Origin of the sequence: Spirosoma sp. KUDC1026 (assembly GCF_013375035.1) — a bacterium.
GTDB lineage: Bacteria > Bacteroidota > Bacteroidia > Cytophagales > Spirosomataceae > Spirosoma.
The window spans coordinates 3003014-3118356 of record NZ_CP056032.1 but is presented as its reverse complement, the minus strand read 5'-3'; the positions used below and the strand labels follow the sequence as shown (position 1 = coordinate 3118356).

91 protein-coding genes and 1 tRNA gene (2 of these 92 running past the window's edge) are annotated in these 115343 nt (G+C 52.2%); 46 read left to right on the top strand and 46 right to left on the bottom strand.

Going from position 1 to position 115343, the window contains the following annotated elements; translation table 11 throughout:
* From HU175_RS13035 to HU175_RS12960, 16 genes are all read left to right on the top strand, one after another.
* Positions 1-352, top strand: the 3' end of a protein-coding gene (locus HU175_RS13035) for a glycoside hydrolase family 88 protein (RefSeq protein WP_176567015.1). It extends 791 nt beyond the left edge of the window; the window shows 352 of its 1143 coding nt (coding positions 792-1143); its start codon lies off the left edge, out of view; it ends in the stop codon at positions 350-352.
* 180 nt (positions 353-532) lie between these two features.
* Positions 533-1792: a DUF2264 domain-containing protein gene (locus HU175_RS13030; protein WP_176567014.1), complete on the top strand. Its 1260-nt coding sequence runs from the start codon at positions 533-535 to the stop codon at positions 1790-1792.
* 15 nt (positions 1793-1807) lie between these two features.
* Complete coding sequence (locus HU175_RS13025) at positions 1808-4072, top strand: alpha-L-rhamnosidase C-terminal domain-containing protein (RefSeq protein WP_176567013.1); 2265 nt, start codon at positions 1808-1810, stop codon at positions 4070-4072.
* A gap of 51 nt (positions 4073-4123) precedes the next feature.
* On the top strand, positions 4124-4963 hold the full coding sequence (gene kduI / locus HU175_RS13020) for a 5-dehydro-4-deoxy-D-glucuronate isomerase (RefSeq protein WP_176567012.1): 840 nt from the start codon (positions 4124-4126) through the stop codon (positions 4961-4963).
* A 2-nt stretch (positions 4964-4965) separates the two neighbouring features.
* On the top strand, positions 4966-6105 hold the full coding sequence (locus tag HU175_RS13015; RefSeq protein WP_176567011.1) for a DUF4861 family protein: 1140 nt from the start codon (positions 4966-4968) through the stop codon (positions 6103-6105).
* Between the two features lie 15 nt (positions 6106-6120).
* Positions 6121-6885 (top strand): SDR family NAD(P)-dependent oxidoreductase, encoded by a 765-nt coding sequence (locus tag HU175_RS13010; RefSeq protein ID WP_176569210.1) that lies wholly within the window; start codon positions 6121-6123, stop codon positions 6883-6885.
* Positions 6886-7182: 297 nt separating this feature from the next.
* Positions 7183-8334 carry a glycoside hydrolase family 105 protein gene (locus tag HU175_RS13005; RefSeq protein ID WP_176567010.1) on the top strand — a complete coding sequence of 384 codons (1152 nt, stop codon included), beginning with the start codon at positions 7183-7185 and terminating at the stop codon, positions 8332-8334.
* Positions 8335-8469: 135 nt separating this feature from the next.
* Positions 8470-12630 carry a hybrid sensor histidine kinase/response regulator transcription factor gene (locus tag HU175_RS13000; RefSeq protein WP_176567009.1) on the top strand — a complete coding sequence of 1387 codons (4161 nt, stop codon included), beginning with the start codon at positions 8470-8472 and terminating at the stop codon, positions 12628-12630.
* A gap of 334 nt (positions 12631-12964) precedes the next feature.
* Entirely contained in the window at positions 12965-13399 is a 435-nt protein-coding gene (locus tag HU175_RS12995) for a hypothetical protein (RefSeq protein WP_176567008.1), read from the top strand.
* 62 nt (positions 13400-13461) lie between these two features.
* Entirely contained in the window at positions 13462-14586 is a 1125-nt protein-coding gene (locus HU175_RS12990; protein WP_176567007.1) for a DUF3471 domain-containing protein, read from the top strand.
* A 25-nt stretch (positions 14587-14611) separates the two neighbouring features.
* Positions 14612-16036 carry a DUF418 domain-containing protein gene (locus tag HU175_RS12985; RefSeq protein ID WP_176567006.1) on the top strand — a complete coding sequence of 475 codons (1425 nt, stop codon included), beginning with the start codon at positions 14612-14614 and terminating at the stop codon, positions 16034-16036.
* Positions 16037-16053: 17 nt separating this feature from the next.
* Positions 16054-17502 (top strand): amidohydrolase, encoded by a 1449-nt coding sequence (locus tag HU175_RS12980; protein WP_176567005.1) that lies wholly within the window; start codon positions 16054-16056, stop codon positions 17500-17502.
* Between the two features lie 31 nt (positions 17503-17533).
* Complete coding sequence (locus HU175_RS12975; RefSeq protein WP_176567004.1) at positions 17534-18499, top strand: alpha/beta fold hydrolase; 966 nt, start codon at positions 17534-17536, stop codon at positions 18497-18499.
* Between the two features lie 334 nt (positions 18500-18833).
* Positions 18834-20897: a M13 family metallopeptidase gene (locus HU175_RS12970; RefSeq protein ID WP_176567003.1), complete on the top strand. Its 2064-nt coding sequence runs from the start codon at positions 18834-18836 to the stop codon at positions 20895-20897.
* Positions 20898-20941: 44 nt separating this feature from the next.
* Positions 20942-22597, top strand: coding sequence for a serine hydrolase (locus tag HU175_RS12965; RefSeq protein WP_176567002.1), 1656 nt, complete (start codon positions 20942-20944; stop codon positions 22595-22597).
* A gap of 8 nt (positions 22598-22605) precedes the next feature.
* Complete coding sequence (locus tag HU175_RS12960) at positions 22606-23778, top strand: P1 family peptidase (RefSeq protein WP_176567001.1); 1173 nt, start codon at positions 22606-22608, stop codon at positions 23776-23778.
* Positions 23779-23864: 86 nt separating this feature from the next.
* Here the strand turns inward: HU175_RS12960 and HU175_RS12955 are convergent, their stop codons facing one another.
* The 3 genes from HU175_RS12955 to HU175_RS12945 all read right to left on the bottom strand — a co-directional run bounded on the left by HU175_RS12955 (position 23865) and on the right by HU175_RS12945 (position 26916).
* Positions 23865-24113: a BPTI/Kunitz domain-containing protein gene (locus HU175_RS12955; protein WP_176567000.1), complete on the bottom strand. Its 249-nt coding sequence runs from the start codon at positions 24111-24113 to the stop codon at positions 23865-23867.
* Between the two features lie 125 nt (positions 24114-24238).
* Complete coding sequence (locus tag HU175_RS12950) at positions 24239-25984, bottom strand: hypothetical protein (RefSeq protein WP_176566999.1); 1746 nt, start codon at positions 25982-25984, stop codon at positions 24239-24241.
* A gap of 158 nt (positions 25985-26142) precedes the next feature.
* The gene (locus HU175_RS12945) at positions 26143-26916 is read right to left on the bottom strand and encodes a DeoR/GlpR family DNA-binding transcription regulator (RefSeq protein WP_176566998.1); all 774 of its coding nucleotides are present in this window, start codon (positions 26914-26916) and stop codon (positions 26143-26145) included.
* A 461-nt stretch (positions 26917-27377) separates the two neighbouring features.
* Between HU175_RS12945 and HU175_RS12940 the strand changes: the two genes are divergently transcribed.
* The 7 genes from HU175_RS12940 (at position 27378) to HU175_RS12910 (ending at position 36006) form a co-directional block, all read left to right on the top strand.
* On the top strand, positions 27378-29630 hold the full coding sequence (locus HU175_RS12940) for a family 20 glycosylhydrolase (RefSeq protein WP_218036992.1): 2253 nt from the start codon (positions 27378-27380) through the stop codon (positions 29628-29630).
* A gap of 44 nt (positions 29631-29674) precedes the next feature.
* Positions 29675-31321 (top strand): alpha-L-fucosidase, encoded by a 1647-nt coding sequence (locus HU175_RS12935; protein ID WP_176566996.1) that lies wholly within the window; start codon positions 29675-29677, stop codon positions 31319-31321.
* A 62-nt stretch (positions 31322-31383) separates the two neighbouring features.
* A complete protein-coding gene (locus tag HU175_RS12930) occupies positions 31384-32697 on the top strand; it encodes a gluconate:H+ symporter (RefSeq protein WP_176566995.1) in 1314 nt (437 codons plus the stop codon).
* Positions 32698-32711: 14 nt separating this feature from the next.
* Entirely contained in the window at positions 32712-33185 is a 474-nt protein-coding gene (locus HU175_RS12925) for a RidA family protein (protein ID WP_176566994.1), read from the top strand.
* Positions 33186-33301: 116 nt separating this feature from the next.
* Positions 33302-34432, top strand: a complete 1131-nt coding sequence (locus HU175_RS12920) for a D-TA family PLP-dependent enzyme (RefSeq protein WP_176566993.1) — start codon at positions 33302-33304, stop codon at positions 34430-34432.
* Between the two features lie 54 nt (positions 34433-34486).
* Positions 34487-35557, top strand: coding sequence for a dipeptidase (locus HU175_RS12915; RefSeq protein ID WP_176566992.1), 1071 nt, complete (start codon positions 34487-34489; stop codon positions 35555-35557).
* A gap of 128 nt (positions 35558-35685) precedes the next feature.
* Positions 35686-36006 carry a hypothetical protein gene (locus HU175_RS12910; RefSeq protein WP_176566991.1) on the top strand — a complete coding sequence of 107 codons (321 nt, stop codon included), beginning with the start codon at positions 35686-35688 and terminating at the stop codon, positions 36004-36006.
* Between the two features lie 5 nt (positions 36007-36011).
* Here HU175_RS12910 and HU175_RS12905 read toward each other — a convergent pair whose 3' ends face one another.
* The gene (locus HU175_RS12905) at positions 36012-37190 is read right to left on the bottom strand and encodes a hypothetical protein (RefSeq protein WP_228724147.1); all 1179 of its coding nucleotides are present in this window, start codon (positions 37188-37190) and stop codon (positions 36012-36014) included.
* A 345-nt stretch (positions 37191-37535) separates the two neighbouring features.
* Positions 37536-38051 carry a cupin domain-containing protein gene (locus HU175_RS12900; RefSeq protein ID WP_228724146.1) on the bottom strand — a complete coding sequence of 172 codons (516 nt, stop codon included), beginning with the start codon at positions 38049-38051 and terminating at the stop codon, positions 37536-37538.
* Positions 38052-38288: 237 nt separating this feature from the next.
* Here HU175_RS12900 and HU175_RS12895 point away from each other — a divergent pair, with 237 nt between their 5' ends.
* Both HU175_RS12895 and HU175_RS12890 read left to right on the top strand, forming a co-directional pair.
* A complete protein-coding gene (locus HU175_RS12895) occupies positions 38289-39197 on the top strand; it encodes a cation diffusion facilitator family transporter (RefSeq protein ID WP_176566988.1) in 909 nt (302 codons plus the stop codon).
* 8 nt (positions 39198-39205) lie between these two features.
* A complete protein-coding gene (locus tag HU175_RS12890) occupies positions 39206-40054 on the top strand; it encodes a ThuA domain-containing protein (RefSeq protein ID WP_176566987.1) in 849 nt (282 codons plus the stop codon).
* A 36-nt stretch (positions 40055-40090) separates the two neighbouring features.
* Here HU175_RS12890 and HU175_RS12885 read toward each other — a convergent pair whose 3' ends face one another.
* Positions 40091-41368, bottom strand: a complete 1278-nt coding sequence (locus HU175_RS12885; RefSeq protein WP_176566986.1) for a sensor histidine kinase — start codon at positions 41366-41368, stop codon at positions 40091-40093.
* 196 nt (positions 41369-41564) lie between these two features.
* Between HU175_RS12885 and HU175_RS12880 the strand changes: the two genes are divergently transcribed.
* On the top strand, positions 41565-41816 hold the full coding sequence (locus HU175_RS12880; protein ID WP_176566985.1) for a hypothetical protein: 252 nt from the start codon (positions 41565-41567) through the stop codon (positions 41814-41816).
* A 256-nt stretch (positions 41817-42072) separates the two neighbouring features.
* Here the strand turns inward: HU175_RS12880 and HU175_RS12875 are convergent, their stop codons facing one another.
* The 11 genes from HU175_RS12875 to HU175_RS12825 all read right to left on the bottom strand — a co-directional run bounded on the left by HU175_RS12875 (position 42073) and on the right by HU175_RS12825 (position 58240).
* Entirely contained in the window at positions 42073-43485 is a 1413-nt protein-coding gene (locus HU175_RS12875) for a glycoside hydrolase family 125 protein (RefSeq protein WP_176569209.1), read from the bottom strand.
* 180 nt (positions 43486-43665) lie between these two features.
* Positions 43666-45102 (bottom strand): NADP-dependent phosphogluconate dehydrogenase, encoded by a 1437-nt coding sequence (gndA, locus tag HU175_RS12870; RefSeq protein WP_176566984.1) that lies wholly within the window; start codon positions 45100-45102, stop codon positions 43666-43668.
* Positions 45103-45212: 110 nt separating this feature from the next.
* Complete coding sequence (gene tal / locus HU175_RS12865) at positions 45213-46322, bottom strand: transaldolase (RefSeq protein WP_176566983.1); 1110 nt, start codon at positions 46320-46322, stop codon at positions 45213-45215.
* Positions 46323-46375: 53 nt separating this feature from the next.
* The gene (gene tkt, locus HU175_RS12860) at positions 46376-48427 is read right to left on the bottom strand and encodes a transketolase (protein ID WP_176566982.1); all 2052 of its coding nucleotides are present in this window, start codon (positions 48425-48427) and stop codon (positions 46376-46378) included.
* A 185-nt stretch (positions 48428-48612) separates the two neighbouring features.
* On the bottom strand, positions 48613-49926 hold the full coding sequence (locus tag HU175_RS12855) for a hemolysin family protein (protein WP_176566981.1): 1314 nt from the start codon (positions 49924-49926) through the stop codon (positions 48613-48615).
* 149 nt (positions 49927-50075) lie between these two features.
* Positions 50076-51263: an efflux RND transporter periplasmic adaptor subunit gene (locus HU175_RS12850; RefSeq protein WP_176566980.1), complete on the bottom strand. Its 1188-nt coding sequence runs from the start codon at positions 51261-51263 to the stop codon at positions 50076-50078.
* Between the two features lie 6 nt (positions 51264-51269).
* Positions 51270-52451, bottom strand: a complete 1182-nt coding sequence (locus HU175_RS12845) for a TolC family protein (protein ID WP_176566979.1) — start codon at positions 52449-52451, stop codon at positions 51270-51272.
* Positions 52452-52486: 35 nt separating this feature from the next.
* Positions 52487-55681 carry an efflux RND transporter permease subunit gene (locus tag HU175_RS12840; protein WP_176566978.1) on the bottom strand — a complete coding sequence of 1065 codons (3195 nt, stop codon included), beginning with the start codon at positions 55679-55681 and terminating at the stop codon, positions 52487-52489.
* Positions 55682-55815: 134 nt separating this feature from the next.
* Entirely contained in the window at positions 55816-56166 is a 351-nt protein-coding gene (locus tag HU175_RS12835) for a hypothetical protein (protein WP_176566977.1), read from the bottom strand.
* Positions 56167-56394: 228 nt separating this feature from the next.
* On the bottom strand, positions 56395-57618 hold the full coding sequence (locus HU175_RS12830) for a PQQ-dependent sugar dehydrogenase (protein ID WP_176566976.1): 1224 nt from the start codon (positions 57616-57618) through the stop codon (positions 56395-56397).
* A gap of 166 nt (positions 57619-57784) precedes the next feature.
* Positions 57785-58240, bottom strand: a complete 456-nt coding sequence (locus HU175_RS12825; RefSeq protein ID WP_176566975.1) for a DUF2147 domain-containing protein — start codon at positions 58238-58240, stop codon at positions 57785-57787.
* 167 nt (positions 58241-58407) lie between these two features.
* Between HU175_RS12825 and HU175_RS12820 the strand changes: the two genes are divergently transcribed.
* Both HU175_RS12820 and HU175_RS12815 read left to right on the top strand, forming a co-directional pair.
* A complete protein-coding gene (locus HU175_RS12820) occupies positions 58408-59595 on the top strand; it encodes a THUMP-like domain-containing protein (protein WP_317167736.1) in 1188 nt (395 codons plus the stop codon).
* A gap of 50 nt (positions 59596-59645) precedes the next feature.
* Positions 59646-61265 carry a Na+/H+ antiporter gene (locus tag HU175_RS12815; protein ID WP_176566974.1) on the top strand — a complete coding sequence of 540 codons (1620 nt, stop codon included), beginning with the start codon at positions 59646-59648 and terminating at the stop codon, positions 61263-61265.
* A gap of 22 nt (positions 61266-61287) precedes the next feature.
* Here the strand turns inward: HU175_RS12815 and HU175_RS12810 are convergent, their stop codons facing one another.
* Positions 61288-61551, bottom strand: coding sequence for a hypothetical protein (locus tag HU175_RS12810; protein ID WP_176566973.1), 264 nt, complete (start codon positions 61549-61551; stop codon positions 61288-61290).
* Between the two features lie 360 nt (positions 61552-61911).
* Between HU175_RS12810 and HU175_RS12805 the strand changes: the two genes are divergently transcribed.
* The gene (locus tag HU175_RS12805) at positions 61912-62325 is read left to right on the top strand and encodes a response regulator (RefSeq protein WP_176566972.1); all 414 of its coding nucleotides are present in this window, start codon (positions 61912-61914) and stop codon (positions 62323-62325) included.
* A 185-nt stretch (positions 62326-62510) separates the two neighbouring features.
* On the opposite strand, the gene HU175_RS12800 is transcribed toward HU175_RS12805, so the two are convergent.
* A complete protein-coding gene (locus HU175_RS12800; protein WP_176566971.1) occupies positions 62511-62768 on the bottom strand; it encodes a hypothetical protein in 258 nt (85 codons plus the stop codon).
* A gap of 372 nt (positions 62769-63140) precedes the next feature.
* On the opposite strand from HU175_RS12800, the gene HU175_RS12795 reads away from it, so the two are divergent.
* On the top strand, positions 63141-65123 hold the full coding sequence (locus tag HU175_RS12795) for a glycoside hydrolase family 88 protein (RefSeq protein ID WP_176566970.1): 1983 nt from the start codon (positions 63141-63143) through the stop codon (positions 65121-65123).
* 1 nt (position 65124) lies between these two features.
* Here the strand turns inward: HU175_RS12795 and HU175_RS12790 are convergent, their stop codons facing one another.
* Together HU175_RS12790 and corA are read right to left on the bottom strand one after the other, a co-directional pair.
* Positions 65125-67584 carry a bifunctional UDP-N-acetylmuramoyl-tripeptide:D-alanyl-D-alanine ligase/alanine racemase gene (locus HU175_RS12790; RefSeq protein WP_176566969.1) on the bottom strand — a complete coding sequence of 820 codons (2460 nt, stop codon included), beginning with the start codon at positions 67582-67584 and terminating at the stop codon, positions 65125-65127.
* Between the two features lie 61 nt (positions 67585-67645).
* On the bottom strand, positions 67646-68761 hold the full coding sequence (gene corA, locus HU175_RS12785) for a magnesium/cobalt transporter CorA (protein WP_176566968.1): 1116 nt from the start codon (positions 68759-68761) through the stop codon (positions 67646-67648).
* 148 nt (positions 68762-68909) lie between these two features.
* On the opposite strand from corA, the gene HU175_RS12780 reads away from it, so the two are divergent.
* A complete protein-coding gene (locus tag HU175_RS12780) occupies positions 68910-69557 on the top strand; it encodes a DNA-3-methyladenine glycosylase family protein (RefSeq protein WP_176569207.1) in 648 nt (215 codons plus the stop codon).
* Here HU175_RS12780 and HU175_RS12775 read toward each other — a convergent pair.
* From HU175_RS12775 to HU175_RS12755, 5 genes are all read right to left on the bottom strand, one after another.
* Entirely contained in the window at positions 69544-70929 is a 1386-nt protein-coding gene (locus tag HU175_RS12775; protein ID WP_176566967.1) for a DUF4403 family protein, read from the bottom strand. The genes HU175_RS12780 and HU175_RS12775 overlap by 14 nt on opposite strands.
* 44 nt (positions 70930-70973) lie before the next feature.
* Complete coding sequence (locus HU175_RS12770) at positions 70974-71138, bottom strand: FeoB-associated Cys-rich membrane protein (protein WP_176566966.1); 165 nt, start codon at positions 71136-71138, stop codon at positions 70974-70976.
* Between the two features lie 61 nt (positions 71139-71199).
* A complete protein-coding gene (locus tag HU175_RS12765) occupies positions 71200-71736 on the bottom strand; it encodes a YfiT family bacillithiol transferase (protein ID WP_176566965.1) in 537 nt (178 codons plus the stop codon).
* A gap of 118 nt (positions 71737-71854) precedes the next feature.
* Positions 71855-72652 (bottom strand): inositol monophosphatase family protein, encoded by a 798-nt coding sequence (locus HU175_RS12760; RefSeq protein WP_176566964.1) that lies wholly within the window; start codon positions 72650-72652, stop codon positions 71855-71857.
* Between the two features lie 74 nt (positions 72653-72726).
* The gene (locus HU175_RS12755; protein WP_176566963.1) at positions 72727-74826 is read right to left on the bottom strand and encodes an AIR synthase-related protein; all 2100 of its coding nucleotides are present in this window, start codon (positions 74824-74826) and stop codon (positions 72727-72729) included.
* 222 nt (positions 74827-75048) lie between these two features.
* Here HU175_RS12755 and HU175_RS12750 point away from each other — a divergent pair.
* The 4 genes from HU175_RS12750 to HU175_RS24825 all read left to right on the top strand — a co-directional run bounded on the left by HU175_RS12750 (position 75049) and on the right by HU175_RS24825 (position 78422).
* Positions 75049-75133, top strand: a tRNA-Ser gene (locus tag HU175_RS12750).
* Between the two features lie 295 nt (positions 75134-75428).
* Positions 75429-76625, top strand: coding sequence for a phage integrase SAM-like domain-containing protein (locus tag HU175_RS12745; protein ID WP_176566962.1), 1197 nt, complete (start codon positions 75429-75431; stop codon positions 76623-76625).
* A 279-nt stretch (positions 76626-76904) separates the two neighbouring features.
* A protein-coding gene (locus tag HU175_RS12740) for an IS3 family transposase (RefSeq protein WP_410528554.1) occupies positions 76905-78025 on the top strand; the annotation gives its coding sequence in 2 pieces (ribosomal slippage) (positions 76905-77151 and positions 77151-78025; 1122 coding nt in all).
* Positions 78026-78173: 148 nt separating this feature from the next.
* Positions 78174-78422 carry a hypothetical protein gene (locus HU175_RS24825; protein ID WP_228724145.1) on the top strand — a complete coding sequence of 83 codons (249 nt, stop codon included), beginning with the start codon at positions 78174-78176 and terminating at the stop codon, positions 78420-78422.
* An 83-nt stretch (positions 78423-78505) separates the two neighbouring features.
* Here HU175_RS24825 and HU175_RS12730 read toward each other — a convergent pair whose 3' ends face one another.
* Together HU175_RS12730 and HU175_RS12725 are read right to left on the bottom strand one after the other, a co-directional pair.
* Positions 78506-79267: an IS5 family transposase gene (locus tag HU175_RS12730; RefSeq protein ID WP_176566959.1), complete on the bottom strand. Its 762-nt coding sequence runs from the start codon at positions 79265-79267 to the stop codon at positions 78506-78508.
* A 4-nt stretch (positions 79268-79271) separates the two neighbouring features.
* On the bottom strand, positions 79272-79946 hold the full coding sequence (locus HU175_RS12725; RefSeq protein WP_176566958.1) for a hypothetical protein: 675 nt from the start codon (positions 79944-79946) through the stop codon (positions 79272-79274).
* 152 nt (positions 79947-80098) lie between these two features.
* On the opposite strand from HU175_RS12725, the gene istA reads away from it, so the two are divergent.
* Together istA and istB are read left to right on the top strand one after the other, a co-directional pair.
* Positions 80099-81625: an IS21 family transposase gene (istA, locus tag HU175_RS12720; RefSeq protein ID WP_228724144.1), complete on the top strand. Its 1527-nt coding sequence runs from the start codon at positions 80099-80101 to the stop codon at positions 81623-81625.
* Between the two features lie 48 nt (positions 81626-81673).
* Complete coding sequence (gene istB, locus HU175_RS12715) at positions 81674-82426, top strand: IS21-like element helper ATPase IstB (protein ID WP_176566175.1); 753 nt, start codon at positions 81674-81676, stop codon at positions 82424-82426.
* A 194-nt stretch (positions 82427-82620) separates the two neighbouring features.
* Here istB and HU175_RS12710 read toward each other — a convergent pair whose 3' ends face one another.
* Positions 82621-83778 carry a hypothetical protein gene (locus HU175_RS12710; protein WP_176566957.1) on the bottom strand — a complete coding sequence of 386 codons (1158 nt, stop codon included), beginning with the start codon at positions 83776-83778 and terminating at the stop codon, positions 82621-82623.
* A 177-nt stretch (positions 83779-83955) separates the two neighbouring features.
* Here HU175_RS12710 and HU175_RS12705 point away from each other — a divergent pair, with 177 nt between their 5' ends.
* Together HU175_RS12705 and HU175_RS12700 are read left to right on the top strand one after the other, a co-directional pair.
* Positions 83956-84267, top strand: a complete 312-nt coding sequence (locus HU175_RS12705) for a transposase (RefSeq protein ID WP_176566244.1) — start codon at positions 83956-83958, stop codon at positions 84265-84267.
* A 5-nt stretch (positions 84268-84272) separates the two neighbouring features.
* Positions 84273-85160 carry an IS3 family transposase gene (locus tag HU175_RS12700; protein ID WP_176566243.1) on the top strand — a complete coding sequence of 296 codons (888 nt, stop codon included), beginning with the start codon at positions 84273-84275 and terminating at the stop codon, positions 85158-85160.
* A gap of 48 nt (positions 85161-85208) precedes the next feature.
* On the opposite strand, the gene HU175_RS12695 is transcribed toward HU175_RS12700, so the two are convergent.
* The 5 genes from HU175_RS12695 to HU175_RS25110 form a co-directional block, all read right to left on the bottom strand.
* Positions 85209-85742, bottom strand: a complete 534-nt coding sequence (locus HU175_RS12695) for a hypothetical protein (RefSeq protein ID WP_176566956.1) — start codon at positions 85740-85742, stop codon at positions 85209-85211.
* A gap of 123 nt (positions 85743-85865) precedes the next feature.
* The gene (locus tag HU175_RS12690; protein WP_228724143.1) at positions 85866-87206 is read right to left on the bottom strand and encodes a transposase; all 1341 of its coding nucleotides are present in this window, start codon (positions 87204-87206) and stop codon (positions 85866-85868) included.
* Between the two features lie 56 nt (positions 87207-87262).
* On the bottom strand, positions 87263-88186 hold the full coding sequence (locus tag HU175_RS12685; protein ID WP_176566955.1) for a DGQHR domain-containing protein: 924 nt from the start codon (positions 88184-88186) through the stop codon (positions 87263-87265).
* 19 nt (positions 88187-88205) lie between these two features.
* Positions 88206-88793: a recombinase family protein gene (locus HU175_RS12680; protein ID WP_176566954.1), complete on the bottom strand. Its 588-nt coding sequence runs from the start codon at positions 88791-88793 to the stop codon at positions 88206-88208.
* 591 nt (positions 88794-89384) lie between these two features.
* On the bottom strand, positions 89385-89687 hold the full coding sequence (locus tag HU175_RS25110; RefSeq protein WP_176566953.1) for an energy transducer TonB: 303 nt from the start codon (positions 89685-89687) through the stop codon (positions 89385-89387).
* A gap of 494 nt (positions 89688-90181) precedes the next feature.
* On the opposite strand from HU175_RS25110, the gene HU175_RS12670 reads away from it, so the two are divergent.
* The 3 genes from HU175_RS12670 to HU175_RS12660 all read left to right on the top strand — a co-directional run bounded on the left by HU175_RS12670 (position 90182) and on the right by HU175_RS12660 (position 94102).
* Positions 90182-92746 carry a TonB-dependent receptor domain-containing protein gene (locus HU175_RS12670; protein WP_176566952.1) on the top strand — a complete coding sequence of 855 codons (2565 nt, stop codon included), beginning with the start codon at positions 90182-90184 and terminating at the stop codon, positions 92744-92746.
* A 167-nt stretch (positions 92747-92913) separates the two neighbouring features.
* On the top strand, positions 92914-93627 hold the full coding sequence (locus tag HU175_RS12665; RefSeq protein WP_176566951.1) for a LolA family protein: 714 nt from the start codon (positions 92914-92916) through the stop codon (positions 93625-93627).
* A gap of 307 nt (positions 93628-93934) precedes the next feature.
* Positions 93935-94102, top strand: a complete 168-nt coding sequence (locus HU175_RS12660) for a hypothetical protein (RefSeq protein ID WP_176566950.1) — start codon at positions 93935-93937, stop codon at positions 94100-94102.
* Between the two features lie 36 nt (positions 94103-94138).
* On the opposite strand, the gene HU175_RS12655 is transcribed toward HU175_RS12660, so the two are convergent.
* Both HU175_RS12655 and HU175_RS12650 read right to left on the bottom strand, forming a co-directional pair.
* Positions 94139-94891 (bottom strand): hypothetical protein, encoded by a 753-nt coding sequence (locus tag HU175_RS12655; RefSeq protein ID WP_176566949.1) that lies wholly within the window; start codon positions 94889-94891, stop codon positions 94139-94141.
* Between the two features lie 88 nt (positions 94892-94979).
* Positions 94980-95426 (bottom strand): response regulator, encoded by a 447-nt coding sequence (locus tag HU175_RS12650; RefSeq protein WP_176566948.1) that lies wholly within the window; start codon positions 95424-95426, stop codon positions 94980-94982.
* Positions 95427-95977: 551 nt separating this feature from the next.
* On the opposite strand from HU175_RS12650, the gene HU175_RS12645 reads away from it, so the two are divergent.
* Together HU175_RS12645 and HU175_RS12640 are read left to right on the top strand one after the other, a co-directional pair.
* Positions 95978-99040, top strand: a complete 3063-nt coding sequence (locus HU175_RS12645) for a SusC/RagA family TonB-linked outer membrane protein (RefSeq protein WP_176566947.1) — start codon at positions 95978-95980, stop codon at positions 99038-99040.
* A gap of 72 nt (positions 99041-99112) precedes the next feature.
* On the top strand, positions 99113-100786 hold the full coding sequence (locus HU175_RS12640) for a RagB/SusD family nutrient uptake outer membrane protein (RefSeq protein ID WP_176566946.1): 1674 nt from the start codon (positions 99113-99115) through the stop codon (positions 100784-100786).
* A 207-nt stretch (positions 100787-100993) separates the two neighbouring features.
* Here HU175_RS12640 and HU175_RS12635 read toward each other — a convergent pair whose 3' ends face one another.
* The 5 genes from HU175_RS12635 to kdpB form a co-directional block, all read right to left on the bottom strand.
* Complete coding sequence (locus tag HU175_RS12635) at positions 100994-102766, bottom strand: ATP-binding protein (RefSeq protein WP_176566945.1); 1773 nt, start codon at positions 102764-102766, stop codon at positions 100994-100996.
* Positions 102767-102873: 107 nt separating this feature from the next.
* Positions 102874-104004 (bottom strand): sensor protein KdpD, encoded by a 1131-nt coding sequence (locus tag HU175_RS12630; protein ID WP_176566944.1) that lies wholly within the window; start codon positions 104002-104004, stop codon positions 102874-102876.
* A gap of 107 nt (positions 104005-104111) precedes the next feature.
* The gene (locus HU175_RS12625) at positions 104112-105248 is read right to left on the bottom strand and encodes a porin (protein WP_176566943.1); all 1137 of its coding nucleotides are present in this window, start codon (positions 105246-105248) and stop codon (positions 104112-104114) included.
* Between the two features lie 155 nt (positions 105249-105403).
* Positions 105404-105967 (bottom strand): K(+)-transporting ATPase subunit C, encoded by a 564-nt coding sequence (locus tag HU175_RS12620; protein WP_176566942.1) that lies wholly within the window; start codon positions 105965-105967, stop codon positions 105404-105406.
* A 108-nt stretch (positions 105968-106075) separates the two neighbouring features.
* Complete coding sequence (gene kdpB, locus HU175_RS12615) at positions 106076-108160, bottom strand: potassium-transporting ATPase subunit KdpB (protein ID WP_176566941.1); 2085 nt, start codon at positions 108158-108160, stop codon at positions 106076-106078.
* Positions 108161-108171: 11 nt separating this feature from the next.
* On the opposite strand from kdpB, the gene HU175_RS12610 reads away from it, so the two are divergent.
* Both HU175_RS12610 and HU175_RS12605 read left to right on the top strand, forming a co-directional pair.
* Entirely contained in the window at positions 108172-108489 is a 318-nt protein-coding gene (locus HU175_RS12610) for a hypothetical protein (RefSeq protein WP_176566940.1), read from the top strand.
* Positions 108486-108836 (top strand): DUF6516 family protein, encoded by a 351-nt coding sequence (locus HU175_RS12605; protein ID WP_176566939.1) that lies wholly within the window; start codon positions 108486-108488, stop codon positions 108834-108836. The genes HU175_RS12610 and HU175_RS12605 overlap by 4 nt, the downstream gene beginning before the upstream one ends.
* Here the strand turns inward: HU175_RS12605 and kdpA are convergent.
* From kdpA to HU175_RS12580, 5 genes are all read right to left on the bottom strand, one after another.
* Positions 108823-110568, bottom strand: a complete 1746-nt coding sequence (gene kdpA / locus HU175_RS12600) for a potassium-transporting ATPase subunit KdpA (protein WP_176566938.1) — start codon at positions 110566-110568, stop codon at positions 108823-108825. The two genes, HU175_RS12605 and kdpA, sit on opposite strands and share 14 nt — an antisense overlap.
* A gap of 61 nt (positions 110569-110629) precedes the next feature.
* The gene (locus tag HU175_RS12595) at positions 110630-110752 is read right to left on the bottom strand and encodes a potassium-transporting ATPase subunit F (RefSeq protein WP_228724142.1); all 123 of its coding nucleotides are present in this window, start codon (positions 110750-110752) and stop codon (positions 110630-110632) included.
* 269 nt (positions 110753-111021) lie between these two features.
* The gene (locus tag HU175_RS12590) at positions 111022-112992 is read right to left on the bottom strand and encodes a KUP/HAK/KT family potassium transporter (protein ID WP_176566937.1); all 1971 of its coding nucleotides are present in this window, start codon (positions 112990-112992) and stop codon (positions 111022-111024) included.
* A 76-nt stretch (positions 112993-113068) separates the two neighbouring features.
* Positions 113069-114433 (bottom strand): sigma-54-dependent transcriptional regulator, encoded by a 1365-nt coding sequence (locus HU175_RS12585; RefSeq protein ID WP_176566936.1) that lies wholly within the window; start codon positions 114431-114433, stop codon positions 113069-113071.
* Positions 114434-114500: 67 nt separating this feature from the next.
* Positions 114501-115343: the end of a VCBS repeat-containing protein gene (locus HU175_RS12580; protein WP_176566935.1), read on the bottom strand. Its footprint extends 2520 nt past the window's final position; only the last 843 of its 3363 coding nucleotides appear in the window; the start codon falls outside the window, past its right edge; its stop codon occupies positions 114501-114503.

The window sequence follows — 115343 nt, the reverse complement described above, 5'->3', positions numbered from 1 at the left end:
GCAGGCTGACGGCTACTGGACTCGGAGCATGCTCGATCCGGCCCACGCCCCCGGCCCGGAAACCAGCGGTACGGCCTTCTTTACCTATGGCCTGCTGTGGGGCATCAACAACGGCTACCTCGACAAGAAAACGTACCTGCCTGCTGCTCAGAAAGGCTGGACCTACCTGTCGACCGTAGCGTTGCAATCCGACGGAGCGGTGGGCTACGTACAGCCCATCGGCGAAAAGGCCATTCCGGGGCAGGTCGTCAACGCCAAATCAACGACTAATTTTGGCGTCGGCGCCTTTTTGCTCGCTGGCTGCGAGATGTACCGTTTTTTGGAGAAAAAGGGCGTGAGCAAGCGGAAATAATCGCTTATTTCTTGATCATTCTGTTGTTTTTCTCTCATACCGAGGCTACCCCCCGCCCCCTAAAGGGGGAGAAGTTTATTTACAATTTTCTCCCCCTTTAGGGGGCGGGGGGGTGATGTAGCTAGAGCTAGCACATCTCTCAGGCGGGTAGAAAGTACAATAGTCAACTCTAATTCCTCAATGAAACGAATCAGTTTACGCCTGCTGGGCATCGGCCTTCTCCTCGGTCTATCGACCGGGACTGGCTTTGCTCAGAAGAAAAAAACGTCCCAAAAGCCCCCCGCTTCTGCTGTTTCCGACCGGCAGTTCTGGCTGGCCGAGATGGACAAGATGGTCAGACCAGTGATGTCAAGTCTTGCCCACGACAGCCTGCGTATTGTGATGCCGACAGTGGTCTCCAAGCGAGTTGACAACAAAGAGCACCGGATACAGGTCCAGTACGTCGAGGTACTGGGGCGGGTACTGAGTGGTATTGCCCCCTGGCTGCAGGGCGAAGGCGGCAGCGCAGAGGAAGTAGCCCTGCGAAATCAGTATCGGCAGTGGGCAATTCAAGGGGTACACCACGCGCTGGACTCAACGGCGAAGGATTATATGCGCTTTGATCTGGGAGGTCAACAGCTCGTCGATGCGTCGTTCATTGCGCTCGCATTTACCCGCGCCCCCTGGCTGTGGGAACACCTGAGCAAACCAGATCGGGCGCTGCTGATCAGGGCAGTCAAAAGTACTCGCCAGTTCAAGCCTGGTTTTTCGAACTGGCTGTTGTTCTCAGCCATGAACGAAGCGTTTTTTGCCAGATACGGCTACGAGTGGGACCCCATGCGGGTGGACTATGCGCTCCAGCAACTGGAACAGTGGTATGTAGGCGATGGTATGTATTCGGATGGGCCGTCGTACGCCTTCGATTATTATAACAGCTACGTCATCCACCCCTTCCTGACCGCCATTACGGAGATTATTGGCAAGAAGACGAATGCCTACACCAGCATGATCGACAAGATCAACAAGCGAAACGACCGCTACGCCGTCATTCAGGAGCGGCTTATCAATACCGATGGTACGTATCCTGCCACAGGCCGTTCCATCGTCTACCGGGGCGCTGTTTTTCAGCACCTGGCCGATATGGCCTGGCGGAAAACGCTGCCCGAGCAACTAACTCCCGCGCAGGTGCGCTGCGCCCTGACGGCGGTGATAAAAAAGACGCTGGAAAGCCCGTCTACGTACCAGAACGGCTGGCTCACCATTGGGCTGCACGGGTCGCAGCCCGATCTGGCCGATGTGTATAACAACCAGGGTAGTTTGTATATTGCCACGAACATCTTTCTGCCGCTCGGCCTCCCGGCCTCCGATCCGTTCTGGGCCGATGCGCCAGCGAAGTGGAGTGCACAGAAAATTTGGGGCGGAGACGATTTTCCGCACGACCACAGCGTGAATTTGCGCTAATCGACCGACGGGTTCATGCGGGATCTTTTTTTTATTTTGTCTTTCCTGATTGTACAGACGGCCGCGGCTCAGACAGCGCCGACGGCCCTGCGTACGGATTTGTTGCTCCATACCGACCGGGTGTGGAGCAATGGTTTTTTAACGAACTGGTCGCTCGACGGGGCTGATTCGGCGAAGTTCGCGGGTCAGTTGGCCCTGATTCGCAGTGCTCGCCCATCGTTTAGCTGGGTACTGCCCGACAGTCGCCAGACGGCCTATCAAATCATCCTCAGTTCCTCCCGCAAAAATAGTCAGGCTAATGTGGGGGATATTTGGGATTCGGGAAAGGTATTGAGTACCCAGAGTGTGGGAGTGCAGTTACCGGCTACGCTGCGGCTGACTGCGGACCGGATCTACTTCTGGCGGGTCAAAACCTGGAATGACCAGCAGACAGCGGGCGACTTCTCCGTGATAAAAGCATTTCGTACGGCACCCAAAATCACTGATTACGAAACGCCCTTTTATCCGCTGGTCAAAACCGAAGAGCGAACTAAAGAGCAACGCTCGTTACCCGGCAGACGGATGTTATACGACTTCGGGAACGATGCTTTCGGGCAGATTTTCGTTACGGCATCGGCTCAGTCTGACCGCGATACGTTGGTGCTGCACATCGGCGAAGCGCTGACCCCTGAGGGATACGTTGACGCCAAACCCGCTGGTACACTGCGGTACCGCCGGATTATCCTGCCACTCCAGCAGAGCAAACACCGATACGCAGTTCAGTTCAAATCCGATCCGCGCAACACCGGTCCCAAAGCTATTTTGATGCCCGATTACATCGGTGAGGTACTGCCGTTTCGCTACGTAGACGTGGACCAATCGAAGATAAGTGGACGCGTCGAGCAGGTGGTGCGTGAGGTGGTCAACTACCCATTCGACGAGGATGCCACGACCTTTGTGAGTTCCGATTCGGTGCTGAATCAGGTCTGGGACATCTGCAAACACACCATCAAAGCCACTACGTTTTCGGGCTATTACGTCGACGGTGACCGCGAGCGGATTCCGTACGAGGCCGACGCCCTAATCAATCAGCTCTCTCACTACGCCACCGACGCCGAGTACACCATCGCCAAACGATCGCTGAATTACCTGGTTTTTCATGCGACCTGGCCAACCGAGTGGTCGTTGCAGAACGTCCTGATTGCCTGGTGCGACTACCTCTACTCCGGCGATTCGCGCACCGTTGCAGCCCTTTATCCCGATTTGAAAGCCAAGCTCCTGCTACCGCTGGCCCGGCCGGACGGGCTGATCAGCACGCGCACCGGTTTGCAGACGCCCGAATTCAAAGAGTCCATTCATTATACTACGTTCGACGGACGCCCGACCATCCAGGACATTGTCGACTGGCCACAACAGGGCGTTCTGGGACTGGGCAAAAAAGAGGCAGGCGAAACGGACGGCTTTGTTTTTCGGGATTATAACGCCGTGGTCAACGCCTTTCATTACGAGGGGTTGGTGTTCATGGCGCAATTGGCGAAGCAACTGGGCAAAACCGCCGACGCTACGTTTTTTACCAATCGGGCGGCTCAGGTAAAGAAAGCGTTTGAATTGACTTTTCTCGACCCCAAAACCGGCCTGGTCCGCGACGGGGACGGCACCGACCACGCGTCATTGCACGCCAACATGATGGCACTGGCGTTTGGGCTGATTCCCCCGAAACACCAGTCGAACGTACTGGCGCACATTCGGTCGCGGGGTATGGCGTGTAGTGTGTATGGTTCTCAATTTCTGCTCGACGCGCTGTATAACGCCCACGAATCGGCCTATGGGCTGGCACTGATGAATTCGACGGCCGAGCGAAGTTGGTATAACATGATTCGTACCGGATCGACCATGACCACCGAAGCCTGGGACACCCGTTACAAACCGAATCAGGACTGGAACCACGCCTGGGGAGCAGCCCCGGCCAATATCATCGTTCGGAAGCTGATGGGTGTCGAACCGCTGACACCCGCGTTTGAAACGGTTCAGATCAAACCCCAACCCGATACGTTGCGGCAGGCATCTTTGCGGGTAGCGACCCTGCGTGGTCCCATCGCGGTCTCGTTCGATAACCAGCCCAAACGCTTCCGGCTACGGGTCACCCTACCGGGCAACACGAACGGCGTGGTCTATTTACCCAGAAAAACGGCTAAAAGTCGGGTGCGACAGGATGGTAAAGCCATTAAAGCCACGGCCGAGGGCAATTTCTGGAGACTTGACGCTGTAAGTACTGGCACCCACGAATTTGAGGTATTTTAATACAGGATCGTTACGTAGACAATCATGACAAAGACACAAAACCTAATTACCATGACGACTTTTGACAGCCGCTATGCATCGTCCCCAACCGAAGTAAAAGGCATGGATACCGACCAGCTTCGGCAGAATTTCCTGATCGATAATCTCTTTACGGCCGATCAGTTTAGCTGGACGCTGTCGTTCTTCGACCGCTACCTGACCGGGGGCGTTATGCCCGTGGCCGGTCCTGTTACGCTCGAAGCCCCCGACCAGTTGAAAGCCGCTTATTTTCTCGAACGCCGGGAGTTGGGTATGATCAACGTCGGTGGTGCGGGGCAGGTGGTGGCCGATGGTGTTACGTATGAGCTGGATTACAAAGAAGCCTTATACATTGGTCAGGGTACGCAGAGCGTGCAGTTTTCGTCCGTGGATGCCAATGCCCCCGCGAAGTTTTATCTCAACTCCACCCCTGCTCACACGAGCTACCCAAGCCGGAAAGTTTCCCGCGCCGATGCTAACAAGCTCGAACTGGGCACGCTGGAAACGGCTAATCATCGCACTATCAACCAGATGCTTATCAACAAAGTCCTGCCGACCTGCCAGCTCCAGATGGGCATGACCGAACTGAAACCGGGCAGCGTATGGAACACCATGCCCGCTCACACCCACGACCGGCGCATGGAGGTTTATTTTTATTTCGAAGTACCCGAGGGGCAGGCCGTCTGTCATTTTATGGGCCAGCCGCAGGAAACCCGCCACATCTGGATACAGAACGAGCAGGCCGTTATTTCGCCAAACTGGTCGATTCATTCGGGAGCCGGTACGTCGAACTACACCTTTATCTGGGGGATGGCTGGCGAAAACCTCGACTACGGCGACATGGATTTCTGTCCCATCACCGATCTGCGCTAATCATGAAGTTCGTTCTTTTCGCGTGGATGCTGGGGCTGAGCGGCTCTCTGCTGGCGCAGTCGTCGGCCCCGATTCAGGTAACTAATCCGAGTAACACGTCCCTGACGCAAACCGTCGTCGAGATTCCGTGGGCGACCATCCTGAAGGCCTATCCACAAGTAGACACCAGCCAGTTGATCGTGCAGACCAGCGATGGCCAGGAGGTACCGTATCAGTTGGAACACCGGGGAAAGAAACCTGTACAGAACCTGCTCGTGCAGCTCAGCCTGGCTCCGAAGCAATCGGTTCAGCTTATGTTGCGCAAAGGCACACCAACTCCCGTAAAAGCAAAAACGTACTGCCGCTACGTGCCCGAGCGTTACGACGATTTCGCCTGGGAGAACGACAACGTAGCCTTCCGTATCTACGGGGCCGCCCTGAATGGCCGTTCTGATAACGCCTACGGCACCGACATCTGGGCCAAACGCACCAACGAACTGGTGCTGGACAAGTGGTACAAGCAGGACGACTACCACAAAGACCACGGCGAAGGGCTAGACTATTACCACGTCGGGCTCACTCTCGGCGCGGGCAACATCGGCGTTTTCCTGAACGATTCCATTCAGTTCGTGCACAACTACCGTTCCTGGGAAATCCTGGATAACGGTCCACTCCGGTCTACGTTTCGCGTTACATTCGATCCGTACACATTCAAGGGCATTACGGTAAAGGAGGTTCGGACGGTCTCGTTGGATGTCGGGGCGCAGCTTAGCAAAGTACAGGTCCACATCGAACACACGTCCCCGAAGCCGTTACCAATGGTTGTCGGCATTTCTCTCCGGTCGGAACCAAGTCCGTTATTGCAGGACGAGAAAAACGGAATCATGGGCTACTGGGAACCGAAGCACGGTAACGATGGCACCATTGGCGTTGGCTGCGTTTTCCCAAAAGCCCCTGTATCGATGCTGCGTAAATATGACCACGCCCTGGCCCGGCTAACTGCTAAACCCAGCGATGATCTGATTTATTACACCGGTGGGGCCTGGGACAAAGCGGGACGCATTACGTCCAGCGCCGACTGGTTCGCCTATCTCCGGCAGATTGCGGCCCAGCAGAAACAGCCGCTACGTATCACCGTCCTGCCCAAAAAAGCAGGTAACTAATCAATCATGGATTCGATTTTATCAACCTTTTCGTTGGCCGGTAAAACGGCATTGGTAACGGGCTGCAAACGCGGCATCGGCAAAGCGATGGCCGAGGGATTAGCCGAAGCAGGGGCCAATATCATTGGCGTTTCGGCCAGTCTGGAACTGACCGGCAGCGCCGTAGCTCAGTCCATTGAAGCGCGGGGCCAGAAGTTTTTCGCCTATCAGGCCAATTTTGGAAAGCGAGATTCACTCAACGCCTTTATTCAGCAGGTAAAGCAGGATCACCCCGTTATCGATATTCTGGTTAACAACGCCGGTACCATCCTGCGCCAGCCAGCCGCCGAACACCCGGACGAGTACTGGGACGAAGTGATTGCTATCAACCAGACCGCGCCGTTTATACTCACCCGCGAGATTGGTCGGGATATGGTAGCGCGGGGCAGCGGCAAGGTTATTTTCACGGCGTCGCTGCTCACGTTTCAGGGGGGCATTAACGTACCAGGTTATGCCGCCAGCAAAGGAGCCATCGGCAGCCTGACCAAAGCGTTCGCGAATGAATGGGCGAGCCAGGGTATTAACGTCAACGCCATTGCGCCCGGCTACATTTCGACGGACAATACGGAAGCACTACGGGCGGACAAAGCACGAAGTCAGGCCATTCTGGGACGAATCCCGGCGGGGCGCTGGGGTGAACCCGACGACTTCAAAGGGCCAATCGTATTTCTGGCTTCGGATGCGTCCCGTTACGTTCACGGTACAATCCTGACCGTCGATGGTGGCTGGATGGGACGATAATAACTTCAAAAAGTGAAAGTGTGAATGAGCGAAAGAGCGACTGCTGTTGGAGAGGAAGTTGGCACTGACCGCCGGCACGGGCCGCCCCGCCTAGCCCCTCCCAAAACAGCCCCCCCAGAGATACTCGTTTAGCCCCCCTCCTGTTTTAGGAGGGGGCAGGGGGGTGGTCGCGGCCCCTAAACTGAGGTGGAATACAAGTAGGTACCCCAGTCAGCCTATACACCCAGTCAGTAAAATGCGGACGTTAATCGCCTTTAGTTGCCTAGACTATTCCTGCTGAAAACGAACCCCTACACGATGACGACAAAACAACAACGTCACAGCTCCCACCTGGCTCTCTTGGGCGTGCTAGCCTGTACCCTCTTCGGTTTTACTCGCCCCTATCCCAGCAACCGTGTTCATGGCGATAAAGTCCCCGATGACAAGGTTTATTTCAAGCCTGCTTATATCAAAGAAACACTGATCAAAGCCGCCACCTGGCAGTTGAACCATCCCAAACACGCCACAACCGACTGGACAAACGGAGCGTTTTATTCGGGGGTCTTTGCGGCTTACCAGACAACCAAATCGCCCCTGCTGATGGATTCACTGATGGCGATGGGCGAACGCACCAACTGGCAGCCCGGTCGCCGGTACGACCACGCCGATGACATTGCCATTTGCCAGACCTACCTTAATCTGTATCGGCTCAAAAAAGACCGGCGGATGATCCAGCCAACGATTGATACGGTGCAGAAACTCCGCACCACACCGGGTCAGGAAGTGCAGAAAAACGGCATTACGTGGTGGTGGTGCGATGCGTTGTTCATGGCCCCGCCAGTACTGACTGGTCTGGGACGTACTCTGAACGAGTCCTGGTACTACAAACTGAACGACAGCCTGTTCCGGCAGACATACGATCGGCTGTACAACACGCAGGAACACCTGTTTGCGCGGGATGGGTCGTACCTGATCAGTGCCGACGGCAGCGGTAAGAAAGAAAGTAACGGCCAGAAAATTTTCTGGTCGCGGGGGAACGGCTGGGTTATGGGTGGCCTGGTTCAACTGCTCAACGAGCTACCAGCCAACTACCCCCAGCGCGATTTCTACGTTACCCTCTACAAGCAAATGAGCGAACGACTGCTGGGTCTGCAACAAGCCGACGGTCTATGGCGGGCCAGCCTACTCGACCCCGATGCGTATCCAGGTGGTGAAGCGAGCGGCTCAGGCTTCGATTGCTACGCAATGGCCTGGGGCATCAATAACGGCATTCTACCGAAAGACAAATATCTACCCGCCGTTCGGAAGGCCTGGGTCGCTCTGAATAAGCTGGTTTCGGACGAGGGCCGCGTTGGCTGGGTGCAGCCCATCGGCGCCGATCCCCGCCGGAATTTCAACGCCGATAGCTGGGAAGTCTACGGCACCGGCGCATTTCTGCTGGCCGGGTCGGAAGTGATTAAACTTAAATAGGGGGAGGAAAGGAATTGCTGATCAGGCAACTTCTCCTTTCCTCCTTCTCCTCCTTCCTCCCACCGTATTATATATTTATTACGTCTTGTTTCGCTTCGTTTATAGATTGCCTATGCTACTACACACCTACTCGTTATGGACCTCTCTGGATTTGGTCGTCCACGATTCTGGCATGCCCAGCATCCGGTTTACCACCTGAAATGGGTATCCGGATTACGGAAGCGTTTCATCAAGCAGTATAGTCATCTTCCGGTTTGTCGTAGCATTATTTTTCTCTTATTTCTGAGCATTTCAGCAGCCGTAGCTCAGCTTTCACCCAAACGTTCCCCCCAGCTAACAACGGCCAATGGACTACCAAGTAATGAGATCGCTGGGGTAGTGCAGGATCGGGCTGGTTTTCTCTGGATCGCTACATCCGACGGGCTGGCGCGTTATGATGGACGGGCTACGAAGGTATTCCGGAATCGGCCGGGCGATACGCTCTCCCTGGCCGACAATAAAATCAGGGATTTAGTAGTAGCGCCCGATGGCTCTTTCGTTATCAATACCGAATCAGGAACGATTCAGCGTTTCGATCCGGCCAGCGAGCGGTTTACGACCCTGATTCACCGGCAAGTTCTGGATCGCAACAAGGCCCTCGTCAACCAGATTCAACTCAGCGCAGACGGAAAGCATCTGTGGGGCCTGTTGTCAGGCGTCCGACTCGTTGACTACGACCTGCACCGAAAAACCCTGCGAATCTATGATTTGCCTACGTTGGTAGGCAGCGTCAACGAGGTGCATGATTTTATCCTTGCCCCGACGGGCCACATTTATGGTGAGACAATGGCCGGATTGCTTCAGTTCGACACCCGGACGGGCCGCAAGCGTATCATTCCATTTCCATTCCCGACGATCGATCGTGTACGCGGCATGAATTTCCATTCCGCCGACCGCCACCAGGTTACGCTGGGGCCCGCCGGGCAGATTGCCGTATTTGGGTATGATGTCGTTGCCTTCTACGATCCGGTACATGATCGGTTTCGGACCATCCCGATTCCCAATGTTGTGAAGGTCAGTTCCAGTGGTGTCCGGAAGTTGGCCACACCCATACCGTATGGCTTAAAGACGCTGTCCGCCGATCGGCTATATCTGGGATACCTGAACCGGTTGTACCAACTGGATAAAACAGGGCAGTTTTCGTTACTGCGTCAGGCAGAAACCGCTACCGATCGACTGGCGCCCTGGCTCATTGATCGGTCGGGCGTTCTGTGGATCACGGACGGTTCAACAGGTTTAACCCAACTCGATTTACGGGCATTGCCCCTTGATTACGTTTCCAGAAAAAAATCATTCTGTGATGATTTGCTCGAAGAGGACCTGGGTATCACCCTACCCGACAGCTTCGAAGTGTGGGCCACCGAAAACTGGCCCCGCTACACCAGAGATTCCCGCGGAAATTATTATCTATGTGATCCCTCCCGCGTGTATCGTCACGTAGTCAATAACCAAACAATCAACGAATTGCCCACGTTTGGCGAACTAAATGGGCATGTATGCTGCAACCTGTGCCTGAAAACAAGCCGACGGGGAGAAATATGGGTTTATAACAACCGACTGGGGCTACTTGCTGTCAGTCCTGATGGGACAAAAGGGCATTCGTATCCCAATAGTCAGTTACCCCTGACACACCTATACCCTAACTACGACGCAGGAGATATTCAGCCCCTGGGCCAGTCTATCTGGGTAGGCTCGCAGTTCGGACTTGGCTTATATCGATACGACATCCGCCGACAGCGTTACGACGCCCCCCTGCGGAACAAACCCCAGTCAACAAATTCGCTGCCGGTCAACAGCATTAACTGTCTGAGTGCCGATCCTAATGACAGCACAGTCCTGTGGATCGGTACGTTAGGGGGTGGATTATGCCGTCTGAATACCCGAACGATGCGCTTCCAACGCCTGGGCGAAGCTGAAGGGTTTCCCAATGGCGCTATCCAAAGTATAGAAACCGACGACCAGGGTATGCTCTGGTGTGCCACTAAACAGGGACTGGTGCGGGTGAATCCCAAGACGCTAAAATGGCGACACTTTACCAGTGATGATGGTCTGACCGAAACCGCTTTTATGCGAACGTCTTCGGCTCATCTGCCCGATGGGCGGCTGGTATTCGGCACACCGAATGGCCGGATCATCTTCAACCCTGGAGCGATTCAGGACGATACCTATGAGCCGCCTATCGTGCTGACGGCCCTGCTGATCAACAATAAGCCAACGGATGCAAACCTGACAGCCGAGACCAACCTACTGCCAGCCCCGATCAACACACTGTCGGAACTGGTGCTCGACCATACCCAGAACTTCCTGACGATTGGCTTTGCCGGGCTTCATTACGGGAAAACCGAAAAACTACAGTATCGATACCGGCTCACCGGTGTTGATAATGACTGGGTGGAAGTGGGCACTCAGAACACGGCGAATTATACTCAGCTTGCACCGGGGCGTTATATATTCAGCGTCAACAGCACCCGGTCTGACGGGCAGTGGAGCCGCCAAGCCAGGCGGTTATTGATTCGTATTAAGCCCCCATTCTGGGCTACCTGGTGGGCTTATCTGCTGTATGGGCTGGCCTTTGGCGGTCTGGTGCTGGGGTTCATTCGTTTTCGGATCCAGCAGGGTCAGCAACACCAGGAAATTACGCTCAAACGCCGGGAGGCTGACCAGCTCCGGGCCGTCGATGAAGTCAAATCCCGTTTTTTCGCCAATATTACTCACGAGTTTCGCACCCCGCTGACGCTGATTCTATCCCCTGCGGAAAAGCTGCTTAAAACCCCCGATCAGGATACCTATACCCGCCACTTGATGGCTTCGATTCACCGCAACGCGGTACACCTGCTGCGGCTCGTTAATCAGCTTCTCGACCTCGCCAAGCTGGAAGATAACAGTATGCGGGTGACCTTCGTGCGGGGGGATGGTGTCGAGTTTATCCAGCGTCTGGTTGATTCCTTCTACCCGATGGCGGCTACGCAGCAGATTAGCCTTACGGTAGATATTATTAATTCGGGTCAAGAACATCCGCATGGCCCGTGGTTGTTTGACGCCGATAAATGGGAGACGATTATCACAAATCTACTGAGCAATGCCCTGAAATTTACACCAGCAGGTGGTCAGATTTTGCTAACGATTGACCCCTCGTCCGTCGAACAACTTGTGCTACACTTGGCAGATACGGGCATCGGCATTCCTCCTGATAAACTCCCCCATATTTTCGACCGGTTCTACCAGGTTGATACGTCCCAGACCCGTGCTTACGAAGGAACTGGTATTGGCCTGGCTCTGGTGAGAGAATTGATCGAGTTACTCCATGGAACGATTGCGGTCGAGAGCCGGACAGAATCGCCTTCCGGTACTACGTTTATCCTGACGTTACCCCTATTACCCGCAACCGCTCAGCCCGACGCGCCAGCCGTTACATTCCCCGGTACGTCGTTACTGGTTGCCGACTCCGATCCAGCACCGTCCACTACATCAGTGAGGCAGCCATCCGCCGTTATTGCTGATGATGCTCCGCTGGTACTGGTCGTGGAAGATAATGATGAACTCCGGGCATTCATGGCCGGTGAGCTGGCTGACCATTACCGGGTTCTGACCGCTGCCGATGGAGAAGAAGGCTGGCTACTTTGCCAGCGCGACCTGCCTGATGTCGTGTTGACCGATGTGATGATGCCCCGACTGGACGGTTTCCAGCTGACCCATTGCATTAAATCCACGCTGGCTACCAATCACATAGCAGTTGTATTGCTTACGGCCCGGGCCGCCCATACCAGCCGTCTGGCAGGACTAGAACAGGGCGCCGACGACTACCTGAGCAAGCCCTTTCACGTTGACGAACTGTTCCTGCGGCTAAATAATATGCTGACCCGGCAGGCCAACCTGAGGGCTTTCCTGTATCGGCAACTGTCAAGCCCGGCTGGGCAGACCAATGAGCCAATTCCTGATCCTTTTATCGGTCAGTTGCACCAAGCCATTGAAACACGGCTGGACGACACGACTTTTGGCGTTGATGATCTGGCGCTGGCGGTGGGTATGAGCCGCCGGACGCTCTACCGCAAGATGACGGCCGTCAGCAATATGTCGGCAAATGATTTCATCCGGCACTACCGGCTCCAACGCGCTACTCAACTGCTGCGGGCCGGACGATCCATAGCAGACATAGCCTATACCGTCGGTTTCGAGAGCCCTGCCTACTTCGCTACCGTCTTCAAACACACGTATCAACAAACGCCCTCCGAGTTTCTGAACCGGCAGTTGGATTAAGCCTCCCATTCTTTTACCGCATCTGCAATCAACGCGTTGGCTGACCGCATCATGAGTAACCAGCAGGAAAGTACCCCCTAAAAGCTGGTTTTTGCCCAAATGGCCCAAAATTGAAAGAAGATGACACAGAATTGAAGGTTGACGAAAGGCCTTCGTCATAGATTTGACCGTTGCCTCAATTGATGAATAACCCGCCAGTGCAATGAGAAGACATGAGACTATACCCGATTTGTTGATCTACACAAAAACTTAACAGATAGGCGTTTGTACCTACATAAATTTGATTTAACGAAGGGTCTTGCCTCTAATTTTTGCCACCTTTTCCTCCACACCCATGAATGTTCGTTTCTTTTTTCTCCTGCTGCTGTTTACTGGTAGTTGTTCGCGGACTATTGGGCAGGTTAATCCGTCGATTGGTACTACGCCATCGATCCTCCGGCACGCCAACCCCGATTATGTAACGCCCAGCCCTGTCCAACCAGGTCGAGTGGATCGACAAAATGAGACCAGTAATCAGGAAGTCCAGTCGTTACTGGCAGCTCAGGATAATGTCCGGCGGATGAGGTGGAGACGGGACAAGAACGGCAACGTATACATTAAACCGTTCACACAACATTTACCTGAAGACCCGACTCCTCCACACTTCGATCGGGTGCAGGTTCTTTCCGATGGGCGATGGGTAATCTTTCAGTCAGAAGCTTTCCAGACAGGTACTAAAGGATCATCACCGGCACCTAAGTATGAGCCATTTCTGATCATTCGCCCCTAACGTGATTTGATCAATTCAGGATAATATTTTCTTTCTCACCCTCTAATCCATTCCTTATAAGTATGAAAATTAATGCAATACTCCGTCTCCTCTATGTCTGTGTGCTAACCTTATTTGTTCTCACGGCCGGTTTGGCACAAGCTCCCAAAAAAGTATTTTCGGTAGCCTATTTTCACAAGCTAAAACCCGGTCACACGCTGGTCGAGGCCCGGGTCATTGAAAATGAGTGGAAGAAAATACACCAGGCCCAGGCCAACGATGGGTTCATTCGTGGCTGGTACCTGCTGGGCCTCGACATGAGCACTAACCCCAATAAGGAATACAGTTACATCACGATCAGTAATTTTACCGACCCTGGTTACATGGACAATTCTACCCCCGAGAAGCATCTGATCGAGGTGATGGGGAGCGACTACCGGCCGAAATTAACTGACCTTTTAAAACGTACGAACGAAGTAAAGGAAGTAGCCAAAGTTGAAATCTGGGAGCACATTGATGGGACTCTGGCCGACCCCAAGTCGTCTCCCGCTAAAGCTCCGGTCTGGCTAGTATCGAACATCAAGGTTAAAAATGGGCAGTATCTGGAATACATGGACCGCGTCAAAATAGCATCGCCGTTTAACCGGGAGCGCGTCGTTTCGGGTGGCGCTGCTGGTTGGAGTTTTGTGGGTCTGTTGTTACCCTGGGGTACCGAGAAAGCTTACGATTTTACCTCGGTGTACCAGTTTCCCAGCATGAAAGCCTTACTGGAATCCGACGAGACTAAACAAGAAGCGGCTTTCAAGAAAACGATGCCTGGCGTGGACTCGAAACAGTTCTTCAAGGAAATGAACGTACTCCGTGAAACAGCGAGACAGGAGATCTATTACCTGGTCGATTACGCAGAGAAAGCCCAGGCTCCATCGGTGCGGCTAGACACAAATGTGCTGGACAGATATGTCGGCATCTATGAGGGACCATTTGGAGGAGATGCAAAATCTACCTTCACGGTCACCCGCGAAGGAAATCAGCTCTTCGAGGAACTGACCGGCGGCAGGAAGCTGGAGATAATCCCCCAATCCGAAACCAGGTTCGCGTTCAAAGATATGAATGCCCAGCTTGAGTTCATGCGGGATGCTTCGGGAAAGGTCACCAAGCGAACGATGACGTATAATGGTCAGACCTCCGAAGCGAAAAAGATCAAATAATGGCCACTTTTTACCCGCACAATCCATGACGACCAACCCAACCTCTACTTCTGCCGCGACAGTACTTACCGATACGTCAGAGCACGATGTACCTTCTCCCCCTAAGCCTGTTTCGCAGGCGGAACGTATTCAGACCATCGACATCCTGCGGGGCGTGGCGCTGCTGGGTATTCTGCTGATGAACATTCCATATTTCAGCATGGCCGAACGATTCAGCGATGCATTCAACCATAATCCACGTAACGTCAATTTCTGGCTGGATGCCGTTATCACGGTTCTTTTCGAGGGGAAGATGCGCGCTTTATTTTCTATGATTTTTGGCGTGGGTATCATCCTGTTCATGGCCCGAAAAGAGAAAAGTGGCAATCCATCGACTACGGGACAGTCCGCTACGGGGCCGAGCCGCGTTCGGCTCTTCTTCCAGCGTATGGGCTGGCTGGTGTTGTTTGGCCTCATCGATTCCCATGTCCTGCTCTGGATGGGCGACATCCTGTACTACTACGGCGTGATCGGTATGATTGCCTTCTGGTTTCGGCGAATGAAACCCGTTTATCTGGCCCTCGGTGTACCACTAGTAGCTATTGTGGGTTTTGCATTGAATACAATGTTTTATCAAAGTATTCGTGAGAAACGACTGGCCTTTTTGGCCGCGCAGAAAACGCAGCAACAGGGCCAAACGCTAACCCAGAACCAGCAGCAGGCCATCAAAACCTGGAAAGAAGCCGAGAAAGAATTTTTTCCGAACAAAGCCGAAATTGCTGAGCATACCCGTAAAATGAAATCACCTGACTATTTCACTGTGGCTTCACGATACCAGAAAGAGGTTTGGGATGCGCAAACCAAATACCTGGTCTTTCAACTATGGGATCCACTCGCCCTGATGTTACTGGGCATGGCGCTCTATCAATGGGGCTTCGTTACGGGTCAGTGGCCCCGCCGACGGTACTGGCAAATGATGCTACTGGGGTATGGACTGGGCCTGTCGCTGGTTACGTTCAGCTTTTACTACTACTACCAGAACATTCCAAATTCGTGGGCTTTCATTCCCTTCATGGAACAGCATCCTGTGCAATGGGTCGCCCTGATTTATCCTTTTCAGCGCATTTTGCTGGTGATGGCCCACGCCAGTCTGATTATTCTACTTGTAAAAGGTAGAGTTGTTCAGGGGTTGCTGAACCGACTGGCAGCCGTGGGGCAGATGGCGTTTACGAACTACGTTATGCACACGCTGATCTGCACATCTGTTTTCTACGGCTATGGTCTGAATCAGTACGCTGAATGGGAATTCTATCAGCTTTATTTTCTGGTGGCCGCTATCTGGACTCTTCAGCTGATTGTCAGCCCGATCTGGCTACGGCATTTTCAATTCGGCCCGCTCGAATGGGCCTGGCGCAGTCTGACCTACTGGCAGCGCCAACCCATGCGCCCTTCACCAATCAATGCTGACTAATCCTCACGATAGCGTTCATGCAAACCCAACTCCTTACGCTGGTACTACTACCTGTCCTGGTTCTGGGACAACCGAAGCCAAAGAAATCACCTGCCCTCGATCCTGATAAGCAAACCATCCTGGCTGATTTAGACAGACAATTCTCAAAATATGCAGCTATCTCCAGACAGATATGGGAATTTGCGGAAGCAGGCTTTCATGAAAACAAAAGTTCGGCTTTACTACAGGATGAGCTAACAAAAGCCGGATTCAACGTTAACGCGGGGGTAGCTGGTATGCCTACGGCTTTTGTCGCTACGTTTGGCTCAGGAAAACCGGTGATTGCCCTGCTAGCAGAATTTGATGCATTGCCTGGTTTAGCTACCGAGGCTAAACCCGAGTTTACTCCCATTTCAGGACAAAAGTGTGGACATGGGTGCGGCCATAATCTCTTGGGGACCGCTTCGCTGGCGGCAGCCATCGAACTAAAAGAATGGCTGAAAAAGGAGGGTAGACCGGGCACGATCAGGCTATACGGCTGCCCTGCCGAAGAGAACGGAGAGGGGAAAGTCTACATGGTACGTGAGGGTTTGTTTAACGATGTCGACGTAGTCCTACATTGGCATCCCGACGAGATGAATTATGCTGATGCCGTTTCCACATTAGCTCTCATTGCAGCCCGCGTCCGATTCAGGGGCATTGCCGCCCACGCAGCAGTTGCCCCTGAACGGTGCCGGTCGGCATTGGATGGAGTTGAAGCCATGAATTATATGGTCAATATGATGCGCAAACACATCCCCTCTGATGCCCGTATCCATTACGTCATCACGAAGGGGGGAGAAGCGCCCAATGTAGTTCCTGCTTTCGCCGAAGTCTATTATTATGCTCGTCACAAAGACCGGGAAGTGCTGAAGAGCATCTGGAAACGGGTTGAAAATGCCGCTGATGGAGCGGCAAAAGGGACCGGTACTCAGGTAGATATAGAGATCGAAGGCGGTGTCTTTAACATCTTGCCGAATGTCACGTTAGCCGAAGCTGTTTACAAAAACCTGAAAACTGTAGGTGGTGTCCAGTACACACCCGCAGAAACGACCTTTGCCCAAAAAATAGCGGAAAGTTTGTCGGCAAAAACACCCATCGAGAACGCTGCTCGAATCAGCGTGTTTCAGCCAATTTATGCGGATATGGCTGGAAGTGGTTCTACAGATGTTGGGGATGTAAGCTGGGTAGTGCCAACCGCCGGATTTGGCACGGCAACCTGGGTACCGGGTACTGGCCCTCATAGCTGGCAGGCAGTAGCGGCAAGCGGGATGAGCATTGGTCAGAAAGGAATGCTGGCAGCGGCCAAAACACTGGCGCTAAGCGCGTTGGATCTATATAAAACGCCAGTTCTTATTGAAAAGGCCCGTAAGGAATGGGTAGACCGGCGAGGAGTGTATTTCAACTATGAGTCCTTTATCGGAAACCGCAAACCAGCGGTAGAGTAGACCAATGTTAGCCTATAACTACAAACTTTCCATGAATCCTTTCTGCCTGTTCCTTAGTCTGGTTATCCTCTGCTACGCCTGTTCAAAAACGGATAAACCTAATACCAATGCTACGCCCCAAACTCACTTTATACCTGTAGCCGACAGTGTCAAGCTTGAAGTACTCGACTGGGGGGGATCAGGTCCACCGCTGGTGTTCCTGACAGGATTTGGCAACACGGCTCACGTATTTACCGACTTCGCTCCCGGATTCACCGACCAGTATCGCGTTTATGCCATCACCCGCCGGGGCTTTGGCCAGTCGTCTAAGCCCAAAACTGGTTACGATATGAGTACACTAGCGCATGATATTTTGGTGATTCTGGATTCGCTTCATATCCAGAAAGCCCTGTTGGTGGGCCATTCTATCGCTGGTGACGAGATGAGCAAATTTGCTTCGTCATATCCAGATCGGGTGGCTAAACTGGTTTACCTCGATGCTGCTTATGATCGCACCGACATTATGAAACAATTTGCCAATGCTCCTCAACAACCTATGCCCACCGCTACGGACTCGGCTTCACTAGATAAGCTGAACCAGTACCTTACGGAGGTTTATGCAGTATCCATACCACTGGAAGAAATTCAGCAGTCATTTGTCTTTTCCAGGACGGGCAAAGTGCTTCGGGAAGTAGCGCCCGACTATGTATTTGGGGCGACTATCCCTAAACTGCAGCATCCTGATTACCGGCATATTCAGTGTCCGGCCTTAGCCCTGTATGCAGGGGAAGAGCTTTTCAAAGAGGGGACGCCCCTGTATGCCCGTTTGGATTCAACCAGTAAAACCAAAGTTGCCGCCTTCCGGCTGGTTGATGCCCAGTTCCGGGCACAAGAAATGAACCGCTTTCGGCAGGAAGTAGTCAATGGCACGACAAGCGTCATCGAAGGGGGCAATCACTATGTTTTTCTTTCCCATCCCGCCGAGACGGAGAAATTTATACGGGATTTTCTAAAGTGAACCCTGTGCGTCCATGAGTAGTCTCTTTACAATCCATACCAGGCCGCTAAAAAGATCAACCTCGTTGTGTTCGAGAAACACTACGTATCTCAACTCTTCCTCTACTTCTTACAGTCTGGCAGATCGGAAGCCTTGTCAGCTTCGCCCAACCCGCTGCTTATTCAAAAATCGTACTGGAAAAAAACAGGACGTAAAACGGGCAAAAAACTGAAGCGCAAAAAATCAATTAACCACACCAATAACCAACCCTCTCCATAACATGGAAAAATGGTGAACCACTGGATTGCGCAACAGCCTTGAGCCACTCCACTACCAGCAACTCCTCAAACAAACCATGAAAAACTACCTTCACCCACTGATCGTTGGGCTGACGTTTCTGTCTGCTATAGCCTTGCGGCCAAAAACTTCCGACGACAAGCCAGTACGGACCACTTTCTTCGATAAGTCGGGGATGGACACGAGCGTGCTGCCCGGCAATGATTTTTTCACCTATGCCAATGGAACCTGGCTGAAAAGAACCGAGATTCCGGCTGATCGGGTTAGCTGGGGATCGTTTGCGCAACTGGCCGATGAGAATCAGCGCAAAACAAGGTCGATACTGGAAGAGGCAGTTAAGGCAACGAACAAGACGGGAACTATCGAACAATTAGTGGGTGATTTATACGCCAGCGGCATGGACACGGTAACCATCGAAAAACGCGGTTATGAACCAATTCGGGCAGAGTTAGAAACGATTCGAGGCATCAAAGCCTATGATCAATTAATCCCTTACCTGGTTACCGACGAAAGTGATATGACTGTAACCTGGACCGCTCCGGGGGCTTTTTTAGGCTATTACGTGATTCCGGACGACCGACGAAGTTCGATCAACCGCATCAACTTTCAGCAGGCGGGTTTGTCACTCCCCGAAAAAGGCTACTATACCCGTACCGACGAGGCCACCAAGAAAATCCGGGCCGACTTTTTGACATACGCTGCCAAACTCTTCACGTTGACAGGTGTTGAACCAGCCCTGGCCCGTACCAAAGCCGAAACCATCTTGACGTTTGAAACCCGATTAGCTCAATCCCATAAGGAACAGGCCGGCCTGCTCGACCCCGTAGCTAACTACCACAAATTTGCCGTCGCCGATTTAAGTCGGCAAATGCCCCATCTGCACTGGCGGGATCTGCTCAATAGCATGGGGCTGCAACGGATTGACACGGTACTGGTGGGCCAACCTGGTTATTACCGCGCACTGGACAGCCTGCTGACCGTTACACCCCTTGAGGTACTGAAAGACCGGGTATTGTTTGACCGGCTGGATGTTAATGCCCCCTTATTGACTAGTGCGTTTGAGCAGGCTCATTTTGACTTCAACCAAAAATCGCTGCTCGGTCAAAAACAACTTGCTAACCGCTGGAAACGCCTGGCCACCCGCACGGATGTGGAACTGGGCGACGCCCTGGGGCAACTGTGGGTGAAGCGCTATTTCCCGCCCGAAGCCAAAGTCCGGATGCTTATGCTGGTGAATAACCTACAAATTGTTTACCGGCAGCGGATTGAAAAACTGGACTGGATGAGTCCTAAAACCAAGGCCACTGCTCTGACCAAACTGGACCGAATTATGAAAAAGATTGGCTACCCGGATCGATGGAAGAATTATGCGGGACTACATATCGAACGGGATGATTTCTACGGCAACGTGCAGCGAACCCGCCAGCACCGAACTCAATTAGCAATGGCTAAGGTGAATCAACCCGTTGACCGGACGGAGTGGACCATGACTGCACCCACGGTTAATGCTTACGCGAATCCAGCCTTTAATGAGGTCGTTTTCCCGGCAGGCATCCTCCAGTTTCCTTTCTTTGACAAAGATGCCGACGATGCAATCAATTACGGAGCGATCGGCGTAGGAATCGGTCACGAAATGACCCATTTGTTTGATGACTACAGCCGCCATTACGATGCCGACGGCAATCTGCGCGACTGGTGGACAAAGCAGGACGCCGAACGGTTCAAGGCCAAAGCTCAGGTGATCGTTAATCAATATAATGGCTACAGCGTACTAGACAAACTTGCCTTGAACGGGCGGCTCACACTGAACGAAAACATTGCTGATCTGGGAGGCATAACACTGGCCTATCAGGCCTTCAAACTGACGAAACAAGGCAAAGGCACTGAAAAGATCGATGGGCTTACGCCCGATCAGCGCTTTTTCCTGGGTATGGCTCAGAGCTGGCGCAGTAAGGTTCGGGACGAAACGCAACGAGCCAGGGTGATGACTGATCCACATTCACCGGCCAAATTCCGGGTCAACGGCCCGTTGAGCAATTTCGCCCCTTTCTACCGGGCGTTTAACGTCAAACCCGGCCAGAAACTCTACAAAGCTGAAGTAGACCAGGCAAAGGTCTGGTAGGAATGTACATAGCATCGTGTTCAACTTTCCTCTATAACCAATTTATGAAAAAGTCTCTCACCCCCCTCCTGCTTTGGTTAGTCCTTTCGCTAAGCAGCCATGCCCAGACCGTAAATAACAGTCGACTAACAGTTGCCTTCGACAGTCTACTAACCAAACAATTCAAACCCGATGGGCCCGGTTGTACGGCCCTGGTAGCCCGCAAAGGGCAGATTATTTATCAGAAAGCCTTTGGTATGGCCAATCAGGAACTGGACGTGCCGATGAAGCCGGATAATGTCTTTCGCATTGGTTCGATCACCAAGCAGTTTACGGCAGTCGCCATTCTGCAACTGATGGAACAGGGGAAGCTCTCTCTCCAGGACGAAATCACTCGCTTCATTCCGGACTATCCGACGCAGGGGAAGAAAATTACGGTCGAGCATCTACTCACGCACACATCGGGCATTAAAAGCTACACCGACATGAAAGAGTTTGGATCGATAATGAAGAAGGACATGTCGCCAACGGAGCTGATTGATTTTTTCAAAAACCAGCCGATGGAATTTGAGCCAGGTACAAAATGGGCTTACTGTAACTCTGGTTATTTCCTGCTGGGTTATATTATTGAGAAAGTATCAGGTAAGACCTATCCGCAATACACAGAGGAAGTGTTTTTCAAGCCGCTGGGTATGACCAACTCCTACTACGGTGACAACGCTAAGCTCATCAAAAACCGGGCAGCGGGCTATCAGGAAGGAAAGAATGGTATCAACAACGCAGACTATTTGAGCATGACGCAGCCTTATGCAGCGGGCTCAATTCAGTCAACAGTGGGTGACCTCTGGAAATGGCATCAGGCGGTACACAGCTATAAACTGGTCAAAAAGGAAACGCTCGATAAGGCCTTTACCCGTTACAGACTGAGTGATGGTAAGCTGACAAATTATGGGTATGGATGGACACTGGGCACTATACAGGGTAACCCAACCATTGAGCATGGCGGAGGGATCAACGGCTTTCTAACGGAGGGCATCTATCTGCCGCAGGAAGATGTATTCGTAGCAGTCTTTTCGAACAGCACCAGCAATTCGCCCGACATGGTAGCCAGCAAAATGGCAGCTTTGACCATTGGCAAACCTTATGATTACACCGAAATTGCTATCGAACCCAGCGCACTGCAAAGCTATACCGGCGTTTACGAAAATACTGAGGGGATACAGCGCGCCATTACGATAGCCGACAATCAACTGTATTCGCAACGAACGGATAGCCCTCGTTACAAACTGAAAGCGTACCAACGTGATAAGTTTTTCCTCGAAAACTCGCTAACGAACATTGAGTTTATCCGAAACGGTACCGGTCAGGTTGAACAGATTCGGTTTCAGAGCCGCGAATTATCCGAAACCTGGAAGAAGACAAACAAGCCTCTTCCAGCAACTCGTCCGACTATATCCCTCAGCGAAAAGGTATTGGAGAGCTACACAGGCGATTATCAGATTACACCCAATTTCATTCTGACCATTACCAAAGAGCAAAACCGGCTCATATCGCAGGCGACAGGGCAGAGTAAGTTTCCTCTTTTAGCCGAAACAGAAACAAAGTTTTATCCGGAAGCTTTTGAGGCCCAGCTCGAATTCATAAAGGATAATACGGGGAAGATAACGAAACTTATGTTGCTGCAAGGTGGGCAAACAACTGAAGCGAAGAAGATAAAATGACTCCCATAATGACAAAATTCATTACGTTCTTTCTCATTAGCTGGCTAACAATCTGTTTGGTAGCCTTTTCCCAAACCACGCCCCGTGCCCGCGATTTAGGCATTCCGTTTTCGGGCACGCCCGGAAATTTCAACGCGATCACGGATGTAAAAGGCGTACAAGTTGGCTACAGTACTATCATATCCGGACAGGGAAAAAACGTTCGCGGCAAAGGCCCCGTTCGAACCGGCGTTACGGCCATTCTGCCAAGAGGTAAAGTAAACGATCCCGTGTTCGCGAACTGGTACACGCTTAATGGCAATGGCGAAATGACGGGAACCACCTGGATCACTGAATCTGGTTTTCTGGAAGGCCCCATTATGATTACGAATACCAATAGCGTGGGCGTAGTGCGGGACGCCGTATTGAAATGGTACGTCAAAACAGGCTGGTATAAAGAAGATTTCTGGTATACCTACCCCGTCGTGGCTGAAACCTATGACGGATTTCTAAATGATATCTACGGTTTTCACGTCAAAGAAAGTCATGCCTTTGACGCACTGGACGGCGCAAAGACGGGGCCTATTAGGGAGGGTAACGTAGGGGGCGGGACCGGCATGATGTGTCTGGGTTTCAAGGGAGGTACTGGCACGGCCTCGCGGGTCGTCAGTGTGGGCGATTCGACCTACACGGTTGGGATTTTGGTACAGGCCAATTTTGGCAATAAACGGTTCCTGACCATTGCTGGTGTGCCCGTAGGCATTGACCTAAAAGATACCTTAAATTATGAATTAAAAGCACCACCTTCTTATCAGTCTGGTGATGGATCAATCATTGTCGTCGTAGCGACCGATGCCCCTTTGCTCCCCCATCAGTTAAAACGTATTGCGGCTAGAGTACCCCTGGGGATAGGTATCGTGGGTGGTAGAGGAGAAAATGGCTCTGGCGACATTTTTCTGGCATTTTCGACAGCCAATCCCGGCGCGTTTCAGCGGAATCGTTTTACAAAGCTCACGGAATTGCCTAATGACCGCATCAATCCGTTATTCGGGGCTACTGTTGAAGCGGTTGAAGAAGCAGTTCTTAACGCCATGGTAGCCGCAGAAACAATGGAGGGCATCAATGGGAATAAGGCCTACCGGCTTCCACACGAAAGCGTCCGTAACTTGTTGAAGCAATACAACCGGCTGACGAAAAAATAGTAGGCTGTTACGTCTTTTTTGAAGCAGTAGAGGAGAAAAGGCTTTCCTGTGCACTACTTTCTTACCTTTCTTCTCTACTGTTCCTCTTATTTCTCACACTCCTGACACTGGGCCAGGGTTTCGAAGGGGACGGTGCCGCCACAACCCCCGTAGACGAATTCCTTGCAACGCTTCTCTTTTTTATCGCAATAATAACGGATCGTGTAGGCGTAGCAGGGACCGCTGTCGGGTTCAAGCTGGCAACGCTCAGACGACGCATAGTCCCGCTCGCAACTGATGTTACCAGAAACAACGGTTAATAGAACCAATCCTCTGCTTATTCGTCGGAGCAACATAATCCAAAGATTTGTAGACCGTACACCTATTATGACCCTTATCGGGAGTCGACGGTTGCAACCCCGGCAAAAGAACGCCTGCCGACACAGCGCGGTGACAGACAGAAGGGGACTGCTTACAACGTTTACAGGGTTAATTGGTGGTTCGTTCGATAAAACTGCTTCGAAACAGCATCGGTTGTCATAATAGCCACCCTGTAGCGGCTATGAACCAGATCAAGCGTAAAGTGATCGATACCGTACGAGAAGCCAGATCGATATGACCCGATCAGGTTACGTTCCGAGCGGGCCGGCAGCAAATACCTCCTTTGCTTATCGTAGAAAATAAAGTATGGACCGGCACATAGCCCCGATTTTAGGCAAGACATCAGGAACGGACTCTTTTTGACGTAGAGTTTTGTGTAGCCATAAAGCGAGTCAAGACGAATAGTAAGGGTAGATTTCCTGTCAAAATCAGCTCCCTTTACAGGCATAAGTACTGACAAATCAGGCTGTTCGAGTTCGTAGATTTTTTTGTTGAGAGCGACCTGCATGACGGAATCGATATTGCCATAGTAGGAGCCATAAACCGTCCAGTGGTGATTCGTCTTCATGTTAAACAGCCCACTTAATGCTGTGCGTCGATCAAACTGAATCTGATTAATGTGCTGGTAATAACTGTTTATACCGATCAGGATACTGATCGTAAGCGTCGCTTTGTATACGGGTTGTAACGCAAGGCGTTTTTCCTGACGTAAATTCACCCAGAAAGCGGCATAGCAGAAAATGACCATCAATGGTGAATAGATTTTGTAACGGATGGCAAAAGCCAGCCCCAGGCCAGCGCCAAATCGGCCCAAGGTGACGACGAAAGTTGTGATAAGCAGAAAGAGTAAGGAGGCAACCAGAAACGTACTGGCGGGTTTGTTGATCAAAAAGTACCCAGCAGCCCTGGTTACGACAGGAATGCGGATGCGCTTGGCGTTCTGATCTGGTAACAGCCAGCACAGCACAACTACCAGCATTGACAAAACCAGCAGCAGACCACCTGCGAACGGCAAAAGCAGCCGGGCATAAAAGGCGATCGGCAGGTAGCCAGGTACGATGGACCCAGTGTATTCGCTCATCAGTACGTTTGGGAGGAGATCGAAATAACTCCCGCAGAAAAAAATGGCAAACGCGATCAGTTGAGGAATGTGCTGAATGGCATAACTGGCGCTAAAGATGGAGTTGCCCCAGTAGAAGCCCCGGAAATACCAGGCAATCGCGGCAGTACCAACCACTAGCCAAACTGTTGCGGCCAGCCACCGACGCTGAACCAGGAGAAGAACCGCCCCGATCAGCAGGACGAACATACCACTACCACTTGTATAGACGGCAGCTACGGCCGGTAATAACGCTATCCGCTGCTTCCACCGACGCCCCTCAGCCAATAGCCAGAACGTAAGCAGCGCCCAGAACAGGATGCCTAGATTCTGCACCGCCATCATCGCCGTGAAGGTGTCATGATGGTAATTCATCTGGAACAGAATGAACGGAACCGGCAAAAAGTAAGGAAGCAACTGCCAGCGGTTGAACCAAAGCCCCAGCATGATCAGCACACCAACCAGGCTGAGGTTACCAATGAAGCTGATGTCGATAAAATTGACCGTGCCGGTTAGTTTGTAAACAACCAGAGCAACAAGCCGCACGTAGGCAATCCTATGTTCAACGTATTGAGTCGTTAGCCAATCGAACCAGTTCTGAGCAGTGTCGTAGGTAATGATGGCCCGAATGATACTCTGGAAGTCGTCGAATTGGGGGGCGTTTATGGAAAAGTGGAAGAAATAGGCAAAGTAAGCCAGCACCGGCACAGCTGCCAGCAACCATAGTTTTAAGGACTCTTTGTTCATGGGTAGATTGGACAAATCGGCCCCACAAACATATAGGCATCCCTTTACCGCCTATTTTCAATTCAGGACAAAAACGTTTCTATTTAGGACAAGGGCCCTCTTTTTAGGTAAAATTCTTCGATAAAATGGCCACTCACTTAGGTTGGGCCTTTTCATAGTTACAGAAACGTTACGTTTCCCATTTGATAGGGAGCCATTTGGGGGGCGTCGGCGGGGAGGTCCGTGATGAGGTAGTCGATCTGATCCAGGTCGGTAATTTTCATGCGCATCACCGTATCCATCTTTTCCGAAATCGTCAGGATGGCTACTTTCGACGAGGCCTTGATCATGGCTTTTTTGGTTTGTACCGTTTCCCAGTCGGAGTCGGTAAGCCCTTCACGGGCGTCGATGGCGTTGGTACCGATGATACACAGGTCGGCCCGCAGTTCTGACAGCCGCTGGTAGACTTCCCCCCCTATGCTCATCTGACTATAGCGCGAAATCTGCCCGCCAATCAGAATGATTTCCAGGTTTGGTTTGTCGAGTAGCTCAACGGCCGTCAGCGGATTGACGGTAATGAAAGTGGCTTTTAGCTCCTGCGGAATCAATTTAATCAGCTCGCGGATCGTCGTCCCGCCACCGATCAGAATCAGCATGCCGTCTTTCAGCAGCGACAGCGCTTTCTGCGCGATGACCCGTTTGTTCTGGTGCGCGTACGTCTCCTGCAGAGCCGACGTATGGTGGTACGCCTTCGACATAGCCCCACCCCGGATCTTTATCAGCTTTCCTTCTTCGGCCAATTCATTGATGTCCCGCCGAATCGTATCCTCCGATACGTTCAGCGTGGTAGCCAGATCTGCCAGATAAATCCGGGTGTGCAGGTTTATTTCTTTGATAAGTAAACCCTTGCGCTCTTCTTTTAAAAGGACAACTGACGTATCTGTTTGGGGCATGGCGTATTCCGGCTGAACTATACTAAACTACCTCTTTCGACTGACTATCATGAGTGAAGCCTGCAATATTACACTGATCACAAAATGTTATGCAACTATTCTACCAAAACTACTCATTTAACGAACTGTAATTTGCAGTATTTGCACACATAAGCCCCTATTTTAATTTATTTTAAAAATAAAACTTGCTTCTATTGCCAGAACTTGCCAATTTCGCACATACCTCACCAAAAACAACGCACTATTTGCAAACTGATAGTACGTTCACTCGTCTGACACCATACCCTGAAGTTCATAGTCTTGCGCAGTAGCAATTGTGAATTGACTGGCATCAGCTTACCAGAACTGATGAGGTAACTCTGCCGACAAGCGGATTGCTGGCAGGCTAACTAAACGTGCAGATGTTCCGGCATTTAATACTCATAGGTTTAATAGTAATCGGGATTGGCTGGGCTCCAGTTTTGGCCCAGCCAACTTTTTCCAGGGCGCAACAACCTGCGATTATACCACAGCCCGTTTCCTATCAGCCAGAAACAGGCACGTTTCAGCTTACGTCCAAAACCCGCTTATCGGGCACCGTTTCTCCCGAATTACTCCGGCTGTTCCAGCAAACGATTGCCAGCGTAACGAAATTTACGTTACAAATCGGCACAACCAAAGGCAGCTCCCCTATTCAGTTGCGGCTGGATTCTGCATTGATTCCCAAATCTGAGGGTTATCAGCTCCATATTACTCCCGGCGCTATCACGCTGACAGGACATAACGAAACCGGACTTTTTTACGGCCTGCAAACCCTCGTTCAACTGCTGGATCAATCCCGGTCGTCGTCGTTTCGGATACCCGCGGCCCGGATTGATGATTACCCGCGTTTTTCGTACCGGGGAATGCACCTGGACGTGAGTCGGCATATGTTTCCGCTGGCGTTCCTCAAAAAATACATCGACCAGCTGGCGCTGTACAAATTCAATACGTTCCACTGGCACCTGACCGACGACCAGGGCTGGCGGATTGAAATCAAACGTTACCCGGAATTACAAAAAACGGCCGCGTATCGGAACGAAACGTTGATCGGCCATAAAAAGGAACTCCCCCACCGCTTTGACGGCAAGCGTTACGGCGGTTACTACACGCAGGACGAGGTCCGCGATCTGGTCCGGTACGCAGCTCAGCGCCACATCACAGTTATTCCCGAAATCGAAATGCCCGGCCACGCGCTGGCGGCTCTGAGCGCAAAACCCGAACTGGGTTGTCTGAAGCCCGACGGATCGCCCGGTGGTCCCTACCAGGCGGCTACGTTCTGGGGCATTTTTGACGATGTGTACTGCGCGGGCAACGACAGCACCTTTACGTTCCTGGAAAACGTACTGGATGAAGTCATTCAGCTGTTTCCGTCTACGTACATCCACATCGGGGGCGATGAGTGTCCAAAAAACCGCTGGAAAACCTGCGCCCGCTGCCAGGCCCGCATCAAAGCTGAACACCTCAAAGACGAGCACGAACTACAGAGCTACGTAATCCGTCGGATTGAGCGACATCTGAACAGTAAGGGTCGCCAGATTATCGGCTGGGACGAAATTCTGGAAGGTGGCCTATCGCCCGGCGCTACGGTGATGAGCTGGCAGGGTATCCAGGGCGGTATTGAGGCCATGCGGCAACGGCACGACGCCATCATGACGCCGGAGCCGTACGTCTATTTCGATTATTACCAGTCGCTCTACCCCGCCGAGCCCCTGACGGCGGCAGGCTATACGCCCCTGAGCAAAACGTACAGTTACGAACCTGTTCCGGCGGACCTGAAAGCCGAGGAAGAAAAGTACCTGAAAGGCGTGCAGGGCAATGCCTGGAGCGAGTACATGGATAGCCCCGAGAAGGCAGAATATATGATTTTCCCCCGGGCACTGGCCGTTGCCGAAATGGGCTGGAGTCCGCGGCAGCAGCGCAATTACCCGGATTTCCTGCGTCGACTGCGGATTCACGAACCTCTGCTCACCCAACGTAACGTCCACTACGCTGACCAGTTCGATGAACTGACCGACTCCGTAACCGTCAACGCCAACGGTACGCTTCAACTGACCTTATCTACTACGCTCCCCGGCGCTACGGTTCGTTACACAACCGATGGTCAGTCGCCGACAACTGCCAGTCTATTGTACACAAAGCCGGTTACGATCGCGACAAGCAGCGTTGTTAAAGCCGCCGTTTTTGCGGGAGACCAGCATCAGGGGCGCGTGTTCGAGAAGCAGTTGACCATCAGCAAAGCCACCGGCAAGCCCGTTACGTTCACCAACGCGCCCAAAGGCGGCTACAAACCCGCGAGTCCGCTGGTTGCGGTCAATGGCGTAGTGGGCACCAGCCGTTACAACACCGGTGAGTGGATTGGTTTCCAGGGCGACGACGCCGAAGTCATCATTGATCTACAAAAAACCCAGCCCATTTCTCAGATCGGCACCCACGTTCTGAATTATCACTGGCAGCGGATGTGGGCACCTACCATGCTTCGGCTGGCGGTCTCGGAAGATGGTAAAACGTATCAGAACGTATTCACCCAGACTCAGTTTCCGGTGAACGGGATCAATGCCGTCGATGCCCGGTTCGCGCCCGTCAACGCCCGTTACGTACGGATGCAGGCCACCAATAAGGGCGTTATCCCGGCGGGTGAATACGGGGCGGGTGGCAAAGCCTGGCTCCTGCTCGACGAGTTCCGGGTCGACTAATTTTAGTACCATTCGTTTATTCAGTAGTGTAGTTCATTTTTCCTATGCGATTCTTCTGTTTACTCACCTTCCTATTCCTAAGTTCATTCCTCTCGATCACTCACGCCCAGATTGGCGTAAATCATAACAAACCTGAACGCGAAGAGTGGCTGAAAGATGCTGGTTTTGGCATGTTTATTCACTGGAATGTTGATACCCAGTTGGGCGTCGTGATCAGTCACTCACTCGTAGGCGCATCGCCGGACTACATTGAACGCTACATTAGTGAACTGCCCAAAACCTTCGATCCGAAAGACTGGGACCCCGAGCGGCTTGTTATCCTGGCCAAGAACGCGGGTATGCAGTACATTATGTTCACAACCAAGCACCACGCGGGGTTCTGCATGTGGGATACAAAAACCACCGATTTTGGGGTGATGAATACGCCTTACAAAAAAGACATCGTCCGGCAATACGTCGATGCCTGCCGCAAATGGGGGCTAGCCGTTGGCTTTTACTACTCGCCCGAAGATTTCTCATTTGCGTACCGCAACGGGATGAAAGACCTCACCCGCGACGATCACTGGGAGAAAGCCAAGCCGTTTCAGGCCAAATACAAGCAGTTCGTGGAAGCGCAGTGCAAAGAGTTGATGACCAACTACGGCCCCGTCGATCTGTTCTTCATCGACAGCGACGTCCTGCGCGAAGAGGTCAAAGCGACCGTCTGGAAATACCAGCCCAACTGCCTAGTGACGCGGGGCGTTTTGCAAACGCCCGAACAATACCTGCCCGGCGAAACGCTGAGCTCAGCCTGGGAAAGCTGCATGACGATGGGAACCGCCTGGAATTATAAACCCACCAACGACCACTACAAGTCGGGTACCGAGTTGATCAACATCCTGATTGAATCGCGGGCGAAGGGCGGCTCCTACCTGCTCAACGTGGGACCAACGCAGTGGGGCCAACTGAACGAAGGGCAGCAGGGACGCCTGATGGAAATTGGGGCCTGGCATTTCATCAACCAGGAAGCCGTGCACGACGTGCGGCCCTGGATTGTGCGGAACGAGGGCGACATCTGGCTGACCAAGAGCAAGGATGGCAATACCGTTTACGCCTATATCACGAACATGCCCGAGTGGCCACGGGGCGAGCGCCGAAACTTTTTGCTGCGTTCCATCAAGACGACGGCCAACACGGAAGTGAGCGTGCTGGGGCAAAGCGGCAACGTAGTGGAATACAAACCCGACTTGGACGGTAAAACCCGGTTCAAACAAACACCCGAAGGCATCGAGATTTCGGTGGTACGGGCGCAGCGGATTTATAATAACCACAAATGGCCAAACCCCGTCGTGGTGAAATTCAAGAACGTAGCACCCGCTCTGGAACCCACTCAGTTCCGTACGGTAAAAGCCGAGAAACTGCCCAACGGTAACCTGCGTCTGCTGGCCAACGTACTGAAACTGGGCCACGGTAAAAACTACCGGATCGGCTTTGAGTACCGGCCGGTGCAGTCGTCGCTGAACGAAGAGTTCAACCAGAAATGGACCAGCACGGACATTTACCCTATCTCAAAAACCGGCGAACAGAGCCTGGAAATCGTTGGCAGTAACATTCAGTCGTACGACGAAATTGAGTACCGCGCGGTGCTGATTCAGGATGGTCTGAAGATTGAGGGCGACACCCAGAAGATCAGCAAACTGCGGCTGGAATAGGCCGCTGCTTTGCCTTTCCTGGTGTCTGTTCTATTACTTTGCCGCTTAACCCGCCTTACACTATGTCGATTCTGATTGTTGGTATCTGCCTGCTGCTGCTTATTCTGTTGATTACCTGGGGCAAGGTCAACCCGTTTCTTGCCTTCCTCGTTACGTCGATGCTGGCGGGCTGGCTTCTCGGCGTACCGCTGACGGGTATCGCGCACTCGGTGCAGAAAGGGATTGGCGATACGCTGGGCTCACTGGTAATCGTCATTGCGCTCGGGGCCATGCTGGGCAAGCTGGTCGCCGAAAGCGGAGCCGCCCAGAAAATTGCCGACGTCATGATGAGTCTCTTCGGTACCCGCTATATCCAGTGGGGACTGGTCTGCACGGGGTTCATCATCGGGATTCCACTGTTTTATAGCGTCGGCTTCGTATTGATGGTGCCGCTCATCTTTTCGGTCGTGTATCAGTACCGGCTACCGGCGGTATACATCGGCCTGCCCATGCTCTCGTCCTTATCGGTCGCGCACGGTTTTCTGCCCCCGCATCCCTCCCCGGCCGCGCTGGTCGCCCAGTTTGGGGCCAATATGGGCGTCACGTTGCTGTATGGACTGATTATCGCCGTACCAACCATCATTCTGGCGGGTCCCGTTTATGCCCAGACGCTGAAAAACATCAAATCTGAACCGCTGGACATTTTCGCCACCAAAGCCCGGCCAGCCGATACGTTACCCGGTGCTGCCAACAGCTTTCTGACGGCCTTATTACCAGTCGTGCTGCTGGCCCTGACCACGGTATTTACGTTCGCCTTTCAGGCTGATCCGGCGATAAAAAGCCTGATGACGTTCATCGGCGATCCAGCCACGGTGATGTTGCTTTCGGTAGCCGTCGCTACGTTGACGCTGGGCCTGCAACAGGGAAAATCCATGAAACAGATCATGGGTATCTACGAAGAGGCCGCCAAGGACGTAGCAATGATTCTGCTGATCATTGCCGGGGCGGGGGCGTTCAAGCAAGTCCTGTCCGATAGCGGCATCAGCCAGGAGATTGCGAACCAATTGCAGCGCGTTTCGCTGAATCCGCTGATTCTGGGCTGGCTCATTGCCGCGATCATCCGGGTTTGTCTGGGTTCAGCCACGGTGGCGGGGCTAACTGCCGCGGGTATTATTGCCCCGCTGATGACCCAGCAACAGGTGAATCCAAACCTGATGGTGATCGCGATTGGCGCGGGCAGTCTAATGTTTTCGCACGTCAACGATCCGGGGTTCTGGATGTTCAAAGAGTATTTTAACCTAAGTTTGAAAGACACAATCCGGTCCTGGTCCATGATGGAAACCCTGGTGGCTGTCATTGGTCTGGCGGGTGTCCTGATAATCAACGTCTTTATTTAATTTTCTGCTTTTTTATGCAAACCACCCTTTCTCCCGATTCCGCTTTTGCGCAGACTGGTCTTTCGCTGCCCCCTGCTCCCACTCCGCTGGGCGTTTACAAACCATACCTCATTGACGGCAAATACCTGTACCTATCGGGTCACGGTCCTGTGCAGGACGACAAAAGTCTGATCATTGGCCGGATTGGTGCCGACATGGACATGGAAGCGGGCAAACTGGCCGCTCGTCAGGTCGGTCTGACTATGCTTTCGACCATCAAAGAGAATCTGGGTAGCCTGGACCGGGTAAAACGGGTCATCAAAGTGCTGGGCATGGTGAATTGTACGCCCGATTTCGAGCGGCATCCGTACATCATCAACGGCTGCAGTGAACTGTTCGCGCAGGTATGGGGTGAAGAGAACGGAATCGGTGTACGATCGGCGGTTGGCTTCGGCTCCCTGCCCGACAACATCCCCGTTGAAATCGAAGCTCTGTTTGAACTGGTATAACAGAGAATTTGAGACGGTAGACACAAGAATAAAGACACTAGACAAAATCTTTGCTACCGCCGTGTTTTGTCTAATGTCTTTATTCTTGCGTCTTTCCTCCTTCATCTATCTTCTTTATGAGCGATTCAAACTGGTACGTCATTGATAACGTAGCGCAGCTGGATAGCCCCGCGCTGGTCGTTTATCCGGATCGGGTACGGGAAAACGTTACGTTGCTCACGCAGGCGATCTATGACGTAAATCGGCTCCGCCCCCACGTCAAAACAAATAAGTCACGGGAAGCGACCCGGCTGATGCTGGAAGCAGGGATTCAGAAGTTCAAATGCGCGACCATCGCCGAGGCCGAAATGCTGGCGATGGCGGGGGCTACGGACGTCTTGCTGGCCTACCAGCCAGTGGGTGCCAAACAGCAACGTTTCGTCGAGCTGATTCAGAAATATCCTGATACGTTGTTCTCCTGTCTGGTTGACAACCTGGCCACGGCTCTGCAACTGTCTGATCTGGCGTCAGTAGCAGAGATTTCCATTCCCGTGTATGTCGACCTGAACGTGGGCATGAACCGCACTGGGATCGCGCCTGACGAACACGCCAAGACGCTCTACGCGCAATTGACGCAGTTAAGTGGCATCCGGCCCGTGGGATTACATGCTTATGACGGGCATATCCGTAACCCTGACCTGGCGCAGCGGACGGCGGAGTGTGACGCGGCCTTTGCCCCCGTTCAGCAACTAGCCGAAGCACTCTCTGCGGACGGATTTGCCCCCCCGCTCATCGTTGCTGGTGGCAGCCCGACGTTCCCGATTCACACGAAACGTCATATCGACGGCCTGCCACCGGTGGAGTGCAGCCCCGGTACGTTCATTTACTGGGATAAAGGCTACGGCGCGACTTTAGCAGAGCAGCCATTTTTACCCGCAGCGCTGGTCGTTACGCGGGTTATTTCCCTACCTGACGATACCAAACTGTGCCTCGATCTGGGCCACAAATCCATTGCGGCCGAGTGCGAGCTGGGCCTGCGGGTCTCGTTCCTGAACGCGCCTGAACTAAAAGCCATCGGCCAGAGCGAAGAACATCTGGTTGTTGAAGCCGGTGCGGGTCATACGTATCAGATCGGCGACGTACTGTATGGCATCCCGAATCACATCTGCCCCACCGTCGCGCTCTACGAGCGAGCGTTCACGATCGAAGACGGGCTAGTTACCGGCGAGTGGGCAACGGTAGCCCGCGACCGGATCATTGCTGTGTAGTTTTCGCTAGTAACGCAGTTCGCGAAGCCAATTACTTAAAAATCGTTGACGAGTATGTTCACCATTGATGCTCACCTCGACCTCAGCATGAACGCGCTGGAGTGGAACCGCGATCTGCGGCAGCCCATCGACGCCATCCGGGATCGGGAAATTGGTTTAACCGACAAACCCGACCGGGCGAGAGGCACCGTATCGTTTCCGGAGTTACGTCGGGGAAAAGTCGGCCTGGTCGTGGCCACCCAGATTGGCCGGTACGTAGCACCCGACAATCCACTACCGGGCTGGCACTCACCCGAGCAGGCCTGGGCGCAGACGCAGGGGCAGCGTATCTGGTACGAAACCATGGTCGAAGACGGCGAGATGACGCCCATTCGAAATCTGGACGAACTGGAAAATCATATTGTTCTCTGGAGCGACGATACACCGGTTGACGAGAAACCCATCGGCTATATCCTAAGCCTGGAGGGAGCCGATTCGATTGTCACGCCGGCGTACGTCGAGCGGGCTTATGAATATGGTCTCCGCGCTATTGGTCCGGCTCACTACGGGCCCGGTCGTTACGCGCAGGGTACCGACGCTACAGGATTCATGGGACCAGCCGGGCATGAGTTGTTAAAGGAAATGGAGCGGTTCAATATCATCCTGGACGCTACGCATCTCTGCGATGACAGTTTCTGGGAAGCGCTGGACCATTTTAATGGCTCCGTCTGGGCGAGCCATAATCTCTGCCGGGCGCTGGTCAATCATAACCGGCAGTTCAGCGATGACCAGATCAAAGCACTAATCGAACGGGGAGCCGTCATTGGTGGGGCGCTGGATGCCTGGATGATGGTACCTAACTGGGTCCGGGGTCAGTCGACGCCCGAGGGGATGAACTGCAACCTGGCCGTGATGATTGATCACCTCGACCACATCTGCCAGATTGCCGGGAACGCGGATCACATTGGTATCGGCTCGGATCTGGATGGGGCGTTTGGCAAAGAACAGAGCCCGTATGATCTGGAAACCATCGCCGATCTGCAGAAAATTCCGGATTTGCTGAGTCAGCGCGGCTACTCGGACGAAGATATTCGGAACGTCATGCATGGCAACTGGCTTCGTTTCCTGCGGACGGCCTGGGCCTGATTTACCCGTTAATTACCGGTTAAAAAATAAACAAGCGCCCCGGCCTAGTTGAACAGCTATGCCGGGGCGCTTGTTGTTATAGTATACGTAATGGTCGATTAACCCAAGTATCTTTACTCAACACGCTTATGAAAACGATTTTCGCAACGCTCAGCCTATGCCTACTGGGGTTCACCTACAGCCAAGCCCAATCAACAACCGGTGGCAAGAGCGGTGGCTCAACAGCCTCAACGGGTACCGGTTATCTTACCGAGGGCAAACGACCAACTACCAGTATGGCCCAAAGCATGACCATTGCCGACGAAGGCTCCAGCCGGTCCTATATGTACGTACCGCCTAAAGCAAAGACTAAAAACCGCAGTGCTTCGCCTGATGGTACGGGTAGTCAGCCTACCACGACGAAAAAGACAGCAACAACCAAGAAAACGACGAAAAGCGGTAATCGTTAATCCGGCTACGACGCAGCGACAGCCTTTAGGGGCAGCGCTGCTTTCGGCGCATTTGTCTGGCGCTGCCAGATCTTCCGCAGAGCCTCCTGACCCGTATTCCACCGCCGAACAACGTTCTCTTCCCGAACGAGTTCGGGGGAACGGGGCTGGTCGGCTTCTTCGTAATATTCGGGCATACCCGCCGTCATCCGGCTCACAATTGACTTAATGTCACCCGTCAAGACCAATTCCGGGCTTTCGTGAATAAGCTGAATTAACGAACGGCACATGGACGCGGTGTAGAAGGCGCAGTCAATATCCTGATGCCGAACGGGAACGCCATCATGCAGACGCTGAAGCTTCACACCCCCATCTTCCAGAATGTCCGATACGGGTGCTACGCCTTCCGGCTGGGCAAAGACACTATCGATTTTCGCGCGAAATTTATCCCACCAGGGTGGCTGTCCACCGGGGTTCAGCGTATCGCCGAAAATAATCCGCTGGGGGCGTCCCGGGTGTTGCGGGTCCATCAGCAAGAGGGCCGCCCCCAGGTGCCGATCGTCAGCCGCATGGCGTCGCTGAATGATAAAGCATTGCGGTTGCGTCTCACCAATACTACCCAGCATGGCCGCGTGTTCACGAACCGCCTGCAGCGATTCAGTCATGTATCCTTCTGTAATAATATGAATTGGTAACGCTGAGGGTGCCGAAACAGCTACTTCCCGACGAAGCTGGCCGCCCAGTATTGACAGAGCGGTTTCGTCGCTCCGGCGAGTACCGAAGTACATACCAATATCCTCGCGGATTGGCTCGTCGGACGTAACTGCCGGGATGAGGGTATCTCCATAATCACCCTGGCGACTCGGTGAACTGTACCGGAAAGGCACTTCCAGGTGTTCGCGGTGCATGGCCAGGTTATAGATACGGCGCTCAAAGCGGGCTAACATTGGCTCGTACGCGTCATTCTCGAAGTAAACCTCACTGATTGGCCGGAGCAGATGGCGGGCAATGACCCGATCTGTCATCAACAGTTCGAGAGCATCCTCCACATGCAGGCGAAAAAACGTGCGCAGAGCACCTTCTTCCACAAAGCTATGGGGCGTGGTATCGATGGTAAAGGAATTTGCCAGGCCGCTGATGGTTGCGTGCTCCATCCAGTTCAGTAGGAACTGCTTGACGGCTTCGTCGAATAATTGGTTGGCCAATTCGGCCTGTGATTTTGGAAAAGTTGTCTGGCAAACCCCTCTATGAAGCATTAATAATCCGGCGGTTAAATTTTGATCTAAATATACCGTGTGACGGGCAGTTTTAAAACTGGCTCCTGTCAAATAAACAGGTTTTTCTTCGGAAAAATTCTAAGATTTCCTTCAAATCGACCAATCTTCTTCGCTGCCGCTTCGCTTTTTGTCTGATACGAACGCAAACCAGAATACTATTTTGTTTTGCCTCCTAAAACAGTTCGTTTTTAGCTGTATTTCGCATACACATCAATAAAGATAAATATATAGATATAATCTTCAAGATAGACTTCAAACGTACATTCGTGTGATCTATTTCCAGAAGGCGACTAGTCCGCCTGTTTTGCCAAGCAACGGGTCTGTTTCGGGTAATGGCAGGGCTGCGATACGCTTATCGGCGTCGGGACGTTCGCCGGGTCGACCGCGCAGTACGTCAAAGTTCCGTCCATCGGGGTAGGCTCCTACCACACCAAAGTCAGACGACGATGTCAGATTCTTGTGCCCTACACCAGCCGGAATCACAACAATGTCACCAGCTTTGACGGTAACGGCCTGCCCCTGCTCTCCACCCAGTTGTAACTGTGCCGAGCCGCTATAAATGCCCAGTACTTCATGGGTGGTGCTATGGTAATGATGATACGGGAAAACGCCGTTTCGCCAGGAGTTTGTCCAGTTGTTGGCCGCGAACTGTTCTTCCAGCCACAGTGCCCCCGCCGGCCCCCGGTCCGTGAACGCCTTGCGGTAGAGCAGCAGCGGGTACGTACTGTTCGGAATCAGGCCATCGTCTTTAAATCGATACATCTCGGGGTCTGGGATCGCTGTATACATAGGAAGTCTGAAGGGGAGCAGCCCGAAGCCGCTTAGGGTCAAAAATTCAATTCGATTCATCCATCTGTCTGTTCAAAACCCCGGCATCCCCCCTATCAAAGGAACTGATTAACGATTAGTTTAGGCTTGTAATTACAAACTTGGGCAGCGGGATAGTAGTTCGTTAAAAACCATCTGAATGGATTGGCGTTCTGCTATACGGAAGCTCTCCACTCATTCTTTATCCATAATCTGCCAATGGCTGCCGCCCACAAATCCATTTACAGTGCTCTGATCGCTAACGTCGCCATCGCCATTACCAAGTTCGTTGCGGGCAGCTTCAGCAACAGCGCAGCCATGATCGCCGAAGGATTCCACTCTCTGGTCGATACCACCAACCAGATTCTGCTCCTGTTCGGATTACGACAGAGCAAGAAGCCTGCTGATGCTGCTCACCCGTTTGGCTACGGCAAAGAGCTGTATTTCTATTCGTTTATTGTTTCCATTCTGATTTTTGGACTGGGTGGTGGTCTGTCCATCTACCAGGGTATTCTGCACATCCAGGCGCCCGAACCGCTGGGGGATCCCCTCTGGAGTTACGTAGTGCTGGGACTTTCCGTAGTTTTTGAAGGGACGTCGCTGATTATTGCCATTCGGGAGTTCGATAAAGTGCGGGGCGAGCTGGGCTATTGGGAAGCGATCAGGGTGAGCAAAGACCCATCCAGTTTTCTGGTCCTGTTCGAGGACGGAGCGGCTGTACTAGGGTTGTTGATTGTACTGGTCTGTCTTTTTCTGGAACATCAGCTTAACATGCCCGTGCTGGATGGGATCGCGTCGCTGCTGGTGGGTATTCTGCTGGTGATCGTTTCCATCATCCTGGCCCGCGAGAGCCGTAGTTTGCTGATGGGCGAAGGCTTATCGCCCGAAGTTCGGGCCAAAATCAGTCAATTGGTCGAAAATGACCCTGCCGTTCTTCAGTCGCAGCATATTATATCAACGTATCAGTCGCCGGAAGAAGTAATTTTAATGCTGATTCTGGCTTTTCGCGAGGAACTGACTACCACCGATCTCAACCAGGTTATCGACCGGCTGCAGGCGCGAATCAAACAGGAGTTTCCGTTGATTCGCTTTGTTATCATTCAACCCGAAACCTCTACCCCGACCTGATTCGTTCTATGCTGCCTCGCTTCGTGCACGCCCTTCTTGCTTTGTTTCTGTTTTGTCTGACGCACCAATCCTGGGCGCAGAAAACCCCATCCCGATTCAGGGTGATCGCGTTTTACACGGCCCGAAATGACAGGGCGCATATCAGTTTTGTGCACGAAGCTAACCGCTGGTTCCCGAAAATGGCCGCCAGGTACCAGTTCGCTTACGATTCTACCAGCGACTGGACGAAATTGAATTCCGATTTTCTGCGCAATTACCAGGTCGTCGTTTTTCTGGATACGCGTCCCGAAGCTCCGGCCCAGCGGGCAGCTTTTGAGCAGTACATGAAAAACGGCGGGGGCTGGCTGGGGTTTCATTTTGCCGCCTTCGCGCTCACGCCATCGACCTACCCGCAGAACTGGAACTGGTATCACAATGAGTTCCTGGGCGCCGGTGCTTACAAGAGCAACACCTGGCGGCCTACCTCCGCCAGGCTGCGGGTCGAAGACCGGAAGCACCCGGCCACGAAGCAGTTGCCTGCTACGTTTAAAGCCTCACCCAACGAGTGGTACCGCTGGGAAAAGGATTTACGTCAGAATCCGGATATTGATATTCTAATTTCCATTGACTCCAGCAGCTATCCGCTGGGTACCGGTCCCAAACCGCACGAAATCTGGCATAGCGGATACTATCCAGTCGTGTGGACGAACAAGAACTACCGTATGCTTTACGTGAACATGGGCCACAACGACATTGACTATGACAACGGCACCAACCGGGAATTGTCGTTTACGTTCGGCAACCCCGATCAGGATAAGCTTATTATCGGCGCCCTGCTGTGGCTGGGGAGTCGTAACAAATCAAAAGCCAGCCGGTAAGACCGACTGGCTGGAACTGATCGTTCGACCAGTGGTTTAGCTTTTGTAGTTGATTAAAAATCGAACCCGCACCAGCGTTCCTTTACCGGGTCCGGTCTCGATATCTAGATTCGCATCCAACAGCTCACATAGCCGCTTGACAATGTGCAGACCAATACCCTCGCCCCGCCGGGCAGGGGGCGTTGCCGAGGGCGATTCGGGTGTTGGTAGTTTAGTGTGGTTTAAGCCCGAAGGTACTCCATCCATCGATTTTGTCGAATCCTGAGTTGGTTTCAGAAAGACAGCCACGTTCTGAACGACATCATCGGGTAACCCTGGTCCCGAATCCTGTACGCTCAGTATCCAGCGGTACTTATCTTCGCGTACCCAGGAAACCGACACAATTCCGGATGCAGTATAGGTCAGGGCGTTCAAAAGCAGGTTTTGTACTATCCGCTGAACTTTGACCGCATCGCTCGACACAATTATATCATCGGGCCCATCGGCCAGCAGCGTCAGTCCCCGCTCAGTGGCGAGTGCCTGAGCCCCGTCTACCAGCGCATGCAGTAATTTTGCTACATCAAATTCACTGATTTCGGGTAAATCCTGCCCGGCGTCCAGACGCGCCAGGCTCATCAGGCTCTGCAGCATACTTTGCACATTCGTCAGGTTGCGATTCAGCATTTCCATCAGCATTTCCCGTTCTTCCTGGCTCTGGTTTTCCATATCCAGTTGAAAAGCAGCTCCCTGAATCACGCTGAAGCTGCTCCGAAGATCGTGGCTGGACGTTCTGAGCAGGTTACTCCGTTGGCGAGCCAGTTCATTTACCTGTTCCAGCGCAGCCTGTAACGTATTGGCCCGACTCATAGCCGCTGCCGTAGCCAATTCGTCATACTGCGTCACGCTTCCTTCAACGGTTTCTTTGCTGATCCAGATTACCTCCTGATAAGCCCGCATCAGTTCATTGGGACTGGCATCAGGATAAAGCGCCCGGTACGTTTCCAGTTCTTCGGCCAGCGTCTGACTCAAATGACCAACCTCCTGGGTGAGTTCAAGCAGCATATAGCCTTTATGCCAGCGGTGCAGCCCATGTTCGCGAGCCACCGTGATTGGATCGGCTTCCTCATCTTCACCACGCAGGCGCTGAATCAGGATGTTCAGGAGCAGCGGAACCCGATCATTGAACTCCTCCGTCGACAATGTGGACACCGTATGGATGCCAGCGTCTGTCTCGCAGGCACTTCGCCAGTTGCTTAATATAGCATCCCGACGAGCGAATAGATAAACAGTTAGTTCAGGGGTAGAAGCCGCAGCAGGAATTGTTAGTTCATTCATACGTTCGGTTCAGTGAATAGCGGTTGTGGTATAGCTCTTGTACAACCAATTAAGCGTCGTTTCGTCTTTTTGCGTAGTAATGAGTGATTGCTCTTCGTTTTTGTTGGGCGATCCAGATAAAGAATCCTACTTATTTATTAATCGGTCTATGCCTGTATAATAAGTAGTTGGGCAGTATGAATTCCAACAAATCCGAATGAACGCATCCCAGCGATCGGCCAGTAGCCAAAATTTTCACCAGGCCCAGCTGTTGGTTATCGAAGACGCCGATGATTACGGGCAGTTAATCCGTCTGGAGATACAGCGGGCGCTTCCCGAGGTGACGCCCGTCCGGGTGGCTACTCAGGAGCAGGTCATGACTCATCTGAACGGCTGTCTGGCTAAGGGTAACCTTCTTTCCAAGCTGGTTCTGCTCGATCTTTGCCTGCCCGACCGGCAGACAGGCTGACATCTGCTCCAGCAGATCAAGCACCCACAGTCGGCTTTCTGTCAGTTGCCCGTCGTTGCTTTCACTCACTCTACAGCCGCCGAGGATATCAGGGACTCGTACGGCTACGGCAGTACGTTATTCGTTACCAAGCCGATCGATCCCCGGAACTGAACGACCTGTTTCCAGATGCTGCGCACCCATTGGTGGGAAACCGCTACGCTATCCGGCAACTGAGCCGCAACGTAACGATTTCCCGGTTGCTTGTACGTATCGGCTACGCCAGCAGCGCTTTGCGTTCGTTGAACGTCTTCAGCATAAATTCGCCGAAGAGGGTATTAGCCCAGGCAAACCATTTCCGCGTAAACTTAGTCGCATCGTCTTTGTGGAACGACTCATGCATAAAACCCGTGTTCCCGTGCGACCGCTGCAGTAAAGCCAGACATTCTTTGATTTCGGCATCGCTTGTGCTGGTGAGCCCGCGCATGATGACGCCCAGGTGCCAGATCATATCCAGCCCCGTGTGCGGTCCGCCGATACCTCCTCCTACGCTACCCGAGAAGAAGAACGGGTTTTCCTGGCTCAGGACGTATTTACGGGTGTTCTGGTAAACCGGGTCGCTGGTTTTAACGGCGCCCAGGTACGGCAACGACAGCAGACTCGGTACGTTGGCATCGTCCATCAGGTTATAACTACCGAAGCCATTCACCTCAAAGGCGTAGATTTTCCCGAACTGCGGGTGCGTTACGACCGCGTGTTTCTGCAGAGCCGTTTCCACTTCGGCAGCCAGTTTCAGCGCGTCGTCGGCCACGGCTTTCTGCTGGCCGGTTGCCTTCAGCAATTCGGCCATCTGCCGCAGCGACACCACGGCGAAGAAGTTGGACGGCACCAGGTAGGGGTAGATCGTCGCGTCGTCGCTGGGGCGGAACATGGAGCAGATCAGTCCGTTGGGCTTGGCAGGGTAGCCGTAGCCCCCCAGCGGCACACCATCCGTGGCCCAGGTTGTTTTGCGCTCGAATTTATAGGGGCCTTTACCGTTCTTGCGCTGCTGCTCCCGGAAGGTTTTCACGATCAGGCCCATTGCCTCGGCCCAGTCGGCGGTGAACGGCGTTGTGTCACCGGTCCGTTTCCAGTACCCATAGGCCAGCCGAACGGGATAGCACAGGCTGTCGATTTCCCATTTGCGTTCGTGGAGGCCTGGCTTCATATCGGTTACGTCGTCTTTCCACTCCCCTTCTTTGGTATTGTCCTTATAAAAGGCGTTGGCGTACGGGTCTTTGCGAATGCAGTTTGCCTGCCGGTTGATCACACCCGCAATAAGCTGCTGCAGGGGTTTATCGGATGCCGTCAGGGGCAGGTACGGCCAGACCTGCGCGGTTGAATCGCGCAGCCACATGGCGTCAATATCGCCGGTAATGACGTACGTATCGGGTTTGTTATTGAGCAGCTGGTAATCGACCGTAGTATCCAGCGTATTGGGGAAGCAGTTGCCAAACAACCAGGCCAGTTCTTTATTGCCAACGCTGGATTGTATGGTTTTGATGGTGCTCTCGACGGCCTGGCTTTTAAAATTCCGGTCCTTCTCGGGAATACGGACAACGGGGAAATCGGCCTGCACCTGCAGGGTAGGTCCGGTCATGACAGCCGCCGTAGCAAGGGCAGACTGCTGAATGAATGTTCGACGGGAAATCATGAAAACAACTTCGTTGTGACAACTAATTAGATAACTGCTGGACGAGCCGAGCCTTCAGCTGAATCACGGCATCAGGGCCCAATATACCGCCGGAACAGCCTTTATAAAAAAGAAATCGGTCGACAGTCCGGCATATGACCGGACCGCGACCGATGGTTTTAGGCTAACTCACTGAGTTTATGGCTTGCCTGGCATGGCAGTCCAGTGGGTATGGAAAACGCCTTCCTTGCCGATCAGTTCATAGGTATGCGCGCCAAAGTAATCACGCTGTGCCTGAATCAGGTTCGACGGCATGTTTTCGCTCCGGAACGCGTCGAAATATGACAGGGCGGATGCAAAGGCTGGCATGGCAATACCCGACGTAACGGCGGCACCAACAACCGTACGTACATCGCCGATACCCGCTTTCACGATCTCGCTCACGGCGGGATCCATCAGCAGGTGTTCCAGCTTCGGATTAGTGTCGTAGGCTTTACGAATGTCCTCCAGGAAGGCGGCCCGGATGATACAGCCCCCGCGCCAGATCGTAGCAATGCTGGCCAGATCCAGCTCGTATTCGTACGCAATCGATGCCTGGTAGAGCAGGTGCATGCCCTGCGCGTAGGACATGATCATGCTGAAATACAGTGCTTCTTCCAAACTCTCCAGGAAGGCTTCCTTATCAACGTCCAGCGTTGGGTACTCGTCGCCGTACAGTTCGGCGGCCTTGGTACGTAACGTTTTGTATTTCGACAGGTCCCGCATTGACACGGCCGTATCGATCACTGTGATCGGCGTTTGCAGGTCCATAGCCACCTGCGATGTCCATTTACCCGTTCCTTTGGCCCGCGCCTGGTCTTTAATATCGTCCAGCAGCAGATGATCGCTGCCCGGTTCTTTGTAGGCGAAAATATCCCGTGTTACTTCGATCAGGAACGACTGCAACCGGCCTTCATTCCATTTGGCAAACAGCTGATGGATTTCGTCGCTTTCCAGTTTCAGGCCCTTCCGCAGAATCTCATAGGTTTCGGCAATCAGCTGCATTTGGCCGTATTCGATCCCGTTGTGCACCATCTTTACGAAGTGCCCGGCAGCCCCCGGTCCGATGTACGTTACGCAGGGAGTCCCGTCTACTTTCGCGGCAATGGCCTCAAAGATGGGCTTCATCGACTGATAAGCTTCTTTATCGCCCCCCGGCATCATGCTGGGACCCTTCCGCGCGCCTTCTTCGCCACCGGAAATCCCCATCCCGAAGAAGTGAAATCCTTTCTGATCCAGATTTTTGTCGCGAACGACGGTATCCGTGAAGTGGGAGTTTCCACCGTCAATAATAATGTCGCCTGGTTCGAGCAAGGGCGTGAGCGTATCGATCACGTCATCAACGGGTTTACCCGCGGGAACCAGCATCATGATTGCCCGGGGTGGTTTCAGGGCTTTAACCATATCGGGCAGGCTCGTAAAGCCTTTTACGGGCGTTCCGGCCCCGTCGTTTTCCAGCGTTTCGATCTGTTTGGGGTTGATATCATACCCCACTACGGGAAAGCCATGTTCGGCCATGTTCAGCAATAGGTTGCGCCCCATGGTACCGAGCCCGATCATGCCGAAAACAGCCTGCTGTTCTGCTTGAGAAGTCATTGTGAAAATAGGTAATGCTAAGAGGTGGAAATGAACCAGCCGGTTTGCCCCCAGCCTTACACCCACAACGGAATGTACTGACGGTGGACAGAACCGGCTGATTACTAGAATTAGACCGTCTGAAGGGCCTTTTGTTTCTGCTCGTCGATAGCCGCCAGCAGTTTGTCGTACGGCTTATTGAATTTCTCAATGCCTTCGTCTTCCAGCTGCTGACTAACGCCTTCCAGATCAATACCAGCCGCTTCAGCTTTTTTCAGCACGTCCGTTGCTTCCGGGATGCCGGCCGCCAACCGATCCGCAGGTTGACCGTGATCGCGATAGGCTTCCAGCGTTTCCATCGGTACGGTATTCACCGTCTTCGGACCGATCAGCGCTTCCACGTATTTCACGTCCGAGAACGCGGGGTTCTTACTGCTGGTGCTGGCCCAAAGTACCCGCTGGGGGGTAGCCCCTTTTTCTTCCAGCTTTTTGAAGCGATCGCTGCTGAATACGCGCTGGTAGATTTCGTACGCTTTCCGGGCCAGAGCAATGGCGACTTCGCCTTTCAGCTCGCCCAGTCCTTTTTCGTCCAGCTGGGGATCAACCAGTACGTCGATCCGGCTCAGGAAAAAGCTGGCAACGGAAGCAATTCCATCAACCGACTCGCCCTTGGCGGCCCGATCTTCCAGTCCGGAGATGTAAGCATCGGTTACGGCTTCGTAACGTTCCAGTCCGAACAGCAGGGTTACATTCACGTTGATGCCTTCGCTGATGCAGGTCCGGATAGCCGCCAGTCCTTCAACCGTTCCCGGAATCTTGATCATGACGTTCTCCCGGCCAACGGCTTTCCACAGTTCACGCGCCTGTTTAACGGTGCCTTCGGTATCGCGCGCCAGGTGCGGTGACACCTCCAGGCTGATGTATCCATCGGCCCCGCGTACTTCTTCTTCATACACGGGTTTGAACATGTCGGCAGCCCGCTGAATATCGCTGATGGCCAGTCCGTAAAAAATATCTTCGTTGCTTTTACCCTGCTGCGCCAGTTCCTTGATGTCGGCGTCGTAATCCGAGCTGCTGCTGATTGCTTTCTCGAAAATGGCCGGATTCGAGGTTACACCCCGTACGCCGTCCTCATCGATCAGTTTCTGCAGGTCGCCGGAATCCATGATTTTCCGGTCAATGAAATCCAGCCAGATGCTCTGGTCAAAATCGTGAATCTTCTTTACGTTACTCGTTGCCATGTTTATAACTAGGTTAATGTTAGACTGAGCCCATTACCGGGCATAAATGACTCTTACGAGAGTACTTCTTTCTTTTCAATTCCGGCTGGCTGCTCCTGCAAAATCGTGTGCGCCACCTTCACGACGTTATCCACAGTAAAGCCGAAATAGGCCATAACCTCCTCGCCGGGGGCCGACAAACCAAAGCGGTTCATGCTGATAGTCGTTCCTTCGTCGGTGACGTACTTATGCCAGCCGATCGGTGAACCCGCTTCAACGGCCAGCCGCTTTCTGACCGTTGGGGGTAGTACCTCATGATGATACGCCTGGTCCTGTTTCTCGAACAGTTCCCAGGATGGCATGCTGACCACCCGCGTCGGGATGCCCTGCTTCTGCAGTTCTTCCTGCGCCTTCATCACCAGCGACACCTCCGAACCGGTACCGATCAGAATCAATTCAGGTTTTCCCCCCTCGGCTTCGTTCAGGATATACGCCCCCCGCTCGACACCCTTTCGGGCTGAACCGTATTTTTTCTGATCCAGAATTGGCAATTTCTGCCGACTCAATATCAACAATACGGGGGTTTTCGGTTGGGTCATTGCTACACGCCAGGCTTCAACGGTTTCGTTGGCATCGGCGGGACGAATAACGATAATATTTGGAATAGTTCGTAACGAAACCACCTGCTCGACGGGCTGGTGCGTTGGGCCATCTTCGCCCAGGCCGATGCTGTCGTGGGTAAACACAAACGTAACAGCCGATTCAGCCAGCGCCGTAAGTCGGATAGCGCCCCGCATGTAATCGGAGAAGTTCAGGAACGTACCACCGTACGGATGCACCCCGCCGTGCTGGGCCATGCCGTTCAGGGCAGCGCCCATCGCGTGTTCACGCACGCCGAACCAGATATTCGAGTGGTCGTAATGACCAGGCTGAAAGCTGACATCACCTTTAGTCGGCATGTCATTGGACGAAGCCAGATCGGCAGAGCCGCCGAACAGGAACGGTACTGTTTTTTTAAGCGCTTCGAGTGCTTTGCCCGATGCCTGCCGTGTAGCCAGCGGGTCGCCATTGGCGTCGAAAACGGGCAGGTCGTCATCCCATCCTTCGGGTAGCTTATGCTCGAATGAGGTGGCAAACAGACTTCCTTTATCTGGGAAAGCGGCCTTATATGCTTCAAATCGTTTAGTCCAGTCGGCCTGCAAATCAGCCCCTTTCTGACCGGCCTGCAGCAGATAATCCCTGACTTCGTCCGGAATAACGAACGATTTTTCGGGATCAAACCCAAAAAACTCTTTTACCTTTTTGGTGTCTTCTTCGCCCAGTGGGCTACCATGTACTTTGCTGGTACCTTCTTTCGGGCTACCGTAGCCAATGATAGTACGTACTGCAATGATAGACGGCCGTTCGGTTTCCGATTGGGCGGCTTTGATGGCCGCTTCAATGGCGTCTATATCGTTGCCATCCTCCACCGTTTGGGTGTGCCAGCCGTAGGCATCGAAGCGCTGCATCCGGTCTTCAGTAAAGGCCAGATTCGTCGGGCCGTCGAGCGAGATCAGGTTATCGTCGTATAGGTAGATCAGTTTACCCAGTTTGAGGTGCCCCGCCAGGGAAGCCGCTTCGGAAGCAATCCCTTCCATCAGGTCACCGTCACTGACGATCGAATACGTGTAGTGATCGACCAGTTTGTGGTCGTCCTGGTTATAGGTAGCCGCCAAGAACGCTTCGGTCATAGCCATACCCACCCCGTTGGCAAACCCCTGCCCCAGTGGTCCGGTCGTTACTTCAACACCCGGCGTCAGGTTAGATTCGGGGTGACCCGGCGTTTTGGATTCGAACTGCCGGAAGTTCTTCAGCTCTTCCAGCGGCAGATCGTAGCCGTAGAGATGCAACAGGCTATACAGTAGGGCCGACCCATGACCCGCCGACAGGACAAACCGGTCGCGATCGGGCCAATGTGGATCTTTGGGATTAAAGCGGAGAAAACGGGACCAGAGTACGTAGGCCATGGGCGCAGCACCCAGTGGTAAGCCAGGGTGACCGGAATTAGCTTTCTGAACCTGGTCAACAGATAATAACCGGATGGTATTGATACTTAACTCGTCAAGATTGACAGACTTATCAGCCATAGCACGGGCGATTCTAATGTTAGCAAAAGAAACTAAATCGTACGGGCCATCCAGTGGGATGATCCATATATATAGTAACTCTTTCCAGCCGAATAAGATTAATTTTTTTGACAAAAGTGGCTCAGGATTACGCCTTCTCCCCCTTCGATAAACCGAACGGCCTGCCCCAGATCTGTCTGCTTTTCTTAGTCTTCTTCCGATACGTCCAGTAGTTCGACCCGCTCGATGGAGTTCCCGTTTTTTGCCAGAATCGTCGCTTCGTATTCGTCGATGACGGTTTTTTCGCCGACTTCGGGCAGGCGGCCAAAGCGGTCCAGCAGTAGCCCCGCTAGCGTTTCGTAGTTGCCGCGCTTCTGTACCGGGTGGGGCAGCAACGGGTTCATATCGTCAAGCGACTGCCCGGCTAGTACGGCGTAGGTACGGTCGCTGACCTGCTCCACCATAGGCCGTTCATCATCCGACTCATCCTGAATTTCGCCCACAAGCTCTTCCAGAATATCTTCCATCGTCACCAGTCCTTCGGTGCCGCCGTATTCGTTGACAACGATGGCTACGTGTTTCCGCTGCTGCTGGAAATCGCGCAGCAGCACCCGGATGCGTTTGGTTTCGGGCACGATCAGCGCGGGGCGGATAAGCTGGTGCAGGTCGACCGACGGGTTTTTCCGCAGCCACACCAGCAGTTCGCGCAGGTGAATAATACCCAGAACGTGGTCGAGGTCATCCTCGTAGCATAGAATCCGGGAGTAGTTCTCGGACAGGATCAGTTCCAGCGTGTCTTCGTTGAATTTGCTGGCGTCAACCCCAAAAATATTGGTCCGGGGCGTCATGATCTGCCGGACGGTACGCGACGAAAAATCAAAGGCTTTTTCAACAATGGTCAGATCGTCCGTCTGGGTGTTGTCGTTCGAGGTGTCGGCTTCCTCCTGGCTCTGATGCACCAGAAATTTCAGTTCGTCGGGGCTGTGGACCTCATTGCCGTGGCTGGCTTCGATACCAAAACCTTTCAGGACCAGACCGGCTACGCCGTTAAGCAGCCAGATAAACGGGCGAAATATTACGTAGAAGCCCTGAAGTGGGTAGGCCACCAGCAGGGTTGTGGTTTCAGAACGCTGGATGGCCAGCGATTTGGGGGCCAGCTCGCCAAAGACGATGTGTAATACGGTAATGAGCGCAAAGGCGACGGGCAGAGCAATCTGGTGCGCCAGCTCGGGCCTCAGTGATAAGCCCGCCAGTTCAAAACCAGCAATCAGGATCTGAGAAACAACGGGTTCGCCAATCCAGCCCAGCCCCAGACTGGCCAGCGTAATACCGAACTGCGTAGCCGCCAGATACCCATCCAGATTCGATACCATATTGGTAGCCAGTTTGGCGGATGCATTGCCGGCCTGGGCTTTTAGTTCAAGTTGAGACGAGCGTACTTTAACGATGGCAAATTCTGCCGCTACAAAAAAACCATTCAATCCGACCAGCAACAGGGTCAGCAACAGGTTGAGGAGCATTGAGGTGCAATTAGGTATCCGAATCCAGTGGAAACAACGTTATTGCCCGATTCGTTTGACGAAACTATAGATAAACGCAAAGCGGCACAACGTATCCGGTCATATTTATCCGGAACGCGGTGCCGCCTGCTGCGTGTTTGGTTGCTTTGCTACTCGTTTTTCTTGCGCTCGGCTTCAATGGCCAGCACGTTATTGTTGGCTATTTTCATGGCCGATGTCAGGTTGTCTACGGGCCGTACTTCCACAAATTTCTCGCCCTGACTCAGCAGCTCAACTTTTACCCGGCGGAAGGTCATCGTATCCCCTTTGCCTTCGCTGGTCGCGAAGACGTATTTGTCCGTTCCATCGTCCAGAATGGCCGTACGCGGCAGGGTATTCGTACTCTTTCGCTTGCCAGAACCCACAAGCCGGGCCTGAACCGTCATATCGGCCAGCAGCATTGGACTGTTTTTCGGCCGGTCGAAAACGACGTGCAGGGTAATGGCCCCGTTTTCGTTGTCGATCGAGCGCGAGATGTATTTCACCGTTCCCTTAACGGGGGCCAGTGTGTGGTTTACAAAACTCAGCTCCACGGCCTGCCCTTCGCGAACGTAGTTGGCATCTTTTTCGTACACGAACACATCGGCCTGTACCCGGCTGGCGTCGATCACTTCGGCCAGCAGCGTTTCGGGCTGGATGGTCGCGCCGATATTCTCGTGGAACTTGTACACAAAGCCGTTGATGGGCGCGTGAATGATGACGATGTTGGTCGGGTGCCCTTGCAGGGCCAGCCCGGCTTTCACGCCCAGCAGGTTCAGCTTACTCCTCAGCACTGTCCGGCGGGCGATGGCCGCTTTCAGTTTGGCATCGATCGCCTGATAATCGGCCAGGACGCCGATGTTGCTTTTCCGTAGTTCGTCCTGCCGCTTGAATTCCGCCTGCAGGTATTCGGCATCGCTGGCGGCCGCTGCGTAATCGTTCTGCAGTTCCAGCAGCTGGAAGCTGGACAGTTTCACCAGTGCCTGCCCTTTCCGAACCCCCTGCCCTTCACGCACGTAGATCTGTTCGATCTTGCCGCTGATGTGGCTGCTTACTTCGGCCTTGCTGTCGGGCAGCAACGTAATGACCCCGTTGGCATAGATAATGGGCTCCAGTACCCGCGATTCCAGACTGACCAGATCAACTCCAACAGTATTTAACTGATTTTTGGTCAGCTTCAGGCTATTGATATCCCGTTTGGCCGGGGCCGTCTTAGCCGCTCCTTCCTTTTCTTTATCTTCTGCCGAACCCTGGCACCCGCCCAGGGCAGCCAGCAATGCAATCACTAAAAATGTACCCGCTAGGTTATGTCGACTCATGGTTGCTTATTCTCCTTTCAGATATTGTAGGGTTATGACCGATTGGTTGAAGTTGCGGAGGGCTTCCAGGTAGCCCAGCCGGGTTTTGAAGGCCTGCTGCAGACTCAGCAGTACGTCGTAATAGCCGATACTGCCGAGCCGGTAGCCATCGTTGGCCGCCTTGATAAGTTCATCGGCCTGTAACAGTCCAATGGTCGTGTAATAATCCAGCGCTTCCGAATACTGCAGATAATCGGCATACGCTTTGTCATAATCTCCCTGCAGCTCATAGTTGTTCAGGGTAATCTGACTGTTGGCAATGGCCACATCCGTTTCGGCAGCGGCAATGCGTGACTGAGCCACCCAGCCCCAGACCGGCAGCGACAATCCAAACCGGAACCGGTACAGCAGCGGAGAATCCCGATACCCCTGGTTCAGGTAACCAACGATCAGATTGGGCAGTCGCCGTTTCTTTTCCAGCACCAGAGCCGACTCGTTCAACTTCAGGTTCTGCTGGTAGAAGGCCGTCTGCGGGTTCCGTGTGAACGTCGAATCGGTGGTCAGGAACGAGTAGGTCAATCCCAGCCGATCAAACGGTCCCGTTACCCGCAACGTAGTGTCGTTGGGGACGCCAATCAGCAGCCCCAGCTGAATTCGGGCGCTTCGTACCCTCGCGCGGGTCTGGTCGAGCTGGTAGTTTACTTCGCGCTGCTGCGCCTGCGCGTTCAGCAGGTCAATGCGGGAAATCTGGCCAACGCGCAGACGAACCTGCGTTACCTGCGAAAACACCAGCAGCAGACTGTCCTGCTGACGGTAGTTGTTGATGGTTTCGCGCAGGTAACGCAGGTTATTATAGATCGTCCGAACGTTGTAACGCAGGGTATTCGTTACGGTACTCCGTTCGGTTTCGCTCAGCGCTACCTGCTGTACCTGCACCTTTTTCTGGTTTTTGTAAACGGTAGGCAGCGAAAACGGCAACAGTATTCCCGGCTGAAAGCGGGTCGTGGTGGGCGCTTCGAAAATCAGTTCCGGACCCGACAGGCTCAGGGCGCCCGGTATCAGGGCCCGCTGTTTATCGACCCGCAGCCGGGCCACTTTCACCTGGGGGTTCTCGCGGGTAGCCAGTTCAATGGCTTCGGGTAACGTAACAACCCGGCGCGACTGGGTCTGGGCCTGGCTGTTTGCTGCCAGAAGCAGCAAACAAGCCATGATTACTGGTAAACGACTGTTTATTGATAGATTACTCATGCAATGGTTTCAGTTTCAACGGGTGGGTGGGCAGGTACGTTTTTGGGGGAGAACATGGCGTAAAGCACGGGCAGCACGATCAGTGTCAGGATGGTAGCCGTTAGCAGCCCCCCAATCACAACCGTTGCCAGCGGCTTTTGTACTTCGGCCCCGACGCTGGTTGACAACGCCATCGGAATGAAGCCCAGTGCGGCTACAAATGAGGTCATCAAGACAGGACGCAGTCGTTCCTGCAGGCCACGTAACACCCGTTCGTTCGGATCGGCAACGCCCTCTTCAGCCAGCGCGTTGAAATGACTGACCAGAATAATCCCGTTCAGTACCGAGATACCGAACAGCGCAATAAAGCCTACCCCCGCCGAGATACTGAAGTTCATATCGCGCAGCATCAGTGACAGAATACCGCCCACCGCCGACAGCGGCACAACGGCGTAGATCAGCAGGCTGTCGCGGAAATTACCAAACGTCAGGTATAACAGACCGAAAATGACCAGCAGCGAGATCGGCAGCACGATCGACAATCGGTCTTTGGCCCGGCTGAAGTTCTCGAACTGACCACCGTACGTAATGCTGTAGTCAGCAGGCAGTTTTACCTGACCATCAACGGCTTTGATTACGTCATTCACGACGGACTGCAGATCGCGCTCCCGCACGTTGAATCCAATGTTCACCACCCGTTTCATGTTGACGTGGGTAATCTCTGAAGGACCAATATCTTCGGTGATGTCGGCGAGTTCACGCAGCGGAATCGGGTTGTTGTTCTGGTCGTTAACCAGCAGGTTTTCAATGGCGTCAGGGCGAACGCGATCGTCGCCCGCCAGCCGGAACGTCAGGTCGAACCGACGGTCACCCTCGAAGATCGTACCGGCGGTTGCTCCCCCAAATGCCATCTGAATGGCCCGGTTCACCTGTTCCACTTTGATACCGTGTACGGCCAGCCGCTGCCGGTCGTACTTAATGTTCAACTGAGGCAACCCGAACACTTTACTGGCTTTCACATCGACTGCGCCGGGCACTTCCCGCACAACGCCAATGATTTCCCGCATTTTTACAAGCAGCGTATCCAGGTTATCGCCGTACAGTTGCGCCACTACGTCCGTCCGGGCTCCGTTCATCATGTCGTTAACGCGGCTTTCGATGGGCTGCGTGATCGCGTAGATCGGACCGGGATACTGGGCCATGAAGTCATTGACCTGCACGGCCAGATCTTCCTGCTTCGTCGCCTTCGTCCAGGTTTCTTTAGGACTCAGCGAGATATACAGCTCCTGCGATTCCAGCGGCAGCGGATCGACTTTCACCTCCGACGTACCGATTTTGGACACAATGCCCTTTATCTCGTCCGGAAATTCTTTCATCAGTGACGCCTGGAAAATCTTACTCAGTCGAATTGATTCCGTCAGCGTAGTGCCGGTGGGTAAGTCCATGTCAATCATCATGTCGCCTTCCTGCAACTTGGGAATGAACTCACCCCCGATGCGCGAGAAACCGATAATCCCCAGTACCAGAATACCAACGGCCACACCAACCACAACGAACTTGGCCCGCAGGCCAGCCGCCAGCACCGGCCGTAAACCCTTATAGAAGAACTGAACCAGTTTTTCGGAGAAACCATGATCGTGGGCCGATTTGGGAGGGCGCATGATCAGGGCACTCATCATCGGTACGTAGGTAATAGCCAGGATCAGCGCGCCCAGAATGGCGAAACCAACGGTCTTAGCCATCGGCGAGAACATTTTCCCTTCTACCCCTTCCAGCGTCAGAATCGGGAAATACACGATCAGGATAATCATGCCCCCAAACAGCACCGACCGTTTTACGTCGACAACCGAGTCGATAACGATGTCCTGCCGTTCTTTATACGTGATTTTTCTAGACACCCCTTCTTCGTGCTCGTTGTGCTCGTGCTGGTTCTGTCGTTTGCTCATGGCTATGGCCAGAAACAGGACGACCGATTCCACGACGATAATCGCCGGATCGACCAGCAGCCCAAAGTCGATAGCTCCCAGACTCATGATGTTCCCAACGATGTCCAGTTGACCCATCCAGATAAATGCGAACAGCATGGACAGTGGAATCACCGATGCCGCCAGCAGACTGGCCCGCCAGTTCCCCAGCAGCACCAGAATCACGACTACGACAATAATAGCCCCTTCGATCAGGTTGTGCGCTACGGTGTCGATAGCCGCCGTCACGATACGCGATCGGTCCACGAATGGCTCGATCACCAGGCCGTCGGGCAGGGTTTTCTGGATTTCCTTGAACCGATCTTTCAGCCGGCCGATTACCTCGTTGCCGTTGGCGCCTTTCATCATCAGGATAGATCCGCCTACTACCTCCCCTTTGCCGTTCTGACTCAGCGCCCCGAAGCGCAGGGCATGGCCCATTTCTACATCGGCTACGTCGCGGACCAGAACGGGCGCATTGCCGTTTTTACGAACTACCGTCTGGGCTACCTCATCGATCGTATTAATCAGACCAACGCCCCGAATGGTAAAGGCTTTGTTCTCCTTTTCGATATAGGCACCGCCTGTATTACCATTCCCCTGCGACAGGGCAGCGTACAGGTCATCGACCGTTACGCCCAGCGCCCGCATCCGCTCGGGTTTCAGTTTGGCCTGGTATTCTTTACTGTACCCGCCGTATCCACTCACGTCGGCAATCCCTTCCATACCAAGCAGTTGACGACGAATTGACCAATCCTGCAGGGTACGAATTTCGGTCAGCGTGTAGCGCGGATTTTTGGGGTCAATCGGCCGGATAACGTACTGATAAATCTCGCCAAGCCCCGTCGAGACGGGTCCCAGAATCGGCGTTCCGGCTCCTTCCGGAATATCGTTTTTAACCTGCTCCAATCGCTCAAACACCTGCTGACGCGCCCAGTAGATGTCGGTTTCGTCCGTAAAAATGAGCTTCACCACCGACGAGCCGAACTTCGACACCGACCGGGCTTCGATCAGGCCGGGAATATTGGCCATAGCCAGCTCGATGGGTGTAGAAATAAATTTCTCGATTTCGAGCGATGACAGATTCTGCGAGTTGGTGATGACGTCTACCTGCTGGTTGGTTACGTCCGGTGTTGCATCGATTGGTAAATGTTGGAGTGAATAGCCCCCCCAGGCTATAAGCACGAGCAGCATCAGTCCCACGGTCCACGGACTGCGCACACTCCATGCAATGATTTTATCAATCATAGAATGAGTAAAAAGATGAAAAGAAAATGATTAGGCGTCGCCGGAACGTTATGGTACGCCCGGGACAGGATACAGCCATCCAGCCGACCTCATTGAGGCCAGGGCGGAACAGACATGCGAAATTGGCAGGTAGTTTAAACGGCCTGTGGAGGGGGTGTCAGATAATCCAGAATAAACAGATTCGGGTGAATCAGCGGATCGGGGAAAACCGATTCGGCAATAGGCTTACTGAAGGCGCAAATGGCAAAAACAGGTAGCTTTTCGACCAGAGTATCGACGTTGGGAAGGATAGGGCCACAGAAAGGAGAATCGCCGGCAGGAATACCTTCCCGCTGAGAAAACTCAGGGACGCCCAGCCAGGACTGCATCAATAGTTTTCGGAAACTCTGGGAGGTGCTCGATGGTCTTGCTTCCCGGTACTGCACAGCCTGACCGGTTAGCGGATACGTATCGGGGGCATCGATGCTTATGTTAATGACATGCAATGCCAATAATAAGCAAGCAAAACGTAATATCAGTATGTGTTTATGCTGTCTATTCATACTGTAAGCTACAAAGATAGCCTCCTCAATAAATAATCCTAAAATCCTGTAAAAAGTTTAACTTTTATCAGACTCGGTACAATTTTTAGACAGCAAAACAGCGTCTTGACGAAGGAACCTCTCCGTCAAGACGCTGTCGGCAAAGCAGTTGGTATGAAGCGACGTTGTTTTTTACCGCTGATAACTTACCCGGTAAATAACGCCGTTATTATCATCCGTGAACAGCAGGGAGCCATCGGGATGGGCAATCAGACCCACCGGCCGACCAAACTGCGAGCGGTTGTTATCGATCAGGAATCCCGTTACGAAATCCTCCGTGCGGACTGGTTTCCCATTCTCGAAATGCACCCGGATGACGTTATACCCCGATGGCTCGGTGCGGTTCCAGGACCCCCGCATGGTCACGAACGCATCGTTCTGGTAATCGGTCGGCAGCATGGTACCCGTGTAGAAAATCATGGCCAGTGGAGCCGCGTGCGCTTTATAGGTCAGCACCGGCACCGTCGTCAGCGCCCGGTATTGGGCGTATGTCGTATCGCTTGTTGGCCGTGGGTGGGAGTTATACATTCCATCGCCAAAGATGTACGGCCAGCCATAAAATGCGTTCTGTTTAATCAGATTAAATTCCTCGGGCTGCTGTTCATCGCCCAGCCAGTCGATGCCGTGGTCAAAGCCGTACATTTCTTTTGTCTGCGGGTGCCAGCCGAAGCCGATCGTGTTCCGTAATCCCTTGGCAAAAATAATCCGGCCTGTCCCATCGGGGTTGGCGCGCAGAATGGTCGCGTGTTCCGGATTGGGCTCCGCGCAGGCATTACAGGTGCTGCCTACCGTCAGATACATCAGCCCGTCAGGACCAAAGGCAATTGTACGGTTTGGATGCTGTCCCGCATCGGGTAGATCGCTGATAATCCGTTGGGGCTGTCCCAGCGTCCCATCGGTATTCATGGCAACCGTGTACACGTCGTTGATGGACACCAGATACATCCGGCCCGCGTGAATGGTAATACCGTGTACGTTGGCAATGTTGGCAACGACCTGTTTCGAATCGGCTTTTCCATCGGCGTTAGTATCACGCAGCAGCGTAATGGTACCAGCAGCCCGGTCGGTTACATACACATTTCCGGACGTACTGACGGCCAGCTGCCGGGGCTTCCCTAACTGATCCGCGAATTTGGCAATGGTGAAACCGGCTGGCACTTTAAGCTGTGCAATGCGGGCATCCGTAGCGGGTACCAGCGCGGGCTCGAATACGTTTCCCTGAATCTGGGAGGAGGTTGGTTCGTCAGTCGTTTCCGGCACCTGCGGATCGACAACGCTCTCTTTGTTGCAGGCCAGCAGGCAGCCAGCCAATAGTACGCCCCAAATACCGGGCGCTGAAAAGAAATTGTTTTTCATAGATATAACCTAATAAGTTGAGCTGACGCAACACCTGAGATTAAACTCGGATTAAAACGCGGCTTCGTACTTAACAGGCCATCAACTCCATTGTTTCTATAGAATAGATGATTGCGAGCGAATGGCCCTACACCCATGTATTCATCGGTCAAGTTACCCGTTCAGCTTACTTGACCCGGGTCCAGTCTTTAGTTTGCCCCAGCATACGCATACCCAGCATGTAGCCATGAACGCTTAACGTATTAGGGCCGCGCATAGCCAGATCGCAACCATAGGTGCGGCCGTCTTCGGGGTTATAAATCTGTCCGTCACTCCACAGATTTCCGCCCTTGTAATTCATATTTGTCATGATTACCAGACTGACCAGGGGACGATTGCGTAGTTTCTCGTCGGGATTTTTTTCATCCGTTTTGGGCCTGTTGGTGCCGGGTTCGGTTGCCTCCAGCATCCAGACCACACGGCCCAGGTATGTGTTTCCCTGCTTATAGATCTGAACCTGATTTCGTTTTTTAGAACTGAGCCAAGTCCCAACAATGGCGTCAGGATTATCGGCTTTGGGCGTAAACGACCCAAATGTGAGCAGGCAGGCAAGTAATACGGTAAAGGTGGAAAACACTTTCATAAACGAACTCGAGCAATTACGGATTGACCTGCACTATAAACGAATTTGTGCTCCGATTAATCTATTCATAAAATCATATTCGTTCAAATCAGCCAGGACCAGCCACGGAACCGTCGGGTCCGTTTGTGGCGTTGCCAGTTTATATAGCAACGATTCCCGAATTTCCTTTGTTTATCCCATCCGCTCCCGACCGGCAGTTTATTCAACAACACCTTACCGACGACGTTCGGCATCTTCTGCTGCGGACGCACCCGCCGGAGTTACCGATCCGGGAGCTTACGGCGCAGATTACGGCCCGGCAGAAGGCAAAGGATAAACTACCGACCTGGTACGCCAACGAACATCTGGTTTTTCCTCCGGCTCTGTCGGTCGAGCAGGCATCGTCGGAGGCCGCAGCCCGGTACAAAGCGTCGCTCGTCAGCGGACACCAGCTGCTGGATCTGACGGGCGGCATGGGCGTTGACAGCTGGGCGTTTGCGGAACGGATCGAACGTGTCCGTTACGTCGAACACCGGCCGGAACTGGCCGAGCTGGCGGCTTATAATCTGCCCCGACTCGGTGCAACGAATATAACGGTCCAGACGGGCGACGGCCTAACCACTGCCCAGGCGCTTACCGACCCCGTCGACTGGTTGTATCTGGACCCCCACCGCCGGAACGAGCAGGGCGGCAAGGTTGTGCGGCTGGCCGATTGTGAGCCGGATATTTCCCAGCCCGACATATTGGACAGTTTGCTCGCCAAAGCCAGCCAGGTTCTGCTGAAAGCCTCACCCCTGATCGATATTGACGATACCATTCGCCAGCTGCCGGGTATTAACGCGGTGCACGTCGTGGCGGTGCAGGGTGAGGTGAAAGAGGTTCTGTTTGTTATTTCATCGCAGCTGGCCACGGCCATTGCCGTTGCCGCCGTCAACTTACATCCTGATCGTAATATTGCTTTTACCTACGACAAGGGCGACGAACGAATGGCCCCCGTACAGCTCGGCGATCCGCAAACGTACCTCTACGAGCCCAACGCTGCTGTGTTGAAAGCGGGTGCGTTTCGCCTGGTGGCTACGCGATTCGGCCTCCGAAAGCTAGCACCCAACAGTCATCTTTACACCAGCAGCGAACTTGTCCCGGATTTCCCGGGCCGAGTATTCATGCTGCAGACGATCAGTAAGCCCGACCGAAAATCCCTGCAGCAGGTGTTACCTATGCTGAAGTCCAACCTGACCGTACGCAATTTCCCCCAGTCGGTTGCTGATCTGCGGAAGAAACTCGGCTTGAAGGAAGGGGGCGATACGTATATCTTCGCTACCACTCTGCAGAACGGCGATAAACGGCTGCTGATTACCCATAAATCCCCGAACTAGTTACAAGAACAATCCTACTCACTGCTGGTTACTGATGCCAACGCTACACTATGGAAAACTTTGAAAACGTAATATTTATCATGGCCATTCTGATTGGCCTGTCAGCGGTAGCCGATAAAATTAAACTTCCCTACCCGGTTCTCCTGGTGGCTGTCGGACTGTTCATCGGTTTTGTGCCGGTGCTCCCCGACCTGTCGCTCGACCCGGATGTTGTCTTTCTCATTTTCCTGCCCCCGCTGCTGTACGATTCGGCAACAAAAACCTCCTGGCAGGAATTTACGGCGTCGATCCGGACCATATCTACGCTGGCAGTTACGCTGGTCTTTTTTACTACGTTAGCAGTGGCAACGGCAGCCCATTATTTTATACCGGGTTTTAGCTGGCCGCTGGCTTTTGTGCTGGGCGCTATTGTTTCGCCCCCGGATGCCGTTGCCGCCACCAGCATTACGCAGGGCCTGGGCCTCAACAAACGGGTCATCGCCATTCTGGAGGGCGAAAGCCTGCTCAACGATGCGTCCGCGCTGATTGCCTATCGGTACGCAGTAGCGGCTGCCATGACCGGCTCGTTCGTATTCTGGCAGGCTAGCCTTCAGTTTCTGCTCGTAGCGGGTGGCGGGCTGTTCGTGGGTGTTGTTATCGGTTACGTGTTTACGCTGGTTTTTTCGCGCATCCATAACAATCCCATTGTCGAAACCAGCCTGACGCTCCTGGCTCCTTTTGTGGCGTACCTGGCGGCCGAGCATGTAGAGGTGTCCGGCATTCTGGCGGTTGTCAGTACGGGTCTGCTCATCACCTGGCGCTCGCCCGAGGTCTTTTCCTACAAATCCCGTATGCAGTCGCGGGCAGTCTGGGATACGGTCATTTTTCTGATGAACGGAGTCATTTTTATCCTGATCGGCTTGCAGCTGCCAGCCATTGTCCGGGGCCTGTACGCCTATTCAACCCTTGACCTGATCCGGTACAGTATCCTTATCAGTGTCGTCACGATCATTGTCCGGATCCTGTGGGTGTTCAGCAATACGTACTACCAGCAGTTGATGGCCTATAAACGGAATGCTACCGATCACGAAGAAATTCACTGGAAGAATGTCCTGATCGTGGCCTGGACCGGTACGCGGGGCGTTGTTTCGCTGGCGACGGCACTGGCCCTGCCGCTGACCATGCCCAGTGGTACGCCCTTCCCAAATCGGCCCATTATTCTGTTTCTGGCCTTCGTGGTTATTTTTGCGACACTTGTTTTGCAGGGACTGACCCTTCCACTGCTAATCCGATTGCTGGGCGTAGAACCTCAGCCTGTGGAGCGAGAAGAAGAAAAGGAACTTCAGTTGTATATAGCGCGCAGTGTGCTGGCATTCGTTAAACACGAGTTGCCCGACACGATCGACAAGGAGGTACAGCGCCAGATCAGGATTCGTTATGAACGAATTGTTGAGCGCCTTGCCCGTAATGTATCTACTATCAGCAAAGCCGGTGATAGTCCAACTGATGCTATGGACGCATTCAATGATTTGCTGGCTGCCCAGTTGCTCATTAGTGATTTTCAGCAGGAACTACTGATAAAACTGCACAAAGAAGGAAAATTCAGCGACGCCAGCGTACGGGCAGCCGAACAGGAACTGGATCTAAGCAAAGCACAACTTGATACGCTGTTGTTACGCAGCGGGTCCTGACCATTGTCCCAGCCCACTGCGGCTAGTAAACCATTCGCCGTATCGTTAGTTCGGGGTTACTCCGTTCGTAATCCTGGATGCAGTCAACCCCGGCATCTGTCAGCTTATAGCATAAATCGTTATCCTCCTCATCATAGCTTGCCGCAACCAGGCCGTTACTCAGCAGCACCATGATGTAATATTTCACCATCAACTGATCGAAGCTGGTTTGCGCGGCTAGCTGCTCCCGGGTTACACACCGACGCATAGCGGCAAGCGTACTATATTGACCGAAAGTCAGAACCATGAATTATCGTCATTAAATTGAAGAGACCACACACGCTTGACTACCTTATTTTGACTAATAGATAAACAATTAGTCACCAATAGTTACAAACACACTCGCTCTTTTATTTACTTTTCCTAAATGATAATATGTCAACGTAAGTTGGTTGCAATAATTATACCTTAACGACTTACAGCAGAGAAATACCGTTTACTGACCAGCCTCTTTTTTTAGTACGTTCTCGATTGCTTAGTTGACGGATATGGCATAATTTTTACCGTTATCTAATCCTGACTGATATAAAGCACGTATGTAGGCTGAATTGTCACGAATAGTCTTATTTTTGGTAGTGGATTCGCGACCGTAACTAATCGTAACTTAATGAACGTTTTACCTGTACCCTATGTCTTCATCGCCGATGATGACGACGACGATCGTTTTCTGCTGCAGATCAGCTTCAGTCTGCACTACCCCCACTGCCGTCTTCATTTTGTGAACGATGGGCAGGACCTGCTGGACCAGTTAGCCGAGACTGAGCACACCCCCGCGCTGATTGTGCTGGACCTGAACATGCCCCGATTGAATGGCTTTGAAGTACTTGATTCACTGCGTAAAGACAGTCGCTATGTGAACACCCCCGTAGTCATGCTTACTACCTCAACCAACGTGGATGATCGTGACCTAGCGTTTCAGCTGGGCGCCCGCGATTTCATCACGAAGCCCCTGAACCTTAGTCAATTGGAACAGATCGTCGGCCGCTTCCAGAAATACTGGCTGCAGAACGCCGAGAGTTAATAAAACGCGGCTAACCTGGTAGATTCACGTTAACGCCTGGCCCGAGATTTTAGTTTAGGTAACGAATAAGCCCGACCTCACTGAGTGGTCGGGCTTATTTATTGGTAGCATGTGCGATGGGCCTCTCGGGTGGATAGGCGGAAAACAGAACAAACAGTATATACGTCTCCCCGCCAAATGTCGATTCATCGGGTTGCCTGCTGGGGCTCCTGACTCGATGACAGATCGATCTGCATGTATTTCTGGTAGCAATCCAGGCAACGAAACGATTTGATGGGCAGCATCGGCAGGGCTGCTTTCACCCAGCGGGGCCGGGCAACGCGGTCGGGATGCCGGTTACCGCAAACGGGGCATCGATTTCGAAACGTAACTTTCCGAACCAGAACAATGATCAAAATGGCCAGGACAGCAGCGCTAGTGAGCATGAGCATATAATCGTGCATATCTTCATGGGGTTAGTTGGAGAGCGTAACGAATATAGGCAATACGCTCCTACCGTAAAAACCTATTTATCAATTGGTTGTCATTATATCGTCCCGTTTGAGCGTAAAAAATTAATCCTGTTAACATCTGCGTTAATAGTTACCTATAGCCATATACGCAAGCCTATTATTAGTTCATAAAAGCAATGGATTATATATAAAACAATCGGTTACAGCGGTTAACTTTTACGATTTGGGCCTCTGTTTCTGTATTCATCAGAATGCCTTTGGCAGAGTTTCTGGGCACAGGCACCCACATTTTTCCGAACGAGACAAAGTATATCCGTCTGGGAAAGGCTCTTTTGTAACCACGTTAGGGATTCCTCTGCTTCCATGAAAAAACTGCTCCTTTGTCTGTTGCTTCTCTCCCGCTCCGCACTGGCGCAGCCCGAATCGCCAACCAGAGTTCCCTGGTCGCAGCGCCTGGCCGAAACGATAATGAAGAACAACCCCGATTCGATCTTGTATCCAACGGCCAAAGCAGCCCATTGGGAGTATGAGATGGGCGTTTTCCTGCAGGCCGTCGAACAACTCTGGTACCGGACGGGCGACGCGCGTTACTTCGATTACATCCAGAAAAACGTAGACAATTTTGTTCAGAGTGACGGTACGATCCGGACGTATGCGCTGGATGAGTATAACATTGATCTCGTTACGCCCGGCCGGTCGCTGCTGATGCTGGCGCAGCAGACCCTGCCGGGCCGGGAGAAATATCGAAAAGCCGCCGACGTCCTGCGGGATCAGTTAGCGCAGCAACCCAGAACAAAAGAAGGCGGCTTCTGGCACAAGAAGCGCTATCCGAATCAGATGTGGCTGGATGGTCTTTATATGGCTGAACCTTTCTACGCCGAATACAGCCTTCTTTTTGATCCCAAAGAGAAACAGGCCCAAAGCTTTGACGACATCACGAACCAGTTTGTGTGGATGGAAAAACACGCCCGCGACCCCAAAACGGGGCTTTTGTACCACGGCTGGGACGAGAGCAGGCTCCAGAAATGGGCGAACCCGCAGACGGGTACTTCACCTAACTTCTGGAGCCGGTCGATTGGCTGGTACGCTATGGCACTGGTCGACGTACTGGATTATCTGCCGGCCAGCTACCCGCGCCGGAACGAACTGGTTACCATTCTGCAGCGATTGATGCCCGCCCTGGTCAAGTTTCAGGACCCGGCTTCGGGCTGCTGGTTTCAGGTGACCGACCGGATGGGTGGCAACCGAAACTACCTGGAATCCTCGGGCACAGGCATGTTTGTGTACGCGCTGGCGAAGGGTGTACGGAAGGGCTATCTGCCTACCTCGCTGATGACCAACGCCCGGAAGGGATACGCCGGAATGCTCAAAAACTTTATCTCGACCGACAGCAAAGGACTGATTCACCTGGAAAAAACGGTGCTGGTTGGTGGCCTGGGCGGCAATCCGTACCGCGATGGCAGTTACGAGTACTACCTGAGCGAACCGCTGCGGCAGGATGACCTGAAAGGTGTTGGGCCGTTTATATTCGCTAGCATCGAAATGGAAATTGATCAGGAGCGCGTTGTGCCGCTGGGCAGTCAGAGAACGGTGGGCGTCGATACGTATTTCAACCACGAGTTTCGCAAGGGACCAGACGGCCAGCCTGAACCGTTTCACTACACCTGGGAGGATCGGCAGCACTCCGGTTTCTGGCTATGGGGCGATACGTTCCGGGACCTGGGGGCCAATACGGTTTCGGTCGCGGCACCAACAGCCGGCGCGCTGAAAAACGTGAACGTCTACATCATTGTCGACCCCGATACGAAGAAAGAAACCGCATCGCCCAACTACGTTAGTCCGACCGATATTCAGGCAATCAGTAAATGGGTGAAAGACGGCGGAGTGCTAGTGATGATGGCGAACGATACGTCCAACTGCGAACACCCGCATTTTAACCAGTTGGCTAGTTCCTTCGGAATTCGTTTTCTGCCCAAAAACGTCAATATGGTACAGGGCACGCAGTTTGAACAGGGCACCGTTCAGCTCGCTACAGATCAGCGTACTGCCCTGTCACAGGCTATTTTCCCAACCACGAAACGAGTTTATATCAAGGAGTTGTCGCCCTTAAGCGTCCATTCCCCCGCCCAGGCCGTCGTCAGCCAGAACGGTGATATTATCATGGGCGTTGCCAAATGGGGCAAGGGCACCGTTTTCGCCGTCGGCGACCCCTGGCTTTACAACGAGTACACCGACGGCCGACGCATTCCGGCTCAGTACGAAAACTTCAACGCGGGCAAGGAACTGGCCACCTGGCTGCTGAAGCAGACCAGCATGACCAATACGCCCGTCAGCAGCCGTAAGTGAGCTAGTTTCCTTCCTTGAAAAATACCCGCTTGACCCGCTCGCTGACGCCGGTCAGGATCTCGTAGGGAATGGTCCCGATCAACCGGGCGAGGTCGGAGATTGACAGGTCCGGTCCGAAAACAATAACCTCATCGCCTTCCTCGGCGGGGGCGTTTGTTACGTCGATCATCGTCATGTCCATGCAGACACTCCCCACCGTGGGACACAGCACCCCGTTGACCAGTACGTGCCCAATGCCGTTGCCCAGTCGGCGGTCGTAACCGTCGGCATACCCAATGGCCAGCGTCGCAATCCGGGCAACATGATCGAGTATCCCCCGGCGGCTATACCCAACCGACTCACCAGCGGGGATGGTTTTTATCTGACTGATCACCGTTTTAAGCGTCCCCGCGGGCCGTACCATCGCACTTTCCAGCTGGCTCGACTCCACGCCGTACAGACCAATACCCAGCCGTACCATGTCCAGGCGAAATTCCGGGAAACGTACGATCCCCGCCGAGTTGAGCAGGTGGCGCATGGGCCGGTAGCCCAGTTGAGCCTCCAGTTGGTCGGTGCTGCGCAGGAACGTATCGTACTGCTGGCGGGAGAAATTATTGAACCGGGCTTCGTCGGCACCAACCAGGTGGGTAAATACCGTAGCCACCCGGAGCGCAGGGCGTTCTTTCAGGTAGGCAATCACCCCGCCCATTTCGCTTTCCAGGAAACCCAACCGGTGCATACCGGTGTCGATTTTCAGGTGGAGCGCGGGAATACTGTCAGCGGGTTGACTGGCCGTAAAGTCACCCCACTCCCGTAAAATTCGCTGGCTATAAATCTCCGGTTCCAGCCGATATTCCAGTAATGCAGCAAAACTCTGCGGGGCCGGGTTCATAACCATGATGGGCAGCGTAATGCCGTTCTGTCGCAGCGTTACGCCTTCGTCGGCGTAGGCCACGGCCAGGTAATCGACCCGGTGAAACTGGAGCAGCTGAGCCACTTCGGCGCTGCCGCTGCCGTAGGCAAAGGCTTTCACCATAACCATGAGTTTGGTCTGTGGCCCTACCTTCTCGCGGTAGTAATTCAGGTTGTGGGTCAGCGCGTCGAGGTTGATTTCCAGTACTGTACCGTGTACTTTCCGCTGCAACCGGTTCACAATTCGTTCGAACGAGAATGGCCGGGCACCTTTCACCAGCACCACGCTGTCGCGCAGCTCGCCAAACGGAAACTCCGCCAGAAACTGCTCCGTCGTATCGTAAAACAGGCTATCGTCGGCAAAGCAGCTCCGGTGCTGGCTGACGACCGGACCAATGCCCACAAACCAGCTCACCTGGTTGAGCTTCATCATGACCCCAACCTGCTCGTAGAGGTCTTCTTCCCGCTGGCCCGACTGCAGTACGTCGGATAGGATAACAACCCGTTTATCGCGGCTGCTTTGCTGATTCAGAAAGCTCAGCGCCAGCTGGAGGCCCGCTACGTCGTTGTTGTACGAATCGTCAATCAGCACACAGTTGTTGATGCCCTCTTTCTGCTCCAGCCGCATCGACACCGGCCGCAGGCGGTTCAGCCGCATTTGTAGCTGCGTTTGACCGGTACTCCTTCCCAACGCCAGCATCGTAACCAGACAGTGCAGTAGGTTCTCAACCGATGCCGGATCGGAGAAGGGCAGTTGGAGGGTCAGCGTTTGGGCTGTCGACATGAGCTGGAGCCGATCGCCGGTAACAGTTGCCTGGTACGTGGCGTCCCGTCCGGCCAGCGACCAGCTTATGAGCTGAACGTCGGGATTAACGGCTTTGATTAGCAGACGGATTTCCTCGTCGACTTCCTGATAATCGGCGCAGTAAACCAGCGTATCGACATGACTGAACAACCGTAGCTTTTCGGCAATCTTCTGGCGGTGGGTCCGAAACCCCTCGTCGTGGGCCGTACCAATATTCGTAAAGATCCCAACAGTGGGCTGGATAATCGTTTCGAGCACTTCCATCTCGTGCGGCCGGGAAATACCGGCTTCGAAGATGCCCAGCGTGTGCCGTTTGGCCAGTTGGTGAACGGCCAGCGGTACACCCAGCTGCGAGTTATAGCTCTTGGGGCTTTTGGCTACGACGTAATCGTCACTCAGCAGCTGCGCCAGCCATTCTTTCACAATGGTTTTGCCGTTGCTGCCCGTAATACCAATCACTGGGATCATGAACTGACGCCGGTAGTCGGCCGCCAGCGTTTGCAGTTTCCGAAGGCTGCTGTCGGTTTCGACAAACGTAGCATCAGTATACCGGCTTAGTTCAGCCCGCCGATCAGGCGTTAGCGCGGTCCGCTCGACCACAAACTGCCGAACGCCTTTCTGATACAGTTCGCCAATGAACTGATGACCGTCGTGATGGTCACCCCGAATGGCAAAAAAAACAGCATTGGTGACCTGATCGGGCACCTGCCGGGAGTCGGTTAGCCAGCGCGCGTCGAGCAGCGATGGTTGATACGCAGTCGTCATAATCCAGAGCCGCCGGACCCCAGGTAAGTAAAAGCTTGGTCTTGGCATACTGCCTACTTACCTACATCCAGCCGCGTCGTTTAAAATAAATCACTTCGCCAATGGCGATCACAATCATAGTAATCCACACCCAGAAATAGCCGGTGCGGGTGTGAAGTTCGGGCATATGGTCGAAATTCATGCCGTACACCCCCACAATAAACGTCAGTGGGATGAAGATGGCCGATACAATTGTCAACGTTTTCATGACCGAATTCATCCGGTTGTTCACGATGGAATAATACACGTCCATCAGCCCCGAAATAATATCCCGCTGGGAATCAAGCGTTTCAACAGTCTGGTTCACATGATCGGACAAATCCCGCATAAAGGGCAACGTACCCGGCTTGATCAGAGGTGATTCTTCGCGCAGCAGTACCGACATGATCTCGCGCACCGGCAGGATGGTTCGGCGGATGTAACCCAGTTCACGCTTCAGCCGGTAGAGTCGGTTAAGGATTTCCCGTTCCGTGCATTCCTTCACGATCTCCTCTTCCAGCTCGTCAATCTTATCGCTGATCCGCTCAACAATGACCGAGTAATGGTCGACAATCAGGTCCATCAGCGAATACATCAGGTAGTCGGGTCCATTCCGGCGCGTCTTGCCCGACGAAGCTTTGATTCGCTCGATAACCGGGTCGAAAATATCCTGGGTGCGCTCTTCCTGAAACGACAGCAGGTAGTTCTCACCCAGCACCAGACTGACGTGCTCCGTTTCGATGATTTGCTGCTCCGGGTTGTGATGCAGCATTTTCAGCGTCACAAAAACGACCGGCCCGCTTGATTTTTCACCGTCCTGCGCCGGGGGCGCGTCGTACAGATCGATCTTGGGTTTCTGCTCGACGTTGATTACGTCTTCCAGCAGCAGCGGGTGCAGGTGGTAGCGTTCTCCCAGCGCAGCAATGACCCTGGTTTTATGGATACCATCAACGTCGGTCCAGTTGACAAACGGCGTGCCGGAGTCGGGTAACTGGCAGGCACTTAATCTGCTGTTATCGTCAATATGGTACTCATCGGCGTTGTACTTGATCCGCTTGATTTTAATTACGTGCTCAATGTCCTCACCAATGTAGGTCAGAGTACCCGGCGACGTACCAAAGGTTTTTTCCGCCGAGCGGTAGCGTTTATGTTTCGACATGAAGCGTCGGCAAATGATGTACACGTACTACCCTACCAGCCGTCCGTTTGTTCCGGAAACGCGTCGGTGGAGCCGATTAATCCTACCACAAATTTACCTCCAGGCGCGATGCCAGTCGTTATCTTTACCGGAGATTCCGAACCAGCCGATGCAACCCGCCGATCCCATTCTTTCCCACCTGCGTCAGGACCCCATTCTGGCGCAGATTATTGCCGAGACCCCGACCATTCGTATTCCTGATCTCACCGTGCCGGCACCCCCTAATGAGCTTTACCTCGGCCTGCTCGAAAGTATCGTTTCGCAGCAGATTTCGGTCAAAGCGGCCGACGCGATTTTCGCCCGGTTTCTGAACCTGTTTCCCGACAACGATCCACAGGCGGAGCTACTGTTGCTGAAAACAACCGAAGAGCTACGTAGTGCGGGGCTGTCGTTTCAGAAAATAAAGTATCTCCAGAGCGTAGCCGGATTTTCGCTGGAGAACCCAATGGACCGGGCGTACCTGAGCGCCATGACCGACGAGGAAATTGTGCAGTACCTGATCCCGATCAAAGGCGTTGGCCGCTGGACGGTGGAGATGCTCCTGATGTTTACGCTGGATCGACCGGATATACTACCCATCGATGACCTGATCATCCGGCAGAAGATGATTCGTGCCTACCCCGAAGAAACCAGTGGACTGACCGGTAAGGCGCTTTACAAAGCCCTGCTGGCCATCGCCGAGCCCTGGCGTCCTTATCGCACTACGGCCAGTCGGTACCTGTGGCGCTGGAAACCGACTCCCGTTACAGGTGCTTGACAACGACCGCGACCTTCGATTCGACTTTGATTAGTATCTGTACGCCATCGGGTCGGACCACAATCTTCTGCGGGACCATCCGAAAAGCGTTAATGTCGAGGATTGTTTTTTTACCGGCTCCACCCTGCGCAAAAGCCGTTTCAATCTTGGCCGGTACCTGGGCCAGTTGCTGACTGAGGGGGATCACCAGCGATTTCTCCAACGTGTCGCGCATATTATCGTGCAACAGCCAGTCGGCGGTGGCCAGCAGGCGTTCTTTCGTGTCCACATCAAAATCGACGTACCGTACCCGCAGCGTGTTCGTCAGCGTATCGAACACCGGCTGACCGCGGAAATAAAGTGTTCCTTTCACCGCGCCCCCTACATCGGTTTTCACGATCAGTGAGCGGCCGCTGCCGTATACCGAGGCATCTTTGATCGTAACCGCCCCTTTCATCAGGTTCAGCTTACGCTGTTTGACCTCCTGACTCAGCGCGTCTGTCATGCCAGCATACGGCACAAAAGCCAGCACCCGCAGCCGCGACGCTTCGGGCAGGGTTTTATGACGTAACAGCCGGGGGAGCGGTTCGGGCTCAGATTCGGGTTTGGTACCCAGCTTGGTTTCAGCCCGGAGCGCAATCTGGATCGGAACCGTAATCGTTTTTTTGTTGCCGTAAATGGGGGCAACGGCCACGCTGAAAGGCTTGGGAACGACCCAGAACTCGACGGGTGCTTTGCCGATACGCAGCGGTTTCTGAATGTCCTTCCAGATTTTGCCTACTTCTTTGTCCAGCCGCAGTTCGCCATGAACGGCGTTATCAATGGCAGCTTCAATATCAGCCTTACGCTTGTCAAGAATCGAATCGGCCAGCTTCGTTACGCCAATCTTGATACCCAGCATCCGGACTTTGGGTTTGTGAATCCACTCATACTCCTCAAACCTGGATTTAGTGGTCAGTCGCCAGCCGGAGCCAACAGCCAGGGGACTCACGAAATTGACCGAAAGAGCGCACAGCTCCCGGCTCCGGCGTGTCTTGCGCAGACCAATCGGGTTGGTGTACCAAACCCGCAGCGGAGCCGAAAACGAGACCTTTTGACGGAAATACCGTATCCGCACGGGGCCGGTCCGTTCAACGCGCAGGTGCCAGGCTTCTCCTTTTTTTCCCTTGAACGCTTCTTCTGATACCAGCGTAGTGCTCAACGACTGGTTTATCTTACGCTCCAGCGCCGGAATGCTGAACGTAACCTGCCCGGACACGAAGGACACAGGATCTTTAATGGCCGGGTCAAAGTCCTGTACATAAGGCGCTTTGGGTCTGACACGCTGGCAGCCACCACTGGCCAGCACCAAGGTAAGTATAAGTAAAAATCCGGTAGCGAATCGAGGGTTCATTTCCTCAACAACTACCGGACTTTTAAAATGTTACAGGTCTAATTTTATGGTTTTTCGCTCGCTGTTATTACCGTTCTTTTCGAGTCGGTAACACAACCGCAGCCTTTACCGCAGCCCCCTTCGTTTTTCGAGAAAAAGCTACGGTAAGCGCGGACGCCCAGATACGTGGCCGCCACCAGAAAAATCAGTGCAATCAATGCTTCCTGCATAGGTACTCGCCCTTTGTCTACCCGGTTAACACCTTGCTTCGCCGATCAGTTTCCTTTCAGCCTATAACCAGCCGCTGCGCTCGGCCAGCCGGTAAACGTGCTGGTAGTGGTGCTCGCCATGCCAGGCATACAGGTTCATCACTTCGCTTACCAAGAAGGTTTTCTGCATACCGGGGTGGTAATACGTTCGACGCAGTTGCTCGTTGGTGAGCGACGCCAGAATCGTTACCCAGCGCGCATGCAGGTTGCTCAGGATCACCAGCGAGGTCGCTACGTCAAGCGTCGAGTCGGGCAGTTTCGCCCATTCTCCTTCTTCATACGGCTTGATGGTTGGGTTATCCTCCGTCAGCATCAGCTTAGTGCGGACATAGGCGTTTATGTGGCTGTCGGCTACATGGTGAACCAGTTGACGCGCCGTCCAGCCCTCGGGTCGGTAGGGCGTATCAAGCTGATCATCACCCCACTTGCCGACCAGTGCCGTCAGCTTGTGCGGCAGCGCGGCAATCGCTTCCAATGCCTGTCGGGTCTCGTCCGGCTCAACCGTTTTTCCGTAATCGAACTGCCCGATAGGGTAGCGCAGCGTTTCCAGATCCTGCATGTGAAACGGTTTAAGAGTATGGTATTTTTTGTCATCCCAACCAAAGGACGGATGACAAAATCCTTTTGATTTCTTTTTTAGAAAGGCAGGTAGCTTTATGTATTAACTAAGGCTACGCTCACCAGTACGTTTGAATGACCTTCATCAATTCCGGGTGCACGCCACAACCGGCAACCACATCGCCACCAAAGAGGAACGTATCACCACCGCTGAAATCCGTGACTACACCGCCCGCTTCCTGCACCAGCAACACCCCGGCCGCCATGTCCCAGGAGTTAAGATTGTACTCGTAAAAGGCGTCAAAACGGCCACTCGCTACGTAGGCCAGATCGATAGCCGCCGACCCCATCCGGCGCAGGCCGTGTGTCTGCTGCATCAGCGACTCCAGAATGGACAGGTACGGCTGCATCTGCTCGAACTTGTAGTAGGGAAATCCTGTCGCGACCAGACTTTCGCCCAGCGTCAGAGCGGGTGATACCGAAATACGGCTGTCGTTGCAGTACGCGCCCCCACCCTGCCAGGCCGAAAAACATTCGTCGCGGTTGGGGTCGTAGATAACCCCGGCGATGGTCGTTTTTCCCTGCGCCAATCCGATACTCACCGAGAATACTGGCAGGTTGTGGATGAAGTTGGCCGTGCCGTCGAGCGGGTCAATAATCCAGTTTAATGCGGATGGATCTGCTTCCTGGCCGGTTGTCCCTTCTTCGGTGATAAAACCAGCTTCGGGCAGCAGTTTGCCCAGTTGCTCAACCAGCTGTTTTTCGGTTTCCTTGTCGACGTACGAAACCAGGTTATTCAGGCCCTTGTACTCAATCGATTCCCGCTGGAACCGGCTACGCTCCTGCAGCAGGAACGCGCCCGCCTGCCGGGCAATGGTGTTTATTTCGCCGGTCAGAGCGGCTAAGTCATGCGTCATAGGTCAAAAGCGACTGGTGTTTTGCCATCCCGACCGAAGGCGGGATGACTGAAATAACATCCAAAGCTAATCACTTAATCAGTTTTCATTCGTTTCTCCAACGTATTGTCGTACAGCTCGCGGGCCTCGGCGGAGGTCATAATCACAGTCTCATCGACCACAAAGTCGGCCGCCGTTACGCTGCCCAGGCGCGTGAATACGTTGTAACCCTCATCCAGATACGCTTCGACATGGTGGAAATGCTCGGGCGATACAGTGACCACAACCCGGCTCTGGCCTTCGCCAAAAAGAAACGCGTCCATCCGGTAGCGCTCGTTACTTTCAATGGCAAACCCTTTCTCCCCTGCCATCGCCGACTCGGCCAGCGTAACAAACAGCCCACCGCCGGATACGTCGTGCGCCGACTGAATCCAGCCGTTACGGATCATGGTACGGATGCCCTCCTGTACCCGCCACTCGGTCTGAAAATCGAAGAAAGGCGTAGGCGATGCTTTAACGTCCCGGTACGAATACAGGTATTCTGATGAAGCAATGTCGTCTGTAGTAGGGCCGATCAGATAGATCCGGTCGCCTTCGTTTTTAAAGCTGAGCGTCATCCGGTGACCAGGATCTTCCATCAATCCCAGCATCCCGATCGTTGCCGTCGGGAACCTTGAACTGTCGCTGGAGAAACTCACGGTGCTACCCGTTGCCGGGGTACTGAACCGGCGACAGGCTTCACCCAGGCCCTGCACGGCTTCCACAAACTGCCAGTATTCTTCCGGTACGTCAGGGCTGCCAAAAGTCAGTTGGCTCGTCACGGCCAGCGGATCACCCCCCGAGCAGACGATATTCCGTGCGGCTTCGACCAGGGCAATCATCGTACCCTGACGCGGACTGGCGTAAACGTAACGGCTGTTCCCGTTGACCGTAAGGACAATAGATGTCTCGGTAGCGGACGCTCCTGCCACCTCCGTCGCGGCTTCCTGAACCCGCACTATTGCCGCGTCCGAACGCGCGTAGGTGCTATTTCCCACCGAACTGTACTGCCCATGAAGCCATTGCCGGGCGCTGATGTTCGGATGAGCCAGCAGGTGTTTAGCCACCTCTTTGACTTCATCCAGTTTCAGATCGTCGACGTCCTCAATGTCGAATGTAGCGTATTCGGCGATGTACGCTGGCTCGCGGTACTCCTGCTGATCCTGCGGAACGCTACCGCCCTTTACTAACTCCTGGGTCGGTACGTCGGCAACCCGTTCCCCGTGGTGGTAAACCAGCAGGCTAGCCGTACCCGTTTCGCCTGAATCTGCCACCTCGCCAAGCTGTGCGCAGGTCAGATTCCATGTATCGGCAATGCCCTGAACGGCGGCCTCGTTTCCTTTTTCAACGACGACCAGCAGTTGCCCCCGCAACTCGGATAGCAAAATTTCGACGGGTGTACTGCCGGATGGTAGAGTTGGTACGTTGTCGAGGTTGATGGTTATACCGTGCTCACTTTTCGCACTCAGTTCGGCAATGGCACCAATCAGGCCGGCAGCACCGATGGTTTGAATCCCGATGGCGTGATCCGTAGTTCTGATTTCGTGGGTGGTTTCGTTCGGCAGCCCCTCCGCCGTTGCCGAGCCAATGATGAACACCGGACTCCCCGCGCCAAATGCTTTCGCCTTGGCAACTTTGCTCACTTCTACAATGCTCGCGGAGAAGACACTGGTGAGAGAATTCCGGTTGTATGACGTATCAAAAAAGATTTCGCCCCCCATGACTGGGTTTCCTGAAGCCGTGCCGGCACCTTTCATTACATCCCGCAGGAGTGCCCGCGTTTCGTCCTGCTCCAGATCGCCGACGTAGAGCGAGTTAAGCCGGGCAACAGGCTGGCCACCCACCTCACGATTCCCAACGACGTCCCTACTCGATGGCTGATTGCGTGATCCGATGTTAATGGCGGCTGCCAGACCGTCGCCAATATCAATCAGACCAGCGTTTTCTCCGTCGACCAGCATTCGGTCTGAATCGCGGGGAAGCTGGTTTATCCAGAAGCTGAATTTCTTATTGGAACGGTCCTGCGACCACACCGCCGAAAAGATTTTCTGTTCGGTCGGGTTCGGCTGGCGGCCGAGGATCTGTTCAATCCGCTCAAACTCCTCGGGCAATAAACCCAGGTCGCGGTTGGTTTCGGGAGTTGAAAAAGTAGCCATGGCTTAGCGGAATGCCGGGTCACCGGCGCGATGAAAGAGCGAAAGAGTGATTTACCAGTGTAATGGACTGCTGCTACAAGGAGTAAGGAGTAGAACCCGCTTAGTCATCGCATCCGCAACCTGGCCTTTCACTCTTTGAATATCCCCGAAACAACAGTTTTTGTTTAAAAAAGGCCGCCAGGCTTGACAAAGCTGGATTTGTCTGTATATTTGCACCCACAAAGAGAGATGGCAGAGTGGTCGATTGCGGTGGTCTTGAAAACCACTGACTGTAATAGGTCCGGGGGTTCGAATCCCTCTCTCTCTGCAAAGAGCTAGATAAATAGCTGATTTTACCAAGGAGTGCCCGATACGTAGCCCGTTTCGGGCTTTTTTTTTGCCCTTTATGGTCCATAAACCCACACTTTCGACTGATTTATGGCAATACTGGTGGCAGGGCAGTAACACCGGTGGCAAGGTAATGCACCTGGCGGCAAGCCTATATGTCACCGTTTACCTATTTCTTCATATGTAAACACTATCGTCTATTGTATATACATTTTTTGCGCAAACATTAAAATCTCATTAAAGGCACTGCAAGCTCACCAAACATGAGTTTACACATGAACATTAAGTCCATGGAAATCTCCTTCTGGAGACACAAGAGTAACATTGCCGGTAAATCAAAACTGTATTGTCGGATCAGCATCGCGGGCGAGAGAGCTGAAATTGGCAGTACAGGTCTTCTGATTTACCACGATCACTGGGATGGCCAGCAGATCAGCAGCAATGATCCACAGGCGTTTTTCAAAAACGACCAGTTGGATATCCTTCGCACCCAGCTCCGGGCAATATTCAACGATCTTTTCAGGAAGAAGGAAAAAATTACGGCCGCCAAAATCAAACGGCTTTATCTCAGTGGAGCATCCAGCGTCACCCTGGCGATCGCCTTCGATCTGTACATGAAAGATAGTCGAGCCGATCAGGAGCGCGATCTAACCGAAAATAGCCTGACAGTGTATGACAACGTCCGGAAGAAGCTCATCGATTTTCTGGCGAGCGAGAAAGCCCTGGACGTACTCGTCGAAGATTTCGACCTGGTCTGGTTGAAGCGGTACCGACAGTGGATGAAGAAACGCGGCCATGCCGACAGCTACGTAGCCAAACATTCCCAGACCATCAGCAACATGCTAAAATGGGCGAAGCTCAACAAGATTGTGGACAATAACCCCCTGGCCGGCCTGCGCGTGAAAGGTGTCAAATACGATGATCCCACCTTTCTGACGAACGAAGAGTTCGAGAAACTACGCACCCATCCATTCGAAAACGAGCACGTACAAATGGCCGCTGATATCCTGGTCATTTTGTGCCGATCGGGCTTTCACTACGGTGATTTAGAGGATTTCGTCAAGCAGTATAAAACCGCCGTCCGGCAGGGGCTTGACGGTAAACCCTGGCTGATTAAGGATCGGATCAAGACCGAGGTAAAAACCGCCGTTCCTGTATTTGACGAAGTAAAAACGATCATCGACAAATACGGAGGTTGGGAAAAACTTCCCCTTACTTCTCTGACCAAGTTCAACGTTTGGCTGAAGGTTGTCGGTGCAGAACTCAAGCTCAAGAAGAAGGTATCGAGTAAAATTGGCCGTAAAACCTTCACGGACTGGTGCTTCAACACAATTCACCTGAGCACCGATGCCGTTAAAGTCCTTCTGGGTCGACTAACTGATAAAGGACTGGAAGTCTACTCCCGGCCTGATGAGCGCCGGGTCATTGCCGAACTCGAGCAAAGTAAAGAGATGAAAAAACGATCTAAATAATATAACCAAGTTATGGACCGGCAACTTTGAGATGCCGGTCCATAACTTGGTTATATTATTTGGATTCCAATAGAAGAACTAATTCGCTTGAATCCATTCGAGCTGGTCGATTGTTATTGTTCCCTCCCAATGTGCTAAAAGCTCCCTTTACAATCTCTTTTTTTACCTTAAAATGATTCTGCGCTATTTCTTTTACAGTGACCTCCCCCCGGAAAAGCGTTCCAGTATAAAGTAGAGAAAATCGGGCGATTTGGATTAACTTAAATCAAACAAATCGTCATGAAGAAAACCAAGTTCACCGAAGCGCAAATCGTCTTTGCTCTCAAGCAAGCTGAGACCGGAGTAGCCGTGGCTGAAGTATGCCGCAAAATGGGAATTAGCGAGGCTACCTATTACAATTGGAAGAAGAAGTATGGCGGATTGGGTGTTGCCGAACTGCACCGATTACGCCAGTTGGAAGAAGAAAACCGTCAGCTGAAACAGCTAGTGGCCGACCTGAGCCTGGACAAACAAATGCTTCAGGATGTGCTCAAAAAAAAGCTTTGAGGCCAGTTCAGCAAAGGAAACTGGCCTCAAGTTTAATGGAAAACTATCGCGTTTCAGCCCGTCGTGCCTGCTCTGTTATTCAATTCCGTCGATCCTCTTTGCAGTTCAAGTCTCGTCGTCGAGATGACTCCGTGATCCGGAAACGAATCAAAGAAATTGCCCAAGTAAGGGTTCGGTACGGTTATCAGCGGATTTATGTGCTGTTGCGCCGGGAAGGCTGGCGTGACAACCACAAAAGGGTCTATAGGGTGTATTGTGAAGAAGGATTGCATCTCAGAAGCAAGCGTCCCCGTCGTAATCGAGCCGCTGCCCACCGGTTAGAGCGCCCCCAACTCTCCAGTATCCATCAGTGCTGGAGCATGGACTTTGTGGCTGATCAGCTATTTGATGGCCGAAAAATCCGGGCCTTAACTGTAGTCGATAATTATAGTCGCCAGTGCTTAGCCATCCATGTCGGCCAATCATTAAAGGGTGAAGACGTGGTGGCCGTAATGAATCACTTAAAAATTGTAGATTTGGCTGTACCCGAACGGATTCAAGTGGACAATGGCAGTGAATTTATCTCAAAGTTCCTGGACAAGTGGGCTTATGATAACAAAGTGACGCTGGACTTTTCAAGGCCAGGAAAGCCAACGGATAATGCGTTTATCGAGTCATTTAATGGTAGTTTCCGGGACGAGTGCTTGAACGCTCACTGGTTCTTATCGCTAGACGATGCTCGGGAAAAAATTGAACACTGGAGGCAAGAATATAATAGCTTCCGCCCCCACAGCTCTCTTGGTGGTTTAACCCCAGATGAGGTTGGAAAGGGAAAAGAAAAACCAACACATGAACGTCCGATCCTCAATCTTTGAGCGGAACGCTTTTCGGGTGGACCTCAGAACGTCCGATCCTCAATCTTTGAGCGGAACGCTTTTCGGGTGGACCTCAAGAACGTCCGATCCTCAATCTTTGAGCGGAACGCTTTTCGGGTGGACCTCATGAACGTCCGATCCTCAATCTTTGAGCGGAACGCTTTTCGGGTGGACCTCAACAGCAGCTCCGCTCAAACCATTACTAGCAGCATTAGCAGGGAACGTTATTATAGCTGACGCTTTTCTTGAAGCTATTATAGAAAATATATTTTCAAGCGCTTTTCCTGATTTAGACTTCATACTAAATTCTGACTTAGGCCTTTTTTCAGGAGCAGGGTATCGGCCTATTCCACTAACATCAACCATTTCATTTCTGGCAATAGATTCTAAAACATGATAAAATCGGCTATAGTGCACTCCAGAATAAGGAGGATCTAAAAAAACTAAGAGCGTGTTGGGGAATTACATTTGGTTCAAACCTCAAATACGCTGTAGTATCACTTGAATGTTAGCCAAATACAGCCAGTTGACCGAAGAAGCTACCGTATACTCATAGTCCTTGACGATCCGGCGGAAGAAATTGGTCCAAGCGATGCTGCGTTCGACTACCCATCGCTTAGCTACTGGTACAAAGCCTTGAGCGGACTCGGGACGCGAGGCTTTTTCAAATACAATACTCCACCCCTCCAACTCACGGGCAAACACGCCGTTATAAGCTTGATCGCCGTAGATTTTCTCCAGCCGTTCGCCTACGCGCCACAGCATGTTGGTGATCAATGGCACGGCTAAGGGGCCGTCAGCCTCGTTAGCCGCCGATACGTCAGCTACCCACAAGCGCCCCTGGGTATCCACGATTAGAGTTCGTTTGCGGCCATTGATACGCTTGTTGCCGTCTAGACCGCGCTGTTCACAGATCATGGGATGCAACTTAACGCTTTGTGAATCAATGCATAGTACTGATGGATGACTTGCTCGTCCGGCTTGCTGACGGTCGAGTTGATTCAAAGCAGCGTTGATCTGCTCAAATATACCAGCCTGTTTCCACTGATCGAAATAGTAGTACACCGCCTGCCAGTGTGGCCAATGCGAGGGCAGGTTACGCCACTGACAGCCGGTTCGAAGCAACCACAACAAGGCGTCTACGATGTGGCGCAAATTATGAGTCCGCTTGCGTCGAAGGTCAAAGAAAGGCGAAATTGCGGCCCATTGAGGGTCGGTCAGTGGTTGCCACTGTTTAGTCATTGCTTCATGTCTTGGTCGACACAAAGTTGACACGACTCTCAAGCTTTCTCAATTCCCCAACACGCTCTAAATCTCCTTCTTTCACTTTATTCAAGAGAGAACCAGCTTCGCCTACTATTGCCTCACCTTTTGTCTTAGCAAACCTATCGGCAATTCTGTCAAAATTTCTTTCATAATATACAAGAGGATCTCTTTTCCAAGCATCTATTATAGCATCAAGCCCTTTACCCACAGGCTTAAAATATTGAGCTGTGTGACCAGGTGCTGCAACACACTGAGATGTGGCTTCTATTATTGATGCTAACATGATACAACGTAGCTCTACATCAACGGGTAAACTCTCTAATATCAAATCAATTAGTAAACTTTGATTATAACTAAGGTAATAACCTCCATATGCACGAGTTATTTTTCTTTCACTTTTTGAACTATTCACTATATTCTCTCTTACATACTTCACGTCCTTGGTAATCTCATTACTGTCAAAAAGCCTACTATATTCAGCCTTCACATTCTCTATAATACTACATGCTTGATCTCGCTTTAATCTGCTCAATGGCTCGTTTCGAGACAATATAGAATTAGCAACTTCAACTGAGTATTGTTGCAAATCACCTGCAAAGACTACTTTATCCACTTGTTCTGCAACAAAACAAGTTACAGCTATATATTCCGGCATAAAGTAAGCCAGTCATTCCGGCCCAATCCGGCCGGGTATTCCGGCACAAAATGGGCCATCGTGGATAAGTGAGCCAAGACCCCTAGTTTGGCCCTGACGTGAACGAACATCACTCACGTTTGTAGTCAAGCATGGCTAACTCTCGCTTACCTATGTTTCAACTCCGTCGGATTCTTCAACTCCGCCAGCAGGGCTTCAGCCAGCGCCGGATTGCTTCGGCTTTAGCCATTTCCCGAACCACCGTCGAACACTATTTGCGTATAGTCGAAGCGCATTTTTCGGACTTGGCTCAGGCTTTGAGCTGGCAGGATGATCAACTTCACCGCCTGTTCACTCATCGTGTACCCCAACCAGAGGCCGATCGGCTGGGTGATCTCTACCAACGATTTGAGAACTACGAAGCCCAATTGGCCAAGCCGGGTGTGACCCGCCATCACTTATGGCTAGCTTATAAGCAGGCTAACCCCAATGCCATCCAGTACTCCCAATTTTGTGAGCGCTACCGGACCTGGCGACTCAACCAGCAGACGGTGATGCACCTGGAGCACAAAGCTGGGGAGACGCTTTTCGTCGATTATGCCGGTAAAAAGCTAGCCCTGGTCGATCCAACTACCGGTCAGCCTCAGCCAGTCGAGCTTTTTGTCGCCGTGCTGGCCTGTTCCCAACTCACTTTTGCTAAAGCGGTTGCCAGTCAGCGAAAAGCCGATTTCCTACAAGCCTTATCCGATGCGCTAACCTACTTTGGTGGTGTCCCCGAGGCCATTGTGCCCGATAACCTGAAAGCCGCCGTGACCAAAGCCAACCGCTATGAGCCTGATCTGAACGAGTCGATTGAAGACTTTGCGGCTCATTACAGTACCTGTATCTATCCAGCCCGTAGTGGCAAGCCGCGCGATAAAGCGCTGGTGGAGAAGACCATCTCCATTCTCTATAGTCGGGTATATGTTCCCCTACAAGAACAGAGCTTTCACTCTTTGAAGGAACTGAACCAAGCTATTGCTCAACAAGTAGAAGTCCACAACCGGCAGTGCTTTCAGGGTAAGCCCTACTCAAGACGTCAGCGTTTTGAGACCCTGGAAGAAGCCACGCTGATGCCTTTGCCGCTACAGCCTTACCGGTCCAAAGCCTTTCGCATGGCCAAAGTGCATCCCAACTGTCATGTACTGTTAGGGGAAGACAAGCACTATTATAGCGTACCCTACCGGCATGTGGGCCAGAGCGTTAAGCTGGTTTACACCGCTCAGACCGTGGAGATTTACCATGATCATCAGCGGATTGCGCTTCATGAGCGCCAACCCGAGGCCTATCAGTACACCACCCGTCGCGAACACCTGCCCAGCCAACAACAATGGCTGAGCCAGTGGTCTGCGGAGTACTTTATCGATCAGGCCAGCCAGATCGGTCCCCATACTCGACTGGCCATTCAGGAACTGCTCCACACGCGGAGCTATCCCCAACAGGCCTTCCGTTCCTGTGCCGGCGTACTATCGCTGGTAGCCAAGGTTGGCCAGCAACGCCTGGAGGGGGCCTGTGAGCGGGCGTTAACGTATGGGGCTGTCTCCTACAAGTTGATCCGTAGCATCCTGGAGCGCAATTTAGATAAGACTACCTCAACGGAGGTAACCCATAAGCCTCTGCCAACTCATGAGAACATCCGGGGAGCCGATGTCTATCAATAATAAAGGGGTAAAGGGGATAAAAAGAGCTAACCATTAAACCATCAACTCATGAATACACAAGCAACCCTCGAGCGCATGCGTCAATTAAAATTACAGGGCATGGCCACCCACTGGGAAACCCTTCTGCGTCTACCGGTTAATCAGTGGCCGCCCACCGACCATCTCCTGGCTTCGCTGCTGGATGCCGAACACGAATACCGGCAGGAACGCAAAACGCGAACTGCCATTACCCAGGCTCGTTTTCGGTATCAGGCCAGCCTGGAAGAAGTTATTTACACGCCTGATCGGCAGTTGGACAAAAGTATGGTACTTCGCCTGGGCGACCTCTCTTTTGTACGACGGGGCGAAAACATTCTCATCACCGGTGCCACTGGTTGTGGCAAAAGCTATCTGGCTACATGTCTGGGCTACCAGGCTTGTCAACGAGGGCTGCGGGTGGGCTACTTCTCTATGCCTAAACTTATGGAACGACTGCATCTGGCTCGAGCGGATGGCTCCTATACTCGGGAGCTTGCCCGTCTGGAGCGGTTGCAGTTATTGATCCTGGACGATTGGGGCCTATCGAGTCTAGACATGAATGCCAAACTGGCTTTGCTGCAACTCATTGAAGATCGCCATGGCCGGTCGGCTACGATCATTACCTCGCAGTTACCGGTGTCTAAGTGGTATGAGTACCTAGCTGAACCAACGCTGGCCGATGCAATCTTGGATCGACTCGTGCATCAGGCACACCGCATTGAGTTGCAAGGCGAGTCAATGCGCAGGCGCATCAAAAAAACGAATGATTTAACCGGATCCTGATTATTTTTATGCCCTCTTCGCCCCTTATCCACCGTGGCCCACTTTAGCCGTTTTGGCTGGCACAGTATCTCCGGAATATATAACAGCAGCAGAACCACAAAATGGATCGAAGAATCTGTTAGCTTTTTTTGAATATTCCAGAACAAGATCACCAAGTCCATTTTTCAACATACTAGCTTTTGATCCCATATACTTCATAACCCAATACCCCAAAAGCAAGTCCTTTGAAACTGTTTAATTATGTTAATTTCGCTCGATATAGTATCCAAATTCTTTTTAACAGAGTTTCCCATTTCAACCTTATCTTCTATACTATCTATTGAATCACGTATATCAGAATACAAATCATTAGTCTCCATATCTGGATCCAAATCATTTATAATTCCCTGTTTCAAGGATATAGAATTCCACCAAAATCTCAAATCATTACTGTTAATGTAACATTTACTAAAAATACTATTCACACTTCCCGAGGCTAATCGTAATAAAAGAATTGATCTGCATAACATTGGCACAGGATCGTTAAGGATAATTCTATTGTCCAAAGAGGCTTTATGAGCTTCCGTAAGTATGAAGTGATCATCTGGTATTATCTCCCTTACTAGAAATTTAACAAGAACTTTATTCTTGCCTTCCCCTATTTCCTGCAAAACATCTTTCACAAATTTTATATATTTCGGTCCCACAGGTGTTTTGCCTGTACGCATAGAATACATTACCTCTAAAGTAATACGTACAAGATGTCTATCCAGTTCTGAAAAATTAGCAACAGTACTTGGCTCCAACGATTGCCATATTGTTACCAATTTATTTAGAAGATCAGTTGAATCCACCTTTTCTTGACTGAAATGAGGCCTGTAGCTCATTTCATTACGGAGTGTTTGATCTTCTGATAGCTTTAAATCTACACTCCATTTTGACAACCAATCTCTTAATATAGTAGATCTGTAAGCTGAATTAGCAGATACTCCAGCAGCAACAGCTATATTTTCTAAAGTGTGTCCGTTAAGCTTAATTACATTAAAAAAGGTTTGTTTTTTATCTAGGGTTGACCAACTTTCAATCAATTCCTTTGCAGCAACATGGGTGGTGCCGTTTATAAAATTAGCATCTTCAGAATTATTAAAATAGAAATGTCTTTTACCGAATACGCCTATTCCTTCACATGCCATGATTGACATAACAGCCCTCAACTCTGAGTAGTACAAAAAGTGAATGCAACTTCCTATATCACCATTTATTAAAGACTCAACACCTCTTGCAACGTAATTCCACCCATCAAAACAATGCGTAAAAGTAGATGCTGCGATATATTGACTAAGAGAGTTTTTCTTTACATCACAAACAGCCAAAGCGTTGGTTTTTCGCTGTGTATCTTCTGTATAATGATTTTGTGGCCCTATTACCCTTTCTTTTGGAAACTGTGATCTTTTGAGCTGTTTTAAAGCTTTATGTATTATTTTGTCTTAACCCCCTGAATGACTGGACAAAATTGTAAAAACAGTTTAGTCCTTTTACATTCAGATACCATGAGCAAATTAAGGCGGAGTTTTACTCCCGATGACCGCTATTCTATCGTCCAGGAAGCCATTCGTGACGGCCATGCCGAGACTTGTCGAAAATACAATCTATCTCCTTCGCTGCTGCGCAAGTGGAAATTGAAGTATTTGAGTAAAGGCAAAGAAGGCCTCAAAGATTCTTACGCACGCGTCGATCCCCAGCTTCGAGTGCTCGAAGAAGAAAATGAACGCCTGAAGCGGATTGTAGCAAAACAAGCTTTGGAACTGGAGATCAAAAGTGAGCTACTAAAAAAAACTCCTATTCACTCCAGGAGAAGCTAGCACTCATGAAACAGTTTGAAAATCAAGTAAGTCGTACCCTGTTATGCCAGTGGCTTAGTGTACCTCGGAGCGTGTTTTACTACCAACCACAATCAGGTAGACCTGGAGCACGCCCCAGCCAGGTAACCATGAAACGGGATGGATCGTGGGTAGACAACCAACTGGTCGTGGTCAGTATTCGGCAACTGCTGGATGTTGAGTTCAATGCCCTTGGCTACGAATACATCACCCACGAGTTGAAAAAAGAATACTTAATCAATAAGAAAAAGGTGTATCGACTCATGCAAGAGCATAATTTACTTCTGGGCAAAGTGATCCGACCGATGGGCAAGCGGGAATTTGTTAAATTCAGACGAATCGAAGCGACCAAGCCCTTGGAATACCTGTGCTGGGATATCAAATACGTCTGGGTAGAAGGGGAACGGCGGAATTACTATCTGTTGAGCGTCATTGATGTGTATAGCCGCAAAATTCTGGATTGGCTATTCCAAGGCAGTATTCGTCAAATCGACTTAATCAATCTTTTTCGACGAATCAACCGGAATCATGAACTGAAGGGCGTCATTTTGCGCAATGATAATGGCAGTCAATTCATTGCTCACTCGGTACGTAACTTTTTGAAAAGCTCCGAAATCAAGCAGGAATTCACTCATGTGGCCACCCCTGAAGAGAACTCGTACATTGAAGCTTTTCACAGCATTCTAGAACATGATGTGATCGAGCGCAATGTATTTGACAGCTATTATGAGGCCAAAGAAATGTTAGGGCGTTATTTTTTCCATTACAACAATCACCGTCTTCATCGTTCGATTGGTTTTGTAACACCTCAGCAGAAATGGGAGGAAGCACAGGTAATTTACGACACAACCTTTTCAGAAAATTTGTCCAGCTAATAGGGGGCTAAGACAATTTTGCTAGAGGCATTTTGTACGGCTGTAAGGCTAGACATAACCAAGATACTGTTGTGCTTTTGAAGCAGTATTAGAAATTAATTGATCTTTAGATCCTTCTAGAAGTTTTAGAAGTTGTACTCTTATCTCTTTATATCCACTACTCCCTTTAAACAACATTTGTTGTCTTCTTTGAACTTCGTTAAGACCTGGTGCTGAAGATGTACGCCAGTCAAAAGTCACTAGTTCTTCACATAAAAGTTTTAAAAATTTAAAGAGTCTCGTGTTTTTCTTTAGATCTTTTATTGATTCCTCTATATCTTTCGTAGTAATATTATCGTCTTTTAAATAATCTGTTGACGTCCAATTTACGTCTCTTAATCCAAGTTCCGTACTTAATAAGAAACACAAATCATTGACAATTTGAAGAAAGCCACGCACTCCTTGATCAGAACTTATCAAACTGAATTTACTGAAGAATGCAACATCTACATCGCTATCTTCTTTGAAGACATCTGTTTGTCTTTTTACTCTTCTAAGTTCTTCTGTCCATCCTAAAGTTGATTTGTTAACCTCTTCATACATTAACTGCCATATAAATACAATAAAGGAAGACTGCTGAGCTCTATTCCAATTCAAAGGAGAATTAAACTCATCTCCTAATTTTGACCCAAACAGGCCTCCTAATCCCTTAGCTTGACTTTAGCCTTATACAGCCCAAGCTAATGCGTTTTGCCATAGCTGGTACTGTTCTTGACTCATTTTTACGTGTACCACATCTGAACCTGATGTCCAAAAATTCATTTCCTGCCATAAATACCGGCGAACTCCGGCTAGTGCGTCGCTGAAGGTCAGGTGTTGTTTGATATACCAACTACTCATTTGGCTAGTCAACAGTCCCTTTTTCTGGAGCGAGTTAGCCACTAAGGTGACCAGCGAGAATAGGCCCATCAACACGGGTGTGGTACGGCCGATGGCCAAATCACTCCATTGCCGCTGTGTTTCTACTCCTAAATGCCCTCGCACTAACGCAAATGTTGTTTCAATCGACCAACGACGTACAAAGTATTCGATCATCGCAGCGGCTGTTAAGGTCGGATCGTTACTGACTAGACCTGTTACCTTACTGTTCAGACGCACCAGCACCCACCGAATAGCCACAGGGTCTTTGCCTGTGTGATACCACAGGGCAGCGCCTGTACAGTAGTCGACTGTTTGCGGTTGACCACCGTACCAGTCGGCCAGCTCGACGTTTTGCCAACTGGTCGTTTTGTCTTCCGCCACTTCGAGCAAGGTGGGTAACCGAACTCCTTTAAGTCGTTTGCGGCCACGCTGGCCAGGGAGCGCCACCGGGACAGGTCCATACAAAGCGGCATCTAGCCGCAACCGACTAATCAGGCTTACCTGCCCCTGCAAGGCCTTCAGTAAATCAATTACGGCGTAACTGCTATCACCTACTGCAATTACCTGACGCTCACCAACCCATCGCTTGACCTGCAAAAGTACCTGTCGTGCCCAGTCGGTTAGCTTTTTGTGAACCCGAGCCTTATCCTCGTAATAGCGTTCAGAGGGAGCTAAAGCAGTTAGAAAGGGCAAGGCCCATACCCGATTGGCCCAATGTACTTTTGTCAATACCATTACGCACATCCAGCGTAGGCCACTGCATTTAACAAAATGAGAACCACTGCTTCGAACCGCATCTCTATAGATACCACGGGCTTTAATGTGTCCCCCCCAGCGTCGTTCTAGTGTCTCATCAATGCCCACTACCAACGGCTGTTGACCAATAAAAACCGCCAGGAGTTGCTGTAGTAATAGGCGGCTAGCAGTCAAAGCGGACCATCTACTCTGACTTAACACCCTATGGTATTTATGAAACGCTTTCTCCTGGCTTAAGCCCACGATTCTCAGGACTGAACTGACGGTTCGCTTGCCAGGCGTCAGTATAGCTCCAGCGAGCAAAAGTTGTACATGGATAAAAACTCGTTTGCAAAACAGGTTCGCATACGGTAGTATTACGGTTAGGAACTCGCTGGGTAGTTGAGGCATATGGATCTAAGTTTGGCGACCCAAATCTACATACCAAAGCCCCAGCGGGCTTCTTATCAAAGGCTAAAGTCAAGCTTAGATACGCTTGTTTTAATAAAACTCGCGACAAGATTTCTTATAAAAGATGCCTGAGTTATAGTAAAATTATTTTGAGATTCGCCAAGCATATTTATTCTATTGTACCAAGGACTCTTTTTATATGACCATAAAATTTCTATAACTTCTTGAGCTCTGGTTTCTTTATATATATTCGCTGTATCTGGAGATCTTTCTAACCATTCCTGTATACGAAGAATAGGATATAAATCGTAAGCTAAACTCTTATTTATTCTTTTAGGCTTAACGTTTATAGTATAAAACAAATAAGCTTGCCAAGTAATGTCTAGATCAAAGAACGCTACGACTGGCAACTCAAAGTCATCTATTGACTTGTCTTCATTATCAAAAGCCCATAGCCTATGTTGCCCATCTATTATTTCAATGGGAGGCACAATTGGATCCCAATCAACGTTTTGAATATCATCTGGCAACTCAATCCAGTTACTCTCTTCATTAGAATGTAGATTTATTACATCTTCATCTCTTATAATTTCCCTGCCACGTTTTGTATTTTTAGTTAAAATATTTGCGACTATAACAGTAGGTAACCATCCCGGCATCTGCAAATCTTTCATTTCATTTGGAATGGTATTCTTGTTACCCATCTCTGAAAGTGGATAACCTCTCTTCAAATAATTACTTATCTCTGAAGACCTTTCTGGATCATGCCTCCTTTGAATACCTATTTCTACTTCTCGCATGGCATCCGCTTTCCGTGGATAAACTTTTGAGAGTTTTTTCAGCAAAGGTGCTTTAATTGAAAAAACATAAAAATTGTGTTGAGGAGGCTTACGACCACCTTCTTCGTTTACTGGAACGGTGTTCCAAAGGTCAAGCCACTGATTTACTTTTAGAACAGGGATTTTTTTATTGAATGTCATAAAAACAAAATTTAACATTCTAAACGGCCTTAGACTTATATGCTAAGCTTTTCCGGAAAGAAATGTATTTATAGGTTGTAGTGCGGGATATTTTCAATTGCTCACTTATTTGTTTTACACCATAACCTTCATTGTATAGTGATTCAACAACTCTCGCCTTCTTTTTTGCTTCTTCCGATAAACCTTTAGGCTTACCACCTACTTTACCTTTTATTCTAGCGGCTAATAGCCCAGCCATTGTTCTCTCTTTTATTTGTGCTCGTTCAAATTCTGCTAGGCTACAAAAAATATGAAAAACTAACATTCCAGTAGCTGTACTTGTATCGATTTTATCGTTTATACTGACAAATGAGACGCATTTTGTAGAAAAATAGGATACTAGCTCGATTAGGTGCGAAAGATTACGTCCAAGTCTATCCAATTTCCAAACTACAACTTCATCACCCTTTCTTAACTGAGACAACATTTTAACAAGCTCTGGTCGATCAATATTTACTCCACTAACCTTTTCCTTAAAAACCACCTCGCAACCAGCAAGTTGCAGGGCATTTAGTTGTAGATCTAAATTTTGGTCTGTTGTTGACACGCGTGCATAACCAATTTTCATTAGCTTACATATTAGTGTTCATAATAACCTATCTATGGCAAATATACTGGACACTTTATGCTGGACAAGTATATTGAACATATTAAAGCCGTATATTGATAATTTATAATGAGAATACGGGTTCCTTAATAAACCGACCGTTTTGATGAACATAAAGAAAGCCCCCCGATAACCGGGGGGCTTTCTTTATTTACGTACTAACAAACTGATCAGTGCAGCCAGGATCGTCGATCGATGCGCCCAGAGTTCAGCTCGCTGCGCGTTGATCTGTCGGAGCTGCCTGCGGATCGTATCATCCTGATCAGCGATGCGCTGCCGGAGGCCGACCACTAACGTATCACTCTTAGCTTGGGCCTTCCGGAGCTCCCCATTCGGTAACTATCAGTCAAGTACGTATCAGGCCGGCAATAATTCATTTGGGCTGACCATCCGCTTTCAGATTCTCTTCGGTAACTAGTCTCAAGCCTCCCTGGTAATAGCAAAGCCTCCGGTTATCGAAGGACTCTGCTATTACCAATCACACCAATTAGTACGGCCGGAATCAGCGGTCGCAGTAGTCGGCGTGCAACTCTCGGCTTAAGCGCTTAGCGGTTAGAAATCGATTGGCAGAACGAATTTGAATTGGGCAGGCTTCCCATCAATGGTACCCGGCCTCCAGGCTGGCATACTCGACAAAATCTCCAAAGCTTCATAATCGGCTTGCGGACTCAATCTTTCAACGACTGTCAAATCTTTAATACTGCCGTCAATATCGACGACAAATTCAACAAATACAGTGCCTTCAGTGGGGACAGACAGGGGACGCCTGTTCTTTTTAATAAAACGCTGTAGGCCGACAACTCCACCCGGAAAGATTGGCACTACTGAACCAGCATGAAGAGGGAAAGACAACATAGAGATTGCTTACATATGCGTTGAGATACTTATGACAATGTCTGGTGTGGCCTTAATTAGATCTACGTCATCTACTACCGTCTGGATTTCGACACTGGAATAATTCTGTATAAAATGAGCAAGCGTCCCACAAACCAGATCGCCTGCTTATCCACGCACCAGCAAACTGATCAGTGCAGTCAGGACCGCAGATCGATGCGATCACTGTTCAACTCGCTGCGCGCCGATAGATCAGACTGTTTGTAGATGTTTCGCCCGGTTCCCTGACACACTGTCAAGACTGAGTTATCTACCCGGCAGCGTTCAGCATCGACAGCCTACGTTGGGTAATACGTGCTCTTTGATTTGTGCAAACGCGATTCGAAGCCAAAAAGCAATCCTCCGCCGTTCATCGGGCATTAACCAATGTCCATCCTGCCAATTCCGTCGTCCATCCGGTTTCGTTTTCTTCCCGTCGCAAGTGATGCCAGCTTTGTATCGTTCAAAGCACATCTATGAAACCGAACGCTTTACTTATCATGGGTACCCTGCTGGTGGCAGGAACCCTTTCCACCGCCCAGGCTCAGTTTCCCACCATGGGCGGGTCCACCCAACCTAAAGCCCTGCCCGGTACCGCCGGAGACCAGAGCCCGAAAGGTACCGCTAAGATTACCGGATCAATTGTTGATTCAACCCAGTCGAAAGCCGTTGAATTTGCCAGCGTTGCCCTGCTTAATAAGGCCACCGGCAAAACGGTTGATGGCACTGTAGCCGATGATAAAGGAAAGTTTACCCTGGCTAAACTCGTAGCCGGTGACTACCGGATGCTGATCAGTTTTGTGGGCTATCGCAACAAAACGATTGAAGACGTCAAAATCACCAACGGGCAGAGCCTGGATCTGGGCGTTATCAAGCTCAGTTCCAACGTCAAAACTCTGGAAGAAGTAACGGTAACCGGTCAGGCGGCCGTTATCGAGGAAAAAGTAGACCGGCTGGTCTATAACGCCGACAAAGACATTACGGCCAAGGGTGGTGACGCTACCGAGATTCTACGGAAGGTTCCGCTGCTGACGGTTGATCTGGACGGGAACGTATCGCTCCGCGGTAGTTCGAACATCCGGGTGCTGATCAACAACAAGCCGTCAACCATCGTGGCCAGCAGCGTCGCCGACGCACTCAAGCAGATCCCCGCCGATCAGATCAAGACGGTGGAAGTGATCACCAGCCCATCGGCCAAGTACGACGCCGAAGGGTCGGGCGGGATCATCAACATCATTACCAAGAAGAATAGCCTGCAGGGCCTCAACCTGAACGTCGACGGCGGGGTAGGAAATCGGGGTTCTCAGCTGTCGTTGAACGGCAACTACCGCAAAGGCAAGGCCGGTTTCACCCTAGGCGGCTTCGGTCGAGCTATGTACAATGTCATCACCAAGACAAACCTCGATCAGACCAGCAACATCAATGGGGTTACCACGCTGACTCGCCAGTCCGGCGATGGCTCCAGCTCAGGGCAGTTCGGGCAGTACAACCTGGGTTTCGACTACGACCTGGCAAAGAACCAGAGCCTTACGGCAGGGGTTCGGTACGGGGTGCAAAACATGCTCAGCCAGCAGGACCTCGTGACGCGCCTGTTTACCAACGGTACGCCCGGTGCGGTTTCCAACCGAAACGTGGATGCCAAGAACCTGTCGGGTACGGTCGACGTAAATATCGATTACCTGCACACCTTCAAACCGCAGCAGGAATGGAGCATTTCAACACTGTATAGCCGGAATGACCTGACCAACAATTTCGACGCAAACCTGCTGAATGGGTCCAACGAACTGACCGCCCGTCAGCGGAACCTGAACAAAAACGTCAACCAGGAATTCACGCTGCAAACGGATTACCAGACGCCGATCAAGAAAAATCAGCTGATTGAGTTCGGCGGAAAGGCCATTTTCCGGGAGGTAAACAGCGATTATCGCTATCTGCTGGCCGGGCCAACGGGCGGCTTCACAACGGAGCGTAACGGCACGCTGGGCGCGCTGACGTACCATCAGAACATTGCCGCTGGTTACACATCTTATACCTACACTACCAAGCAGCGCTATACTTTCAAAGGCGGCTTGCGGTATGAGCGTACCTTTATTGACGCCAGCACCCGTGAAGATGGCAGCCTGGGTATCGGCAACTACGGCGTACTGGTACCGAGTGTGAATGCCTCGAAAACCTTCAAGGGGACGACCGTAAAGCTGGGCTTCAACCGCCGGATTCAACGGCCGGGTCTCCAGCAGCTAAACCCGAACTTCAACGCGGCCAACCCACAAAACATCACGATCGGTAACCCAACGTTGAGTCCTGAACTGACCAATAACCTGGAACTGGGGCTGAGCAAAACGATCAAGAAAACGTTTATCAACGCTACGTTCTTTGGTCGGATCACGAACAACGCCATCACGCAGGTACGCCAGCCATCGGACACGCTGCCGGGGGCGATCGTGACGACGTATCAGAACATTGGTCGCCAGCACACCTACGGTACCAACCTGTTCTCAAACATCGCCATCACCTCTAAAATCAGCGTTGGTCTGTTCCTGAATGCCTTCTACACAAGCCTGACCGGCCAGGCGATCACGGCAGACGGACTTACGGAAACGCTGACCAATACGGGCTTGACGGCCAGTGGGGGTTCGTTCTTCTCAGCGCAGTTCAAGAACGGCTGGGGAGCCCAGGCTTTCGGTTTCCTACAGGGATCACAGGTACAGCTTCAGGGACGTCAGGGTGGCTTTGGTTTCTACACGGTTGGCGTGAAGAAGGAGTTTAATAACAAAAAAGCGAGCCTGGGCTTAGCGGCTGAGAACTTCCTGTCGAACCGCTTCAACATTCACACGACGCTGAATTCGGCGCAGTTCAACCAGGTAAATGATGTGTACCTGTATAACCGGGGTGTCCGCCTGACGTTCAGCTATAAGATTGGCAAAATGAGTATGGACGCTCCCCGCAAGAAGGCCCGGTCGGTCAACAACGACGATGTGAAGAGCGACGGTGCCGGACAGACCCCAGCCAGCGGAACATCCGGTGGCGGCACACCACGGTAATATTTTAGCGTAAGCAGTAAACATTTTTTCATCATTTCGACCGGAGCGCGTAGCCCGGAGGAGAAATCTTAAAGTTTTTCCTTTAGCTTAAAATTCCTCCTCCGGGCTACGCGCTCCAAAAACAAGATTAAAACAAAACCTAAACGAGCATCAAGCTAACGTAATCAATGAAAACGAATCAATTCCTGATCGCCACCGCAGCCGTCTTTATGTCGATCGGCGCCTACGCCCAGACCGTCGATGAAATTGTCGACAAACACGTAGCGGCCCTGGGTGGGATGGATAAACTAAACAATATTAAAACGATGGTGACCGATCGGTCATTTACGATTCAGGGCATGGAAGTGCCGACTAAAACAACCCTGGTTGTTGGCAAGTCGCTCCGGTCAGAATCGACGGTGATGGGCAACTCCATGATCCAGGTAGTGGACGGCACAACCGGCTGGATGATCCGCCCCGCCATGATGGGCGGTAGCGGTGATCCCGAGGACATGCCCGGCGAGCTGCTTAAATCGCAGTCTTCCCAGCTCGATCCGTTTGGCCCACTGGTAAACTATAAGGAAAAAGGCAATAAGGTCGAGCTGGTTGGCAAGGAGAAAGTGGATAAAAAAGATAACTTCCACCTGAAAGTAACCACAAAGGAAGGCCAGACGATGGACGAGTTTGTCGATGCCAATACGTACCTGGTCAGCAAAGTCAAAATGTCCGTCAACGGGCAGGATAACGAAATCGGTTACTCGGATTATAAAGAAGTAGAGGGCGTTAAATTTCCGAATACGCTGGAAGTTACGAGCCAGATGGGAAACCTCGTCATGACGACCAATAAAACGGTCATCAACGGCCCGGTGGACAATGCGCTGTTTAAGAAACCGAGTAAATAAGATCTGGTCACGTTCGCTTTAATGCCGCTCTGAAAAGGGCGGCTTTTTTTTTGAAGACTCAGAATGCGGTTTTGATCGTTGCCACACGAACTACCATAGCCCGAACCCGCAGGCAGCCCTATTGCTTGTTCAGTTCATTGCTTTGCTTAGTAACGTATAGTTACACCCGGCTGGCGTCAGAACAGTCAACAAACCGTTTTTTAGCATTCACATATAATTTTCCGTTGTCTACAAACTAATTCGAGCAGAGACATAGCAATCGGTGTCGGGACGTTGTAAGTTGGATTGTCAATTCACATCCGTTGCTATGCTTATAAAGCTACTGTTCGCCCTCTGTTCACTTTGGACAGCCTTTTTCTGCGTATCGGCCTGGAAAATCCCTGCCGATAAACCACCCCGCTGGACGCAGGCCGGTGTTCTGCTTGGCACCTTTCTTTCCCTGGTTGCACTCTACCAACTCTGGAGCCGGATGTGATCCCTGACCGTAGTAGCCAAGGTACCCAACGGGTTGTTATACCAGCCGGCTGACGGCCACGCTGATGAGTACGTTCACCAGCAACGCGATCAGAAACGACACCCCAATCGAGAAGTCAGTAAGCAAAAACGCCTGCAGAAACAGGAAGGTCGTGTAGCCCAGAAAGCCTAGCAGACTGCCCCGCAGCAGGGTCACTACGCCCGAACTACCCTGCAGAAAGTGGGTAAATACGGCCAGAATCGACGTAATGACGGGAAAAGGGGTCAGGACACCGCTCCAGGTCGGGCCAACCCAATGCGCCAGTTCCGTAATGGCAATGACAAACAAGGTGGCCACCCCCATCCGGATCAGCATGTCGTAAGGTAATCGCCGGATAGACGACGGCTGCGCGGCCGGGGCTGGAAAAACGCGTAGACACAGCAGAATACTTCCCATCGCCATTCCGTACCCAAGCCACAGGTTCACCCGAATCTGGTTCAGCAGCAGGGCCACCAACACGTACACACTATACGAGAGAAGCAGTGTCGGCAGCCAGCTAAATCGGGCCGACAACCGGGCGTAGCTGTAGCAGAAGCCAATCAGGGAGACAATTCCCGTCAGAATACCTGGTACCGATTGAATACCAAAGAGTTTACCCTGTTCAAGAATAAAGAACAGAAGAATGGGCCCGGCAATCCAGGGCATACTGGAAATCAACCCGCCAATTCGGTTGCCCCATTTCCGGCTGGCCTGCGTAACGATTGCCATCACGACAGGCATCAGTGCTACTTTAATCAAAAGAATATTCATGCAGACTAACGATACCGACCAGGACTCTACCCGTACTGAACGCTGACCGCCGAAGTAGCTTCATTCCCGTATGTGCCGCTACGTTTCCTCATAGGTCGATACCGTCCTCCAGCCAGAGAGTCGGTATTGTTACGGTCATGCACCAGTACTGACGCAACTGCACAACCAGTTCTTTCCACTGCTGGTAGGTATATGGCTTGCTGATAAAGGATGAAGCCCCGTAATCATAGGCTCGTTTCAGTTTGGCCGATTGACTATGACTGGATAGCATAACCACCGGCAACAAGCGTCCCGTGGGATGCCGACGAAGCAGATTCAGTAGTTCCAGGCCGTCTTTTCCGGTATGCAGATCAATATCTAGCAGGATAAGTTTTGGCGGACGCCCCCCCATGTGTTCCAGATAGTCTTTTGCTCCATCGAAACCGCTGATATGCGTAAACGTAGCTTCGGGGAAGCTGGTTTTAGCAACTCGATTCAGTACATCAGCAATAGCAGGTTCGTCGTCAATAACGAGTATAGGAAATTGCGTCGGCATACGTAATAAAACAGAAAACAGCGGGTCAGCACGCGCAAAGCTTATCTGCCAGCGAACAGGTCTAATCCGGTAAATGGCACAAAAGTAATCAGGGATCAGGGCTAAATTATCTAAAAAGATTTTAATGTCTTGTCTGGAGCATATGAACAGTAGTTGAAACGTCCCAGCCTATGAATTCATCCAGTTGCCAATTTCTTAACACTTTCGTAACAAAGAGCCACTATATCTTTTCTGTCCAATTGTTATGGCCCTCTTCCAGTAACTTCCCTGTCTGAAACCCTACTAGGCACTAGATCGAATTCATCATTTTCTACCCACATAAAGGCATCCTACATCCGAAATAACTGGCAATTTACTTAAAATCAACACCTTGCCAATAAGTAAACAGATAACCCCTATTCTTCATGGCTTCATAGGGCAGAACTGAGGGCTTTATTAGAATTAAATTTATTCTCAATTATATTATATTATTTTATTTTTAAATCTTGCATCCTGTTTCTTTCGGCAAGTAGGCCGCCTGAATTTTGCACCCAAAAACCGCACGTTGCCCTATGTCATTCTGCTACGTATCCCCCCCTCCTATCACCTGTTTAAGGAGGGTTTTCGTTCCACTGCTGGTTGTCCTGTCGACAACTGTTCAGGGAACACACGCTACATCAATTTCTGGTCATGCATTCTCGCTAACGGGCATTAACGCTACTGCCGACATAACCATTAGTGGCCGTGTTACCGACGGCGCGACCAACGAAGCACTGGCTGGCTGCAGTGTCGTCCTGAAGGGCAGCACCCGCGGCACGACTACTGACGCCAACGGCGAGTACCGTCTTACGATACCCAGCACTGGTTCGCCCGTTCTGGTGTTTGGCTTCATTGGCTTCGTTACGCAGGAAGTGGCGGTCGGGAACAGAACGACCATCAGCGTAGGCCTCAAGGCATCGGCCTCCGAGCTGAATCAGGTAGTGGTTATCGGGTACGGAACTACCACGAAAAAAGATGCAACGGGGGCGCTGACAACGGTAAAAAGCACCGATTTCAACCGTGGTATCATCAACTCGCCCGAACAGCTCCTTCAGGGTAAGGTAGCCGGGGTGAACGTTACGTCGGCCAGCGGTGAACCAGGTGGTCGGCAGACGATTACGGTTCGGGGTCCGGGTGGCGTCCGGACGGGTAGTACCCCGCTGTTCGTCCTGGACGGTATCCCGCTCGACAATTCCAGCACCAGCGGGTCGGGTAGCCCACAAAACCCGTTGAACTTCCTGAATCCTCAGGACATCGAAAGTATTGACGTCCTGAAGGATGCGTCAGCTACGGCTATTTACGGCGCCCGTGGTGCCAACGGGGTCATTCTGATCACCACCAAGAAAGGCAAAGCAGGGGCGTCCAACCTGACGGTTTCGGCCAACGTTGGGATTTCGAATATGTCGCGTCCGCTGCCCGTCTTTTTCGCAGATGAATTTCGTCGGCAGGTTGTAGCCGTTGGAGGCACATTAGACGATCAGAAATCATCAACCGACTGGCAGCGTTTGATTAGCCGGACCGCCGTAACGCAGGATTACAACATCGGCCTGAGTGGGGGTACGGATAAGCTCACCTATTACGGGTCGCTGAGCGTACAGAATCAGGAAGGTATCCTGAAAAATAGCTTGTTCCGTCGTTACACGGGTCGCTTCAATGCCTCGCAGAAGTTCCTCGAAGACCGGCTTACGGTAGACGTCAATCTGACGGCTTCGCAAACAACCAACAGCCGCCCTCCTATCGAAAGCATTGTTGGCGCAGCGCTTTCTGCTAACCCAACCTACCCGGCGTATGACAGTACGGGCGCCCCGATCAAATACCAGGCGTTTACGAATCCGCTGGTAACACTGAATCTGCAAAAAGACCTCACGACAACCAACCGTATCGTTGCTAATATTTCCCCCTCGTACAAGTTCACGAAGGACCTTGTTTACAAGATGAATCTGGGGGTCGATAACTCCAGCTCGACGCGGGATATACAGTCGCTGGCGAATCTGGTTCCGCAACAGGATGGACGGCTCGAAAGCATCTACGCCAACAATCAGAACGTACTACTCGAGAACTATTTTACCTACACCCGCGGCTGGGGTAACCACAGCCTGACGGCTCTGCTGGGGCACTCCTACCAGAAGTTCCAGATTCGGGAGCGGGGCTGGAGCATCAATAAATTCCCAATCTCGCCCGTTGAACCGATCAACAACCCCGGTCAGGGCCAGGATCTGTCGCTGGCTAATAACCGGCCCTATGGATCAGCGATTGACAACGAACTGCAATCGTTCTTCTCCCGGGTGAATTACCAGTTCCGCGACCGGTATCTGTTCACCGCAACCGTGCGGGCCGACGGATCGTCGAAGTTCGGTTCTAACAATAAGTATGGCGTTTTCCCATCGTTCTCGGCGGGCTGGCGGTTGTCGGAAGAGCCCTTCCTGCGGTCCGGTCCGTTCTCCGATCTGAAACTCCGGGCGGGCTGGGGTCAGACGGGCAACCAGGAAATTCCATCGAAGATTACCCAGGCCCTGTTTACATCAACCGTAAGCGCTACAACCAGCTATCCGCTTGACGCGTCGACAACCTATCCCGCCGGTACGACCTATACGCGCCTGGCGAACCCGGACATTCAGTGGGAGGTATCGACCCAAACCGATTTAGGACTTGACTTCGGTTTGTTCAACGGCGCACTGACCGGTACAGTCGATTATTTTCGTAAAGTATCGGGCAAAATTCTGCTCGAAGTCATCCCGGCCGATCCGATTCAGCCAGCCTCTACCTACTGGACGAACGTACCCAACATGACCATCACAAACCAGGGTGTTGAACTGGGTCTGAATTATCGCTACGCCAGCCAGAGCGGTTTCCGGCTGGATCTGGGCGGTAACGTAACGTTCATCAAGAACGTAGTGAACAACTCACCATATTCGGTTATTACATCGGGGTCGGCAACGGGGTCGGGGCTGACGTCGGCGACCATCAACGGCTACGTAAATGGCCAGCCGATCGGTACGTTCTACCTGCGTGAGTACATCGGCATCGATGAGAAAGGGGTAAGTAAATACAGCGACATTGATGGCGATGAGAACGGAGGCACCGACAAAGACCGGATTGCCGCGGGTAGCGCGCTGCCAACTAAGCAGTTCAACTTCAATGCCAGCGCGGCTTACAAAGGCTTTGACCTGACGGCCAACTTCAACGGCGTATCTGGCAATAAAATCTACGACAACACGGCCAACGCCCTCTTTTACAAAGCCCGGCTGGTCAAAAACCTGAATACAACCCCCGAAGGTATTGGTGAGCCAACTGAGTCGATTAACAACTCAGCACCGGTATCAACCCGCTTCCTGAAAGACGGTTCGTTCTTCCGCCTGAACAACCTGACCCTGGGCTATAATCTGAATCCTCGTCTGATCGGTATGAACCGATGGATCTCAAACGTTCGCTTCTCGGTAACGGGTCAGAACCTGTTCGTCATCACCAAATACAACGGCTATGATCCCGAGGTTAATACCGATCGGACAGTCAATGGTGTTTCGTCGTACGGCATCGATTACCTAAGCTATCCCAAAGCCCGTTCGGTTGTTTTTGGGGTAAATGTGACATTCTAAACAAGCCATCAAGCGCAGCCTGTCCGCCCTCCGAACGGAAACAGGCAGGCTGCACTTCTTCTCTCTTTTACTATGAAGCGGACACTCCTGTCAACCGTAGCACTCGCCGGACTCCTGGCCCTGAACGGTTGTACGAACCTAAACGAAAACGTACTGGACGAATCGTCGGCGACTGGCCTGACAGATCGCCAGGCCGCCGATGGTAACCTGGCTCCCGTCTATGCCCGGCTACCAGATATCTTTACGCACACCAACTATTTCACCATCCAGGAAATCTCGACGGATGAAGCAATCCTACCGTATCGTGGGGGTACTGACTGGGGCGACAACGGGATCTATCTGGCACTACACCAGCATACGCCAACCAGTACCGATCCAAACCTGCGTAACACCTGGGTCCTACTGACGCAGGGCATTTCGCGGTCGGTGACAGCCCTGACTACGCTGCCAACCATCAATGATTCGAACACGAAAACGTACATCGCCGAAGCGCGGGGTATGCGGGCGTATTACAACATGATGCTGCTCGATCTGTTCGGACTGGTGTTCGTTAAAGACGATCCACAGGGAGTTTCGCAGATTCTGCGGGGCGAACCGGCCCTGGAATACGTAAAAAGTGAATTTTTGGCCGCTGAGCCGGATCTGGCGACCAGTGTTGGCCCCGGCCGCCTGACCAAAGGAGGAGTTTGGGGATTACTGGCCCGGCTGTACCTGAATGCCGCCGTTTACCGGGATCGATACGCGACGCAGTTCACGTTCCAGTCGGCCGACATGGACAAGGTTGTCGAGTACACGGACAAGATCATCAACTCGGGTCAGTACCAGTTGTCGCCAGATTACTTCTCCATTTTCAACGCCGACAACCACACCAACAAGGAGCTGGTTTTTGCCGTTGACCAGCGCTCTGAACTGAACGGCCATAACCGGCTGGCTTACTTCTCGATATCGGGTGACCAGTTTCCACTGCCCGCGTTCACGGGCGCCAACGGTACTGACGGACCAGCGATCACTCCCGACTTTTACCGGACCTGGACAAGCGCCTATTCGCAGGACCCGGCTGGTGTTGACCCTCGCTTTTACAAGAAGAACCAGACCATTCCGGCTGATTCGTGCGTTGCAGCGTCTAACGTCGTGATGGATCGGGGTATTCTCCGCGGGCAGCAATACGGTCTGCTACGGGTAAATGGTGCTTTCGTACGCTGCGGCAGCAATTACCGGGTCGGCAAACTGTTCTACGTAACCCGCAACCGGCCAACGTTCCCTGTAAACTTCACGGAGCAGGTTGACTTCAGCGTAGCGGGTAGCAATTACAATACGGGCTATCGGGTATTGAAGTATGAATTCAGCCCTAAATCGCAGTCCGGCCGGAACCTCGGCGACGTTGACATCCCTATTGTGCGTCTGGCCGATGTGTACCTGATGCGCGCCGAAGCCAAGCTGCGGAAAAGCAACGATGCTGCCAGTGCCCTGGCCGACGTAAACAAAATTCGGTCGGCCCGTACGTCAAGCACACCAGCGCCCGCGCTGACGAGCATGACCCTGGACCTGCTGTACCGCGAACGGGGCTTCGAGTTATACTGGGAAATGGTTCGCCGGACCGACATGATTCGCTTTGGTAAGTACGAAGGCACCTGGACCGAGAAAACAAACAACAATCCCCAGAAGCGGCTATTCCCGATTCCGCAAACGGCAATTGACGGAGCTTCTAACCTGCCAGGTTATTTAGCGCAGAATCCGAGTTACTAATCGCGTCATTTTTATGTAATCACTAAGCCCCGTCCGAGCATTTGTTCCGACGGGGCTTAGTGATTTATTGCGGGTATCAATTGATCTATTGGCTGATTGTTTTCCTCGCTCTATCTCCTGGAATATAGTCTTGCAGGGGGTGGTCCACCGTCGCGGCAAGGAATGACAGAGTAACCAAAAACCAACCAATACAAGCAACCCACCTACTCAAATAGCCCCCAATCGAAAGTAAAACGATGCGCCGGGCTGTACGTCACTGTTCAGGCCAATCTGTCCATTCATGGCCTGAATAAATTCTTTCGAAATAGCCAGCCCCAGGCCCGTGCCGCTTACCTGCCCGTTGAGGCCCGGTGCCCGGAAATAGCGGTCGAAAACGCGATCGCGGTGTTCGGGCCGCAGACCCGGCCCGTAATCCCGCACTGTGAATTCAACCTGTTTGCCGACTAATCGAGCGTCAATGTCGATGGTTGATTTCTCTGGACTGTGTCGCACGGCATTGGAGAGAAAGTTAACCAGTACCCAGGATGCCTTGTCCGGATCAGCCCAGACCGAAGGCAAATCTGGTGGTAGAGCGACTTCAAAGCGCAGCTGTTTCTGTTCAGCCTGAACCCGTAGGGCATTGGTGGCGACCTGTATCAGATCAGCTGGCTTCACGGACTGCATCTGCAGTTGAATCTGCCCCGACTCGACCTGGGCCATATTGAGTAATTCGCCGGTTAATTTCAGGAGTCGGTCGGCATCGTCCTGCACATGCGTCACCAGTTCCTGCTGCTCGCCATTCAACATTCCCAGCCGCTTGTCCTGTAGGAGTTTCAGACTCATTTTGATGGCCGCGATTGGCGTTTTCAGTTCGTGCGAAACGGTGGCAATGAAGTTGGTTTTGGCCAGATCAAGCTCTTTGTACGACGTAATATTCTGGAGCACAATAACGTAGCCCGCTGGTACCGTTTCGGTTTCACCGGTAGGCGTTACGTCCACGGCATGAATCTGCTTGGTGAAATAATTTTCTTTACCTACCCCACCCGCCCCGGCATCATAAATTTTCAGCAGGTTGGTCGGACTATCAGACTCACTAGGCTCCGCCAGCCTCTCGCTAATGTCCGGCTGCATGACGTCCTGAATCAGGGTCCGCATCAGATCGTTGGACGTAGCGATATCGGGGGCGTACTGACCAATAATCCGTTGCCGGTCAATGCCCAGTAGCCGCTCGGCCACGGAGTTCACGAACAGGATTCGCCTTTGTTCGTCCAGACCAATAATTCCATCCGACATGATCTCCAGCAGCGTATCGATACGCTTTTTCTCGAACAGCACCCTGGCTAGGCTGGAGTGTTCATATTCATCGAGTTTCTGGGCCATCGAGTTAAACGATTGCGCCAGTTCGCCAAATTCATCGCTTGACTTAAAATGCAGTCGTTCTTCAAAGTTGCGGCTGGCGACCTGCTTGATGCCCCGTGTCAACTCCCGAATCGGATTGGCAATGTAACTGGGGATGCTGATAACGAACGACAGCACAATCAGAAAGCACAACGTACCAACGGAAGCCAGCCAGCCCAGGGCATCTTTGGCGGTCTGTTCGGCGATCCGGCTTTTTCGCATACTGGCCCGCCGGTTCAGGTCGTCCAGCGCAAACAGGTTCTGCCGGATGCGACCAATCGTCAGCGAGTCACGTCTTCCCGCTCGTAATCGGTCATACTCCTGCCGGATTGCGCTCGTTAGTTCCTGCTCACCCACTTCCGTCTCGTTGGCTTCCTGTTTACGCAGGCTTCGATCGAAATTGACCAGCGCATCCGGATCATCCAGATCAGCCAATGATTTCTGCATTGTACTGATAAATTCCAGGGAGATGTAATTATCCTTTAGAATGGCCTGTGAATCCTTCGACAGCCGATTTAGGTAATACGCCCCCAATCCGCCCAGCACCAGGCTAATGCTAAACAGAAACAGCAGCGAAAGGGAGATTTTGGTCTTTAAGGACATAGGCAAATTATGAATGAGCGAATGAGTGAATGAGTGACGGGGCCGCCCGCGTGGTGAGTGAATAGTTTGCGTCAACCCTATTCGCTCATTCGCTCATTCACAATTCGCTAGGATAGAATGATCAAATCCGTGTCGGAGTCGGCGAGTTTATTGAGTAGTTGATTAAAGGCGTTGGTACGCAAAATAATCTGAATCAGGCTGAAATGCGGTTTGCCGATGCAGAGTGTCGTTACGTTGCGTTGCTTAATCTCCTCCATTATACTGTTGAAAATATGATCGCTTTTGACCTGAACTACCTCGGCCCCCAGTTCGGTGGCCAGCTTCAGGTTGTTGATCAGGTGCCGCTGCACGTCGAGCTTAATCCGGTCGGCACTCTCCGAAGGCGTCTGCACGTACAGTACAAACCAGCGCGAATTATAGTAAGCCGCCAGCCGGGCCGTTTTGCGGATAACGCGCCGGGCCGTCTGATGATTACTACTGATAGCCGCCAGAAACCGCTCGTTCTTGGGCTGCGTCCCCGGCGGCAGGATCGTGTCAATCTTTCGCTCGACGGCCGACGCTACTTCGCGCAGGGCCAGTTCACGCAGCTGTAAAATTTTCTCCGACTGGAAAAAATTTTGCAGTGCCGTCTGCACCTTGCCGGGGTCGTAAATCTTACCTTCCCTGAGCCGGGCAATTAGCTCGTCGGCGGTCAGATCGATGTTGACGACCTCATCGGCAGCTTGCAGCACTTTGTCGGGCACGCGCTCGGTAACGTCGATACCCGTAATGGCGTGAACCTCATCGTACAGACTTTCGATATGCTGAATGTTGACCGCGCTGATGACGTTGACTCCCGCGTCGAGAATCTCGAATACGTCCTGCCAGCGCTTCTCATTTTTTGAACCGGGAATGTTCGTATGCGCCAGTTCATCGACAATCACGATCTCGGGGTGTCGGTTCAGCACCGCCTGCACATCCATCTCTTCCAGCTCTCGCCCTTTGTAGAACAGCTTCCGGCGCGGAATAATCGGCAGCCCGTCGATCAGTACGTGCGTTTCGGCCCGGTTATGCGTTTCAACAAAGCCGATCTGGACGTCGATACCACTACGCAGCAGCGCATGGGCCTCCTGCAACATTCGGTAGGTCTTACCCACGCCCGCACTCATGCCAATGTATACCTTGAACTTCCCCCGACGCGACTGCTGAATGAGCCGGAGGAAATTGTCAGCCGATTGATCGCGTTGGTCAGGGAGCATGTCGGTTTATACTAATTGACCCCACCCTAACCCCTCCCCGTTAGGGTGGGGCCTAAAAATCAGTGATGGGCAAAGCCCCTCCCTAACGGGGAGGGGGTGGGGTTGCTCTAAAAACTAATGGCCAGGCTGGTTGTCAGCGACGTATTGCTTTTGCTTAGCCCCGTACTGGTTGAAAAAATAGCGTCTTTGCTGTCGTACATTTTTCCTTCGACGCGGAACAACGCGTTTGGCAGGATCGCGTAATCGTAGCCCAGCGAGTAACCCAAAGTCTGAAATCCGTTGGCCGTAGCCGTCGCAATGATTACCCCGTTCTTATCGTCGTAATACTCCACTCGACCGTTGAGGTAACTCCTGTCGGATGTTTTGTAGCGGGCAATAATGACGGGGGAATACCAGATATAGGAGCCACTGCCTGCCCGCTCACCGGTTCGGGTATCAACAACCGGTTTACGGTCGGCACCGATGTCGAAGCCGAGGATTACCCCAAACTTACCCGTCGGGTTGATAATGGCGTACAGGTTATTGAAGAAGCGACCCTGCTTCAGCGAGTCCGGTCGGTCGCTGCCCAGGAAGCTACTCCAGTTCAGGGTCACCATCGACGACGGGCGGTATTGCACCTGCGTACTGATAGCCATGCCGCTATAACCCGGCAGTTTGGCAATGCGCTGCCAGCCATTGAGTACTGAGCCCAGCAGTGTCCACTTACCATTCGGGGTATTGTAAGTCACCTTCGCACCAGACAGGTAGTAGGGCGAATTTTCGGCTAGTATACTGCGGGTCAGCGTCCAGCAGTCTTTTGAGATAGCGCTTTCGAAGCCGATGTGTGAGGAGAATATCCCCGCGTCGAGCCACAGGTCTCGGTTCTTGGCCAGCTTCACGCCCGCGTTCGCTTCGAACACGTTTTTTAGTAGTCCCTGCTCGGCCGCATAGTTGTATTGCGCATATGTACCGACCTGTACCGCCAGATTCGCCCGTAGCCGCTCTGCGGTGTAGGCAGCTTTCAGAAACGCCAGGTTGATATTGACTTCCCGATTCCGCTTATGATTATACAGAAAGCCGGGACGCTCCTGATCGGTTTTTGGCGCCGTAAAATCGTGGGTATAGTACGCTTCGACATACCCCGACATTGTTAGGCCGGAATTTGGCGCAGCCGATGTAGTCGTTGTATCAGTTGTTTGAGCAATGGCCGACGCCGTTAGTAACGGCACAGCAGCAAGGGAGAAAAATTGGGCAATACGTTTCATGGTTGGTGGTCCGCACAGGACGGACTCGTTGGTTTTGTTGTATTCAGCAAAAACTCAAATGATCGTCAGCCGACCGTCTCGACCCTTTCGGCTTGCCGGGACAGTCGGTCGACGCTATGAACTCTATGATTCCCCGGACGAACCGGCGCATCAAGTTAGCGGATTTGGTCGAGGGCGACGTTCAGTTTCAGCACGTTCACAGTCGACGGCCCAAATAGCCCCAGTAGCGGACCGCTTGTGTTCGCATCGACCAGTTGATTCAACCGTTCCGCTGACAGACCACGCACTTTCGCGATACGGGCGACCTGAATTTTAGCCGCTGCGGGCGACAGATCGGGGTCGAGACCGGAGCCGGATGCCGTTACCAGCTCGGCCGGGATATCGGCTTTCGTCACCGTTGGGTTATGAACCAGAAAGGTGTCGATACGGGCCTGCACCGTTTTCAGGTAATCGGGGTTCGACGGGCCTTTGTTCGAGCCGGCCGAGCCAGCCGCATTGTACTCAACCGCCGACGGACGTGAGTTGAAGTAGCGATCGTCGGTGAATTTCTGCCCGATCAGCGCATAGCCGACAACCCGGCCTTTCGCTTCGACGGTAACGCCTTTACCACCACCAGGCGCCAGCTTGGCAATTCCCGCTACTACGAGCGGATAGATAACGGACGTAAGAATGAGCATGACTACGGTCAGGCGTATGGCAGGAATGAGATTCGTTTTCATGGTTATTGGGATGAAAGAAGAAAGACGTTTGACGAAAGAGGGGTGTATTTTACCGGCTCTCTCAGCGACTATCTTTCTTCTTTTGTCTGTTTTCTTTCTTCTACGCTTTTACACAAACAACCCGACCGCCAGATCAATCAGTTTGATACCGATGAAGGGAGCGATGACCCCACCCACCCCGTAGAGCAGCAGGTTCTGCCGCAGCAGCGCCGACGCCCCGATGGGTTTGTATTCGACACCGCGCAGCGCCAGCGGAATCAGCATCGGAATGATGATCGCGTTGAAAATAACCGCCGACAGGATAGCCGACTCGGCGCTATGCAGCCGCATGATGTTGATCGCCTGTAGCGCCGGAATCGACGTGATAAACAGCGCCGGTACGATAGCGAAATACTTGGCTACGTCGTTGGCGATACTGAAGGTTGTCAGGGTGCCGCGCGTAATCAGCAGCTGCTTGCCAATTTCAACGACTTCGATCAGCTTAGTCGGGTCGTTGTCGAGGTCGACCATGTTACCGGCTTCCTTGGCAGCCTGCGTACCCGAGTTCATGGCCACACCCACATCGGCCTGAGCCAGTGCTGGCGCATCGTTGGTACCGTCGCCCATCATTGCCACCAGTTTACCGCCGTTTTGTTCATGGCGGATGTACTGCATCTTGTCTTCCGGCTTGGCTTCGGCAATGAAATCATCGACGCCTGCTTTCTCCGCGATAAACTTGGCTGTCAGCGGGTTATCGCCCGTTACCATCACCGTCTTGACACCCATCTTTCGCAGGCGGTCGAATCGCTCGGCGATACCGGGTTTGATGATATCCTGCAATTCGACCACGCCTTTCACTTCCTCGTTTTCCGTCACGACCAGCGGAGTGCCACCATTAGCCGCAATCTCCTTTGCTTTCGCATCAGTCTCCGCCGGGAAATGATTGCCGACGCGCTCGACGATGTTCCGAATCGAATCGGTCGCCCCTTTACGGATGCGTTCTCCTGTCGTTAAATCAATACCTGATGAACGCGTTTCGGCAGTGAACTTGATGAGTTTCGCCCCTTCGGTGTTCAGGTGACGCGTAACATCTTGTCCGGCCAGTTCGACAATTGATTTACCCTCGGGGGTTTCGTCGGCCAGCGAACTCAGGGCCGCAATCCGCACCATATCGGCCTGTTTGACGCCCGGTGCCGGGTAGAAGTTGGTCGCTTTCCGGTTGCCAATCGTAATCGTCCCCGTTTTGTCGAGCAACAGCGTATCGATGTCACCCGCCGTTTCCACCGCCCGCCCCGACTTCGCGATTACGTTGGCCCGCAGCGCCCGGTCCATACCAGCGATACCAATGGCCGACAGCAGTCCACCGATGGTGGTGGGAATCAGACAGACGAACAGGGAGATCAGGGCCGCAATCGTGATGGGCGTATTGGCATAATCAGCGAAGGGCTTGAGCGCAACGCAGACGATGATGAAGATCAGCGTAAAGCCCGCCAACAAAATCGTCAGCGCAATTTCATTCGGTGTCTTTTGTCGCGACGCGCCCTCGACCAGCGCAATCATCTTGTCGAGAAACGACTCCCCCGGCTGCGTCGTCACCTGTACTTTAATCCGGTCCGACAGCACTTTCGTACCGCCCGTCACCGACGATTTGTCACCACCCGCTTCGCGAATAACCGGTGCCGATTCACCCGTGATGGCCGACTCATCGATGGTAGCCAGCCCTTCGATGATTTCACCGTCCGACGGGATGATGTCGCCCGGCTCGCACAGGAAAACGTCGCCTTTTTTGAGCTGTGCCGACGAAATCGTCTGCACCGATCCGTCGGGGGTTCGGCCTTCCGACCGTTCATTCGTGTACATATTGCCCACGGCGCGAATCACTTTGGCGGGCGTTTCCTGCCGGGTTTTGCGGAGCGATTCGGCCTGCGCTTTCCCCCGGGCTTCGGCGATGGCTTCGGCAAAATTGGCGAACAGCAGCGTCAGCAGCAGAATCAGCGTAATGGTGATGTTGTAGCCCAGCGAGCCCTGCGTCTGATCGCCCGACACGCCGATGTATATCGTCACTAGCACCATGATCAGCGTACCGACTTCGACGGTAAACATAACCGGGTTCTTGATCAGAATCGCCGGGTTTAATTTGACAAATGACTCCCGGATGGCCGTTCGGACGAGGTCGCCCTGGAACAAACTGGGAGAAGAAGATTGGGTTGCCATTTTAGTTATCTTTGAAAAAACAGATTTTGGATATGACGGTCGAACAGGCTTCTATCGAGCAGGTGTTTCAGAAAGCAGGGTACTCATCGAGCACTGATTACGCCATCAAAAAGATGCAGGAAGAATTGCTGCGGGAACTCAAGGTGTGCAGCGACCGGATCGACGCATTTGAAGCGAAATACGGGATGCGCTACGAGGAGTTCGACAAGCGTTTCAACGAGCTGACCCAGTTTGGTTTATTTGAAAGGGAAGATGACATCATGGACTGGCGGGCTGAACTCGTCGTATTGAGAGGTGTTGAAAAACGACTGGCGAAACTGGTAAAATGAAGCACGACCTAAGTACATTCCACGCCATCATAGATGTCACCACGCCCCTTGATCCAATCGAACGTCCTGAACTGACTCAAGTTCGCGGTAGTATTACGTTCACAGATTCGTCGGTGCTCCACGTTCGCGAGAATTACATAACGGTATCCGGCTGGATCGACTATTCGTACCACTGGCAAACTGCCGATCATCAACTCATTCACCGTTGGGACAACGCCCACGAAGTACCGTTTTCCTCTTCGCCCCACCATCAACATATTGGTACAGAAGATAATGTGCATCCTTCGGAGCCGATGACGCTGACCGAGGTACTGACCATTATCGCCCAGCGCATTACTTCAGGCTGAAATACTCGGCCAGTGGACCCAGCGTGAGGGCCGGGAAGAACGACAGGGCCGTGATGATCATGATGACCGCAAAGACCATTAACCCGAACGTACCATTGTCCGTTGGCAGCGTTCCACTCGACTCCGGCACGTATTTCTTCTTGGCCAGCAAACCTGCTATGGCTACCGGGCCAATAATGGGGATGAAACGACCCAGCAACAGCACGATTCCCGTCGCGTAGTTCCAGAAGAAGTTATTGTCGCCCAGTCCTTCAAAGCCTGATCCGTTGTTAGCATTGGCCGACGTGAACTCGTAGAGCATCTCTGAGAAGCCGTGGTAGCCGGGCGGTTGGGCGTTCCCATTATTGAGCCAGGCCGACGGCTTCACCGCCCAGTCAGCTTCGGGGTAATTAACAAATATCCAGGCCGCCAGCGCCGTACCACCTTTGACGAGCAGCGTGCTGACGAGCGCCACAATCGACGCAATCTTGATCTCCCGCGCTTCCACTTTTCGACCAAAGAACTCCGGCGTCCGGCCCACCATCAGACCCGAAATAAAGACCGCAATAATCAGGAAGTAGTAGAAGTTCAGGATACCGACCCCGCAACCCCCATAGAATGCGTTGGTCATCATGCCCAGTAGTTGCATCATGCCCGATACCGGCATCGACGAATCGTGCATGGAGTTGACGGATCCTGTCGAGATAATTGTCGTTACGATACTCCAGTAGCCCGACGCCAGTGGTCCGAAACGAACTTCCTTGCCTTCCATGGCGCCAGTCGGTTGTGCCACGCCCATGCGCGCAATGGCTGGGTTACCGTGCAGTTCACTGATAAGCGTTGGCACCAGTAGCATCAGCATTCCGATCGTCATGACGCCGTAAATCATCAGCGCGAACTTCTTCCGGTTAATCAGGAAGCCCAGCGCGAAAATCATGGCAATCGGCAGTACGACCTGCGCAACCATTTCGGCCATGTTGGTCAGGTAGTTCGGGTTTTCGAGCGGATGCGCCGAGTTAGCACCGAAATAACCACCACCGTTGGTACCGATGTGTTTGATGGCAATCATGCCAGCCGCGGGTCCGCGTGATACGCCCACTGTATCCCCCTGCATCGTTACGATACTATCTTTACCATCGAAGCTGGCGGGCGTACCGTTAAATGCCAGAATAGCAGCCAATAGAAGCGACAGGGGCAGCAAAATCCGGGTAATGGACTTCACGAAGTAGACGTAGAAGTTACCGACCGTTTCCACGCTTTTTGGCAGGAACGATCGCACAATCAGTATCAACGCGGCAATACCCGTCGCGGCTGATACAAACATCAGGAAATTAATTACGATAGTCTGCGTCAGGTACGTAAGGCCCGATTCGCCGGAGTAGTGTTGCAAGTTACAGTTGACCACAAAACTGATGGCCGTGTTGAATGCCAGGTCCGGCGTCATCGATGGGTTACCGTCGGGATTGAGCGGTAAGCTTCCCTGCACCAGAAATAGTACAAATGCGTAAATCAGCCAGACGGCGTTAATCGTCAGCAGCGCCAGCAGGTTAGCTTTCCAGCTCATATCCTGCGTTTCATCGATACCGCCAAGCCGGTAAATCAGCCGCTCGACGGGTCGCATAAAGTCAAAAGCCGGGCCGCCGTTGCGGTTGGGCTTATCAGCGAACACGTTCGCGACGAATTTGCCCAGTGGAATCGCCAGCAGCACGGTCAGTCCGTACATCACTGCGATGCCTGTCCATTCAGAAAACATAATAAGCGAATGAGTGAATTGTGCCACAATGGAATTGAATGAGCGAATTGATGCTTTCGCTCTAGAAATTCTCTGGTTTGATGAGGACGTAGAGCATGTACGCGAATACCAGCAGGGCTACGACAAACAGGAGCGTAATCATGGGGAGGTCAGATTGCAATTGACTTAAATATGTTCGAACCATTCAATGGCTTTGTAGAAGACGAGAAAGCAGAGCAGAGCCGAACCAATCAGAATCAGGAGAGTACTCATTGTTTTGAACTTGTTAGGTTGATTTGTCCTGGTAGTGCCAAAAAACAGTCCAATCTTTCTCACCCATCAAGCCATACCAACAAATGACTGATAAACAGCCACTTAAAAATTCAACTAATCAATAACAGCTGGATAAGGCAAAAAAAGACCTTTCCAAAATGGAAAGGTCTTTTTCATTCTGAAAATCCAGAATGGCAGTGACTACTGCTCGTTGGAGATCTGTTTAAATTGCGAAGGGATACGATATAAGGGTAGTTTCCGGGGAGTACTGAGCACCAACGGTACGGCTTCCGTCGTTACGTTGCTGGTATCGAGGCCGTAGGCCTCCTGCGCCGTTAGGGCAATGCGTTTGAGAAGCAGGTAGCCCGTCATAATCAGTCGTTGGTAGTTGGTCAGCTCGTTGTCGTAGGACAGGAAGCGACGGAACAGCACAAACCGGAAATCGCCCGCAATCCGATGCACATTCAGCGACTGGTATTTGGTCTCAATGGTTACTTCGTTGTTAGCAACCATGTCATGAACCACCTGCCGAAATAGCAGATTCAGGCGGGGTTCGATGCGGAATCCCAGGTAGAACGTAACGAAGTAAGCGTCTTCACGAGCCAGTGTATCCACTTTATAACGCATCACGTAGGGTTCATCTTCAACGCATACGTGAATAAACCAGTAGATGTCAGCCCGCTTGGGCGCCCGGTTTAAAATCGAGAACAGGGTTTCATTTTCGATCTGATTGTAGTTCTCTGCAGTCGTCAGATACACCAGGTGCGTCGAAAATTTAGGAATACTTGTATCATTACTCAGCGCTTTTAGTACCGGCAGGTTACTAGGCAGCGTATCGTAATGCGTCAATCGGTTTATCAATCCCTTGCCCTGATACCAGAACACCATCATGGTCATCAGCAGCAGTCCCAGCGTAACCGATATCCAGCCGCCTTCCTCAAACTTTACCAGATTGGCGATCAGAAAGGTACTTTCAACGGTCAGAAATATTCCCGTCAGCAATACGATCAATACTGTATTGACCCGCTTCACCCGCAGATAGGCGCTGATCAGCAAAGTCGACATCAGCATTGTCAGCGTTACGGCCAGACCAAAAGCGGCTTCCATGTTTTTAGACTCCCGGAAGTGCAGCACGATCAGAATACAACCGACCATCAGGCCCCAGTTCACGAACGGTACGTAGAGCTGCCCCCGCTCGTCGGACGGGTAGGCCACGCGCTGACGGGGCCAGAAATCCAGTCGCATGGCTTCACCCACCAGTGTAAAGGCCCCGCTGATCAGTGCCTGCGAGGCAATGATGGTTGCCATCGTTGCCAGAATGATGCTGAATACGGTTAATGACGCTGGCACAGTACTGTAAAACGCCCCTGATTCGCTGATCGGTTCGCCCAGATGCTGCATCAGGAAAGCAGTCTGCCCGGCGTAAGACAACAGTAGGGTGACCTTCACGTACACCCAGCTCACCCGGATATTACCCCTACCACAGTGGCCCATGTCGGAATACAGCGCTTCGGCCCCCGTCGTACACAGGAAAATGCCACCCAGTAGCCAGAATCCTCCCGGATATTGGGTTAGCATTCGCCAGCCGTATAGTGGATTGATGGCTTTCAGTACCGACGGCTCACTCAGCAACGCGTAGAAACCGACGGCACCAATGAAGGTAAACCAGACCAGCATGATCGGCCCGAACAATCGCCCCAACTGCTTTGTCCCGAACTGCTGGCCAACGAACAACGCAATCAGAATTCCTATTATGATGGGCTCCGTATCGAGTTCAGGGTAAAAAATCAATAACCCCTCAATGGCCGACGATACAGAGATAGGTGGTGTGATCAGACCATCTGCCAGCAGAAAAGCCCCTCCTACTATGGCCGGCACCATCAGCCAGCGCCCCGAATACCGACGAACCAGGGCATAGAGGGAGAAAATCCCGCCCTCCCCTTTATTGTCAGCGCGCAGGGTAATGATGACGTACTTGATTGTTGTCTGCAGCGTCAGGGTCCAGATAATGCAGGACAGCGCGCCCAGCACTAGCGTTTCGTTTAGTGCATGACCGCGAACGACGGCAGTGATGGTATAGAGTGGTGAGGTCCCGATGTCGCCAAAGACAATACCGATGGCAATCAATAACCCCTGGGGAGATACTCTATCGACAGTAGTATGCGAAGTCATGAGGAAAAAATTCCTTACGTATTACTCTCAGCCCGGATTTCTGTTCAAAAAATATAGCTGACGACAGTCAACGCGATCAGATCGGCGAATCACTCTCGGCTAGTTTACGGTAAAGGCTCGTCAGACCAATACCCAGTAGTCGGGCGGCCTCGGCTTTGTTACCCTGCGTGTGTTGCAGAGCCCGTTTGATCTGCCGCTGTTCCAGTTCGGCCAGGTTGAACGTATTTTCGTCGGAAACAGTCTTACCTCCCCTTGCCCCGGCTGGCTCAGTCAGTTGCATATCATAGGGCAGGTAATCGGGCAATAGTATTGACTCATCAGCCAGAATGACGGCACGTTCAATGACGTTTTTCAACTCCCGGATATTCCCTTTCCAGGGTTGTCGTTGCAGCAACTGGACAAACTCGGGACTAAGCTGCAGGTTCCGCTTACCCAGTTTGGCGGCCTGCTGCACCACAAAGTGCCGGGCCAGTTCCGCAATGTCGTTCGGGCGGCTACGTAATGGCGGCAGTTCGATCGTGAACACAGACAGGCGATAATAAAGATCCGGGCGAAACAGACCCGCTTCGGCGTCCCGAGCCAGACTTCGGTTGGTAGCCGCCAGCACACGTACATCTACTTTGGTGGGTTTGGTATCGCCCACCCGCAGAAATTCGTGGGTTTCCAGCACCCGCAGGAGTTTAGCCTGCAATTCGAGCGGCATCTCGCCAATCTCATCCAGGAAAATAGTTCCTTTATTCGCTTCGGCGAACAGTCCTTTCTGATCGCGGCCCGCTCCCGTAAACGCCCCCGCCCGGTGCCCGAACAGTTCACTTTCCAGAATATCCTTGCCCAGCGCCCCGCAATTGATGGCCACGAAAGGACCGGTCCGGCGCGGACTGGCGTTATGGATGGCCTGCGCGAACACTTCTTTGCCCGTTCCGGTCTCGCCGGTCAGTAATACCGTCGTATCTGTACCCGCAACCTTTTGCGCCAGATCGATGGCCCGGTGAATGGCAGGTGAATCGCCGATGATGCGATCGAAACCGTAGCGCTGGCTTACCTGCGCTTCCAGTTGCTGAATCCGAAACTGCAGATTGGCCTTATCAACGGCCCGACTCACCAGCGGAATGATTCGGTCGTTGTCATCGCCCTTGGTAATGTAATCAAACGCCCCATTCTTGATGGCCGTTACGCCGTCGGCGATGGTACCGTAGGCCGTCAGCAAAATAATTTCAGTGGCGGGATACAGTTGTTTGATCTGCGCCGACAGCTCGATTCCGTTCTTGTCCGGCAGCTTGACATCGCAGATCACCAGCTGCACCTCCGACTGCTCCAGGAGTTTCAACCCAGACTTTGCGTCACCGGCTTCCAGCAGGGTATATCCTTCCAGTTGCAGAATACGCGCCAGGAGTTGACGAAGTTTGGCTTCGTCATCGATAATCAGAATAGTAGCAGGCATAGCTCGGTCGACTTCAAACGTCGGCAGCAAACTTACACCAAATGGCTTTCTTCCGATTGAAGACGTGTCATAAATTAAGTGGTCGGCCCGCGGTCTTCGGCTGTGTCAGCAGAAGCAGAGGAGCATCGTTGCTGCCCACAACTAACTCATTATCACTGAGCCGAGCGATTCCGCGTACATTGGTTCGCCCACCCGCGTTGGCAACAAACTGAAACTGGTGATTCGTATTTTCGAACACGGGCAGGTAGCTGGCATCCGACTGCCCGATCCGGACGCGGGTATGGGTCAGGTTGCCCCCCATCACCAAATCCAGGTCCCCATCATGGTCATAGTCGAACGGCTCGATGGCGAAAATAGGCGCAAACTGAGCCTGAACGGGTAGCCGATGCGCCACAAAGCGGCCGTTCTGGTTTTCCCAGTACGTTGTCGCCATCCAGTTAGCCGTATTTTGCGACGCGCGTTTCAATTCTTCCGGCTTGAACAGGTCAGTCAACGTAGCGTTGGCATACTGCGTGTAGTCCGGGAAACGACCTTTCAGCATGGCCACCTGGCTCAATGCTTCGTCCCGGCTGGCGTAAGGGTAACTTTTGTTGCCAACGTAGTACGCCAGGAACGGGTCAATGTTTCCGTCGTTGTCGAAATCACTGTACGTGAGCGTGACGGGCGTGCGGGTCGAAGCTTTCCACTGCGTATTCAGGCCGTAGTTGCCCGCTACCACATCCATGTCACCATCCTTGTCAAAGTCCGCGACGGCCAGGCAATTCCACCAGCCCTCGGTATTCGCCGGAAACCACTGCACCGACTGATCCGTCAGTTTACCTTTCTGGTTAATCAGTACGGTCATGGGCATCCACTCTCCCGCCAGCACCAGATCCGGCCAGCCATCCCGGTTGATGTCAGCGGCCCGGGC

Excerpts from the sequence above, each read along its gene's own strand:
- HU175_RS12975 (WP_176567004.1), top strand. The coding sequence starts at position 17,534 with ATGAATCCTTTCTGCCTGTTCCTTAGTCTGGTTATCCTCTGCTACGCC.
- HU175_RS12890 (WP_176566987.1), top strand. The coding sequence starts at position 39,206 with ATGCTGCCTCGCTTCGTGCACGCCCTTCTTGCTTTGTTTCTGTTTTGT.
- HU175_RS12655 (WP_176566949.1), bottom strand. The coding sequence starts at position 94,891 with ATGAATATTCTTTTGATTAAAGTAGCACTGATGCCTGTCGTGATGGCA.
- HU175_RS12725 (WP_176566958.1), bottom strand. The coding sequence starts at position 79,946 with ATGCCGGAATATATAGCTGTAACTTGTTTTGTTGCAGAACAAGTGGAT.
- HU175_RS12650 (WP_176566948.1), bottom strand. The coding sequence starts at position 95,426 with ATGCCGACGCAATTTCCTATACTCGTTATTGACGACGAACCTGCTATT.
- HU175_RS12945 (WP_176566998.1), bottom strand. The coding sequence starts at position 26,916 with ATGCCCCAAACAGATACGTCAGTTGTCCTTTTAAAAGAAGAGCGCAAG.
- HU175_RS13025 (WP_176567013.1), top strand. The coding sequence starts at position 1,808 with ATGCGGGATCTTTTTTTTATTTTGTCTTTCCTGATTGTACAGACGGCC.
- HU175_RS12745 (WP_176566962.1), top strand. The coding sequence starts at position 75,429 with ATGAACATTAAGTCCATGGAAATCTCCTTCTGGAGACACAAGAGTAAC.
- HU175_RS12850 (WP_176566980.1), bottom strand. The coding sequence starts at position 51,263 with ATGAGTCGACATAACCTAGCGGGTACATTTTTAGTGATTGCATTGCTG.
- kdpA (WP_176566938.1), bottom strand. The coding sequence starts at position 110,568 with ATGTTTTCTGAATGGACAGGCATCGCAGTGATGTACGGACTGACCGTG.
- HU175_RS12685 (WP_176566955.1), bottom strand. The coding sequence starts at position 88,186 with ATGACATTCAATAAAAAAATCCCTGTTCTAAAAGTAAATCAGTGGCTT.
- HU175_RS12960 (WP_176567001.1), top strand. The coding sequence starts at position 22,606 with ATGACAAAATTCATTACGTTCTTTCTCATTAGCTGGCTAACAATCTGT.
- HU175_RS12640 (WP_176566946.1), top strand. The coding sequence starts at position 99,113 with ATGAAGCGGACACTCCTGTCAACCGTAGCACTCGCCGGACTCCTGGCC.
- HU175_RS12935 (WP_176566996.1), top strand. The coding sequence starts at position 29,675 with ATGCGATTCTTCTGTTTACTCACCTTCCTATTCCTAAGTTCATTCCTC.
- HU175_RS12760 (WP_176566964.1), bottom strand. The coding sequence starts at position 72,652 with ATGACGCATGACTTAGCCGCTCTGACCGGCGAAATAAACACCATTGCC.
- HU175_RS12970 (WP_176567003.1), top strand. The coding sequence starts at position 18,834 with ATGAAAAACTACCTTCACCCACTGATCGTTGGGCTGACGTTTCTGTCT.
- HU175_RS12790 (WP_176566969.1), bottom strand. The coding sequence starts at position 67,584 with ATGACGACTGCGTATCAACCATCGCTGCTCGACGCGCGCTGGCTAACC.
- HU175_RS12895 (WP_176566988.1), top strand. The coding sequence starts at position 38,289 with ATGGCTGCCGCCCACAAATCCATTTACAGTGCTCTGATCGCTAACGTC.
- kdpB (WP_176566941.1), bottom strand. The coding sequence starts at position 108,160 with ATGGCAACCCAATCTTCTTCTCCCAGTTTGTTCCAGGGCGACCTCGTC.
- HU175_RS12880 (WP_176566985.1), top strand. The coding sequence starts at position 41,565 with ATGAACGCATCCCAGCGATCGGCCAGTAGCCAAAATTTTCACCAGGCC.
- HU175_RS12915 (WP_176566992.1), top strand. The coding sequence starts at position 34,487 with ATGTTCACCATTGATGCTCACCTCGACCTCAGCATGAACGCGCTGGAG.
- HU175_RS12925 (WP_176566994.1), top strand. The coding sequence starts at position 32,712 with ATGCAAACCACCCTTTCTCCCGATTCCGCTTTTGCGCAGACTGGTCTT.
- HU175_RS12810 (WP_176566973.1), bottom strand. The coding sequence starts at position 61,551 with ATGGTTCTGACTTTCGGTCAATATAGTACGCTTGCCGCTATGCGTCGG.
- HU175_RS12780 (WP_176569207.1), top strand. The coding sequence starts at position 68,910 with ATGCAACCCGCCGATCCCATTCTTTCCCACCTGCGTCAGGACCCCATT.
- HU175_RS12635 (WP_176566945.1), bottom strand. The coding sequence starts at position 102,766 with ATGTCCTTAAAGACCAAAATCTCCCTTTCGCTGCTGTTTCTGTTTAGC.
- HU175_RS12805 (WP_176566972.1), top strand. The coding sequence starts at position 61,912 with ATGAACGTTTTACCTGTACCCTATGTCTTCATCGCCGATGATGACGAC.
- HU175_RS12670 (WP_176566952.1), top strand. The coding sequence starts at position 90,182 with ATGAAACCGAACGCTTTACTTATCATGGGTACCCTGCTGGTGGCAGGA.
- HU175_RS12900 (WP_228724146.1), bottom strand. The coding sequence starts at position 38,051 with ATGTATACAGCGATCCCAGACCCCGAGATGTATCGATTTAAAGACGAT.
- corA (WP_176566968.1), bottom strand. The coding sequence starts at position 68,761 with ATGTCGAAACATAAACGCTACCGCTCGGCGGAAAAAACCTTTGGTACG.
- HU175_RS12770 (WP_176566966.1), bottom strand. The coding sequence starts at position 71,138 with ATGCAGGAAGCATTGATTGCACTGATTTTTCTGGTGGCGGCCACGTAT.
- HU175_RS12910 (WP_176566991.1), top strand. The coding sequence starts at position 35,686 with ATGAAAACGATTTTCGCAACGCTCAGCCTATGCCTACTGGGGTTCACC.
- HU175_RS12755 (WP_176566963.1), bottom strand. The coding sequence starts at position 74,826 with ATGGCTACTTTTTCAACTCCCGAAACCAACCGCGACCTGGGTTTATTG.
- HU175_RS12885 (WP_176566986.1), bottom strand. The coding sequence starts at position 41,368 with ATGAATGAACTAACAATTCCTGCTGCGGCTTCTACCCCTGAACTAACT.
- HU175_RS12845 (WP_176566979.1), bottom strand. The coding sequence starts at position 52,451 with ATGGCTTGTTTGCTGCTTCTGGCAGCAAACAGCCAGGCCCAGACCCAG.
- HU175_RS12930 (WP_176566995.1), top strand. The coding sequence starts at position 31,384 with ATGTCGATTCTGATTGTTGGTATCTGCCTGCTGCTGCTTATTCTGTTG.
- istB (WP_176566175.1), top strand. The coding sequence starts at position 81,674 with ATGAATACACAAGCAACCCTCGAGCGCATGCGTCAATTAAAATTACAG.
- HU175_RS12680 (WP_176566954.1), bottom strand. The coding sequence starts at position 88,793 with ATGAAAATTGGTTATGCACGCGTGTCAACAACAGACCAAAATTTAGAT.
- HU175_RS12645 (WP_176566947.1), top strand. The coding sequence starts at position 95,978 with ATGTCATTCTGCTACGTATCCCCCCCTCCTATCACCTGTTTAAGGAGG.
- HU175_RS12605 (WP_176566939.1), top strand. The coding sequence starts at position 108,486 with ATGAAGCACGACCTAAGTACATTCCACGCCATCATAGATGTCACCACG.
- HU175_RS12985 (WP_176567006.1), top strand. The coding sequence starts at position 14,612 with ATGACGACCAACCCAACCTCTACTTCTGCCGCGACAGTACTTACCGAT.
- HU175_RS12690 (WP_228724143.1), bottom strand. The coding sequence starts at position 87,206 with ATGCCTCAACTACCCAGCGAGTTCCTAACCGTAATACTACCGTATGCG.
- HU175_RS12995 (WP_176567008.1), top strand. The coding sequence starts at position 12,965 with ATGAATGTTCGTTTCTTTTTTCTCCTGCTGCTGTTTACTGGTAGTTGT.
- HU175_RS12700 (WP_176566243.1), top strand. The coding sequence starts at position 84,273 with ATGAAACAGTTTGAAAATCAAGTAAGTCGTACCCTGTTATGCCAGTGG.
- HU175_RS13015 (WP_176567011.1), top strand. The coding sequence starts at position 4,966 with ATGAAGTTCGTTCTTTTCGCGTGGATGCTGGGGCTGAGCGGCTCTCTG.
- HU175_RS12795 (WP_176566970.1), top strand. The coding sequence starts at position 63,141 with ATGAAAAAACTGCTCCTTTGTCTGTTGCTTCTCTCCCGCTCCGCACTG.
- gndA (WP_176566984.1), bottom strand. The coding sequence starts at position 45,102 with ATGACTTCTCAAGCAGAACAGCAGGCTGTTTTCGGCATGATCGGGCTC.
- HU175_RS25110 (WP_176566953.1), bottom strand. The coding sequence starts at position 89,687 with ATGTTGTCTTTCCCTCTTCATGCTGGTTCAGTAGTGCCAATCTTTCCG.
- HU175_RS12585 (WP_176566936.1), bottom strand. The coding sequence starts at position 114,433 with ATGCCTGCTACTATTCTGATTATCGATGACGAAGCCAAACTTCGTCAA.
- HU175_RS12990 (WP_176567007.1), top strand. The coding sequence starts at position 13,462 with ATGAAAATTAATGCAATACTCCGTCTCCTCTATGTCTGTGTGCTAACC.
- HU175_RS13005 (WP_176567010.1), top strand. The coding sequence starts at position 7,183 with ATGACGACAAAACAACAACGTCACAGCTCCCACCTGGCTCTCTTGGGC.
- HU175_RS12840 (WP_176566978.1), bottom strand. The coding sequence starts at position 55,681 with ATGATTGATAAAATCATTGCATGGAGTGTGCGCAGTCCGTGGACCGTG.
- HU175_RS12830 (WP_176566976.1), bottom strand. The coding sequence starts at position 57,618 with ATGAAAAACAATTTCTTTTCAGCGCCCGGTATTTGGGGCGTACTATTG.
- HU175_RS13000 (WP_176567009.1), top strand. The coding sequence starts at position 8,470 with ATGGACCTCTCTGGATTTGGTCGTCCACGATTCTGGCATGCCCAGCAT.
- HU175_RS12660 (WP_176566950.1), top strand. The coding sequence starts at position 93,935 with ATGCTTATAAAGCTACTGTTCGCCCTCTGTTCACTTTGGACAGCCTTT.
- HU175_RS12980 (WP_176567005.1), top strand. The coding sequence starts at position 16,054 with ATGCAAACCCAACTCCTTACGCTGGTACTACTACCTGTCCTGGTTCTG.
- HU175_RS12620 (WP_176566942.1), bottom strand. The coding sequence starts at position 105,967 with ATGAAAACGAATCTCATTCCTGCCATACGCCTGACCGTAGTCATGCTC.
- kduI (WP_176567012.1), top strand. The coding sequence starts at position 4,124 with ATGACGACTTTTGACAGCCGCTATGCATCGTCCCCAACCGAAGTAAAA.
- istA (WP_228724144.1), top strand. The coding sequence starts at position 80,099 with ATGTTTCAACTCCGTCGGATTCTTCAACTCCGCCAGCAGGGCTTCAGC.
- HU175_RS12855 (WP_176566981.1), bottom strand. The coding sequence starts at position 49,926 with ATGCTCCTCAACCTGTTGCTGACCCTGTTGCTGGTCGGATTGAATGGT.
- HU175_RS12950 (WP_176566999.1), bottom strand. The coding sequence starts at position 25,984 with ATGAACAAAGAGTCCTTAAAACTATGGTTGCTGGCAGCTGTGCCGGTG.
- HU175_RS12705 (WP_176566244.1), top strand. The coding sequence starts at position 83,956 with ATGAGCAAATTAAGGCGGAGTTTTACTCCCGATGACCGCTATTCTATC.
- HU175_RS12815 (WP_176566974.1), top strand. The coding sequence starts at position 59,646 with ATGGAAAACTTTGAAAACGTAATATTTATCATGGCCATTCTGATTGGC.
- HU175_RS12775 (WP_176566967.1), bottom strand. The coding sequence starts at position 70,929 with ATGAACCCTCGATTCGCTACCGGATTTTTACTTATACTTACCTTGGTG.
- HU175_RS12965 (WP_176567002.1), top strand. The coding sequence starts at position 20,942 with ATGAAAAAGTCTCTCACCCCCCTCCTGCTTTGGTTAGTCCTTTCGCTA.
- HU175_RS12765 (WP_176566965.1), bottom strand. The coding sequence starts at position 71,736 with ATGCAGGATCTGGAAACGCTGCGCTACCCTATCGGGCAGTTCGATTAC.
- HU175_RS12920 (WP_176566993.1), top strand. The coding sequence starts at position 33,302 with ATGAGCGATTCAAACTGGTACGTCATTGATAACGTAGCGCAGCTGGAT.
- HU175_RS12800 (WP_176566971.1), bottom strand. The coding sequence starts at position 62,768 with ATGCACGATTATATGCTCATGCTCACTAGCGCTGCTGTCCTGGCCATT.
- tal (WP_176566983.1), bottom strand. The coding sequence starts at position 46,322 with ATGGCAACGAGTAACGTAAAGAAGATTCACGATTTTGACCAGAGCATC.
- HU175_RS13030 (WP_176567014.1), top strand. The coding sequence starts at position 533 with ATGAAACGAATCAGTTTACGCCTGCTGGGCATCGGCCTTCTCCTCGGT.
- HU175_RS12625 (WP_176566943.1), bottom strand. The coding sequence starts at position 105,248 with ATGAAACGTATTGCCCAATTTTTCTCCCTTGCTGCTGTGCCGTTACTA.
- HU175_RS12595 (WP_228724142.1), bottom strand. The coding sequence starts at position 110,752 with ATGGTTCGAACATATTTAAGTCAATTGCAATCTGACCTCCCCATGATT.
- HU175_RS12825 (WP_176566975.1), bottom strand. The coding sequence starts at position 58,240 with ATGAAAGTGTTTTCCACCTTTACCGTATTACTTGCCTGCCTGCTCACA.
- HU175_RS12630 (WP_176566944.1), bottom strand. The coding sequence starts at position 104,004 with ATGCTCCCTGACCAACGCGATCAATCGGCTGACAATTTCCTCCGGCTC.
- HU175_RS12695 (WP_176566956.1), bottom strand. The coding sequence starts at position 85,742 with ATGTATGAAGAGGTTAACAAATCAACTTTAGGATGGACAGAAGAACTT.
- tkt (WP_176566982.1), bottom strand. The coding sequence starts at position 48,427 with ATGGCTGATAAGTCTGTCAATCTTGACGAGTTAAGTATCAATACCATC.
- HU175_RS12730 (WP_176566959.1), bottom strand. The coding sequence starts at position 79,267 with ATGACTAAACAGTGGCAACCACTGACCGACCCTCAATGGGCCGCAATT.
- HU175_RS12665 (WP_176566951.1), top strand. The coding sequence starts at position 92,914 with ATGAAAACGAATCAATTCCTGATCGCCACCGCAGCCGTCTTTATGTCG.
- HU175_RS12590 (WP_176566937.1), bottom strand. The coding sequence starts at position 112,992 with ATGACTTCGCATACTACTGTCGATAGAGTATCTCCCCAGGGGTTATTG.
- HU175_RS12955 (WP_176567000.1), bottom strand. The coding sequence starts at position 24,113 with ATGTTGCTCCGACGAATAAGCAGAGGATTGGTTCTATTAACCGTTGTT.